The organism is Bradyrhizobium sp. S3.7.6 (assembly GCF_054061875.1).
This window is the reverse complement of sequence record NZ_JBSSEQ010000001.1, coordinates 6,729,232-6,843,080: the sequence shown is the minus strand read 5'-3', so window position 1 is coordinate 6,843,080 and position 113,849 is coordinate 6,729,232. Positions and strand designations below refer to the sequence as shown.

Genomic DNA, 113,849 nt, shown 5'->3' with positions numbered 1-113,849 from the left:
GGATGGCGCCATCTACGGCGCGCCGGCCAACAACACCCCGCCCAGCGAATATCTGGCTGATGCCACGCGGCTGCTCTCGGACACGGCGGCGACCATCATCGACTACACCCAGGGTGGCATCTACTACGATGGTGCCTATCAGGACGAGGTGGCGCGCTGCGCGCGGGAGGCTGGCTCGTACTGGATCGCGGACGAGGTCGTCACCGGCGCTGGCCGCGCAGGCCGCTGGTTCGCCTTCCAGGGCGCGGAGAGCCACCCCGATATCGTGACGCTCGGAAAATCGCTCGGCGGCGGTGCGGCGGCAGTCGCGGCGGTCGTGGTGTCGAAAGATATCGTCGAGCGGCTCAAGGGCACGAGCTGGCAGAATTACGGCACGCTGCGCGGCCATCCCATCAGCATGGCTGCCGTCAGCGCGTACCTGAAAGTCGTCAGCGACGACAAGATTCTGGAGCACGTCCGGAAGCTCGAAAAGCTGTTCACCCGCCGCCTGCTCGCGATCGCGCAGAAGCATCCGAGCGTGCAGCGCGTGGCGGGGCAGGGGCTGCACTGGACGGTGGAGCTGCACGGCCCGGATTGGCGCGCCTGGCATGCCGACACCACCGAGGTCCCGATCGCCTCGCGTGTCGCAGAGCGGGCGTTGGAGGCGGGTGCCGTGATCGGCACCAGCGGTGAGCAGACTTCGCTGTTCCTGGCACCGCCGCTGGTGATCTCGGAGCAGGAAGCCGAGCGGCTGCTGGATGCGCTCGACCACGGCCTCGATATCGCAGACGAGGAGCACGGGTGAGCGCAGACCCCGCAACACCTCAACGCTCGCCGGCCTGGCCGGCGGACGAGCCCTGGCATCTCGCGATGCCGGAGGGGACGCTTTACGACGCGCTGGCGCGTGCGGCGACGGATCGCCCATCGCATCCGGCGACGGTGTTTTATGGTGCGAGCCTGAGCTATGCCGAGCTACGCGCGCGGGTCGATGCCTTAGCCGGATTCCTGCAGAACGCTTGCGGCGTGAAGCGCGGCGACCGCGTCATGATCGCACTGCAGAACTCGCCGCAATATGTCATCGCCTACTACGCGGTGATGCGGGCGGACGCCGTGATCGTGCCGGTCAATCCGATGAACAAGACGGCCGAGATCGCGTATCTCGCCGAAGACAGTGGGGCCCGGGTCGCGATCATCGGAAGCGAATTGAGCGAAATATTCGCGCCGCTGGTGGGCGAAGCCATCTCCCATACGATCGTCGCACAGTATCGCGACGAAGTGCCGGCCGCCACGCCCTATACGCTGCCTTCATGCATCACCGAGGCGCCGTCGGAGATACCGTCGTCGCTAGGCTGGCATTCCTGGTCGCAGGCGATCGCGCAAGGTTTGCAGCCCGGCGCAATGACCGCGGGGCCGGACGATCTCATGATCCTGCCCTACACCTCGGGCACAACAGGCAAGCCCAAGGCCTGCATGCATACGCATCGCAGCGCGCTGTTCACGGCCGTCTTGCAGGCACGCTGGTATGGGCTCGACGGCGACGATGTGATGACCGGCTTCATGCCCCTGTTCCATGTCGCGGGCATGCAGGGCTCGATGAATGCCGCTGTGGTGACAGGCGCCACGCTGCTGTTGATGGCGCGCTGGGACAAGGATCTGCTGCCGGATCTGTTCGAGACCTACGGCGTCACGTTCTGGAACGCGGCGCCGACAATGATCGTCGACGTGCTCGCAAGCGTCCGGTTCCGCGACCGGTGCTTTGCAAAACTCAAGGTGCTGACCGGAGGTGGTGCGGCAATGCCGACCGCGGTGGCCGAACGGCTCAAAGGCCGCTTTGGCCTCGATTTCGTCGAAGGCTATGGCATGACCGAGACGATGTCGCCGACGCATCTCAATCCGATGACTGCGCCGAAGCGCCAGTGTCTCGGCATTGCCGTGCACGAGACCGATGCGAGGGTCGTCGATCCCGAGACCTTGATCGAGCTCGACGACAATGTCGTCGGCGAGATCGTCGTCCACGGACCACAAGTGCTGCAAGGCTACTGGAACAGGCCGCAGGCCAACGCCGAGTCCTTCATCGAGCTCTCGGGAAAGCGGTTCCTGCGCACGGGCGATCTCGGCTATCGCGATGCCCAAGGCTATTTCTTCGCGGTCGACCGCCTCAAGCGGATGATCAATGTCAGCGGCTTCAAGGTGTGGCCGGCCGAGGTGGAAGCGGCGATGTACCAGAACCGCGCCATCCGGGAATGCTGCATCGTCTCGACCCCCGACGACTACCGCGGTGAGACCGTCAAGGCGCTGGTGGTGCTCGACGAAGCCGCGCGCGCGACGACGTCTGCGCACGACATCGTCGGTTGGGCCCGTGGTGCGATGGCCAGCTACAAGGCGCCGCGCGCCGTCGTCTTCGTCGATGAGCTGCCGCGCACCGCCAGCAACAAGATCAACTGGCGGCTTTTGCAGGATGCAGAATGGGGGCGGACGGCATGAAAGCTGCTTGGCTGGAAAAACGGCGCAAGACCGCGTTATGCTGCGCGCGCCGGCACGCCCCTCAAGCTACGATCCCCAGCCTCACCAGGAAATCAGGAACTCGCTGATGCGTATCGTCACCGTTGCCGCCGCCCAGATGGGCCCGATCCAGAAGGTCGACAGCCGCGAGGCCGTGGTCAAGCGCATGATCGCGCTGATGGATGAGGCGAAAGCAAAAGGCGCCGATCTGATCGTCTATCCGGAACTGGCGCTGACGACGTTCTTCCCGCGCTGGTATGCGGAGGACCGGGCCGAGTTCGATACCTGGTTCGAGCGTGAGATGCCGAATGCGGCGACCAAGCCGCTGTTCGAGCGTGCGGCGCAGCATCAGATGGCGATGAACTTCGGCTACGCCGAGCTGACGCCGGACGGGCATCACTTCAACACCGCGATCCTGACCGACAAGTCCGGCAAGATCGTCGGCAAATATCGCAAGGTCCATTTGCCGGGCCATGTGGACTACGACACCAAGCGGTCGCACCAGCATCTGGAGAAGCGTTATTTCGAGCCGGGCGATCTCGGCTTCAACGTCTGGCGCGAGCTGGGCGGCATCATCGGCATGGCCATCTGCAACGACCGGCGCTGGCCCGAGACCTATCGCGTCATGGGCCTGCAGGGCGTCGAGATGGTTCTGATCGGCTACAACACGCCGTCGGTGAATGCGGAGAAGAGCGAGGAGGGCATCGAGAAGCGGCTGTTCCACAACCGTCTCTCGGTGCAGGCCGGCGCCTATCAGAACGCGACCTGGGTGGTCGCGGTGGCCAAGGCGGGTGTCGAGGACGGCCATCCGCTGTTCGGCGGCAGCCTGATCGTCGATCCCGATGGCGAGATCGTCGCTGAGGCCAAGACGGAGGGCGACGAGGTCCTGGTTCACGCCTGCGACCTCGACGCCACGACGTTCGGCAAGACCACGATCTTCAATTTTGCCCAGCATCGCCGCATCGAGCATTACGGCCTGATTACCAGCCAGACCGGCGCGGTGCCGCCGCCGGAGAAGTGACGCCGATGGCAGGCAACAGCACATCCGGCATTTCCTTGCGCGAGCTCGATCCGCGCGACCGCTACAAGCTGCTCTGCGGCGTGGTCGTGCCGCGGCCGATCGCGCTGGTGACGACGCTGGACGCGAACGGAGCGGTGAATGCCGCGCCCTTCAGCTTCTTCAATGTCTTCTCCGAAAGCCCTGCACTGATCGTGCTCGGGCTCCAGCACAAGCCGGATCACGGCCCGAAGGACACCACCCGCAACATCCATCGCGATGGCGAGTTCGTGGTTCACATGGTGGACGAGGCGCTGTCTGCCGCGATGAATGATTGCGCGGTCGATTTTCCCTCTGGCGACAGCGAGGTCGCGGCGACCGGGCTTGCCACGCTTCCCTCGGTCGATGTGAAAGTTCCGCGCTTGGCCGCGGCACCCTTTGCGCTGGAATGCCGGCGTCATGTCGTGCTGAATTTCTCGCCCGATCGCGAGCTGTTGGTCGGCGAGGTGCTCAGGGTTCACGCCCGAGAGGGCCTCGTCGACGAGGCCAACATGTATGTCGATCTCGAGGCCTACCGGCCGATCGGCCGCATGTTCGGCAATCTCTATACCACGCAGCGGGATACGTTTGCGCTTGCGCGCGAGAGCCACGCGCAATGGCTCGCGCGGCAGGACGCCAACGAGCTGAAGGACGCCTAGTGAGCCGAGAACTGCACCGTACCCAGTGCCATGGTGACGGCCGCCTGTGTCGGGTCGATCACGGGAATGCCAAGCGCTTCTTCCAGCGGACGGCGATGGCGCGCCATTCCGGCGCAGCCCATCACAATGGCGCGGGCGCCGTCCTCGTCGCGCAGCGCGCGGCCGATTTCGATCATCTTCGCCAGCGTGCCTTCGCCCGAGGCGGTTTCGGCGACGCTCATGTTGAGCGGCCGCTCGCCGGCGAGGCGATCGGTCAATCCCATCTGCCGGAGATAGCGCATGTGGCGCGGGATCGAGCGCTGGGCGATCGCGATGACGCCGAAGGTTTCGGCGCGGGCCAGCGCCGTCAGCACGCCGCACTCAGCGATGCCGAACACGGGACGGTCGGTGCCTTCGCGGCAGACCTGAAGCCCGGGATCGCTGTAGCAGGCGATGACAAACGCAGCCGAGCTGTTGTCGCCTTCGACCAGCCGGCGCAGCGGCATCGCAACGCCGTCGACATCGGCCTGGCTTTCAATGCCGAACGGACCCTCGGCCAGCGACTGGCAGACCAGTTCCGGGCCACCCTCGAAACCGAGCGGCTTCAGCGCCTCCTCCAGCCCTTGCGTGACCGCAGGGTTGGAATTCGGATTGATGACGAGAATGCGGGGCCGGGGCATGTTGGCCTTCCCTTGAGATGGCGATCACGTAGCTCAGGCATATCATGGAGTGCCTCATGACTGAACCCACATACGACCTGATCATCCGCGGCGGCCGCGTCGCCACCACGACCGACGTGTTCGAGGCCGATGTCGCGATCTCCGGCGAGGCCATCGCAGCAATCGGCCGCGGGCTTCCGGCGGCGAAACGCGAGATCGATGCGCGCGGCAAGCTGGTGCTGCCCGGCGGCGTCGACAGCCATGCGCATATCGAGCAGTTGTCCGCGGCCGGCATCATGAATGCCGACACGTTCGAGAGCGCGACCGTCTCTGCCGCTTTCGGCGGCACGACCACGGTAATTCCGTTCGCCGCCCAGCATGTCGGCATGAAGCTGCCGCAGGTGGTCGAGGATTATCACGCGCTGGCCAAGAAGGGCGCCGTGATCGACTACGCCTTTCACATGATCATTGCGGATGCGACCAAGGAGACCGTCGAGGAGCACATTCCGGCGTTGGTGAAGCAGGGCCATGGCTCGATCAAGATCTTCATGACCTATGACCGGCTCAAGGTCGATGACGAGCCGTTGCTCGACATCCTCTTGGCCGCACGCCAGTCCGGCGCGATGTTGTGCGCCCATGCCGAAAATCACGGCATCATCGCCTGGATGGTGAAGCGCCTGCTCGCGCGCGGCTACACGATGCCGAAATATCACGCCGTCAGCCACGCCCGCGTGTCGGAGGCGGAAGCCTTCACCCGGCTGATCGGCATGGCCGCCCTGATCGACCAGCCCATCATGATCTTCCATGTCTCGACCGCCGAAGGCGCGAAGGTCATCCGCGATTCGCGCGGGCAGGGGTTGAAGGTCTTCGCCGAGACATGTCCGCAATATCTGTTCCTCACCGCAAACGATCTCGACAAGCCTGGCGCGGAAGGCGCCAAGTGGATGTGCAGCCCGCCGCCACGTACGCATTCCGACCAGGAGGCGTTGTGGCAGGCGCTGTCGCTTGGCGATCTCCAGACCATCTCGTCGGATCATGCGCCCTATCGCTACGACGAGACCGGCAAGCTGCGCGCCGGACCCAATCCGAACTTCAAGCAGGTGGCCAACGGCCTGCCGGGCCTGGAACTGCGGCTGCCGCTGCTGTTCGACGCGATGGTGTCGAAGGGGCGGCTCGGCCTTGAAAAGTTCGTCGAATTGACTTCGACCGCGCCGGCAAAAATCTACAATCTGCATCCGCGCAAGGGCTCGATCGCGGTCGGCGCCGATGCCGATATCGCGATCTGGGACCCCAATCGCGAGACTGTGATCGCCGACGAGATGATGCACGACCTCGCCGGCTACACGCCGTTCGCGGGCCGCAAGCTGAAGGGCTGGCCGGTTAGCGTTCTCTCGCGCGGCCGGGTGATCATCGACGGCAACAAGTGCCTCGCGGAGGCCGGCAGCGGCAAATTCCTGGCGCGCAGCGGCGGCGAGGCGGCAAAGCCGACGGGGCGGCTCGTCGCCGACATGGATCCCGAGCGGAATTTTGGGGCAAAGCTGCTGTGATGGTGGATCGCGCGCGATGAAGATCGTCATCTTCGGCGGCACGGGCTTTGTCGGCCTCAATCTTGCCGAGGTGCTGCTCGCGCGCGGGCATGACGTCACGCTGTATGACCGCGCAGAGTTGCCGCCATCCGCGCGGCGATCGCTTGCTGACTACGGCGCACGGCTCAAAGCCGTGCAGGGCGATATCACCGACGCAGACGCCATCGACGCCCTCATTGCCGCGGGCTGCGATGCGATCGTGCTGGGCGCCGCGGTGACGGCCGGCGATGAACTCGAGCGAGCGTCGACCGCGCGCGTTCTCGAGATCAATGTGATGGCGCAAATCCCGATCCTGCTCGCGGCGATCCGACATGGCGTTCGCCGTGTCGTCAATCTGTCGTCGGCCTCGGCCTATGGCGCCGCGGGCGCGCGGGTCGAGGTTCTGGACGAGGAAACGCCTTGCGATCCGGTCTCGTTTTACGCCATCAGCAAGTTCACCTCCGAGCGATCGGTGGCGCGCCATGCCGAGCTCTTTGGCGGCGACTTCCTCAGTGTGCGCTTAAGCGCCTTGTTCGGTCCGTGGGAGCGACCCAGCTCGGTACGCGACACGCCGAGCCTCCAGTACCAGATCCTAGCTGCGTTTGCCCGTGGCGAGCCGGCGATCATGCCCGACACGGGCATGAAGGACTGGATCTACGCTCCGGATGCCGCCGAAGCCGTGGCAATGCTGATCGAAGCCGAGCGGCCGCGCCATCGGCTCTACAACATCTCCAGCGGCGGGCTATGGCCGGCGTTGGAATGGGGCAAGACCTTTGCGGCGCTAAATCCCGGCCTGCAATGCAGGCTCGCGGCGGCCGGAGAGACGACCGCCATCAAGCTGCATGGGCGCCATCGCGCACCGCTCTCGGTCGCGCGGATGGCGGATGAGTTCGGCTGGCGTGCGCGGTTCGGCTGTGCCGAGTCCGCCGCCGCGATGAGCGGCTGGCTGAAGCAGCACAAGGAGTGGATCTGAGATGCGGCTGCAGGCGCGCACGGCCATCATCACGGGAGCAGCTTCGGGCATTGGCCGCGCCAGCGCAAAGCTGTTTGCGGAGGAAGGTGCGCATCTCGCCCTTGTCGATCGCGATGCCGCGGCCCTTCAGGAGACGTTGAGCCTGATCGGAGAGGCGACGACGCATGTCGGCGATGTCGGCGATGCCGATTTCGCCGAGACCGTTGTGAACGACGTCATCGTGCGCCACGGCCGTCTCGATATTCTGATGACCGCTGCGGGCTTCTCCTGCGGCGGCACGGTGCTGACGACGAGGCTGGAAGACTGGGACGCGGTGTTCCGCGCCAATGTCGGCGGCACCTGGTTGTGGGCGCGGGCGGCGGTGCCGCAGATGCAGCAGCAGAAGAGCGGTTCGATCATCACGCTGGCGTCGCAGCTCGCCATCGCCGGCGGCAAGGGCAACAGTGCCTATATCGCCGCCAAGGGTGCGATCGTCAGCCTGACGCGCACCATGGCGGTCGATTTCGCGACCGACGGCATCCGTGTCAACGCGATTGCGCCCGGCGCAATCGACACGCCGATGCTTCGCCGCAGCTTTGCCCGCCACGCCAATTCGGACGAGGTGCGCGAAGCCTCCCGCAACCGCCACGCCATGAAGCGCTTCGGTCAGGCGGAAGAAATCGCTCAGACCGCGCTGCATCTCGCCAGTGATGCGTCTTCGTTCACGACCGGCACCGTGATGGTGGTTGACGGAGGCTGGCTCGCGGCATGAGCGACGCGCTGGCAAAGCTTGAAGCGACCGTGCGCGCCGATCTCGCGATGATCGCGCATCCCGGCGCCGCCTGGCTCGAGCCGAAGACGGGGCCGGATGGCAAGCCCGCGCTCGATGTTCTCATTATCGGCGCCGGCCAGTCCGGTATCGCCATCGGCTTCGGCCTGATGCGCTCGCGCGTCAGCAACATCCTGCTGCTCGACAAGGCCGAGGAGGGGAAGGAGGGCCCGTGGCTCAGCTATGCCCGCATGCCGACGCTGCGCAGCCCGAAGGACTATACGGGACCTGACCTCGATATCCCGAGCCTCACCTATCAGTCCTGGCACGAGGCCCGCTTCGGCAAGGAGAGCTGGCAGACACTCGACCTGATCCCGCGCGGGCATTGGGCGGACTATCTGCTCTGGCTGCGACGCACGATCGGTCTGCCCGTGCGCAACGGCTGCGAGCTTCTGGAGATTGCGCCTGCATCAGACAGTCTGCTCGCCGCGCGCGTGAGACGCGCCGATGGCGTCGAGACGCTCCATGCCCGCAAGATCGTGTTGGCGACGGGGCAGGAGGGCATGGGCGACTGGGTCATTCCGGAGCCGCTTCGTCAGTTGTCAGCGAGTTCGGTCGCAACTGTTGCCGACGACATCGACTTCGAAAGCCTGCGCGGCAAGCGCGTCGCGGTGATCGGCGCCGGCGCGTCCGCCTTCGACAATGCGGCGACCGCGCTGGAGGCAGGCGCGGCGGAGGTGCATCTGCTCTGCCGCCGCGCTCAGATCCAGGTGATCCAGCCCTATCGCTGGCTGACCTTCCGCGGCTTTCTGCGCCATCTCAGCGATCTCGACGATGCCTGGCGCTGGCGCTTCATGCGCAAGATCCTCGAGATGCGCGAAGGCTTTCCGCAGCCGACTTATGATCGCTGCGCGCGTCACGCCAATTTCACGCTGCACGAGGGTGCGCCGGTCGAGGGCACCAGGCAGACCGATGGCGGTGTCGAATTGCACACGCCACGCAGCACGATCACGGCGGATTTCGTCATTTGCGACACCGGCATCGACATGAACTTTGCCGGCCGCGGCGAGCTGCGCCGCTTCGCCGGCAATATCGCGACCTGGGCCGATCGCTACCAGCCGCCTGCGAGCGAGCGCAACGCGCGGCTCGGCCGCTTTCCCTATCTCGCTGACGATTACGCCTTCACCGAGCGTGTGTCTGGCGAGACGCCGTGGATCTCCGACATCCATCTTTTCGCCATCGCCTCCACCATGAGTTTTGGTCCGTCGGGATCGTCGATCAACGCGATGACGACGGCCATTCCCAAGCTGGTCAATGGCCTGACGCGCGGCCTGTTTCGCGGCGATGTCGAACGTCACTGGGCTTCGCTCAGCGCCTACGACGTGCCGCAGGCCGTGGTTGCGCGGCCCGCGCGAACAATGGAGGAATCGCGATGATCATCCATGCACCGCCGCGACGAAGCGCCTCTGCGGGATTGGCGCGCAACTTGCTTCTTTCTTGACCTGCCTTGCTGGCGTTCTTGCCGAAATTTTGGGGAAAACGAATGCGTTTTGTGTCTTTCAGGCCCGCGGCCTCAGTCCTCGCTACCACTGCGCTGTTGCTCATTGCCACCGCGCCGTCGCAGGCACAGACCAGGGCGGAGACGTTGCGCTATGTCACGGGATCAGCGGTGAACACGCTCGATCCCAACATCCCCGGCTCGACGCGCGAGTCCTTCGCGCTGAGCATGAGCACGTATGACCGGCTGGTGGCGTTCGGCCGCAAGCAGCTCAACGGCAAATGGGTGTTCGATCTCGACACGATCACCGGCGAGCTCGCTGAATCCTACGACGTCAGCTCCGATGGCCTGAAGCTGACCTTCCGCCTGCGCAAGGACGCCAAGTTCCAGGACGGTTCGCCTGTCACGGCCGACGACGTGAAATGGTCGCTCGATCGCTGCGTCACCGCGCCGATCCTCGGCAAGGCCCAGTTGCTGACGGGTTCGTTGACGTCGGCGGACCAGTTCAAGGTGATCGATCCCCTCACCATCGAGGTGACGCTGCCGAAACCCGACAAGCTCGCGCTGCCCAATCTCGCCACCGTCTATCCCCTGATCATCAACTCGAAGGTGGCAAAAGAGCACGCGACGCCGGATGATCCCTGGGCCACCGCATGGCTGAAGGAGCACACCGCCGGCAGCGGTGCTTATGTGGTCGAGACCTTCAAGCCGGGCGAGCAGGTCATCCTCAAGCGCGACGAGACCTGGAACCGCGGTTCGGCCAACAAGCCCGCATTCTTCAAGCGCGTGATCATTCAGTCCGTGCCGGAGCCGGCGACCCGCGCCAACCTGGTCGAGCGCGGCGATGCCGACCTCGTCGTCGATCTCCAGGCCAGCGACGTGCAGTCGCTCGAGGCCAAGGGCAAGCTCAAGGTGGTCTCGACCCCGCAGTACAATGCGATCACCTATGTCTCGATGAACAACCAGATGCCGCCCTTCGACAACGTCAATGTCCGCCGTGCCATCGCTTACGCGCTGCCCTACGACGACATGTTCAAGGCCGCCCTGTTCGGCCGCGGCGCGCCGCTGTTCGGCGCGACCTGGCCGGACGGCAAGCCGCTGAACGGCATCTATCCGTTCCAGCAGCCCGTGAAGGTCGACCTCGACAAGGCCAGGGAATACCTCAAGGCCGCCGGGCTCCCCGAGGGTTTCTCGACTACCTTCAGCTTCAACGTCGGCCAGTCCTCGACCGCGGAGCCGATGGCCGCGCTGGTGAAGGAGTCACTCGGCAAGATCGGGATCAAGGTCGACATCCAGAAGCTGCCGGACGCACAGATGTCCACGCAGATCAACGAGAAGAAGCTTCCCTTCTACACCGAGGGCATCGTAGCGTGGTTGCCGTCGACTGATTACTTCTACCGCAACTTCTACACCGGCAATCAGCGCTGGAATTACAGCTCGATCAACAACCCGGATCTTGCCGCAATCGCGCAGGAGGCGCGTTTCGAGCCGGACAAGGCCAAGTATGAGGAAGCCGGCCGCAAGCTCAACGCGATGCATGTCGATCTGATGCCGCAGATCATGCTGTGGCAGCCGAACCAGGATGCGGTAATGGCGTCGTCGGTCGAAGGCTACACCTACGAGTTCCACCGCCAGGTCGACTATCGCGACGTCAGCCGCAAGTGACGTCGGACAACGAGAGGAGCTCTCAGAGGTGACGACCGGTCTTGGTGCAACCATGGTACGGGCGGGCAGGCGGCTTCTGTCATCACTGCCGGCGCTGTTCGGTGTGCTGGTCTTCACCTTTCTGCTGATGCGCGTGTTGCCCGGCGACCCCGCGGTGTTCTTCGCCTCGGGGCCCAATGCCGGCAAGGAGGAGATCGAGCAGATCCGCAAGCAGATGGGGCTCGACAGGTCGGTGCCGGAGCAGCTCGTGTTCTATCTCTCCGACATCGGCCACGGCAATCTCGGCCGCTCCATGATGACGGGACAGCCGGTGCTGAAGGACCTGCGCGAACGGCTGCCGGCTTCGCTGGAGCTCACCTTCACGGCGCTGCTGATCGCGCTGATCGCGGCGGTGCCGCTCGGCGTGGTCGCGGCCTTGAAGCCTGGCTCGATCGTCGATCACGGCGTGCGGCTGTTCTGCGCGCTCGGCGTCTGCGTGCCGACCTTCGTCTCGGGCCTGCTGCTGATCTACGTCTTCTACTACCTGCTCGGGCTGGCGCCTGATCCGACCGGGCGGATCGACGTCTTCACCTCGCTGCCGCCGCAGCGCACCGGCTTCCTGTCGATCGATTTCCTGCTCGCGGGTGATATCGAGGGCTGGTGGGCCGCCTGCAAGCAGCTGATCCTGCCGGCGGTGAGCATGGCCCTGTTCGTGATCGCGCCGCTGGCGCGGATCACGCGGGCCTCGATGCTGGTCTCGCTCGGCAGCGATTTCGTCCGCACTGCGCGCTCGGTCGGATTGTCCTGGCACAAGGTGGTCGTCACTTATGCGCTGCGGAACGCGATCCTGCCCGTCATCACCATCGCCGGCATCGTGTTCTCGACCATGCTGGGCGCCAATGTCCTGGTGGAGAAAGTGTTCTCCTGGCCGGGCGTCGCTTCCTACGCGCTCGATGCGCTCCTATCCTCCGACTATGCGCCCGTGCAGGGTTTCGTGCTGCTGATGGCCAGCCTGTTCGTGCTGGTCAATCTCGTGGTCGACATCTGCTACGGCATCGCCGATCCCAGGGTGTCGATCGAATGACCAGCGCAACTCTCCGCCATTCGGTCTGGATCCTGCGCGGCAACCCGCTCACCGCCGTTGCCGCGGCCGGCGTTGCGCTGTTCGTCCTGATTGCGATCTTCGGGCCCTGGATCGTGCCCTATGATCCCGTGGTCTCCAATGTCTCGGAGGCTCTTTTGCCGCCGAGCGCGGCCCATCTGGCCGGCACCGACCAGCTCGGACGCGATGTGTTCAGCCGCCTCATCATCGCCGCGCGCCTCGATCTCGCCATTGCCGTCTCCGCCGTCGGCATCTCCTTCGTGATCGGCGCCGTCGTCGGCGCGTTCTGCGGCTATGCCGGCGGTAAGCTCGATCGCGGTGTCGGCGGCTTCGTCGATGTGATGATGGCCTTTCCGCTGTTCGTGCTGGCGATGGCGATGGTTGCCGCCTTGGGCAACCGGATCGAGAACATCGTGATCGCGACCGCGATCATCAATCTTCCGTTCTACATCCGCTTCGCGCGCGCCGAGGTCAACGTTCGCCGCAATGTCGGCTGGGTGGAGGCCGCGCGTGCCTGCGGGGAGAGCCATTTCTCGGTGGTGCTGCGCTTCCTGCTGCCGAATATCCTGCCGGCGATGGCGGTGCAGATCTCGCTCAATCTCGGCTGGGCCATTCTCAACGCGGCCGGCCTGTCCTTCATCGGCCTCGGCGTCAAGCCGCCGACGCCGGAATGGGGCATCATGGTCGCGGAGGGCGCGCGCTTCATCTCGACCGGGCGATGGTGGCTGGTGGCCTTTCCGGGCCTCGCGCTGATGATGGCGGTGCTGTGCTTCAATCTCCTCGGTGACGGGATGCGGGACATTCTCGACCCGCGGATGCGCACATGAGCGAGGAGCTGCTAGGGATCAACGACCTCCACGTCTCGTTCTCGACGCGGCGTGGCATGGTCGAGGCCGTGCGCGGCGTGACGCTCACGGTCGAGAAGGGCGAGATGCTCGGCCTCGTCGGCGAGAGCGGCTCGGGCAAGTCGGTCACCGGCTTTGCAACGACGCGGCTGCTCGATGCGGCCGGGCGCGTCACCGGCGGCAAGATCCTGTTTCGCGGGCAGGACGTCACAAAACTCAGAGGCGAAGACCTCCGTCAGCTCCAGGGCGCCGCGATGTCCATGATCTTCCAGAATCCGCGCGCGGCGCTCAACCCGATCCGCGCGATCGGCCTGCAGATCGCGGATGCGATCCTCACGCATAAGAAGATATCGAAGGACGCCGCGCGCGCCGAGGCGCTGGAGCTGCTGCGCGCGGTCCAGATCCGCGACCCCGAGACGCGGATGAACGCCTATCCGCACGAGCTCTCCGGCGGCATGTGCCAGCGCGTGATGATCGCGATCGCGATTTCCTGCAATCCTGCACTGCTGATCGCCGACGAGCCGACCACCGGCCTCGACGTCACGACCCAGAAGGTGGTGATGGATCTGCTCGCAGACATTGCCGCCGCGCGTGGCATGGCGACGATCCTGATCACGCACGACCTCGGTCTCGCGGCGCGCTATTGCCGCCGCATCGCCGTGATGGAGCGCGGCCGCATCGTCGAGGAAGCGAGCCCCAAAAAGCTCTTCAGCGCACCGCAGCACGCCTATACTCGCCGCCTCGTTGCGGCATCGCCGACCGCGACGTCGCGGATCGAGGATCTCGTGACGGAGGAGGAGCGGGAACGGCATGCGACGATCGTCAGCAAGCCAAGGCAGGAGCTCCCGCACGGGACGCCACCGCTCCTCGAGGTGCGCAAGCTCGCCAAGCGTTTTGACCAGGGCTCCGCTGCGGTCGCGGATTTCTCGATGACGATGGCCGGCGGCGAGAGCGTCGGGCTCGTTGGCGAGTCCGGCTCCGGCAAGAGCACGACGTCGCGGATGATCTGCCGCCTGATCGACCCGAGCGAAGGCGATATCGTGTTCGACGGCCAGTCGATCGGCCATGTCGCCTCGCGTGACTTCCATCGCTCGCCGCTGCGCAAAGACATCCAGATGGTCTTTCAGGACCCGAACGAGAGCCTCAACCCACGCTTCACGGCGTTCGACTGCGTTGCCCATCCCCTGATGCGGCTCGACGGCATGCGTGCGGGTGATGCACTGCGCAAGCGGGTGGAAGAGTGTGCGGAGCGGGTGGGCTTGCCGCTCGATCTGCTGCCGCGCTTTCCGCACCAGCTCTCCGGCGGCCAGAAGGCCCGCGTCGGCATTGCCCGCGCCATCGCCTGCCGGCCGCGGCTGCTGGTGCTGGACGAGCCGACCGCCGCGCTCGACGTTTCGGTGCAGGCGGTGGTGCTGCAACTGCTCGACCGTCTCAGGCGCGAGAACGACATCGCGCTGCTGTTCGTCAGCCACGATCTCAATGTCGTGCGTATGCTCTGCGACCGCACCATCGTGCTGCGCAATGGCGGCATCGTGGAGCAGGGGGAGAGCCGGGCGCTGTTCGACAATCCCAAGACCGACTACACGCGCAAGCTGGTCGAGGCGATTCCGCATATCGAGACCGGACCGGCACTGGCGGCCGCGCTTTGACGCCTGAACCGGTCGTAATCCCGATGAGATCCCGCTGGCGAAGGCCTGGTTAGTGGCATACCATTTGCACGCCAATGGGTTCTGGTTTCACCTGCCTTTGGCCAACGATGGCCGGCATCACGGCACTACTGGGAGGATTTCATGGATCGCAGGACCGTTTTGAAGGGACTGGCCGGCGCGGGCGGTCTGGCATTGACCGGCCTCTCGGCCCCGGCGATCGCACAAGGCGCCTCTGCGCGCACCCTGCGCTTCGTGCCGCAAGCCAACCTCGCCAATTTCGATCCCATCTGGGGCACGCAATATGTCGTGCGCAACGCGGCGGCGCTGGTCTGGGACACGCTCTACGGCGTCGATGCCAAGCTTCAGCCGCAGCGTCAGATGGTCGAGTCCGAGGAGACCACCGACGACGGCAAGACCTGGACCTTCAAGCTGCGCCCGGGTCTCAAGTTCCATGACGGCGAGCCGGTGCTGAGCAAGGACGTCGTCGCGAGCCTGTCGCGCTGGGCCGCGCGCGATCCAATGGGTCTGATGATCCTCGCGATCCAGCAGGAATTGACTCCGGTCGACGACCGCACCTTCAAATGGGTCCTGAAGCAGCCTTTCCCGAAAATGCTGTACGCGCTGGCCAAGAACAACGCGCCGTGCTCCTTCATCATGCCCGAGCGCATCGCGAAGACGGATCCGTTCAAGCAGATCACCGAATATGTCGGCTCGGGTCCGATGAAGTTCGCCAAGAGCGAATGGGTGCCCGGCGCCAAGTCGGTGTTCGAGAAGTTCACCGATTACGTGCCGCGGCAGGAGAAGGCGTCGTGGCTTGCCGGCGGCAAGAACATCCTGGTCGATCGCGTCGAGTGGCTGGTGATGCCGGATCCGGCCACCGCTGCCGCCGCCTTGCAGAACGGTGAGGTCGACTGGTGGGAGAACCCGATCTCCGATCTCGTGCCCGTGCTGAAGAAGAACAAGAACATCAGCGTCGATATCGGCGATCCCCTCGGCAATATCGGCTCCTTCCGGATGAACCATCTGCACCCACCCTTCAACAATGTGAAGGCGCGGCGCGCGGTGCTGATGGCGTTGAGCCAGGAAGACTATATGCGTGCGCTGGTCGGCGACGACGATACGTTGTGGAAGCCGCTGCCCGGCTTTTTTACGCCGGACACACCGCTCTACACCGAGTTGGGCGGCGAGATCCTGAAAGGAAAGCGCGATTTGGATGCGGCCAAGAAGCTGCTCGCCGAGAGCGGCTATTCCGGCCAGCCGGTCACATGCGTGGTCGCGCAGGACCAGTCGATCACGAAGGCGCAGGGCGACGTCACCGCGGATCTGCTCAAGAAGCTCGGCATGAATGTCGATTTCGTCGCGACCGATTGGGGCACGGTGGGCGCGCGCCGCGCGATGAAGACACCGCCGGGGCAGGGCGGCTGGAATATGTTCCACAGCTGGCACGCCGGCGCCGATTGCATCAATCCGGCCGCCTACACCGCCATCCGCGCCAATGGCGACAAGGCCTGGTTCGGCTGGCCCAACAGCCCGAATACCGAGAAGGAGATCACGGCCTGGTTCGACGCCAAGAATCTCGAGGAAGAGAAGGCCGCGATCGGGCAGGTCAACAAGGCGGCGCTCGAGGATGTCGTCTACGCGCCGACCGGCTTCTTCCTGACCTACACGGCATGGCGCAAGAACGTCTCCGGCATCACCAAGGGGCCGCTGCCGTTCTTCTGGAACGTGTCGAAATCCGCATGATGGTACGCTGAAGCCAGATGCTCTCTTACATCCTCCGTCGCATCGTCTCGACCTTGCCGGTGATGGCAATCGTCGCGCTGTTCGTGTTCAGCCTGCTCTACATCGCGCCGGGTGACCCCGCCGTGGTGATCGCGGGCGACCAGGCGAGCCCGGAGGATGTGGAGCGCATTCGCCAGAGTCTGGGTCTCGACCGTCCTTTCCTGATCCAGTTCGGAAGCTGGGTCTGGCGCATTCTGCACGGCGATCTCGGCACCTCGATCTTCACCAACCTTCCGGTCTCGACGATGATCGGACAGCGTCTCGGGCCGACACTGTCGCTGATGATGGTCACGCTGCTACTCACCATCGTGGTCGCGGTGCCGCTTGGCGTCGTGGCCGCGTGGAAGGCGGGGAGCCTGATCGACCGCGTCATCATGGCATTCGCCGTGTTCGGCTTCTCGCTGCCCGTCTTCGTCGTCGGCTATATCCTCGCCTATGTCTTCGCACTCGAGCTCGAATGGCTTCCGGTGCAGGGCTATACGCCGCTCACGGAAGGCTTCTGGCCGTGGCTGCAAAACCTGATCCTGCCGTCGATCGCGCTGGGCTGCGTCTACATCGCGCTGATCGCGCGCATCACGCGTGCCACCATGCTTGAAGTCTTGCAGCAGGACTATATCCGCACCGCGCGCGCCAAGGGCCTCGGGCAGGGCGGCATCCTCTTCGTTCACGCGCTGAAGAATGCCGCGGTCCCGATCGTGACCGTGATCGGGATCGGCATCGCGCTCCTGATCGGCGGGGCGGTCGTCACGGAAAGCGTGTTCGCGATCCCCGGCCTCGGCCGACTCACGATCGACGCGATCCTGCGCCGCGACTATCCCGTCATCCAGGGCATCGTGCTTCTCTTCAGCTTCGTCTACGTCCTCGTCAATCTGATGATCGACGTCATCTATACGCTCGTTGACCCGAGGATCCGCTATTGACCGATACGACCGTCAATCCGCAAGCGCTGCCGGCCGGCTTCGTTCTCGCGCCGCAACTGCCTGAAATCCTGCGGCCGGTCACGATCCGGCGCGGCTTCCTGGGATTCTTGCGCGGCCATCCGACCGTCGCGATCGGCGGCGCACTGCTGCTGGCACTCGTCTTCATCGCGATCTTCGCGCCGTACCTCTGGACAGTCGACCCGACTGCGCTCGCGCCCGCCAAGCGCACGCGGGCTCCGTCGGCACTCTACTGGTTCGGCACCGATGTGCTTGGCCGCGACATCTATTCGCGCGTGCTATTCGGTGCGCGGGTCTCGCTCACGGTCGGCCTGTCAGTTGCGATCTTCGCCTCCGTGGCGGGTCTCGCCATCGGCATGGTCTCCGGTTTCGTCCGCTGGGCCGACGGCATTTTGATGCGCTTCATGGACGGTTTGATGTCGATCCCGCCAATTCTGCTCGCAATCGCGCTGATGGCGCTGACGCGCGGCAGTGTCGGCAACGTCATCCTGGCCATCACCATCGCCGAGATCCCGCGGGTTTCCCGTCTTGTCCGTAGTGTGGTGCTGTCGCTGCGCGAGCAGCCCTATGTGGACGCCGCGGTCGCCTGCGGCACGCGCACGCCGATGATCATCCTGCGCCACATCCTGCCCAATACGCTGGCGCCGATGCTGGTCCAGGCGACTTACATCTGCGCCAGCGCCATGATCACCGAGGCGATCCTGTCCTTCATCGGGGCGGGCACGCCGCCGACCATTCCGTCCTGGGGCAACATCATGGCCGAGGGCCGCGCGCTGTGGCAGGTCAAGCCCTACATCGTGTTCTTCCCGGCGGCGTTCCTCTCCGTCACCGTCCTCGCCGTGAACCTGCTCGGCGACGGCCTTCGCGATGCGCTCGATCCGCGCATGGCCAAGAGCCTCTGATGTCGAGGGGTTGATCGCGATGGCCTTGCTCGAAGTCGAGAACCTCCAGACCCACTTTCGCACGCCCGGCGGCATCAACCGTGCGGTCGACGGCGTCTCCTTTCATGTCAACGAAGGCGAGACGCTCGCCATCGTCGGCGAATCCGGCTGCGGCAAGTCGGTGACCTCGATGTCGCTGATGCGGCTCATTCCAGAGCCGCCGGGCAGGATCGCAGGCGCCGTCCGCTTCGCGGGCAGGGACCTGCTGCAACTGTCCGATCGCGAGATGCGCGCCATCCGCGGCAACGATATCTCGATGATCTTTCAGGAGCCGATGACGAGCCTCAACCCGGTTCTGACGGTCGGCCGCCAGATCCGCGAGACGCTGATGATCCATCAGGGCCTGGACAAGCAGGCGGCCGAGGCGCATGCGATCGAGATGCTGACGCTGGTCGGCATTCCCGAGCCGAAGCGGCGCGTGCGCGAATACCCGCACCAGCTTTCCGGCGGCATGCGCCAGCGCGTGATGATCGCGATTGCGCTGGCCTGCAATCCAAAGCTCCTGATCGCCGACGAGCCGACCACCGCGCTCGACGTGACGATCCAGGCGCAGATCCTGAAATTGATGCTCGATCTCAAGCGCCGGGTCGGCGCGGCGATCATCCTGATCACTCACGACCTCGGTGTCGTCGCCGAGATCGCCGAACGCGTCATGGTCATGTATGCCGGCCGCAAGGTCGAGGAGGCGCCGGTGGCCGAGCTGTTCCGCTCGCCGCGTCATCCCTATACGCAGGGCCTGCTCGGCGCCGTGCCGCGGCTCGGCTCGTCACTAACAGGCACCGCGCGGCGTCTCGCCGAAATCCCGGGGCAGGTGCCTGATCTGCGCAAGCCTATCATCGGCTGCGTCTTCGCCGGCCGCTGCGCGCTCGCGACCGATCTCTGCCGCCAATATGCGCCTGGGCTCGAAGAGAAGGCGCCTCGCCACGTCGCCGCCTGCCACTATTCCGCCAAGGGGGCCATCGCGGCATGAGTCCTCCGCTGCTCCAGGTCAACGACCTCAAGAAGCATTTTCCGGTCAAAAAGGGCCTGTTCGGCCGCAAGTCCGAATATGTCTATGCCGTCGACGGTGTCTCGTTCGAAATCGCGAAGGGCGAGACGCTGTCGCTGGTCGGCGAGTCCGGCTGCGGCAAGTCCACGGTCGGCCGTGCCATCCTGCGGCTGTTCGACATCACGGCGGGCCAGGTGATCCTCGACGGCCAGCGCATCGACGACGCACATCCGAGCACGATGCGCCAGATGCGCCGCCGCGTGCAGGTGGTGTTCCAGGATCCGTTCTCGAGCCTCAATCCGCGCATGCGCGTGCGCGACATCCTGGCCGAGCCGATCCGAAATTTCGGCCTCGCCAAATCCGCCACCGATCTCGAAACCCGCGTGACGGCGCTGATGGATACCGTGCGGCTGCCGCGCGAGGCGCTCAACCGCCGGCCGCACGAATTCTCCGGCGGCCAGCGTCAGCGCATCGGCATTGCGCGGGCGCTCGCAGCCGAGCCCGAGCTGATCGTCTGCGACGAGGCGGTCTCCGCGCTCGACGTCTCGGTCAAGGCGCAGATCGTCAATCTCTTGCAGGATCTCCAGCGCGAGTTCGGCCTGGCGCTGCTGTTCATCAGCCATGACCTCGCCATCGTCGAGCACATGACTCACCGCGTCGCGGTGATGTATCTCGGCAAGATCGTCGAGGTGGCGCCGCGCCGCGAGATCTTTGCCGCGCCAAGGCATCCCTATACCAAGGCGCTGCTCTCCGCGGTGCCGCTGCCCGAGCCCGGCGCCCAGCGCAATCCCATCATCCTCAAGGGGGACGTGCCGAGCCCGATCAACCCGCCGAGCGGGTGCCGCTTCCACACCCGTTGCCCATACGTCTTCGACCGTTGCCGGACGGAGGAGCCGATGCTGCGTTCGACCGGACCCGAGCAATGGGTGGCCTGTCACCTCGAAGAGGCGCCGTAGGCCTTCAGCCCTGGCGGCGCAGGAAGCCCGTGATGGTGACTTTCTCCCAGATGCCGGCTGCCGCAAACGGATCGGCGCGGTTGAAGGCTTCGACCTCGGCGCGGCCGGGCGCCTCGATCAGGAACAGGCTGCCGATCATGCTCGCGCCGTCGTCGGAGACCAGCGGCCCAGACATCACGATCTTGACGCCGAAGCGCGATGTGTCGCTCAGGAAGGCCTTGTGGGCGTCGTAATTGGCGAGCCGGGTCGGCAGCGCGCTGGCGCGGTCGAGGGCGTGAATGGCGAACAGCATGATGTCTCCGTTGACGTGTCGGTGTTCTTGGACGGCCGCGGAGGCGGCCGTCCATGCTTGTGATGATCGGTTGGGCTACTTGGCGCCGAGCTTGCCGGCGTCCTCGAAGGTCGGGCAGGTCCGTTGCTCCAGCGGCACGTCGAACGGCTGGTAATTGTCCTTGGTGATGACGGTCGGCTTCAGCACGATCTCGGAAATGACAGGCTGGTTGCGCAAGCTGCGGATCGCCATCATGGCGCCGAGACACCCTTGCGCAAATCCGTTGTAGTCGCCGCTGGCGAGCAGCTTGCCGGACTTGATCGCGTCGATCGCCTCCTTGGTGCCGTTGATGCCGATCACCTGGGCCTTGCGGTTGGCGCCGTCGAGCGCCTCGATCGCGCCGACCGCCATGGCGTCGTTGGCCGCCAGCACGCCGTCGATCTGCGCGTTCGACTGCATCAGGTTTTCCATGACCTGGAGCGCCTGCAGCCGCTGGTAGTTGCCGGGCTGCGAGGCCAGCAGCTTGGCGCCCGAATTCTCCTTCAGCGCGTCGTTGAAGCCGCGGACGCGATCGACATTGGTCAGCGAGCCCTTGACGCCCTCGATGATGACGATGTTGCCCTTGCCGCCCAAAGTCTTGAGCAGGAAACGCGCGGTTTCCAGTCCGAGGCTGTAATCGTCGGCGCCGACGAAGGAGAGGAACTTGCCGCCGGCGGAGCGGTCGGTGATGTTGACGACGGGGATTTTCGCCTCGTTGATCTTCTCGACGCCCGGCACCATCGCCTTGTAGTCGACCGGCGTGAAGACGATCGCGCTCGGCTTCTTCACCACGACGTCCTCGATCTGGCTGAGCTGCTCGGGGATCGAGTCCGGCTTGGTCGGGATGTACTGCAGCGTCTTCGCATTCAGCGCTTTCGCCATGTTGTCGGCACCGACCCGCACCGTCTGGAAGAACGGATTGGTCTGGTTCTTGGTGAACACGGCGATGGTCTCGCCGTCGGCGCGCGCCTGTGTCGTGAACGCGGCCGCCATCAGCAGCGGCAGCGCCAAATAACCCATTTTCTGTTTCATGTAGCCTCCATCCCTCATTTTGCTTGTTGGATTTCTAAGAGCTCATTGCGCGCGGCGGCGGGTCTTCATGTCGAGCCAGACCGCGAGAATGACGATGATGCCGGTGACGAGCGGCTGCCAGTTGGCGCTGACCGACAACAGGTTCATGCCGTTCAGCACTAGCGTCAGGATCAGCGCGCCGATGAAGGTGCCGAACACGGTGCCGACACCGCCGAACAGCGAGGTGCCGCCGATCAGCACGGCTGCGATCGCGGGCAGCGTCAGGCTTTCGCCGATGTCGGCTTCGGCCGAATTGAGCCGCGACAGGAAGATGATCGAGGCCAGTCCCGCCATGGTGCCTGATACCGCGTAGACCAGCAGCAGGCGCCGCGCGACCGGAATGCCGGAGAGGCGGGCGGCGACCGGATTGGCGCCGATCGCATAGATCTCCTGGCCCCAGATCGTGCGCTGCGCAAACAGCGTTCCGATCCCGAGGAACACCAGCAGCAGATAGACCGGGATCGGCAGGCCGAACAGATAGCCGCTGCCGATCTGGCGGAAGCCTGCCGGGAAGCCGTGAAGGGTTTCGCCCGCCATGTACCAGTAGGTGAGGCCGTTCAGCACCCAGAGCATGCCGTAGGTGGCGATGAAGGAGGGGATGCGGAGCGCGGTGACCATGATGCCGTTGAGCAGGCCAACGATGCCGCCGCAGGCGAGCCCGGTGAGGATGCCGAGCGCCGGCGAGCCGGTCTTGTGGATCACGGTGCCGGCGATGCAGGCCGACAGCGCGACATTGGCGCCGACGGAGAGATCGAGGCCGGCGGTGAGCACCACCAGCGTCAGGCCGGAGGCGATGAAGAAGGTCAGGCTCGCTTGTCTCAGCACGTTGAGGATGTTGCCGAGGCTCAGGAAGGAGTCGCTGAGCACGGCGAGCACCGCGCAGATCAGCAGCGCTGCGAGCAGGCGATAGAACACCTGGATCGCGTCCTGCGACAGGAACGAGCGGGGCGGCGAGAGGGCCTCTTTGGAGATGTCGGTCATGCGCGGCTCCGGAGGCCGTCGAGGAAGAGAGCGACGATGACGAGGACGCCGACGCTTGCGACCTGCACCGAGGAGGGCATCGAGATCAGGTTGAGCCCATTGCGAAGCACGCCGACCGCGATCACGCCGAGCAACGTGCCGAGCAGCCAGCCATTGCCGCGCTCGAACGAGGTACCGCCGACCGCGACCGCGGCGATGGCGTCGAATTCCAGGCCGAGGCCCGCGGTCGGGTGGCCGGAATTCATGCGCGCGGTCATCAGCAGGCCGGCAATGCCGGCCATGGCGCCGCCGATCGCGTAGACCGCGATCAGCAGCTTGTTCGGCGAGAGGCCGGCATAGCGCAGCGCCTCGCGGTTGCCGCCGAGTGCGAAGATGTAGGTGCCGAAGCGGGTGTGGTAGAGCAGTCCGTGGAAGGCCGCATAGGTCACCAGCGCCATCACGATCGGCACGGGCACGCCCAGAAGCGTCGCCGAATAGATGTCGCGCACGCTGTGGGGGATGCCGACCACGCTCTGGCCGTCGCTGACGATCAGCGACAGGCCCTGCGCCATGCCGAGCGTGCCCAGCGTCGCGACGAAGGGCGGAATGCCGACGATGGCGACCAGCCAGCCGTTGGCGAAGCCGAAGGCTGCGCCGACGAGAAGCCCGGCGCCGAGGCCCAGCAGCATCGACTTGGTCGCGAGCGACACGATGGCGACGCAGAGCGAGGTCAGCGTCAGCACCGCGCCCATCGACAGGTCCAGCCCCTCGGTCATGATGATCAAGGTCATCGGCAGCGCCAGCATGGTCAGGATGGTCGACTGCACCAGCACGTTGGAGAGGTTGGCGACCGACAGGAAGCCGGGCGCGATCGCGCTGAACAGGGCGATCAGCAGCACCAAGACGATGGCAACGCCGGGAATGCGTTGCAGCGGATTGGGTTGAGAGACGACCGCGGCTTCACGCATGATGCATCCCCAGTCGCACGATGTTCTCCTCGGTCAGTTCGCTGCGGGTCAGGTGTCCGGCGATGCGGCCCTCGCGCATCACATAGGCGCGGTCGCAGACATGGCAGATCTCGACCTGCTCGGACGAGATCATCAAGGCCGCCGCGCCTTCGGCGACCAGCCGGTCGATCAGCGCAAAGATCTCGGACTTGGCGCCGATGTCGATGCCGCGCGTCGGCTCGTCGAAGATGAAGAGCTTCGAGCCGGCCGCCAGCCACTTGCCGATCACGACCTTCTGCTGGTTGCCGCCCGAGAGCAGGCCGACAATCTGGCGCGCGCTCGGGGTTGCGATGCGCAGCTGCCGGATCAAGCCGTCGGACGTCCGCTGGGCGCTACGCTGGTCGAACAGGCCGCTCGGGAACAGCTTTCGCAGCGCCGACACCACCAGATTGTCGCTCACCGACCGCAGCAGCGCGAGGCCCTCGCTCTTGCGGCTCTCCGGGATCAGCGCGATGCCGCGGCGGGCGGCAAGGTCAGGCTCGCCGGAGATGGCCTTGCCGTCGAAAATAATCTCGCCTGACGTCACGGCATCGGCGCCGAAGATGGCGCGGGCGACCTCGCTGCGGCCGGAACCGACCAGGCCGCACAGGCCGACGATCTCGCCCCGGCGTACCTCGATGTTGATATCGGAGATGCCGGTCGACGAGCTCAAGCCCTTGACCTCGAGCAGCAGCTCGCCGGGCTTGTCGGCAAAGTTGCGCGGATAGGTCATGTCCACGTTGCGGCCGACCATCATGCGGACGAGCTGGTCCGGCGTGACGTCTGCGGGGCGAACGCCGTCGATGCGGCGGCCGTCGCGCAGCACCGTGATGCGGTCTCCGAGCGCGAACACCTCGGCCATGCGGTGGGAGATGTAGACGATGGAGACGCCGTCGGCCTTCAGCCGCGCGATAAGCGCGAACAGCAGCTCGGTCTCGCGGTCGGACAGCGCCGCCGTCGGCTCGTCCATGACCAGGATGCGCGCGTTCTGGCTGATCGCTTTCGCGATCTCGACCATCTGCTGCTGCGCCACCCCTAACTTGTCGACGGTGGTGGAGGGATCGATCTCGAACCCGATCGTGCCGAGCACGCGCCTGGCGTCGGCCAGGATCTTGCGGCGGTCGATGGTGCCGGGAATGCGGCCCTTCGGCTCGCGGCCGAGGAAGATGTTCTGGGCGATATCGAGATGGGGGACCAGCGAGAATTCCTGGAAGATCACGGCAATGCCGAGCCTCTGCGCATCCGCGGTCGAGGAGATCGCGACCTTGTCGCCCTTGTAGTAGAACTCGCCGGCATCGGCGCGGTAGGCGCCGCACAGTACCTTCATCAGGCTCGACTTGCCGGCGCCGTTCTCCCCCAACAGCATATGGACTTCGCCGGGGAAGACGGCAAAGGAAACATCATCCAGCGCCTTGACGCCGGGAAACTCCTTGCTGATGCCGCGCAGCTCCAGCAGAGGCGCGGGTGAGGCGGGCTCGATAGCCAATGCGGCGCTGCTCATGCGTGCACTCCGCTCGCGAAGATCTTTCCGGGATTCATCAGTCCATCAGGATCGAGCGCGGTCTTGATCGACCGCATCACATCGACGGCCTCGCCGAGTTCATCGGCGAGATAATCGATCTTGCCGAGCCCGATGCCGTGCTCGCCGGTGCAGGTGCCGTCCATCGCGATCGCGCGGGCGACCATGCGGGCCTGAAGCGCCTTGGCGCCTTCGGCCTCGTCCGGCTTTGCCGGGTCGATCAGGATCAGCATATGGAAATTGCCGTCGCCAACATGGCCGACGATCGGGGCGGTGAAACCGTGCTCGTCCGCGTCGCGCCTGGTTTCGGTCAGGCATTCCGCCAGCCGCGAGATCGGCACGCAGACATCGGTGATCACGGCGCGCGCGCCGGGCCGCAAGCCCAGGCCCGCATAAAGCGTGTTGTCGCGGGCGTGCCAGAGCCGGCTGCGGTCTTCCTGCGCTTTGGCCCAGGCAAAACCATGGCCGCCATGGTCGGCGGCGATCGCCTGCGCGGCTTCGGCCTGCTCGGCAACGGAGGTCTCGGAGCCGTGGAATTCGAAGAACAAGGTGGGGGCCTCGCGATAGCCGAGCTTCGCGTAGGCGTTGATGCCGCGCATCATGACGTCGTCGAGCAGCTCGATGCGTGCCACGGGGATCGCGGACTGGATCACGGAGATCGCGGTGTCGACGGCATCGTGCAGGGTGTCGAAGCTGCAGACAGCGGCCGAGATCGCCTGCGGCACCGGGTGCACCTTCAATGTGACTTCGGTGATGACGCCAAGCGTGCCTTCGGCGCCGACGAACATCCGCGTCAGGTCATAACCGGCGGCCGATTTGCGTGCGCGCCTTGCGGTGCGGATCACGCGCCCGTCGGCCAGCACCACCTCGAGCGCCATGACATTGTCCTTCATGGTGCCGTAGCGCACCGCCATGGTGCCGGACGCGCGTGTGGAGGTCATGCCGCCGATCGAGGCGTCGGCGCCGGGGTCGATCGGAAAGAAAAGTCCGGTGCCGCGCAGCTCCGCATTGAGCTGTTTGCGCGTGATGCCGGGCTGCACCACGACATCCATGTCGCTGTCGTGCACGGTCAGCACCTTGTTCATCCGGGCGAAGTCGAAGCAGACGCCGCCGGCGACCGCGGCCGCGTTGCCTTCGAGCGAGGTGCCGGCGCCGAACGGGACCATCGGCATGCCCGCGCTAGCGCACAGCTTGACGATCTCCGCGACTTCCTGCGTGGTTTCAGGGAAGACGACGATGTCCGGCGGCAAATTGCGATAATGCGATTCGCTCTGCCCGTGCTGATCGAGCACGCCGCGCGCGACGCTCGCGCGCGGGCCGATCATGCCGGTGAGGCGATCGGCCAATATGCTCGTGCTGACCCGCGGTCCCATCCTCAGCTCCCGTCTGCTCCCTGTTGCCGGACTCTTGTTGGTCCGCCGTCGCTCAAGCCTAGGCGGCTCGCGCGTTGCTCGCGACCTGCTTCAGGCCGAAATCGTAATTGAGGTGGAAATAGTCGCGCTCCACCATGCGACCATCCGGCGCACGGCCGGCAGGGTGGCCAGTGAATTCGCGGATCAGGCTGTCCTTGACGCCGAACACCACGTCAGAGTCGAGATATTTGTCACCGGCGACGAACACATGGGTTACGAGCTGCTCGAAACCGGGCGCCGAGATCATGAAATGCACATGCGCCGGACGCCAGGGATGGCGGCCCTGCACCTCCAGCATCTCGCCGACAGGGCCGTCATGCGGGATCGGATACGCCGCCGGCTTGATCGACCAGAAATGGAAACGGCCATTGGCGTCGGTATGGAAGCGCGCGCGCATCGCGAGATCGCCGATGTCGTCGAGCTGCTGCACGTCGTAATAGCCGTCATCGTCGGAATGCCAGACATCCACGATGGCGCCCGCAAGCGGTTGTCCGTCGACGGTCGAGACCGAGCCTGTGACCAGCATCGGATCGCCTTCCATCGGGCCGGAGATATCGGCGCCGCTGTCCTTCTCCGGCGCGGCCTGGACGAAGAACGGGCCGAGCACCGTCGTCTCGGTCGCGCCTTCCGGCACGGGATGGTTGATCGCGTCGACCAGCATGGAGACGCCGAGCGTGTCGGACAGCAGGATGAACTCCTGGCGCTTGTCGTCGCACATGTGCCCGGTGCGGGTCAGGAAATCTATGCCGTATTCCCATTCCTTCTGGGTCGGCCGGACCTCGCGGACGAAGGCGTGGAGGTGGTGCACCAGCGCTTCGCTGACCTCCTTGATGCGTGGATCGGTTGCGTCCTTGATCCGCTCCAGCACCGCGTCCGTGATCGTAGTCTCGTTGAAGTTGCGCATAGGTGTCTCCGCGATCAGAGTTTGGGTTCGCCAAGCCCGGACAGACGTTCCAGGTGCTTGACGGTCGCGATGAAGTCGGTGTCGCCGTCGCCCTGCGCGATCAGCGAGCCATAGGTCTCGCGCACCTGCGCCGCGAGCTGCAGCGGCACGCCCACGGCGTGGCCGGCGCCGAGGATGAGATCGAGATCCTTGGCCATCTGCTTGCAGGAGAAGGTGGACTCGAAATCGCGCGTCCGCAGCGGCGCGGTCTTGTACTTCACCATCGGCGAGGCCGCCGCGCTATCGTCGAGCACCTTCAAAATGTCCTGCCAGGCGATGCCGCCCTTGCGCGCCAGGGCCAGGCTCTCGGCCATCATTGCCGCCGAGACTGCGATCATCAGATTGACCGAGAGCTTTGCGTAGCGGGCTTCCTCGGCCGGCCCGAGATAGGTCTGGGCGCGGGTGAAGGCGGCGAACAGAGGCTTGGCGTTGTCGAAGGCATCCTTCGGCCCGGAGACGAAGCAGGTCAGCGCACCCGTATGAACGATGCTGGCATTGCCGGAAACCGGCGAACGCAGATAGGCAATGCCGCGCGCCTGTGCGGCGGTCGCAACTTCAGTTGAGGCCTCGACGCTCACGGTGCTGGTCTCGATCAGAACAGATCCAGCCGCCATCGCGGCGATCAGACCAGCGGGGCCGAGCAGCGCGCCGCGCAAGGCTGCGTCATCGGGCAGGGACGTGATGATCGCGGCCTTGCCGCTCACGGCCTCGGCCGGCGAAGCGGCAATCGAGATGCCTTGTGCACGCGCCTCGTTGATCCGGGCTGCGCTCTGATCGAATGCGGTCACGGCGTAGCCGGCCTTGGCGACGAGCGCCGACATCGGCAGGCCCATCTTGCCGATCCCGATGAAAGCGACATTCCTTGAAGCGTCGGTCATTGATCTCATCCATTGGCGCCTTCAGGCGGCGCGTCCCTGTCGTTCGATGTCCTGCACCAGCCGCCGGCCGGATTGGGCCAGCAATTCTTTCTTCGCGTCCAACCCGTCAACCAAAAGCCGGCCATCCCGCTTCTTCCAGGCGCCGCCGATCATCACAGCCTCGATATTGGCGAGGCTCGTCTGCATCACGACGGTCGCGACGGGATCGTGCACCGGGACAAGGTTGAGATCGGATGCGTTGATGATGACGAGGTCAGCGAGCTTGCCCGGCGTCAGCGAGCCGATCTGGCCTTCGCGGCCGAGCATGCGGGCGCCTTCGGTCGTGATCCAGCGCAGCGCCTCGCGGACGGGGATCGTGGTGGTCGCCGGAATGGTGCCGCTCACTTGACGCGACTCCGCATTGTCCAGCGCCCGCTGCATCGACAGCGCGACGCGGGCGACGGAGAAGAGATCGCCGGCCAGCACGGATTCCAGGTCGATCCCGATGGTCGGGCGCACGCCGCGCTTGAGCAGCCGTCCGGTGATCGGGAAGCCGTGGCCCTGGATCATCTCGTTCTCCGGCGTCACCGAGAAGGACACGCCGAGGTCGACCATCTTGTCGAGGAGATCGTCGGGCAGATCGTTGCCATGGACGATGTTGATGCCGGCGCCGACGAGGCCGGCCTCGACCAGCTTCTCCCAGCCGCCGGGCGTCTTGGCCGGACCGCCGCCTTGATGCATGGATGCGATCAGGTTGAGCTCGCGCGCCAGGCGGAAGTCGTGCATGGCGACATCGAGCGTCGAATAATGCGGGCCGAGAATGGCAAGCCCGAGCGTGACGAGGCCGTCGCGGTCGGCGAGGGGACCCGCCAGCAGCCGCTCGACCTCGCGGCGCGGATGCGGGATCTCGGAGAAATGCGGCTCGCCCGGTTTCGGCTCGGGCTTCGGCGAGCCATGGAAGAAGGCGGCGCGGATGCCGCTCTCGATCAGGCCGCGCACGGCGGCATCGGTATGATCAGGCGTTGGATTGTTGTGGCACCAATCGACCAGCGTGGTGGTGCCGCAATTGATCTGGTTCAGCGCACCGACGAGGGTCGCAATGTAGATGTCGTCGGGCCGGAATACGGTCGCGAGCCCGGCATGCATGCGGCGGAAATATTCCAGCAGCGTCCAGTTCGCGGCATAGCCGCGCAACGCGGTTTGCCAGGTGTGCATGTGCGCGTTGATCAGGCCGGGGATGACGATCCGGCCGTTGCCGTCCACGATCTCGGTCTCGGCTGCAGCGCTGCCGAGGTCGATCGATGGGCGCACGTCGACGATGCGGCTGCCCTCGACCAGCACATCGCCGGTGTTGAGGTCGCCAATCGCGTCATCCATGCTGATGATGACAGCTGATTTGATCAGCGTGCGCCGCATCGCTTCAGGCCGCCGCTTTGATGGTAACAGGCGGCTCGCCGGCCCAGGCGCGGGCGATCAGCTCGCGGATGGCGTTGCGCTCGAGCGGGCGCGGGTTCCAGTAGGCGTTGGTGACGGCGAGATCGGCGGCCTTGTCGATGCCGCTTTCGGGCATGCCGATGTCGCGCAATGCCAGCTTCGCACCCAGCCGCTTCGCGAGGTCGTAGAGCCCCAGGGACGCGTCGGCCGCGCCGATCGCGCGCGATATCCGCGCCATGGCATCGGGCACCGCCGGTGCGTTGTAGGCCAGCGCATGCGGCAGCACGATGGTGTGGGTCTCTGCGTGCGGCAGATCGAAGGTGCCGCCGAGCGTGTGGCAGAGCTTGTGATGCAGCGCCATGCCGACCGTGCCGAGGCAGACGCCGCAGAGCCAGGCGCCGTAGAGTGCTTCGGTGCGAGCCTCGCGGTCATCGCTTTTGGCCGCAATGGCGGGGAGGGCGCGCGCGATCGCGCGGATGCCTTCTTCCGCCATCAGCGATGTCACGGGATTGGTGTCGCGCGCATAGAGCGCCTCCACGGCATGTGCGATCGCGTTGATGCCGGATGTTGCGGCGAGGCTCGCCGGCAGCGTCAGGGTGAGGTCGACATCGTAGATCACGGTCTCCGGCAGCACGGCTGCGTCGCGCACCGTGGTCTTCAGGCCGTTCTCGGTCTGGCCGACGATCGGCGTCATCTCCGAGCCGGCATAGGTGGTGGGAATGCAGAGCTGGTTGACGCCGGTGCGCAAGGCCAGCGCCTTGCCAAGGCCGGTGGTCGATCCGCCGCCGAGCGAGACGACGCAATCGGCCTCGCATGCCTTCATCGCCGCGAGCGCGCGCTCCGTGACCTCGACCGGCGTATGCATGGTCGCGCCGGGAAAGATGCCGGCAAAAAGCGAACCGAGTGCGGCCCCCAAGCTCTTGCCTTGCGCCTCCTGCTGCGGCGTCGTCAGCACCAGCGCGCGCTTGCCGCCGAGCCGCTCGACCTCGGCTTTGGCCGAGGCCAGCGTTCCGCTGCCGAACACGACGCGGCAGGGCAGATTTTCAAAGGTGAACGAACCGATCATGCGCCGGTCTCTTTGATGGGATAATCGACCTGGAAGCGCCCGATCCGCAAGTCGCCCAGCGCCTCGCGGACGCGCAAATGTTCCGGATGGGTGGCATAGGCGGCGAGTGCGGCCTGGTCGGCGAATTCGGAGAAGAGAACGACGTCGCAGGCGTAATCGACCTCACTGACGTCAACGCCGACCTCGATATGGGTGAGGCCCTCAATCCGGCCCCGCAGTCCCTCGAACAGGGTCTTGACCTTGGAACGGGCCGCGGAGCGCTCCGCGGGCGTCTCCCCGCGCAGCCGCCACATCACGATGTGCCTGATCGGGCCCGACATTTCCCTGTTTCCTCGCCTGCTATCTTGCTTGTGTTCTGGCCATTTTGACTTGCGGGATACGGAAATAAAGGTCAATATTTGTAAGTCTCTTTTTCTAAAAGTGGAAAAATGGATCGTCTGCTGCAGTTGGAGGTGTTCTCCAAGACGGCCGAGCTTGGCAGCCTGTCAAAGGCCGCCGAGGCCTTGCGCATGTCGAATGCGGCGGCGAGCCGCCATCTCAGCGCGCTCGAGGAGCGCCTCGCGGTCAGGCTGATCGAGCGCAACACACGCAGGCTGTGGTTGACGGAGGCGGGGCAGGAGCTGCTGGAGCGCTCCAGCCGGGTGCTGAGCGAGCTGGCGGAGGCCGAGGACATCGTCAGCGATCGCGCGCTGTCGCCGCAGGGTACGCTGCGGGTCACGAGCTCGCTGTCCTTTGCGGTGATCTATCTGGCGCCGATGTTGCCGGCCTTCCGCGCGCGCTATCCGAAGCTCAACATGCAGATCACGACCGCCAACCGCTATCCCGATTTCATCGAGGCCGGCATCGACGTGGCGATCCGGACGCGCGAGCAGGAGCCGGATTCGAACATCATCGTCCGCCGCATCGGCCAGATGCGGCGCGTGCTTGCCGCCGCGCCTTCCTATCTCGCAAGCGCCGGCGAGCCGGAGCAGCCCGCCGATCTCGCGCGCCACAACATGCTGGTCTACAATCTCGCGAACGATCCCTATTCGCTGCGCCTGCGCAAAAGCCATGGCGCGCAGACCGTCCGCATCACGCCGACGCTCGACAGCAATGACGGCCAGGTCATTCGCGGCGCGGCGCTGGCAGGGCTCGGCATCCTCATCCAGCCGCTCTACATCGTCCAGAGCGACATCGCGGCGGGCCGTCTCGTCCCGGTCCTGGTGGATTGGGAGCTGCCACTGCTCACCATGAACATCGCATACCAGAATCGCGCCGGGCTGCCCGCCAAGATCAGGGCCTTTTCCGACTTCCTCGTCACCCACATCCGCGAGCATTCGGAGCCGGGCATCTGGATGGACGCGACCAAGTGAGCGGGTAGCAGCCATGTATCTCGGCATCGATCTCGGCACCTCGGCGGTCAAGACCGTTCTCGTCGACGGTGCCCAGCGCGTGATTGCAAGCGAGAGCCGGCCGTTGACGACCGCCTCGCCGCTATCAGGCTATTTCGAGCAGGACCCCGCGCAGTGGATCGATGCAACCTTCGCCACGCTCGATGCCTTGAAGGCGACGCATGCCGGCGAGCTGGCGGCTGTCGAAGGCATCGGACTGTCAGGCCAGATGCATGGCGCCACGCTGCTCGACGCGAGCTCGAGACCGTTGCGGCCCTGCATCCTCTGGAACGACGGACGCTCCGCCGCCGAGTGTCGTGTCCTGGAACGACGCTGGCCCGCCTTGCGCGCGATCTCGGGCAACAAGGCGATGCCGGGATTCACCGCGCCGAAGCTGCTCTGGATCGCGACGCATGAGCCTGACATCTTTGCGGCGACAAAACTCGTGCTGCTGCCAAAGGCCTATCTGCGCCTGGTGCTGAGCGGCGAGGCCATCGAGGACGTCTCGGATGCATCGGGATCACTGTGGCTCGACGCCGCGCGCCGGGACTGGTCGGACGCAGCACTGGCAGCGACCGGCCTGTCGCGCGATCACATGCCGCGACTGGTCGAGGGATGCGCGCCAGCGACCACGCTGCGCGGCGAGCTGGCACGGCGCTGGGGCATGACCGGACAGCCGGTGATCGCGGGCGGTGCCGGCGACAATCCGGCAGGCGCCGTCGGCATCGGCGCGATCCGGCCGGGAACCGCGTTCGTGTCGCTGGGAACCTCGGGTGCCTTGTTGGCACCGACCAGCAGAATCGCCGCCAACCCGGACCGCGCGGTGCACACGTTCTGCCACGCCATCCCCGACATGTGGATTCAGGCCGGCGCGATCCTCTCGGCCGCCTCCTGCCTGGCCTGGATCGCGCGCCTGTTCGGCGCCACCGAGGCCGAGTTGCTGGCGCCGCTTGGATCGCGCCCGCAGGCGCCGTCGCCCGTGAGCTTCCTGCCGTATCTGGCGGGTGAGCGGACACCGCACGACGACCCCGCCGTGCGCGGCATGCTGGATGGTTTGAGCCACGGCACCGATCGCGGGTCGATCGTGCAGGCGGTGCTCGAGGGTGTTGCCTTCGCGCTTGCCGATTGCCGCGACGCGCTCGCGGACGCCGGCATTGCGATGACGGAAGCCGACGCCATTGGCGGTGGTTCACGGTCCGGGTTCTGGCTCTCGGTGCTGGCAAACGTGCTGAATGTTCCGGTCCATCGTTTTGCCGGAGGCGAGACCGGCGCGGCGTTCGGTGCGGCGAGATTGGGGCGGCTTGCTGTCACCGGTGAGGCGATCGCCGCCGTATGCACACGGCCGCGGCGCATCGAGACGTTCGAACCCGACGCAAGACTGGTCGATGCCTATGCCGAGCGGCTTCCCGCGTGGCGTGCACTGTATCGGCCGCGCCACTAGCATCGCCTCGACGTTGCATTCCCGTGTGTTCGGTATTGCTCTGTGCCGCGGCCTTTTGTTTAATGCGTGAACCGCGCTGACAAAATCATTGAGACGCGGGTAGGAAACGCATTGTGCGTCGGGAGGCACGATGAACGATCCGATCCTCGAGATGCGTGGGGTCTCAAAATCCTTCTTTGGCATCAAGGCGCTGCGTTCCGTCGATCTCACCGTCTATGCCGGCGAAATTCATGCCCTGATGGGTGAGAACGGCGCCGGAAAGTCGACGCTGATGAAGATCTTGTCCGGCGCCTACAGGCCCGATCCCGGCGGCGATATCCGGATCGAAGGAAGCCCGGTACGGATCGAAGGTCCGCTCGGCGGCCGCGCGGCGGGCATCTCCATCATCTACCAGGAGCTGTCGTTGGCTCCCAATCTCAGTGTCGCCGAGAATATCTATCTCGGCCGGGAGCTGTCGCGAGCAGGCTTGCTGGCACGCGGCGCCATGCGCGAGGGCGTCGGCCCCATCCTGAAACGGCTGGGCGCGGACTTCCTGCCGTCGACGCTGGTGGCGCACCTCTCCATGGGCCAGCGGCAACTGGTCGAGATCGCGCGTGCGCTGCACGTCAGGTCAAAAATCCTGATCATGGATGAGCCGACCACCGCGCTGTCGGCCGGCGAGAGCGCGCGGCTGTTCGCGCTGATCCGCCAGCTTCGCGCCGAGGGGCTTGCCATCATCTACATCTCGCATCGCATGGACGAGGTCTACGCGCTCGGCGACCGCGTCACTGTGCTGCGCGACGGCCGGCTGGTCGGGGCGCTCGACAAGCAGGACATCCGCGCCGACACCATCGTTCGGCTGATGGTCGGGCGCGACGTCTCCTCGTTCTACAAGAAGGATCATGATCCGGAGGCGGGGCGGGGGCATCCCGTGCTCGCGGCGATCGACATGGCCGATGGCCGGCGCGTCAAGGGGTGCTCGCTGACCGTGCATGCGGGCGAGGTGGTCGGCCTCGCCGGCCTGATCGGCGCGGGTCGCACCGAGCTTGCGCATCTCATCATTGGTGCGGCGCCCAGGACCTCCGGCCGTGTCGAGCTGGAGGGACGCCCGGTCGACATCCGCACGCCGGGTGAGGCGCTCGACATCGGCGTCGCCTATCTGACCGAGGACCGCAAGGCGCTCGGCCTGTTCCTGGACATGTCATGCCTGGACAACATCAACCTCGCGGTGCTCGGCCGGGATGCCCGGATCGGTTACATCCTCGACCGCGACAAGGGCCGTGATCGCGCCAACAGGGCGTTCGCCGCGCTCGGCATTCGCGCCGCCGATATCAACGTCACCGTCGGCGCGCTGTCCGGCGGCAACCAGCAGAAGGTGCTGCTGTCGCGCCTGCTTGCGACCACGCCAAAGGTCCTGATCCTCGATGAGCCGACGCGCGGCGTGGATGTCGGCGCCAAGTCCGAGATCTATTCGATCATCGACAATCTTGCCAAATCCGGCACCGCGATCCTCGTCATCTCGTCCGATCTGCCCGAGATCATCGGCATCTGCGACCGCGTCGTCGTCATGCGGGCGGGGCATATCGCCGGTGAAATCGAGCGTGGCGCGACGTCGCCCCTGAACCAGGAAGACATCATGGCGCTCGCCACGGGGATGGAGCAACTCGATGCATGACGGCTCTCCAAAGATGGACACCGCCGCCGCGGGCCTCGCGGCCGCGCAGGAGACGAAGCGTCAGCGCGTAAGGCTTCTGATCCGCGCCGCCGGCATGCTGCCGGTGCTGCTCATCTTGTGCGGCGGCTTCCATTTTCTGTCGGAGGGCCGCTTCTTCACCGGGCAAAATCTCGGCATCGTGTTGCAGCAGGCCGCAGTGAACACCGTGCTCGCCGCAGGCATGACCTTCGTCATCCTCACCGGCGGCATCGACCTCTCGGTCGGCTCGATCCTGGCGGCGTCCGCGATGGCCGGGTTGACGCTCTCCAAGCTGCCGGAGCTCGGGATGCTGTGGCTGCCGGCCGCGCTGCTCACCGGCCTCGGCTTCGGCGTCATCAACGGCGCGCTCATTGCACTCCTCCGCCTGCCGCCTTTCATCGTCACGCTCGGCTCTCTCACCGCCGTACGCGGCCTGGCGCGACTGCTCGGGGCCGACACCACCGTCTTCAATCCTTCCATTCCGTATGCCTTCATCGGCAACGGCTCGTTGACTCTCATTCCCGGCGTCGCGTCGATCCCGTGGCTCTCGGTGATCGCCTTGCTCGTCATCCTCGTCTCGTGGCTGGTGCTGCGCCGGACCGTCCTCGGCGTGCACATCTATGCGGTGGGCGGCAATGAAAGCGCGGCGCGGCTTGCCGGCATCAAGGTCTGGGCCGTGCTGATCTTCGTCTACGGCATCTCGGGACTCTTCGCCGGGCTCGGCGGCGCCATGCAGGCGGCGCGGCTCTATGCGGCCAACGGTCTCCAGCTCGGTCAGTCCTACGAGCTCGATGCGATCACCGCCGTGATCCTGGGCGGCACCTCGTTCGTCGGCGGCATCGGCTCGATCTGGGGCACGCTGATCGGCGCGCTGATCATCGCCGTCCTGTCGAACGGCCTGATCCTCGTCGGCGTCTCGGACATCTGGCAATATGTGATCAAGGGCCTGGTGATCATCGGCGCCGTGGCGCTGGACCGCTACCGGCTGCAGGGCTCCGCCAGAACCTGAAAGGGTTCGGCGCGCACCTGAGTGCACATGGTGTGATGCGAGGTTCCGTTGCGGCAACTGGTCTGCCGTGCCGGATAAGAATACAGACCAGGGAGGAAGCCAATGTTGAAGACGATCACGCTCGCCGGCGCCGCGATGGCGCTTGCCCTAAGCACCGCGCCATCCTTCGCCAAGGAACTCAAGTCGATCGGCGTCTCGCTGGGTTCGATGGGTAATCCGTTCTTCGTCGCGCTGTCGAAGGGCGCCGAGTTCGAGGCCAGGAAGACCAACCCCAATGTGAAGATCACGACGGTCGGCTTCGAATACGACCTCGGCAAGCAGGTCACCCAGATCGACAATTTCATTGCCGCCGGCGTCGACCTGATCCTGTTGAACCCCGGCGATCCCAAGGCGATCGGGCCGGCGATCAAGAAGGCGCAGGCGGCGGGCATCGTGGTCGTCGCGGTCGACACCGCGGCCGAAGGCGCCGACGCCACCATAACCACGAACAACGTGCAGGCCGGCGAGATCTCATGCCAGTACATCGTCGACAAGCTGGGGGGCAAGGGCGACGTCATCATCGAGAACGGGCCGCAGGTCTCGGCCGTGATCGACCGCGTCGTCGGCTGCAAGAACGTTCTCTCGAAGAATCCCGGGATCAAGGTGTTGTCCAGCGACCAGGACGGCAAAGGCTCGCGTGAAGGCGGTCTCACCATCGCGCAGGGCTATCTGACGCGCTTTTCCAAGATCGACGCCATCTTCGCCATCAACGATCCGCAGGCGATCGGCACCGATCTCGCGGCGCGCCAGCAAAGCCGCAGCGGCATCGTCATCACCGCGGTCGATGGCGCGCCCGACATCGAGGCGGCACTGAAGGATCCGGCGGCGCCGCAGGTCCAGGCTTCCGCTTCGCAGGACCCGTTCTTCATGGCGCGGCGCGCGGTGCAGGTGGGCGTCGGCATTCTCAATGGCCAGAAGCCGGCCTCGACCGTCGAACTCCTGCCCTCGAAGCTCGTGACCCGGGACAACGTCGCCGACTACAAGGGCTGGACCTCGGATCGTTCTCAGTAGGACGCCGCCTCCCGCGGGAGCGGTCGAAACGCGAGATGACGGGCGGCGTTGTGATCCACGCCGTCCGTCGTGCCACGCGCTAACAGGCGGTGTGGGGACTGGTTCGCGGGGACAAGACGAGCGATGGAAATTTGCTTGCGAAGGCCCGGGTCTTGGGTTGAACACGCGATCCGTCGATCACCTCGAGCCGGCCACAGCGGTTCAGCGTGTGCAGCTTTCTGCCGGGCCATGCCGGTCCGGGTCTGAGGGAGTGGCGGACGACCTGCTTGAACGTCGTCGGAGACAGTTCGACCACTTCCGCGAGGCCGAGTGCGGCGCCATATCCGTCGGCGCAATCCTGCACCGGCCGCCACAATTTGCCATCGATGGTGACGAAATTCCCCGCGGGTCGCGTACTTGCGCGATCGATCAGGATCGGGTTGCTGGCATGGGGCAACCAGGGGCCGAGCAGGTGCTCGGCGTGATAGATCGCAAGCGAATCCGAATAGCCGCCGGTTCCGTCTCGCCAGGCTCCGAACAGGTAGTTCAGACCGTTGTGCTGCGTGATGGTCACATCGGCCAGTTCGAGGCCCGAGAGCAGCGTAGCGTGTCGCTCCCATTTGTCCGGAAACCGAATGCATCTGTAGAGCGCGACGTCCCCCTGGAGCGAGCTCTCCGGGATCATCCACAACTCGCCATTGTCCTCGATCAGGAACGGATAGGACAGGTGCCAGGGCTCCTCCAGCACGGGTACGACCTCGCCGACCGGGCCGGCGTCGCCGAACTCGACTGCCGAAATGATGCCTTTTCCAACCCGATGATCGAGATCTTCGAAGTAGACGAATGTTCGTCCCTGCCATGTGATCGGGAAGGGATCGGCGTAGAAATGATTTCCGGGATCGGCGAGGACGTTCCAGCCAGGCCCGGAGAGATCTCCCGTCTGCCAGACACCCGCGCCATCATTGAAGCGCCATCCGACATGCCAATGCGGGGCATAGCAGCAGAGGCGGTAGATCTCCTTGGCGATCGACACGGCGAGGCCGCGCACGACATAGGCCGCCGGCGGCCGGCCGCTGCCGGCTCGGGCCTGGCGTGCCAGCTGAGGCACGATACGCGGCCGTCCCGACAGGATGGCCGCCACCATGGTCAGGGTTCGCGCCATGACCGTTTCGAGCCCACCGCTCAAACCGGCCGCGATCTCTGCGGAGGGATGGCCGCGATCGAGCACCGCACCGTCAACCTCGTTGACGATCTCGATGACGGGCAGGTCGCCGGCGAGAATCGCCGCGAGTGCCGCGTTTTCACCTGCAGTTCCGTTGAACAACGGGCGGAGATACAGCCGGGCCGCACAGTCCGGATCGCGCGCGGCGCTCGTGAAATCGACGATCACATCGGCCGTGCCGGTGCGGGCCTGCGTCTGTTCCGGATCGATCTTCAGCCCGTCGGCGCCGCTGTGCCTGCCTTTACGCAGCACCACGCGCTCGAGCTCGAACAGGGCGTCGAGCCCCGTGGGCCGTGGCTCCGCCGTTGCAGTCAACGCGATTTGAACCGGAACGTCCCGGCCGTCGATCGACAGCGTCTGGCGGTGCATCCACCGCCGCGCATGGTCACGTTCGCAGCGAAACTCGATGATCATGTCGAGCCAACCTATTCCAACGCATCGGCTCAGACGACCCGATTGAGGATTTGAACGTATTCCTCAACCATCGCATCGACCGAATAGCGCAACCTCAGGCCTTTGGCATTCTTTTGCAGTTCGTCGCTCAGTGCTTGGTCGGTCAGAAGTCTGGAGACGGCAGCCGACAGCTTCGCTTGATCTGAAGCATCGACAAAGAGGGCAGTGGGCTTTCCTTCGAAGGACAGCACCTCGCGCAGCACGGGAAGATCGGTGACGACCGAGGGAACGCCGGCGTTGGCGGCCTCGACGGCGGCGAGGCCAAAGGTCTCGGCCTGCGTCGGAAACACGAATATGTCGAGACAGGCGAGAAAATCCGCGATCTGGCGTGGCGCGATTTCGCCGAGCAGATGCAATCGGTCCGAGACGTTCAGCTCGTCCGCAAGCTGCCGCAGTCGCGCTTCGTCGGCACCCTGGCCGGCGAGTGCAAGGTGCCACGACGGTTCATCCGGCAGGAGGCGTATCGCTGCATCGAGCCGCTTGTGCGGATGCAGCCTCGCCGCGCAGCCGAGCAGGACGCGGTCCGGCGGCAGGTTGAATTTCTGTCGTGCGGCGCCCTTCGGCAGGATGAGGGCCTTGTCCTCGAAGCCGTGCGGGACATGCACCATGCGCGACCGGTAGGCCTGCGGGTAGCGCGAATACTCGCGCTCCATATCCTTTGAGTTCAGCGTGATGCGGTCGAAGAAGCCGACGCTGCCCATGACGATGTCGGCCGTGCGGATCGGCCAGCTCATCGACAGCGCGGATGAAACCTGATTGGCGACGACAGGAGCGCGGCTGACGAGGCGCGTCACGCCCGCGCCGATGACGTTGCCGAAATGCTGGAAGGTCAGGACGGCGTCGGGCCGCGTGGCCCTGATATGACCGCCAAGCGTCCACAGCATCCGCAACAGCGCAACCGGATTGCCCGGCCGGCTCGATGCGCAATAGAACGTCTCGGGCGGCTCATCGAACGAATCCGATTTGCGGAAGAAAAACAGGTTGGAGACGCGATGGCCGCGCGCGGAGAGGCCGGCGCCGAGAAGCCTGGAGATCTCCTGCGCGCCCGCGTTTTCGGCCTGGGTCTGTACGAGAAGGACGTGCAGCTTTCGTTCGCTGCCGTTCAGCCGCGCGAGTTCTGTCGCGGTCGTCTCGCCCAATTCCTTGTTCGGCTGGTAGTGGAGCACGGATCCCGACCGCTAAAGAAACGAAATCTTCACCTTCTTAACCCCGTACCTATCATGCAGGCATCGGGCAGACACCGACTAGCAACAAACGGAGTTAATGCGCGAGCCGCCGATTGCCGCGTTCTCGCGGGAATTCTGCCGATTCCCGGATGGTGCGCCGCGAGCGCGTTAACCAACGGGACCTGCACGCGCCGTCGCGGATCAACCAGGCCGATCGTACGGCTGACGCCTATTCGGCGGAGTCGCCGCCGCGAACCGCATAGCGGCCGCGTCGCCACGCCGAGAAGCGCAACAGCACGAGAACCGAAGGATCGACCCCAGTTCGCCGCCGGCACAAGATATTGAGCGCGATGGTCGTGAGCGCCAGCGACACGGTGGCCGCAATCGCCGCGCCAAGCACGCCGAGCCAGGGGATCAGGACGAGGAATCCGACCAGTCTCAATGCGACATTTGCGGCGACGACGGGGACGTAGATGCGTTCATGGCCGGTCAACTGCAGGATCGCCGCCGACGGACCGCCCGCGGCCTGGATGGCCGTTCCGATCGCGAGCACGATCAGCACCGAGTGCTGCTCGGTGAAATGAGGCCCGAACAGGTTGAGGAGATAGGGGCCGCCGATCCAGATCATGGCGAGGCCTGCGACCACGCAAAGTGCGGTCACTTCCGCCATGAGCTGCAGCGTCCGCTCGAATTCCCGGTGATTTTTGCTGAAGTAGAGCGAAGGAAGCCGGCGCGCGCCGAACGAGTACAGCGCGGCGGAAAGCATGGCGAAGATGTTGGCGAGGCGTGACGCCGCGAAGTAGATGCCGGCGGTCGCCGGATCCAGCATCCAGTAGACCAGAATGACGTCGAAATACTGGTTCGCGACTTCAAGGATGGACGCAAGCCAGAAATGCAATGCGCTCGATCGCCAGCGCGTTGCTTCGGAATTCGCTGCTGTGGCGCGCAAATCCGGCAGCGCCCGTACAATCGCAATGATCTGTGCGACGAGGCCCACCGACATCGCAATCGTCATTGCGGCGATCAGCTCGGCGGGATCGAGCTGCCGATGCCCGAACAGCATGGCGAGCAGAAACAGCACGACGAAAACCCGCCAGAAGAACTCGCGGTTGCCTTCGCCCATGATAATGCTGACCAGCGAGCGCGCGATCTGGCTGCCGAGCATCAATCCGGCACTCACGGCGGTGTAGGCCGAGACGGCGAGGATCAGCAGCCACAAATCCCCTCTGAAATGCGCAACCGCCGCAACTGCGGCGATCGCGATCAGCATCGCGACGGCGGAAATCCTGAAGCTGGAGAGCAGGAGGCCCTTGGTGAGGTCGGGCCTGTCGCCGACCTCATACTCGTTCAGGAACCGCACCAGCAATGCTTCCTGACCGATCAGGCCTACGACTGCGGCGATCTGGGCAACCGAAAGCCAGGTCGCAAAGATGCCGAATCCGTCGGGTGTCATCGTTCGCGCGGCCAGCGAGAACAACGCAAACGCGAGCGCGCCGCTGCCAACCTTCAGGAGGATGGTCCCGACGACACCGCGCGTGACGTCACGCCGCAGAAATTGAACAATGGAATCGATCATCGAAGATGCGAAGCGTTCCCCGAAGATGGGCGTTGCAAGGACGGCGAGAGCCTAGCATGCCGGAAAAATGCGAGTGTTAATGCGCGGTCTTCAGGTCCCGCCGTCTGTCGTCGACGAAGGTCGTACGCCGCTGCTTCACTGCGGAACAGCCGCGTCCGTGATGTGCCAGATTGAGCGGGCACCGGCTCGGTCGAAAAGCGGCGCGATGTCGTGCCGGTGCAAGATGCGGGGCGAAGCCGGCCGGCCTGCGGCTGTTCGAGCATTGGAATGGCCTCTCTGGAACGAATTCGGACGCTTTGTCTGACGAGACAGCAGTATTTCGAGGTCGTTCTGAGCAAGGCGCGTGCCGGGACGGATGTGTCCGGCGACCCGTTAACCTCAATCGCCGGAAATGATCGCGTTTGGCTCTGCGATACGACATCAGGCGAGGGAATTGCACATGGAACCACCGTTAACCGTGGAGCCCTAAACCATGACGACGGATAGACCCGTGACCGAGCCGAGCGCTGCAGCTGCGACTGCGGCGATCGTCGCAGACATCGCGATCGTCGGTGGCGGCCTCGCGGGATCGCTCGCCGCGTCCGTGCTTGCGCGGGCGGGGCATCGCGTCGCACTCGTCGACAAGCGCGCGGTGCATCCGGACGAATTCCGGGTCGAGAAGCTCGGTGGCCAGCAGCTCGAGATGTTCCGCAGGCTGGGCTTCCTCCATGCGCTCGAGAACGTCGCCTGCCGGTATGACCGGGTGCTCAATATCCGGGAGGGCAAGGTCGTCGATGTCGACGTCGGCCAGGCTTACGGGTTTTCCTATGCCGGCCTCGTTGCGATGGCGCGCAGCCAGCTGCCTGATCCGTCCAATCTGATCGTCGACGAAGTCACCGCAATCAGCCCCAGCAATGATGTCCAGCATATCGAGCTTGCGTCCGGACGACGCCTTGAGGCGCGGCTCGTCGTGCTCGCCACAGGCATGGCGGGAGCCCTCGGCTACAAGCTCGGCATCAAGCGGCGCGTGCTGGCCGAGCGCCATTCGGTGTCGTTCGGCTTTTCGATCGCCCGCCGCGATGGCACGCCATTCGATTTCGAGGCGCTGACCTGTTACGGCGAGCGCACCGCTGACGGCATCGACTATCTCAGCCTGTTCCCGGTGCCATCGGGCATGCGGGCCAATCTGTTCATGTTCCGTGACCCGACCGATCCGATCATGCGCGAGCTGCGCCGCCAACCGGAAGCGACCGTCCTGCGGCTGCTGCCGGGACTGCGGCCTTACCTCGGCGACTTCCACGTGACCGACAAGGTGCAGAACTGGGTGATGGATCTGACCGTGGTGGAGGGACACCTTCAGCCCGGAATCGTCCTCATCGGCGATGCGTTCCAGACCAATTGTCCCGCCGCCGGCACGGGCGTCGCCCGCCTCTTGGTGGACGTCGATCGCCTTTGCACGGAGCACGCGCCGCGCTGGCTCGCAAGCGCCGGCATGGGCACGAAGAAGATCTCGCAGTTCTACTCCGATCCCGACAAGCTCGCGGCAGACCAGCGGTCGCTGAAAATGGCGCGCTTCCGTCAGGCCCTGACGTCCCGCAACGATATCGAATGGGATGTGCGGCGGCGGTTGCACTTCCTGCGGCGCAGTCTCACGCATCGTGTCGATCAGATGCATCCGGGCTGGCTCGGACGCGTCCGCGGCGCGCTCCGCGCCTGAGCTCTGCGCCCGCTCGCTTGCGTTTTGGTTAGCGCGTGGGCGTCGGGGTGCGGGCCGGCAGGAGCCTGAAATCCGATAGCCGCTTGGCCGCCAGCTTGAGCCAGGGAGCCTGCCTCAGCGCGAACAGGCTGATGGCGCCCGCGGTGCTGCCGGCCTGCGTGACCATCCACATCGGCGAAGGCTGGCCGCCGAACAATTTCTTGTACGGCTCGTCGCCAATCGTGAAGTCGAGCATCTGATCGCCGCGCTCGATGCAATCCCTCGCCACTTGCTCGAACATCAGAGAGCCCAGGGATTGGCTCTTGTACCCGTCGATATCGAAGGCGCTCATGATGACGAGGAAGCTGCCGCGATGGCGCAGTCCGAGCACGGCGGCGATCACGCCGCCGTCCATCTTCATGGCGTAGAGTCGGACGAACGAGCCGAGACCGCGGGCCGCCACGTCAGAATAGAAGCTGTAATATTCGGGGCGCTGGAGCAGGTCGCCGTCGCCCTGGGCGTGAAAGCGCGGGCCGCGATATTGCTTCATCGCGTCCATCGCCTCGGAGATCGAGGCGCTGTCGTCGCAGCATGAGAAGCTCAATGCTCCCTTCTTCTGGAGCTGGCGATATTTCTTGGCGAGCTCCTTCTGATAGGAGCGATCCAGTGCGCTGGCACGCCATTGCTCGAACGGGGCGACGAGAACGGTCGCGTAGGCGTTCGTCTCCATCGAGACGCGGCGTGGCGCGCCGAGTAAGCTCTCGATCGGAAGCCGTCCGTCGGGCAGCTTGGTCAAGCGGAGCAGATCGAACGGGCGGGCGAGGCGCCTGATCTCTGCGCAGGCCGCTTCATCCTCCAGCAGGCTGGAAAACACCTCGGGACTGCAGACCGGCGCCAGATAGTCGGATACGCGCAGATCGGCGAATTCGATGGTCCGGATCGGGCCGCGGCGGATTCGGAGCAGGGGCAGCACCATCGCCAGCGCCCCCGTCGTACGGCGACGGACCACGACGACCAGCGGCGTCGCGCCTGCATGGGATGCGAGCCTGGCGTAGAGGCTGTCCAGCCAGAGCGGATGCTGAAACGCGGTCGCGGCAGAGCTGTCGAACAGCGCTCCGTATTCCGGAGACAGGAAGTCGAACGCCTGCTCGATGGCGATATCGAATGTATTGCTTGGCTTATTCATGCGTGACCACGGAAACCAGATAACCCGGAGAAGTCGATCGGGCCGGATCCCGCGCTTGTATAGCAGGGTCGTGACGGCCGAGGCACCAGCGGGGTGCGATTTGCATTAACGCATCGAGCAGGGCCGTATCGTTATCAATCCCCGAAGTTTCGAGATTTCGCGGTGTCGGGGCTCGGGAGATCAACCCGCAGTAGTAGATAATTAACCAAGCTTAAGGGAAAGTCACCTCATGGCCATCCTGCAGACCGAGAGAGCCTCCGAGGCACTCACGAGCGCGATCTGGAAGACGCGCAGTGCCGGCGTGGAGAAGATCGCCAGGCTCGTCATCTGCGTCTCGATCACCGTCAATGTCGTCGCGTCGATGGGGACATTCAATACGGCGATACTGCCGGCGGGACTGACTTATCTGCAACAGGCGGTCGCTCTGCTGATGTGGAGCGTCCTGATCTACGCAAGCGCGTTCGTACGCCCGCGCCTGCAGCTGGCGTTCAACCCCGATCTGATCGCGCTCCTCGCATTCTACGCGTTGGCGGTCGTCTCGGTGTTGTGGACCACCCTGAACGCCGCAGCCATCATGAAGAGCGCCGCTCTTGCAATGACGACGTTTGGCGCGTTCTGCATGATCACGCGGATCGATATCGACGATGTCGTGAAGGCGACATCCTCCGGGCTCTTCATATTGGTCGCCGCATCGGCGCTTTGCGCACTCGCCGTGCCCGATATCGGGATAGATCATAGCTGGATGCACAATGGTCAATGGCAGGGCGTCTATGAATCGAAGCAGACGCTCGGCTTTGTCGGTGCGTATCTGATGTTCTTCTCCTGCTACCGGAAGATGACGGGGCAGGGGTGGCTGGCGTTCCTCGTCGCGTTCCTGTTGGCGTCGACCTGCGTCCTCGCGTCGGAATCGCGCGGCGCCGGTGCCGTCGCCCTGGCGGCTTGTGCGCTGCTCGTGACGTCGATGTGGTCGGTCGGCTGCATGAGGCTCTATGCGATCCTGCCGTTCGTCATGTGCGTTATGGCCGGCCTCCTGATCGTCTATTTTTACGCGACGGGATACGACGCCATCCACATTGGCGATGCGACCGTCAATTTCACCGAGCGGACCTTCATCTGGCACTACGCGATAAGCCATTTCGACCATGCGCCGCTGCTCGGCTTCGGAATCAACGGTTTCTGGACGATCCCGTCGATCTACGATTATTTCGAGCAGAACCACGGTTGGGTGCTCGACAACTATCATAGCGGCTATATCGCGATTCTGATGGAAACGGGGTTCCTGGGCTACGTGCTTTTCGCAGCGAGTGTTCTTCTGTTCTCGAACAAGGTTCTCTATTTGATTTCTGCACGATCGATCCACCGGGCGCACTGTGCCCTCATTATCGGGTTTGTCGCCCTCAGCTTTCAGACCAATTTCACCGAGACGACGTTCCTTCGCTCGACCATGTTCACGTCGGTGCTCCTCGTGGCGTTCCTCCTTGCAACGTGCAGGCCGGTGCCGGAGACCGATTTCTAACCCTTACGGAATGGAAGCAGGATGACCGCCCACCGCGCTCGCTGGTCGAGAAGCTTCAATCTTGCCGCAGCGGCTTTCGTCTTCGCATCGCTCTGCTCCGACGCCCATGGCGCCGGGCAGGTCGTGCCTCGCGATGCGGCAAGGTTGGGACGCGGGATCAACATTCTCGGTTACGACGGAATCTGGGAGGGCGGTCAGAACGCGCCGTTCCGTCTGGACAATTTGACGGCGATCAGAAAGGCCGGATTCGCGCACGTCAGGATCAATTTCTTCGGCTTCAAGTTCATGGATCGCGGGAATGTGCTGGATGAGGCCGTGCTGAGAAGGCTTGATGCCGTCATCGAGGAAATCCTCGCCAGGAACCTCGTTCCCATCGTCGACGAGCACGACACGCATGTCTGTCAGCGTGATGTATCCGAATGCGGCGAGAAGCTCAGGGCATTCTGGCGGCAGATCGCGGAGCGCTATGCCGGAAGATATCCCAGGCTCGTCTTCGAGGTCTTGAACGAGCCGGGGGGACAGATGACGTCCGCCAGCTGGAATTCGCTCCTCAACGACTGTATCGGCATCATCCGCCGCACCAACCCCGAGCGGCGGGTCATTGCTGCGGTTCTCAACACGGACGAGATTCCCATCGACGATCTGGCTCTCCCCGCCGACGACAGGAACCTCATCGTCACCTTTCATTATTACGCGCCGATACGCTTCACGCATCAGGGTGCGCCATGGTCCGAGACGTTCGCGCGCATCGGGCCGCTGGATTGGGGCAGTCCGGACGACGAAGCCAAGGCGGCCGCTGATTTCGAGAAGGTCAGCCGGTGGTCGGAGCGAGAGAAGCGCCCGATTTATCTCGGCGAGTTCGGGGTCTACGAACGAGCTCCATCCGAGAGTCTCCAGAGATACCTGTCGTTCGTGGCGCGAAGCGCCGACAGACGTGGCTGGGCATGGGCCTATTGGCAGTTCGACCATGATTTCGCGGCCTTTGACAGCGCCCGTCAGGCCTGGAAGCCCGACATCCTGCGCGCCCTGATCCCGCCGGCCCGTTGAGGCCGCGGTTCACGGCCAGTATCGGCCAGATCACGATCGCCTAGCGGTGACGGCTAACCGCCGTCTCTGGCGCGGCAGAACAGATCGATCCCGCCGACCTGTCCGCCCTTGAGCGCGATCTCGATGTTCGCATGCGCGCGATCCGATGATGCGCGGTTGAGTGGCGCGCCTTCCGCGAGAGGGGCGATCGCGGTCAGCGCATAGATGCCCATCGCCTGCAGCGCATGTCCGGACGTGTCGCCGCCGGCGACCACGGCGCGAGGGAGCCGCGCGGTTTCCAGAATGGAGTCCAGTGCCTGGCCGAGCCCCGCGCCGATGCGCTCGTTCACCCCACTCGCTGTTGCGCCGCTCGCCTCGATGGCCGCGTTGAGCGCACCGATGGCGGGATCGTCGGGCCCACTTGCGGTGATCAGGAGCGCATCGCGCCCCGACGCGAGTGCGGCGAGCGCACGTTCGGCAGCGCGGCCGATCTCCCTGGTCCATTCAACCGCGTCGACGGCGCGGGTCGCATCGAGCCGTTCGATATCGAAGCCATTGTCCGCGGCATGCGCGATCTGCGCGGCGGTGACGGGCGAGCAGGAGCCTGAGACGCAGGCGATGCGCTCGACGCCGGCAAGGCGCAGATCAGGCTTGCTGTCGGCAATCAGGCCCGCCGACCGCCAATAGGCGACCAGGGCCTGCTCGACACCTTGCGAGCCGGCGACAAAGAGCCGTTCGCCGCGATATTCCCAGATCAGGCGGCCGGCTTCGATCAGGGATGGCTGATCGAGCACGTCGAGCGAGATGATCTCGGTGCCGGCGCCCCTCGCGCGCATCAGCGCCAGATCCGCGCCGCCATTGGCCATGGTGACGAAGTCGATCAGTCCGATCGATCGCGCCGTCTGTTTTGCAAGATGTCGGCCGAGATCGGACTCGTCCATCGGCGTCACCGGATGACGCGACATGGTCGGGTGCCGGTCGAGACGATGGCCGACGCCATTCACGGCCGCGAACAGATGGCCGAACATCTGATAGCGCCCCATCGCCGGCGATCCCACGAGGAGCGGATGCCAGGCGCCGCCGAGCTGCGGCACGGCGAGATCGATCGCACGCCCGATCGAGCCGATCTGCGGCGAGGAGTCGAAGGTCGAGCACACCTTGTAGTGTGCGATCGGCGCGCCGATACCTGCGAGCACCGCGAAAGCCGGCGGCAGGTTTTGCTCCATCCAGGCCGGATCCTTCGCGCGCGCCGTGCCGGCGATGCCGATGCCGCGGTACTGCCCGATAGAAACGAGACGTTCGGGCGTCGGAGGTTCGAGGAACAGGATTGTCGGCAAGCCTGCGAAGGTGAGGGCCTCCATCGCCGCGGACGAGCCGGTGTAATCGTCGCCGTAGAAGGCAACGAGTGGACCGTCGGGCAGGGTGGATGCGCCGCTCACGGCTGCGGGCTCGCCATCGCGGCGTCCCATGCTGCGCGCAAATCGGCAACGCCGGCGGCCGGTCCAGCGGGATGGGCGAGAATGCCGCCGCCTGCTGCGAAGATCAGATCTGTCGAACCGAGTGCGCGCCAGGTCGGCGCGGCCTGAGCCGGCGTCTGGCCCGAGGAGAACACGGGCATCGCGATGCATGGTTTGTGCGCGAACATCGGCGTCAGCGCCGCCTTTGCGGATGTGACCACGCTGTCATCGGTCTCGCTGAACTTGTTGCCGATGCCGTTGACGTGCATGTGGTCGGCGCCGGCCAGCCGCCAGATCTTGTGCCACGCCGTATAATCCCAGCCGAGCGCGGGATGACGGTTCAGCGCGCCCCAGCCGTTGCGATGCGCATGAACGGGAAGCTGCGTATGGCGGCCGATCTCGACCATGCCGGCGAGCCCGACCGAGTTGATGCTCGCCATCACGCAGGTGCCACCCTCGCTGAGCACCAGATCGTGCCGGCGGCGCATCTGGTCGATCTCGCCGGTCAGGTTGAAGGCGATCATGACCTTCTTGCCGGTTCGATCAGCGTGGTCGTTGACGACGCGCATCACGGCGCGCACGCGCGCGTCGAACGGACAATAGGCGCCGTCCGATTGCAGCTCGTCATCCTTGATGAAGTCGATGCCGGCCTCGCACAGCGTGGCGACGAGAGAGGCCGTCTCGGCCGGACTGAGTCCGATGCTCGGCTTGATGATGGTGCCGATCAGCGGGCGGCCGCTGACACCGGTCAGCTCGCGCGTGCCGGCGACGCCGAACTTCGGTCCGGGATAGGCGGCGGCAAACGCGAGCGGCAGGCGCAGGTCGAGCAGGCGCAGGCCGGTCAGCTGGCGCAACTCCCAGAGATTGCCGGCGATCGCCGTGACCAGATTGGGCAGTGATGCGCCGATATTGTCGAGCGGCCATGACAACGTCACGCGCGCGCGATTCCAGGGGCCATCTGGGTTGATCGGGCGGGCGACCGGGAGCGACGGCGCGGAGATTGCATCAAGCAACTCGATGCTCTCGACGCGGGCGGCCGCACGCGCCTTCAGCTCCGGCGTTTCGCCGGGCACCGCAACGAACGTGCCGCTCGACTGCTCGCCCGCCATGGTTTCCGCGGCAAGACGCGGATCTTCTGGCGTTTCGATCAGATAGTCGGCTTCGATGCGAACGGGATTTTGCGTCACGGGAGCGCAGGTCTAGAGCTTGGTCAGATCGGGGAACGGCCGCACGGGGTCGCGCCCGTCCCAGCCTTTGGCGGCTGCGCGGATGAGATCGAACATCTTGCCCTTGGGTCCCGAGACCTCAGACAGTTCGATCACCGTTCCCGGATGATACTCCGTGTCGAAATAGACGAAACGACCGCGCGCGCCGACTTCGCCGCTCATGACCGGCTTGAAACCCTCGGCTTCGAGACGGGACAGATCGGCGTCGTAGTCTTCGGTCCAATAGGCGACGTGCTGCAGACCCTTATGTCCGGCTTTCAGGAAGTCGGCATACATCGACGGCGCATCGTTGCGGATCTGGATCAGCTCCATCTGCAGCGGACCGGAATTGGCCAGCGCCACCGAATTGTGCGGCTCATAGGCCTTGCCGCGATAGTGGTAGTTCACGATTGGAACCCGCGGATTATAGAACCACGGCCCGATGCCGAGCTCGCGGCTCCAATAATCCATGGCCTTCTCGATGTCGTCAACGACGTAGCCGGCTTGCCGGATCTCACCAAAAAAACGGCTCATTGCATGATTCCCATGATCTTCAGAATTTGAGGAAGCCGATCGACAGCCACGGCACGGCCGCGACGATGGCGAGGCCGATGAAGAGCGCCGCGACATAACCCCAGATGTGCTTGAGGCCTTCGTCCGGCGATATCTTGCTGATCGCGCAGGCGCCGTAATAGCCGACGCCGAACGGCGGCGCGAACAGGCCGATGCCCATCGCGAGGATCACGACCATCGCATAGTGCACTTCGTGCACGCCGGCCTGCTTCGCAATCGGAAACAGCAATGGGCCGAACAGCACGATGGCCGGAATGCCTTCGAGCACGCTGCCGAGCACGACGAAGGCCACAATCGAGATCGCGAGGAAACCGTAGGCGCCGCCGGGGATCGCCGCCATCGCCTTCGCCAGCTGTTGCGAGAAGCCGGATTGCGTCAGTCCCCAGGCCATCGCCGTGGCGCAGCCGATGATGAAGATGATTGCGCCCGTCAGCGAGGCCGTCTCGACCAGCATGGATTTCAGCCGCCGCCAGGGAAACTGGCGGTAGACCACAAGGCCCATCAGCACGGCGTAGGCGATGCCGATGGTCGAGACCTCCGTGGCAGTGGCAACACCTTCGACGACGGCAGTGCGGATCACGAAGGGCAGCAGGATGGCGGGCAGAGCGACCATTGTGAGTTTTGCGATCTCGCGCTTCGAGGCCCGCCGCACATGGCTCAGATCCTCGTTCCGGTAGCGCCGCCACACCACCACGCAGAGCGCGGTGCCCACGACCAGGGCCGGCAGCAGCCCGCCCGTGAACAGCGCCGCGATCGAGACACCGGTCACCGAGCCGATGGTGATCAGCACGATGCTCGGCGGAATGGTTTCGGTCTGCGCGCCGGTGGCCGACAGCAGCGCGACGAGGTCGCCGGGCTTGGCGCCGCGCCGCTGCATCTCCGGCAGCAGCACCGGCGCAATCGCGGCCATGTCGGCGATCTTCGAGCCGGAGATGCCGGAAACCAGATACATGGCCCCGATCAGCACATAGGACAGTCCGCCCCTGACATGTCCGAGCAGGCTTGCCAGAAACTGGATCATGGCCCGCGCCATGCCGGTCATTTCGATCAACGCGCCGAGGAAAATGAAGAGCGGCACCGCGAGCAGGATCAGGTGCGACATGCCCTCATCGAGACGGCCGACCATCACCATCATCGGGACGCTGGTTGTCAGCGCCAGATAACCGAAGGTCGCGAGCGCAAAGGAGAAGGCGATCGGTACGCCGGCGAACACGTTGGCTGCGACCACGCCGACGAAGAAAATGATGAGATTGTAGCGTCCGAGCGGGGCGAGCAGCGGTCCGGCAAGCCAGAATGCGGCAATCAGGACGGCGGCGGTGATGAGGGCCGCGACGATCAACGCGGGGCGGTGATGCGTCGCGAGCCGGATCGCGGCGACGACGGCCATCAGGGTCATCCCGACGGGAATTGCGGCTGCGCGCCAGGCGTTACTGATCTCCAGCGCCGGGGTGACGATGACCTGTTCCTCGCTCGCATAGTCGAAGGCGGGATGCAGGATCAACGCCAGCAGGGCTAGCGGCGCCACCGCAGCGATCGTGTCGAGAAAGGCGCGCGCGCCCGGGCCGACATGGCTGACGAGCCCTGTCATGCGCATGTGCTCGCCCCGGCGCAGCGCGATCACCGCGCCCAGCATCGAGAGCCAGAGAAACAGGATCGAGGCCAGTTCGTCCGACCAGATCAGCGGGCTGTGGAAGGCGTATCGCATGATGACGCCGGCGAGCATGATGCCGATCTCGACCAGCACGACACCGGCCGCGGCGGTCTCGACCACCGCACCGAGCCAGCGGTCGACGGTGCCAAAGGCGCTCGCAAGCTTGCGCGTGCCCGCAGCGGAAGCAGGGTGCGCGGCCGCCGCCAGATAGTCCGTCATCTGATGCTCTGCGATCGTCATCGCGCTCAGGCCAGCTTGCCGACGGCGCCTTCGAGCAGCGCCCAGGCTTCGTCGCCGAAGCGGCCCTTCCATTCGCCGTAGAAGCCGGAGTCGCGCAGTTTTGCGCGGAACGAGTCCGGTGAAGGCGTGGTGAATTTCATCCCATTGCGCTGGAGATCGGCCTGCACGGTCGCATTGAACGTCTTGATGTCCTCGCGCTGCTTCAAGCCGGCATCGTTGATGGCGTTGCTGACGATGGTCCTGAGATCGGCGGGAAGGGCGTTGAAGGCGCGGGCGTTGACGATGAACCAGAAGCCGTCCCAGATGTGGTTGCTGATCGCGCAGTACTTCTGCACCTCGTAGAGCTTCGCTACCTGGATGATCGGCAGCGGATTTTCCTGCGCGTCGACAATGCGTGTCTGCAGCGACGAATAGACCTCGCTGAATTGCAGGCTGGTCGGCGAGGACGACAGCGCCTTGAACATGGAGATGCCGAGCGGAGACACGGGCACGCGGATCTTGAGGCCGTCCATGTCCTTGGCGCTCTCGATCGGCTTGGCGCCGCTGGTGATCTGGCGGAAGCCGTTGTCCCACATCTTCTCGAAGGTATGGAGGCCGACCTTGGCCATGGCGGCACGGATATGCGCGCCGAGCCCGCCGTCCATCGCTTTCCAGACCTGATCGTAATCGGCAAAGGCAAAGCCGACCGCGTTGATCGCGGCGATCGGCACCAGGGTCGCGACCACGAGCGCGGAGGGCGTGAAGAAGTTCAGCGCGCCGTTGCGCACCTGGGCGAGCATGTCGGTGTCGCCGCCGAGCTGGTTGTTCGGGAAGATGGCGATCTCGACCCGGCCATTGCTCTCCTTGGCGACGCGGTCGGCGGCTTCCTGGGCGCGGATGTTGAGGGGGTGCGTCAGCGGCAGGTTGTTGCCGTATTTCAGCGAGAACTCGGCCGCCCGGGCCGGGCGCGAGAGACCGCCGATCAGGCCCGCGGCGGGGAGGACGGACAGGGCTTGCAGGGCGCGCCGACGGGTCAGGGACATGGGCTTCTCCTCCAACAGCGATTTGATGTTATTTGATGTTTCTGCAACGATATTGATGCGAAAATTGCGACTTTGAGCTAGCATGTCAAACGATAAAGATGATGGTTTTTGAGGTATTCGACGATTGGGCCCCGGAATGAATAAACCAGTGGCTCCTTCGCTGAGCCGCATCGTTGACGTGGCGCGCCGGGCCGGCGTCTCCACGGCGACGGTCGACCGCGTGCTGAATCGTCGGCCCGGTGTGCGGGCGATTACGCAGCAGCGGGTGCTCGCCGCCGCGTCCGAGCTCGACTACATGCCGGCCGAGAACATCCTGGCGGCGATGCGGCCCAAGCCGATGCGGCTGCTGTTCCTGCTGCCGGCCGGCACCAACCGCTTCCTGTCCACGCTCGGGCAGCTGATCGCGCATTCCGACGGCCGGCTCGCGCCCTTCAACGTCCATTGTCAGGTCGACACCATCAAGGGCTTCAATCCCGACCTGCTGGCACGTCAGCTCTGGCGGGCCCGCGACAAGGCCGACGGCATCGCCTTCATGGCGCTCGAGCATCCCGTCGTGAGGGAAGCCGTCGACCGATTAGCGGAGCACGGCGTGCCGACGGTGACGCTGATCTCGGATATCCTGAACGCGCGCCGCGCGGCCTATATCGGACTGGACAATCGCTCGATCGGACGCACTGCCGGCTATCTGATCGCGCGCTTTCTGGGCGAGCGTCCGGCCAAGGTCGCGATGATCGCGGGCAGCCGCAGCTACCGCGCGCACGAAGAACGCGAAATGGGCTTTCTGCACGTCTTCGAAGAACTATTCCCGGCCATCAAGGTCGTGGGCCTGCGCGAAGGCCATGATGACGCCGACCGCAACTATCGCCAGACGCGCATGCTGCTGGGCCAGCATCCGGATCTTGCCGGAATCTACAACATCGGCGGCGCCGCCGATGGTGTCGCTCGCGCCCTGAACGAAATGAACCGGGCGCGTGACGTGGTCTTCATTGGCCATGGTCTGACCTCGGATACGCGTAGCTTTCTGCTCGATGGGACGATGGATGCCGTCATCACTCAAAATCAGCTCAACACGATGATGAGCTGTGTCGGCATCTTCGACAATTTGCGCGCCGGCCGCAGCGCCATGCACGGCATCGAGGCGCCGCGCAGCGAGATCATCTTTCGCGAAAATATTCCGGCGCTTGGGGGCTAGGATCCAGGGAGGCGGCTTGCTGGACCCATGGTCGGCCTGGTCGAGCGCATCCATGGCCTGATTGGCACGATGCAATTTTGCCGGTGTTTTGCCCGACGAGTCAAATGACCGGCGTCTGAAGACATCGGGCTCGTCGAGCACCTCAACGTGCGTTGCAGGAGAGAGGCCTCTCGTTCTGCGCGCGCAAGGCAATTCACCAAGCCTCATCTCGACTTAAGCCGCGCCACCGCGACCAACCGGCCAGGGGCGGTTCTACTGTGCATGGGGTTGTTTTTCAGTTTTTTGTTTGGCGAGGCGTCGGCAGGCGCTCTACAGGCCGGCGGCGACGCCCAGGCGGCCGATGCCGGGGAGCTTGAGCGCCGGCCGCCGGATGTCGATGCCCAGCACCGCGCCGAAGAAATTGATCTCGAACCCTTCGACCCAGCCGACCGTCATGCCGAGGTAACCCGACAGCGAGGCGTAGGCGCCGGTGCGGGAAGGGGTGATGCCGGCCCAGCGTCCGCTGTACGGATAGTCCTTGCCGACCGCGGTGGGTGGAAGGACGGCACGAAGCTCGGGAACGGCGTCCAGCGCCGCCTGCACGAAGGTGTTGGAATTCGGTCCGGGCCAGGCGCTGTAATCGCCGTAGGCGCGGAACTTGTAGGTCTCGACGACGTGGCGGATCTTGGGGATCAGCGCTTCGGCCCGCGCGCCGTCGACCGCCACGACGGTTTCGGGCATGGCGCCGAACCAGCGGCCGTCGGGTGCAAATCCGTTGCTCCGGATCGGGTCGCCCCACGCCGTGTAGTCGTATCGGCTGTAGGTGCTGGCACCTTTCTCCTTGACGACGATCCAGCTGTGGACGGCGAAAATGCTGCGCCACCGCACCGTGCGCGCGGCAAAGACCCGGATCAGCGCGTCCGGATTGGCCGATGCCGGCGGCAACAGGCCGGCGCTCGAGCGATCCGCCGTCTGCCAATTGCCCCGGCCATCGCCGAACAGATAATAGCGTCCGGCCGACAGTCCTATCGGCACGGAGACCAGCAGCAGGAAGAGAATCAAGAGTTTCCTCAAGGGCAGACGGGGGCAGGCGGGACAACACGATTAATATAGTTCGCCCGGCGGGTCGCGCCAGCACGCTTCTGCTCTTGCATTTGGGAGGTGCGCCCCCATGTTCCCGATTATGATGAAACTGTCCCTCATCGAAGACCAAGCCATCCAGGCGCGAATCGCGGGCATCGCGGGCGCCGAGACGTTTGATCGTCTTTTTGCCGGTATCCGATTCGACGAGATCGACGGCAATCTGCTGTTCGCCATTGCCAGGGACGAAGACTGCGCGAGCGAGATCGAGGACGAGTTCTCGCATCACCTCGCCGTGGTCGCGACGCAAATCCTCGGGCAGAGCGTCGACGTGGTCGTGGTGCTGCCGAAGGTCCTGCAATAGGCCTTATTTTGGCGTGCAGGCCGGTCGTCCGGGCTTGCATCCGTGCTTTCCAACGCAATCGTGAAATTGTAATGACGTGCTTGGGCGCTTGGGCCCAGTCCGCGTTGTCGACCGAGCTCTACGGCAGGGCTCGTCGGCGCGCGACTCTATTTCTGAAACAAAGTTGGATACACATTGGCGTCCACCAAAAAAGCCCGGGCCGCGACCGGCGCGAAAAAGACCAAGGCCAAAAGCTCGAAAGGCGAGAGCCCGAAGACCAAGAGCTCGAAGAGCAAGGGTTCAAAGAGCAAGGGTTCGAAGAGCACAGAGAGCAAAGGCTCGAAAGGCAATAGCTCGTCGCGTTCTACGGTCTCGTCCTCATCGCCTCTCGGCATGCTGGCGCTGCATCTGCGCGAGCAATGGGAGAAGTCTGGCCGCGACGGCCTCGTCTTCCTCTGCGACAATGAGAACAGGGCGGAGCGGCTGGGCGGCGTGATCCACGCGCTCGACCCTTCGGTCGAGGTGCTGGTGTTCCCGCGACTGAACAATCTGCCATTCGATGGTCTGGAGCCGTCGCGCGAGATCGCAGGCAGGCGGAGCTCGGTGTTGCGGCGCCTTGCCAAGGCAAGGAAGCCGGTCTTCCTCGTATCGACCGCAGAAGCCATCATGGAGCGGCTGCCGCTGCCGGCGAGCTGGTCAAAGACCAGCCTCAGCCTGAAAGTGGGCGCGGCCTATTCGGAAGCCGAGCTGGAGCGCCGTCTGGAAGCCCTCGGCTACGACCTCGACGAAGAGGCGGAATATCCGGGCGGCGTCCTGTTCCACGGCAAGACGTTCGAGGTGTTTCCCGCGGGCGGACTTGGTCCTTTCAGGATCGAACATTCCGACGGTGTTATCCGTAAGATCGTTGCCGTCGATCCGGTCGAGCATGAGGTCGTCTACGAGACCAGGGAATTGCTGATCGATCCGATGTCCGAACAGATTGCGCTCGGAGGCAAGCGCGGGCAGCGGGCGACGCTGCCGGATTATTGCGCTCGCGCGCGGTGGATCGTGGATGCCGGCGTACCGGGCCACGCCGATATCTGGCTGGGCACCATCGAGGAGGCCGCTGGCCGCAGGGATGCGGAGCGCGAGTATCTCGGACGGGCGGACTGGAAGCGGCTGAAGAAGAGCATCAGCGTGCTTCCGCAAAAATCGGCCTTCACGCCGACGCCCGATTTCTCGAAAGCCTCATCGCCAAGAAAGATCCTCCGCGCATTTATTGACGACATGCAACGCGCCGGGTCGCGGGTGCTGTTCGTCGCGGCCGTCGAGGATGACCTTCGCGCGATGGAGCGGATGAGCGGCATCAAGGCGGAGCGCTGTGCCGATTGGAGCGAGGCGACGGAGGGACGGGAGCGCGAAACGGCGTTCCTGGCCGACTTCGATGCCGGCTTCGTCGGGGCCGGCCGCAAGCCTCTCGTCATCGTCACCGCGTCCGACGTGCTCGGCAGCAGAGCCCATCATCCCCAGCCCATGGCGAGAGCTTGGACGGCCGCGTTCGATCATCCGGACGTCCCGGAGCGCGGCGCGGCGGTGGTCCATTTGCAGCGCGGACTCGCTCTGCTCGACGGCTTGCAGACCCTCGCCATGGGGACGGGATCGCGGCGCGAGATGGTCAGGCTTGCGTTCGCGGGAGACAACGCCGTTCTCGTGCCGCCGGCCGACCTTGCCTTGATCTGGCCGTATGCGGCCGAGCCCGGCAAGCTGGCACGGGACAAGGCGGACGGGAGCACATGGTGGGCGCGGCGGACCGAGGCCGAGGCGGAGATTCAGGTCGCCGCCAAGGCGCTCGCAAAGCACATCAGCCAGCGCCACCGCCGCCGCGCGCCGAAACTGGTCGCGCCCGGGCCGCTCTATGAAAGGTTCGTTGCGCGTTTTCCGTATTTCCCGACCGTCGATCAGGCGAAGGCCATTCAGGACGTGCTCGATGATCTCGCGGCAGGTCATCCCATGGACAGGGTGGTGTGCGGCGACGTCGGATTTGGAAAGACCGAGGTGGCGTTGCGCGCGGCAGCCGCGGTGGCGCTGTCCGGGAAACAGGTGGCGATCGCCGTGCCGACCACGGTCCTGGCGCGGCAGCATGTCGAAACCTTCCGCAAGCGCTTCGGTCCTCTCGGTATCGAAGTCGGAAGCCTGTCGCGGGCGACCTCCGGCCCGGAGACGCGAGGGATCAAAGAGGGCTTGCGAAGCGGCAGGCTGAAAGTCGTTGTCGGCACGCAGGCGCTCTCTGCAAAGGATGTGAAGTTCGCCGATCTTGGCCTCGTCATCATCGACGAAGAGCAGCACTTCGGAGCGGCGGAGAAGGCGAAGCTTTCAGGGCTGGCAAAGAATGCCCATACGCTCTGGATGAGCGCGACGCCCATCCCGCGTACGCTCGCCGCTGGTCTTGCGGGCTTCCGGGATCTCAGCGTGATCGCAACGCCGCCGGTTCACCGGCTTCCGATCGTGACCAAGATCGCTCCGCTTTCGGATGCGGCCATTGCCGGAGCATTGCTACGCGAGCGGCGGCGGCATGGACAGAGTTTTCTGATCTGCCCGCGCATCCAGGATCTGGAGCCGATGCTGGCGCGCGTGCAATCGTTGGCGCCCGACCTCCGCATCGTCTGCCTTCATGGCAAGATGCCCGTCGACGACCTCGACGACCGCATGATGAGTTTCGTCGATGGCGAGGCGGACGTCCTCCTGGCGACCAACATCGTGGAAAGCGGTCTTGATATCCCGCGCGCGAATACCATCGTGGTGTGTTGGCCCGAAAAGTTCGGCCTCGCACAGCTCCATCAGCTCAGGGGGCGGGTGGGACGCGGCGGAACGCGCGCCTTCGCCTATCTGCTGACGGAGTCGACCTCGGAACAGTCCGAGAAGCGCTTGGCCGTCCTCGAGGAGTTCAGCAAGCCCGGCGCCGGCTTTGCCATCAGCGAGCGCGACCTGGACCTCAGGGGCGCCGGCGATCTGTTTTCCGAACAGCAGTCCGGGCACGTGCAGGTGTTCGGGCCGGTGCTCTACAGTCATCTCCTGAAGCTCGCCTCGGAAAGAGTGAACGACTCGGGCGCCTTTCTGTGGGTGCCGGATCTGAATCTGCCTGTCGGCGACATGTTGCCTGAAGGCTATGTGCAATCGGAAGCAATGCGGCTCGAGATCTATGGTCGCGCCGCCAGATGCCGGAGCGACGACGATCTGGAAGACCTGGAGGAGGAGACCTCGCGGCGTTTCGGCAGGCTGCCGCCGGAGGCGCGTGATTTCTTTGCGGCCGCCAGGCTCAGGATCGATTGCAAGCGGCGTGGCATCGTCAGGCTCGATGTCGGGCCCGAGGCCGTCGCCGCGACTTTCCTCCCCGGACGGCTGCGGAAATCCAGAGCGCGATCGCTCCAGCGCGACGGCGATCGCGTCGTCTGCGCCGCCCGCGGGCACGCGGAACCGTTCGGCCGGATCGAGGAATTCCTGGAGCTTCTGGACGAGTGAGGCAGACCTACTGCGGCTCGATTCCGGCTGCCTTGATGATCCGGCCCCATTTGGCGATCTCCGCCTTCAGGAAGGCTTCGAGCGCAGCCGGCGTCGCGCGCTCGGCCTCAACCGGAGCCATGCTGAGCTCGGCAAAGCGGCTGATCAACGCTGGGTCTTTGAGCGCCGTCTGCAGTGCACCGACGAGCTGGTCGATCACGGGCTTGGGCGTGCCGCGCGGCGCGTAGAGGCCATACCAGGTCGTCACATCGAATTCGGGAACGCCGGCCTCGGCCGAGGTCGGTACGCCAGGCAGTGTCGCGACGCGCGTCTTGCTCGTGATCGCGTAGCCCTTGATCGTGTTCGACTGGATATAGGGCGTCGGTCCCGTCGCGGGATCGCAATAGACGTCGATATGGCCGGCGATGACGTCGTTCAGCGCGGGCCCGCCGCCCTTGTAGTAGATTTGCGAGAGTTTCGTATCGGTGGTGCTCATGAACATAAGGCCGCAGAGCTGCGAGGCTGAGCCGAGACCGACATTGCCGAAAGTCATCTTGTCGCCCTCGCTGCGGATGCGCGTGATCATCTCGCCGAGATCCTTGGCCGGGAAATTCGGCCGGGCCACCAGGATCATCGGGACATCAGTGACGAGCCCGATCATGGCGAAGTCGCCGACGGGATCGAACGGCAGTTTTGCGTAAAGCGCGGGCGCAGTGGCCTGGCCGACATGCATCAGGAGCAGCGTGTAGCCGTCAGGCGCGGCCTTGGCGACGCGGTTGGTGCCGAGTGTGCCGCCGGCACCGACGACATTCTCGATGACGATGGACTGCTTCAGCGTCGCGCTCATGGCGTTGCCGAGAATTCGCGCGATGACGTCGCCGGGGCCGCCGGCGGAGAACGGCACGATCATCGTGACCGGGCGGGTGGGGTAGTCGTCTGCGATTGCCGCGCCACAGGGCAAGAGCAGGAGACACAGGATCAGCGATCGTACCAGAGACAACATCGAACACTCCCTGAATTCTTGTTTTTCTAGTCGTCGGAGGACGTCGCCTCCTTGGCGGCGTTTCGTTCAATCATGTCGAGCGCGGCCACCGCAGCCGCATTGATGTGATCGACGCAGCAGCGCTCGGCGAGATCCGGATCGCCGTTCTGGATCGCGCGCCAGATCGCGGTGACCTCGCGCAGGCTCTTGTTGATCCGTTTCGGCTGCGACATCGACGTGATCCGCAACAGTTGGATCCGGTCGTGCAGCGGCTTGAGCATGCGCTCGATGAAGGCGTTGCGGCAGCCGCCGATCAGCGCGGCGTAGAAGTCGGTCTTGGCTTCGAGGCTCCCGACGAGGTCCTGCTTGGCTGCGGCCGCCTTCAGCCGTGCCAGGGCTTCCCCGATCCGTCGAGCCACTTCCGGATCGTGGAGCCTGGCGCATTCGCGGCCGGCGAATCCTTCGAGCACCGCGCGCGCCGCGTACAGCTGCCGGGCTTCTTCGAGGCTGATCGTGGAGACCACGGGGCCGCGGTGCGGGACGATGTTGACGAGGCCGTCGGCTTCGAGGGCACGCAGGGCTTCGCGGATCGAGGGGCGGCTGACGCCCATCATCTCGCAGAGCTCACGCTCGACCAGGCGCTGGCCCGGTTTGAGTGTTCCGGACATGATCGCCTCGCGCAGCTTTTGCGCGACCATCGCCCGGACGGTCGGGACGTCCTCGATGCGGAGTGTCGACTGCAATTCGCTACGTCTTTCCATGTCCGGACCCTGGTTGGGAAAAGTCAGTACCGGTTTACAGGCAGAATCATCATTTCGGCAATTTGAACGTGCGCGGGCTGGTCCAGGGCGAAGACGATCGAACGGGCAATATCGGCAGGCTCGAGCGCCATCCTGAACTGGTCGAAATAGTCCTTTTCCTTCTGCCTGTCGCCACGGTAGCGGGTCAGGATGATGTTGGTCCGGGTCAGGCCTGGCTGGAGCTCGGTGACCCGGATCGCGGTTTCTGCCAGCTCGCCCCGCAGCGTCTCGGTGAACATGTGCACGCCCGCCTTGCTGGTGCTGTAGGCGGCCATATCGGGGACGATCCGGACCGCGTTGATGGAGCTGATGTTGACGACATGGCCGGCGTTGCGCCTGACCATGTCGGGCAGGATCGCGCGGGTGACGCGCATCAGGCCGATCAGATTGGTCTGGATGATGTTGGACCAGTCGTCGGCGGAGCCGGCATCGAACCGCGTCCGCCCGCCGATATCGTGCCCGGCGTTGTTGATGAGGACGTCGACCGGCTTGAACTGCGCGGGAATGGCGTCCGGCAGGCGATCCACGGCCTGCCCATCGCTAACGTCGAGCTGGATCGGAAACACCGCGTTGCCCGCCACGGACGCGAGTTCCTCAAGCGCCTTGGCGTCGCGATCGACCAGCACGACGCGGCGGCCGCTTTCCAGCAAGGCCTTGGTGATGGCGCGTCCCATGCCGCCGGCGGCACCCGTCAGCACGACGCTCTGGCCCGATTGTTCAGTCATCGCAACACTCCCAATGCTTTCATGCAACCGACCAGCCGCCGTCGATCGGCAGGCTGGCGCCGGTGATATCGTTTGCCGCGGGCCCACAGAGAAAGACGACCATGGCGGCGACCGCGTTCATTTCGACGAAGCGCTGCGTTGGCTGGCGCTCACCGAGATATTCCTTGGTCACGTCGTCGACCGGACGGCCGCTGTTCGACGCGATCGTTGCGATCTTGTTCAGGATCGCGGGCGTTGGCAGCGTGCCTGGGCAGAGCGTGTTGCAGGTGATGCCGCTCCGCGCCGTCTCGATCGCCACCGCGCGGGTCATACCGAGGATCGCAGTCTTGGTGGTGACGTAGTCGATGCGATCCTCGACCGCGCGGCTGGAATAGATCGAGCCCATGTTGATGATCCGGCCCCAGCCGCGCTGCTTTATGGCTGGCAGCGCCAGGCGGATCAAATGGAACGGCGCCGACAGGTTGACGGCCAGCGCCTGCTCCCAGCGATCGGGCGGAAACTGCTCGATGGCGGAGAAATGCCTGACCACGGCGTTGTTGACGAGGATGTCGATGGCGCCGCAGCGGTCGAGCAGATCGGCCATCATGGCCTCGATCGCCTCGCGCTGGGCGAGATCGGCGCCGGCCGAGACGACCTCGACGCCGAAGCGGGCGCGGAGGTCATCCGCGGCCTGCTTCGGCGCGACGAGATCATGAAGGACGATATTGGCGCCCGCGCCGGCAAGGCCTTCCGCGACGGCGAGGCCAAGGCCCGCGGTCGCACCGGTCACGAGTGCCCATTTGCCCTTCATCGTCGTCAAGCTCCGTTATTTCTTGTCGAGCTCGGCGAAGACTTCCTTCGCGTTCCGGAACGCATCCACGCCGGCCGGCACGCCGCAATAGATCGCGACCTGCATGAAGACCTCGCGGATCTCCTCCTTGGTGGCGCCGTTGGCGAGCGCACCGCGGACATGGGTTTTCAGCTCGTGTGGGCGGTTGAGCGCGCAGAGCATCGCCAGATTGAGGAAGCTGCGCGTCTTGCGCGTGAGGCCGTCGCGGCCCCAGACGTAGCCCCAGCAATACTCCGTGGTGAGGTCCTGCATCGGACGATTGAACTCGTCCGCGGATGCGATCGCCTTGTCCACGAACTCGTTGCCGAGCACGCTCTTGCGGATTTCGAGCCCGCGGTCGTAGGTCGCCTTGTCCATGTTGTTCTCCGTTTCTCTTTCGGGCGTTGTCAGTTCTCAGTCAGTTTTTGGGCCAGAACGGCTGCGCCAGCGCGAGCTGGGGCGGGAACACCGTCACCGGCACGCCGGATTGCCACTGCACGATGGTCATGCCGGCGCCGACGCGGCGGCCCTTCTCGTCGAACTTGATCTCGCCCAGCGGATAGTATTTCGAGGGGCCGGCATCCATGGTGCGCAGCGCCTCGCCGACGGCAACGCGGTCGGCCTTGCCGGCCTTCTCGAGCGCGTCCTTGATCACCCACATGTCGCCATAGGTGGAGATCGCGTTCTGCGTCATCCACGGCTCCTTGTAGCGGGTCTTCAACTCGGCGATCAGCGCCTCGTGGCCCTTGGCGCCCCAGCTTGCGACGCAGGTCAGCACGCCCTGGAGGAGTTCGGGACTGACGGTTTGCAGCATGTCGGGCTCGGCGATCGCGATGCCGAACGAGATGGTCGGAATCTTGCCCTGGCCGAGGCCGAACTCGTTCATCTTCTCGAGCAGCAGCTTCGCGTCCGAGATCACCGTCGGCAGGAAGAACAGCAGATCGGGTTTCGCCGAGCGGATCTTCTGCACCAGCGACGTCGCATCAGCCAGCGGCGGCGTGAACGTCTCGTCGACGATCAGCTGCAACTGGTTCTCCGCCAGCAGGCCCTCGCGCATCGCCTTTGCGGAAGCGATCGAGGCCCCCGTGTTGTCGGTCAGGATCGCGACCGTCTTCGGCCGCTTGCCTGAGGCCGTCTCCGCCAGCTTGATGATCTGGGGCAACGCCTGCCGTGCCTGCGAGCCTGCGGTGGCCGCGGTCTGGAACACGTATTTGAATCCGCGGTCGGTGATCAGGTCGGAATAGGAGAGGGTGAGGACGGGCAGGCTGGCGCGCTCGGTGACTTCGGTCACCGCGAGCGTGAACGAGGACAGGTATGCGCCGCTGGCAGCAACCAGATCGGTCTCCTGCGCGACCATGCGCTGGGCGGCGTTCTTGGCCTTTTCCGTGGTGTCGCCGGAATCGAGCACGACCAGCTTCAGCTTGGCGCCGCCGAGGGCCTTGATGCCGCCTTGCGCGTTGATGTGGTCGACCGCCATCTCGGCGCCCTCACGCATCACCGTTCCCGGGCGGGCGTAGAGGCCGGAGATCGGCACCAGCAGGCCGACCTTCACCTCTGAAGGTTGCTGCGCCCAGGCGCGGGATGCGATCAGCGTGCCGGACGCGCCGGCCAATAGCGTTCGCCGCGAGATCGTGAACTTGCTTTTTGCAGTCATGACAATTCTCCTCCCTGAAAAATCGCGCGGCGCTTAGGATTTCTTCGGCCAGAACGGCTCTGCTTGCGCGAGATCGGGCGGATAGACGGTGACAGGTACGCCCGATTGCCATTGCACGATGACGACGCCGGCGCCGACGCGGCGGCCCTTCTCGTCGAATTTGAGCTGGCCGCCCGGATAGTATTTCGACGGACCGGCATCCATGGTGCGGAACGCCTGCGCGACCGAGTTGCGGTCCGCCTTGCCGGCCTTCTCCAGCGCTTCCTTCATCAGCCACATGTCGCCATAGGTCGAGATGACGTTCTGCGTCATCCAGGGCTCCTTGTATTTGGCCTTGAGCTCGGCGATCAGGGCCTCTTGGCCTTTCGAGCCCCAGTTGGCGACGATGGTCATGATGCCCTGCACGGTCTCCGGGCTCACGCTCTGGAGCATGTCCGGCTCGGCGATGGTGATGCTGAAGGACACCGTCGGAATCTTGCCCTGGCCGAGGCCGAACTCGCTGATCTTCTCCAGCCCCAGCTTGGCGTCCGACACTGCATTCGGCATGAACAGGAGCAGATCGGGCTTTGCCGAGCGAACCTTCTGGATCAGCGGCGTGGCATCCGACAGCGGCGGCGTCCAGACTTCCTCGACGACGAGTTGCAGGCCTTCCTGTGCGAGCAGTTTTTCCTTCAGCGCCTTGGCGGTGGCGACTGATGTCGCGGTGTTGTCCATCAACATCGCCACGGTCTTCGGCTTCTTGCCCGACGCATTCTCGGCGAGTTTCATCAGCGTCGGCAGGCCGAGCTCGGACTGGCGGCTCGCGGTCGCGGCGGTCTGGAAGATGTATTTGAAGCCGCGGTCGGTCAGCAGGTCCGAATAGGACAGTGTCAGCACCGGCAGTTCGGCACGCTCGGTCACCTCGGTGACGGCGAGGGTGAAGGATGAGAGATAAGAGCCGGTGGCGGCGACGAGATCGGGTTCCTGCGCCACCATGCGTTGCGCCGCGTTCTTGGCCTTCTCGGTGGTGTCGCCGCAGTCGATCACGACCAGTTTCAGCTTGGCACCGCCGAGCGCCTTGATGCCGCCCTGGGCGTTGATGTGCTCGATGCCCATCTCGGCGCCCATCTTCATGACCTGGCCGGGGCGGGTGTAGATGCCGGACAGCGGCACGATCAGTCCGACCTTGACCTCCGCCGGCGCCTGCGCGCGTGCCACGCCGGCGAGGCCGACGGCGGCAGCGCCCGACAACACGGTCCGGCGCGTCAGTCCTTTTGATATCCTGCCCTTCGATGTCTTGTTCATTTTGTTGTCTCCCTGCTCTTTGTTTTTTGTTCGTCACATGCCGAGATAGGCTTTGCGCACGCGATCATCGGCGCGCAGCGTGTCGTTGTTGCCTTCGAGCACGACGCGTCCGGCTTCGAGGACGTAGCCGTGGTCGGCGGACTCCAGCGCTTCCGCCACGCGCTGCTCGACCAGCAGCATGGTCAGCCCGGACTGACGCCGGATATCGATCAGCCGTTCGAAGATGAAGTCCGCTGTCGACGGCGCGAGACCCATCGAGGGCTCGTCCAGCATCAACAGCTTCGGCGAGGAGGCGAGGCCGCGGCCGATCGCGAGCATCTGCTGCTGGCCGCCGGACATCGTACCCGCGAACTGATTGCGGCGTTCCTTCAGCACCGGCAGCCATTCGAAGATGCGCTCGATATTGGCCTGCCAGTCGCGCCGGCCGCTTTCGGTCATCGCGCCCATTTCGAGGTTCTCCATCACCGTCAGCGACGGGAACACCTGGCGGCCCTCGGGGACGTGGGCGATGCCGAGATGGGCGCGCTGCGGCGGCGGCACGGCAAGAAGGTCGACGCCGTCGAACGTAATTGCCCCGCCGCTCGGCTTCACGATGCCGGAGATCGTCTTGAACAGGGTGGTCTTGCCGGCGCCGTTAGGCCCGACGATCGCAACGAACTGGCCGGCGCCGACATTGATCGACACGTCGTTCAGGACGGGCTTGGCCGAATAGCCCGCGCTCAGTCCCTCAATTCGCAGCATGGCCCACCCACTTCTTGCCGAGATAGGCCTCGATCACCCGGTTGTCGCGCGTCACCACTTCGGGCAGGCCCTCGGTGATGACGGCGCCATGGTCGAGCACGAGGAATCTGTCCACCAGGCGGACCATCGCCTGCATGGTGTGCTCGATGATGGCGATGGTCATGCCGTCGCGTGCGAGCTGCTGGATCACGGCGACGACCTCGTCCGCTTCGCCGTGGCCAAGGCCCGCAAGCGTCTCGTCGAGCAGCAGGATGCGGGGCTGGCCGGCGATCGCGCGGGCGAGCTCCATCAGCCGCAGCTCCTTGGTCGAGAGTTCGCCGGCGACACGGTTGGCTACGGCGGAGAGCCCGACGCGGGCGACTGCGTCGGCGGCGAGCTTGCGTGCCTCCGCATCGGAGCGGGCGCGCACATAGGCCCCCACCACGACATTGTCGAGGATCGACATGCGCAGGAATGGCCGCATCACCTGGAAGGTGCGGCCGATGCCGGCCTCGCAGATCACGTGCGGCCGTTGGCCGGACATGTTGCGGCCGTCGATCAGCACCTCGCCCTCGCTCGGCTTCAGAAAACCGTTGAGGAGGTTGAACAGCGTGGTCTTGCCGGCGCCGTTCGGGCCGATGATGCCGAGGATCTCGTTCTTGTGCAGCTTGAAGCTGACATCCTGAACGGCTTTGAGTCCGCCGAAGGAGCGCGAGAGATTGCGAACCTCGAGCATCACCTCGCCGGTGGCCGCACGCTGCCGCGCGGCAGGCTTCAGCGCCGTGACGTTGGCGACGGCCGTTTCCGGAGTGACGCTAGCCGTGGCCTTGGATGCATTTCGCCTGCGCAGGAGATCGCGCAGTTTCCAGAACAGGCCTTCCGGCGCGAGCAAGATGACACAGACGATCGCCAGGCCGAAGATGACGCCCTGAATGCCGGGGATGCGCGCACCGGCCTCTGCGTGCAGGATCTCGGCGAGTGGGATCAGGATCACGGAGCCGATGACCGGTCCCCAGACCGTACCGACGCCGCCGAACATCGCGACCGTCAACGCCTGCGCCGACACCAGCATGCCGAACACCGATTGCGGGGTCACGACCAGCAGCACCTGCACATAGAATCCGCCGATGGCGGCGGCGATCGCGCCGCTCAACGTGATCGCGCGCAGCTTCCAAGCCAGCGTGTTGATTCCGGCCGCTTCTGCCGCAGCCTCGTTCTGCTTGATCGCGAGCAGCGCCATGCCGAAGCGGGATCGCTCGATCACCTGCGTCAGCACGATGGTGGCAAGCATGATGGCGAGCCCCAGCAGCGTGTAGATGTGAGGGTCGGAGAACTGCATATAGGCGATCGGCGCGTCGCGCTTGATCGGAAGCGTCACCTCCTGGAAGCCGAGCCACTCGAACACGTAGAGAATGGCGAGCGGGTAGGCGAGCATCGCGAGCGCGAAGTAGTGGCCCTGGAGGCGGAAGGTCGGAAATCCGATCAGCAGCCCGGCGATGCCGCCGAGCATGGCGGCGACCGGGATCAGCAGCCAGGGGGAGATGTCGAAATAAATCTGCCCGAGCGCGGTCGCATAGGCGCCGATCCCAAAGAAGGCGGCGTGGCCGAACGAGATCAGCCCGGTGTAGCCGCTCAGCAAATTCCAGGACAGGCCGAACACCGCCCACACCGGCACCAGCGTCAGGATGAGCTGGTAGTAGGAGTTGGTGACGCCGAGTGAGATCCCGGCGTAAGCGAGCGTGAAGAGCAGGGGAGGCAGCAGTGAACGCATCCGGAGCATGGTCACGTCCTCTCGACCATGCGCCCGAAGAAACCTTGCGGACGGAAGAAGATGATGAGGAGGAAGACGGCGAAGATCGCGGCATTCTGCAACTGCGTCGGCAGGATCAGCGTCGACATCTGCTGCACGAGGCCGATCGTCATGCCGCCCCAGAAGGCACCGATGATGCTGCCCATGCCGCCGAGCACGACGCCGGCATACATGACGATCACGTATTCGAGGCCGACGAAGGGGTGGAACGGATAGTTGGTCGCGAGCAGGCCGCCGGCGATCGCGGTGATGCCGCAGCCGAGCGCGAAGGCGGTGCGATGCGCGCGGTCGACGTCGATGCCCATATAGGTCGCGGCGGTCGGATTGTCGGCGGCGGCGCGGAGCGACTTGCCGATCCGGGTCCGCGTGATCAGCAGCGAAAGCAGAATCATGATCGCGAGCGAAACGATCGCGTCGATGCTGCGCGCCTTGTTGAGGAAGATGCTGATGTCCAAGAAGGGAACGAATTCCCAGGCCGAGCTCGACAGCGGCGTGCGGATCGAGGCCAGCACCGATCCGAACACGATGAGGCCGCCGTTCTGCAGGATCAGCGCGATGCCGAGCGTCAGGATCAGCTGGGCGTAATGGCCTTCGCCTTCCAGCGAGGCGGTGCGCGTGCCCGAGACGCGCGAGATCAGGGCCAGATGGACGAAATAACCGAACACGGCGAGTACCGGGCCAGCCAGCAGGATGGCCACGAACGGACCGACCGTATTGCCGAACAGCGCCTGGATGCCGGCGGCGGTGAAGAGATAGAAGGCGGCATACATGCCGAGCATCATGAAATCGCCATGGGCGAAGTTGATGACGCGCATGACGCCGAAGATCAGGCCGAGCCCGACGCACATCAGGCCGTAGACGGCGCCGATCAAAAGGCCCGCTGCGAGCGCTTGAAAGAAGCCTTCCATCAGCCCCGCCTCCGCGCGGCGTGAGCGCCGGCTTGCTGGCGATTGTGCGCCGTCGGCACTGCTAGGCGGGTCTCCCGGTCGACCATATTTCCCCCGTATTGTTTGGCATTTCTTGTGATGCCGATCGTAAAGCCTGTTCTGGCGTGTTCAGACGACACTGCGCTGCGATGTAGCCGGCATTGCCGAGCTGCTCGCAGCCGTCGATGAGTTGTTCGAGCCGGTGCGCGCGGTCCTCGCCGAGGACTCTGGTTGCGGCGGCGCGGAAGCGCGCACGAATATCTGAAGGCGTTGCGGCGATGACGTCGGGCAAAGCGTGCCGGATCGTCCGTCCGCCGCGCAGATGCACGGTCACCTCCGCGCCCTGCTTGCCGGGGAAGGCGGCGGTGAAGCCTGGATCTGCCCCGAGATCGGTGACCGCGACCAGGCGAATGATGTCGGCATCATCGAGTTCGGAATAGTTCTCTTCCTCGATCTCGCCCCGCGTCAGCGTCGCAGCAACGCTGAAGGGAATGCTCATCTTGGCCTGAAGCGCGTTGCGATAGGGCCCCATGGAGTCGCAGCCGGGATAGCGAACGGCGGCATCGGGTGCGCGAATGATGACGCGGTCGATCTCCTCAGTGCTGGCGAGCTCGTGCGAGACGCGAAGCGCTGCTTGGGCCGCGGTCTGCGCGAAATTGCAGGCCGGGACCGGCTTGTTGTAGACAGCCATGATCTCGCTCTCGCCATCCGGGAAGAGCGTGATGCTGTCGGGCGCGGCCTGGCGGCGATAGGCGGCGAACAGGCCGGCTTCACCCTCCAGTATGGTTTCCGAGCCGAAAGCGCCGGCTGCCGCAAGACCGATCGCCTTGATGGCGTTGCTGGCCGCAAAGCCCGGATGAAAATACATGTCGGAGCCGCCGGCATGCGGCCACTCGTTCAGCCCGCTGGATGTATTGGCCGCGATCGCGATGGCGCTGGTTGCCTGGTCCTCGGACAGGCCGAGCGCAAAGCTTCCCGCCAGCGCCGCGCCTGGCGGCGCCACGAGCCCCGTCGGGCGATAGAGCCGTGCGAGGTCGGAGGTCAGGAGCGCGCGGCCGATCCGCGCGCCGGTCTCATAGCCGATGATGGCGGCTGAGAGCAGTCTGGCTCCATGCAGCGGCGTCTGCTCCGACAGCGCGAGCAGCGTCGGCCAGATCACGACGCCGTGGTGCGCGACGCTGGCCGCATGCATGTCTTCGCGGACGAGACCATGCCCCATCACGGCGTTGGCAAAGGCGGCATCGGCCGACGAGGAGAGTTGTGACGTCCCGATGATCGTTGCAGTGCCGCCGGCTTGTGCGATCGCAACCGCCTGACGGCTCCAGGGATGCTGGCCCGCCTCGAAGGCGCAGGACAAGAAGTCGAGCAGGCAGAGCTTTGCCTTCGCGACGACCTCCGGCCCGAAAACTCCAAGATCAAGCGCAAGCACGCTCCGCGCCATCTGGCGCGCGAGCGAGACCTTGCCTGATCCGGTCGGGCCGATCGTCATCGCAATCGCTCTCCCTGAAGGCTTGCGTGATCAGCCGCGCATCTCGACCCCGGCCCATTCCTCGAGCACCTTGGCGATCGAGGTGAAGTCGGACGATGCGCCGTATTTGGCATTGGTGATCGCGAGCATCTGCCGCACCACCGCGCCGCAGACCATCGGCACGCCCATGGCCTCGGCCTCGTCGACGCAGAGCCGGACGTCCTTGTAGGAAAGGCCGGTGGTGAAGCCGAAATCGAAGGTGCCGGGCAGCACCGCGCGGGGGAACTTGTCTTCGGAGGCGCTGTTGCGGCCGCTGCTGGCGTTGATGATGTCGATCAGCACCTTTGCGTTGACGCCGCCCTTGACGCCCATCGCGACGGCTTCGGACGTGATGACCAGCGCCGCGGCCGCCATCAGATTGTTGGCGAGCTTGGCCGTCTGCGCCACGCCGGGCTTGTCGCCGGTGTAGAACAGCTTGCCGAAATTCTTCAGGATCGGCTGAACGATTTCGTAGGTCGCCTGCGGGCAGGACACCATCACGGCCAGCGTGCCGTTGACGGCGCCCTTGATGCCGCCGCTCACGGGCGCATCGACCAGCGTCATGCCTTTGGCCTTCAGGCCTTCCGCAACGATCTTTGCCGCGCCGGGACCGGAAGTCGAGAGATCAATGACGATCTTGGCGCGGCTGCCGCTGCTGATGCCATTTTGTCCGAGCGTGACGGCCTTGACGATGTCGGGCGTCGGCAGGCTGGCGAGCACGATATCAGCGCGGGAGGCGACATCGGCCGGCGATTTGCCGAGCTGGGCGCCGCGCTTGACCAGCGGCTGGGTCGCTTCAGTCTGCGTGTCATAGATCACGAGCGAATAGCCCGCGTCGATCAATCGCCCCGCCATGGGGCCGCCCATGCGGCCCGTGCCGATTACGCCGAGAATCTCTCCCGCCATCGTCTACTCCCTGTCGCGCGACCCGTGACGGGCGCGCCTTCTTGATCTCGTTGGTCAAACGCTTTCGCCGGCCGGCCTTCTCGGCCGCCGTCGTCGTGGCAGCGGGATCCCGCGCCAACGGGCCGGATTGTTATGATTGTCAGACAAGCTGTCAAGCATAACATTTGGGGTCGACAGTTTGCCGCGGATCGTCATATGGTCCGGGAAAACGAGGAAGACGCCCCGCGTGCCGCAAGCTTTAATTCCGAGTGTGAGCAAGACGCTCGCCGATTTCGTCGCGTCCTCGTCGTGGGCGGACGTGGAGGCGCAGAGCCCTGAGGCGAAGCGATCGATCCTCAATTTCTTTGCGACCGCGCTCGGCTCCGCACGCGATCCGGTGGTCACGGCCGCGATGCGCACGCTATCGCCGTTCAGCGGCGCCGCGACATCGACAATCATCGGCCATTCGGAGTCCATGGACGCGCTGTGCGCGTCGTTTCTCAATGCCATCTCGGCGAATCTGCTCGACTTCGACGACACGCACCCTGAAACGATCATCCATCCGGCCGCGCCGGTCGCCGCGCCGATATTGGCGCTGGCGGAGACGCGCAAGCTGACGGGGCGCGCGGTGCTGACCGCGTTCATCCTTGGCGTGGACGTGGAGTGCCGCATCGGCAATGCAGTCTCGCCGCGCCATTACGCCCGCGGCTGGCACATCACCTCGACCTGCGGGATTTTTGGCGCTGCGGCGGCGTGCGCGAAGCTGTTGGGACTGCCAGCGGAAGGGATTGCGAACGCGATCGGACTTGCGGCGAGCCAGTCGGCCGGCAATGTCGAGAATCTGCCAAGCGCCGCCAAGAACGTCAGCGTCGGCAATGCCGCGCGTAACGGGTTGTTCGCCGCGCTGCTGGCGCAGCAGGGCTATGAGGCTGCGCCGCGCGCCATCGAAGGTCCGCTCGGCTGGGCGCGCACCATGGGGGATGAGCCGGATCTCGCCCGCATGCTCGGTGGCCTCGGAAAGACCTGGGAGATCGCGAAGAACACCTACAAGCCCTATCCCGCCGGCATCGTGTTCCATTCGGTGATCGACGCCTGCCTGCTGTTGCGCGAGCGAATTGGCCGGCGCGTTGACCAGATCGAGTCGGTGACAGTGCGGGGCTCAGCACTGCTGCTCGCGCGCGGTGATCGTCCCGTGAGCAACGAGCGCGATGCGCGCGTCAGCATCCATCATTGCGTGGCTTGCGGACTGTTGCTCGGCGCGGCCGGTGTGGCCGAGTTCGCGCAGGAGACCGTGGTCCGGCCCGATATCGCGCGGCTGCGACAGAAGGTGAGGGCGGAGCTTGATGCGCAGATGCTCGATGGCGCTGCGCGCGTCACCTTGCGCCTGTCGTCTGGTGAAATTCTCACAGAGACCGTGACGTCGCCGCGCGGCAGCCAGGCTGCGCCGCTTTCAGACCGCGAGATCGAAGAGAAGCTGCGCGAGGGCGTACGGACCGGCCGAAGCGACTGGGACTCGGACCGCGTCATCGATGCAGTCTGGCGCCTAGATGCGGCGGACGACGTCGCCGCGCTGCTGCAATCACTGCGGCCGCCATCGGCGTCGCGCCAAACAATTTCCAACTAGAATCTCTCAAGACCGGAAAGGGACGATCATGAGCAAGACCGAACTGTTCGAAAAGGGCCTCAAAGTTCGTAAAGAGGTGCTCGGCGAGGACTACGTCAACAAGTCGATCGCCGGTGCCGACGAGTTCACGCGCACGATGGCGGAGTGGTCGACCGAATTCTGCTGGGGCGCGCTGTGGACGCGGCCCGGCGTCGACCGCCGCACGCGCTCGATCGTCAATCTGGCGATGCTGGGCGCACTGAACCGCCCGCACGAGCTGAAGCTGCACGTCAAGGGCGCCCTGAAGAACGGCCTGACCAAGGAGGAGATCAAGGAGATCCTGCTCCAGGTCGCGGTCTATTGCGGCGTGCCCGCCGGCATCGACGCCTTCCGCAACGCGCGCGAGGCCTTCAACGAGGTCGATGCGGGGTCCTGAGCCCGCTTGATTGGAAGCCCCATGGCCGACCCGGAATACGAGCTCTTCGCCATCCGCTATGCAACGCGGGATGCCCAGCGGAGCGAGCACTTCATCGGCGGAGACCCGCATGACGGGCCGATGCCGATGGACTATTTCATGTGGCTGGCGAGGGGAGGTGGCCGCACCTTCGTCATCGACACCGGGTTCAACGCCGAAATCGCAAAGCAGCGCAGGCGAACATTCCTGCGCTGCCCGGTGGAGACGCTTGCCGCGTTCGATATCGACGTGGCCGACGTCAAGGATGTGATCCTCACGCATCTGCACTACGATCACGCCGGTAATTTCGACCGGTTTCCGAATGCGCGGTTTCATCTTCAGGAGCGCGAGCTCGCATACGCCACCGGGCGCTATATGCAGTATCCGAGGCTGTCGCATTCCTTCGAGGTCGAGGACGTCTGCGGGATCGTGCGGCTGAACTATGCGCGCCGGGTGCTGTTCTACGACGGCGACGCCGAGATCGCGCCCGGACTGACGGTCTACGCGGCCGGCGGGCATTCGGCCGGTCTTCAGTTCGTCCGCGTCAACACGCGCCGCGGGCCGGTCGTGCTCGCCTCCGACGTCAGTCATTTCTACGAGAACATGACGAGCGAGCGTCCGTTCACGACAGCATTTCATGTCGGTGACATGCTGGTGGGATTCGACAAGCTGCGAGCCACAGCACCGGATGCTGACCACATCGTTCCCGGCCACGATCCGCTCGTCATGAAGCTCTACCCGGCGCCAGGCCAGGGTTTGAAGGGCGTCGCGGTTCGTCTCGACGTGGCGCCGTCCAGGGCCGCGCATTCCCAGGACGTTGGGCAAGGCGCGGCGTAACCTAAGCTAGAAAAAATCGATTTTCGATTTTCTGTTGACCCGCGGCCGCCGCCTTGCAATCATCCGACCATGGGTCCGCTTCAGTTCCAGTTGTCCAGAAGCCCCGGGGATGGTCCGCGCAGCCTGACGTCGGCGCTGCACGAACGTCTGCGCGCCGACATCCTGGCGACGCGGCTGCCGCCGGGCCAGAAGCTGCATATCGCCGGGCTCGCCAAACAGTTTTCCGTGAGCCTCGCCGCCGTGCGCGAGGCGCTGTCGCGACTTGTCGCGGACGGGCTCGTGCAGGCGTCAGACCAGCGTGGCTTTCGCGTGAGCCCGGTGTCGCTCGCCGATCTCGCCGACGTGACGCAGACCCGGATCGACATCGAGGGGCTTGCGCTCCGTCGCTCGATCGAGCGGGGCGATGATGCCTGGCTCGCATCGGTGAAATCCGCCTGGGCGGATTTGAAGGCCGTTCCCCATCGCTATCCCGACGATCCGACCGTGCACTACGAGGAGTGGGTGGTCCGTCACCGCATCTTCCATCGCGCGCTGGTCAACGCGTGCGGCTCGCCGTGGCTGCTCGGCTTCCGCGACGTGCTGCACGAGCAGAGCGAGCGTTATCGCCGCCTCTCGATCCGGCGAGAGGCCGGTGGCAAGCCGCGCAACGTCGAAGCCGAACACAAGACGATCGTCGCCGCCGTGATCAGGCGCGATGCGGATGCGGCAGTTCGCGCCTTGTCAAAGCACTTCGGCACCACCAAAGAATTCGTCGAGCTCGCCGCCTCTCGCATTGCGGAGGTGAGCCGTACGACCTGACGATCCGGAAAAATCCGGCACACAAAAAACAGAGACCGGGAGGAAGCCAATAATGAAGATCAATCACGCGCTGATGTCGCTGATCGCCGCCGCAATTCTGGTGGGCCCTGCGAGCGCCGCCGACACCATCCGCGTCGGCCTGCCCACGAAAACCTATTGGCCGACCACGATCGCCGAGACGGCGGTGCGGCAGAAACTGTTCGAGAAGGAAGGCATCCAGGCCGAGTTGACGATCTACCGCAGCGGCGCCGAGACGTTCGAAGGCATGGCTGCGGGCGCGGCCGACATCATTCTCGATCCGCCGTCGCTGGTCTCCGCCGGACGCAAGAAGGGCGTGATGTCGCGGATCGTCGCCAATGCCGCGATGGGCAATTTCGGCTGGCAATTGATGGTCCCGACCAAGTCGACGCTCGACGTCAAGGACCTCAACGGCAAGAAGGTGGCGATCACCGCGGCCGGCTCCGGATCCGACCTGCTCGCGCTGTGGACCATCCAGGACAAGAAGATCGATTTTACGCGCGTTCCCGTCGGCGGCGGTGGCCTGGTGCCGAACCTGCTGGCCGGCAATGTCGAGGCGGCCGTGGTCTATTCGCCGCTGAGCTTCCAGATCTCGAAGTCCGGCGAGGCCAAGACCATCCTCGATTACGCGACCGCGGTCCCGCCGAACCTCACTGCGGGCTGGATCGTGCTCGACAAATTCGCCGAGGCCAAGCCCCAGATGGTGCAGAAGGCGGTGAACGCCCTCTACGGCGCGGTCGCGTTCATGCGGGCCAACCGCGACGTCACGGTCAAGCTGATTGCCGAGCTCTATGAAATGCCGCCGGAGATCGCGGGCCTTGAGTACGACAACACCATTATGAAGCTCGAGACCAGCGGCGACATGGGCGCGGCCAACGTCAATGCGGCCGTGCAGCTGTCGCTCGATCTCGCCAAGCTCGGCGGGCTCAAGGACATCGTGCCGGTCGAGGATGTGATCTCGGCCAAGTTCAAGCCGGTTCCGACCAAGTAGTCACGATGCAAAGCACGTTCGTCATCAACCTTGCGCGGATCGCGATCATCATCGCGGTCCTGGCGCTGTGGGAGGTGCTGTCGCGCACCGGCATCGTCAATCCGCGACTGCTGCCATCGGCGTCCGATACCTTCGTGACGCTCGGCGATCTGCTGCAGCGCGCGGCGGTGCGGAAGGATCTGATGGTGACCGCGACCGAGGTGCTGGCCGCGTTCGCGCTGGCCGTGCCCTTCGGTGCGGTGATCGGCTTCCTGGTCGCGGAGAACCGTTACTTTGCGGACGTGGCCAAGCCGCTTTTGTTCTTCGCCTTCAGCATCCCGAAGTCGATCTTCCTGCCGATGTTCATCCTGGTGTTCGGCGTCGGCTTTGCCCAGAAGGTCGGCTTCGGCTTCTTCTCCACGATCTTCATCGTGATCATGTCGACCACGACGGCGGTGGAATCGGTCAAGGTCGAGCATTTGACGGTGGCGCGCTCCTATGGCGCAACGCCATGGCAGACGGCGTTCCGGGTTTATCTGCCGAGCATGCTGCCGGTCCTGCTGGAGGCGTTGCGGATCTCCATGATCTTCAACCTCACCGGCGTGATTTTGGCGGAGATGTACGCCTCGCGCGACGGCATCGGTCACCAGATCGCGACCTGGGGCGAGAACTTCCAGATGAAGCAGCTCCTCGCCGGCGTCGTGATGGTCGCCGCGATCGCCATGACCTTCAACGAACTTGTCAGATGGATGGAAACGCGATGCAGCCATTGGCGAACGTGATCCCGTTGAAGCCCGCCGCGCGCGCTGGCGCGATCGAGGTCAAGAATGTCGGCCAGGTCTTCAAGACCCGGTCGCAGGACGTCGTCGCGCTGGAGGACGTCTCGCTCGAGGTCAAGCCCGGCCGTTTCGTCGTGCTGGTCGGCCCGAGCGGCTGCGGCAAGTCGACCCTTTTGATGATGATGGCGGGACTGCGCCAGCAGACCTCCGGCACGATCACCATCAGCGGCGCGCCGATCCTGCAGCCAGACCCCGACAGGGTCGGCGTGGTGTTCCAGGAAGCGAGCTTGTTCCCGTGGCTGACCGCGGAGGACAATGTCGAGTTTCCGCTGGCGCTGCGGGGCGTGCCCAAGGCCGAGCGCCGCGCCAAGGCGCAGGATGCGCTCAAGCTGGTCGGCCTCGACGGCTTCGGCAGGCGTCATCCCCACGAACTCTCCGGCGGCATGAAGCAGCGCGTCTCGATCGCGCGCGGGCTGGTGCAGGACCCGCCGGTGCTGCTGATGGACGAGCCGTTCGCCGGCCTCGACGAGCAGACGCGCATGACCATGGGCGACGAGTTGCTGCGGATCTGGGCTGCGACCGGCAAGACGGTCGTTTTCGTCACGCACAGCCTCACCGAGGCCGTCTATCTAGCCGACGAGGTGATCGTGATGTCGGCGCGGCCCGGCCGCATCGTCGACCATCTCCAGGTCCAGCTGCCACGGCCCCGCACCTACGAGATGCTGAGCGGCGACGCCTTTGGTGCGCTGCGCGACCGCATCTGGCGGCACATCCGCAAATCGGCGTGAGGCGGATATGAGCGCCAGAATGAGTGCGAAGACGCTGCGATACCTGATCGTGATCGGCCTGATTGCGCTGTGGGAGTTGCTGCCGCGCACCGGTCTCATTCCCGAGCTGTTCCTGCCGTCACTGTCATCGACGCTGATCGCCGGATGGACCGATGCCGCGGAATACGGTCATGCGCTCGCGGTGACGCTCTATGAGGTCGTGGTCTCCATGGCATTCGCCTGCGGCGGCGGCATCCTGCTCGGCGCGATCGTTGGCAGCCTGCCGCGTCCGCGTGTCCTGATCATGCCGATGGTGTCGAGCCTCTACGCGGTGCCGCTCGTGATCCTTTATCCTGTTTTCACGGTGTGGCTCGGCATCGGCTCGGAGTCCAAGATCGCGTTCGCCTCGATCTATGGCTTCCTGCCGACGATGCTCGCCACCGCCGCCGGCATCCAGACCATCGATCCGCAGCTCCTGCTCGCGGCACGTAGCATGGGCGCCACGTTGAGCCAGCGGCTGATCCGCGTCATCATCCCGGCGGCGATTCCGACGGTGCTGTCGGGCCTGCGTGTCGGCGGTGCGCTGGTCATCGTCGGCGTTGTCGTCTCGGAGATGCTGATCTCATCGGCCGGCATCGGCTATCTGATCTCGCGCTACCGCACAATTCTCGATAGTCCGCACGTGTTCGCGGGCGTGCTGCTCGTGCTGTTCCTCGCCATCGCCTTCAACGCTGCGATCCGCTGGATCGAGCGCAAGGCGGCGATCTGGCAGACTGGCACGCGGGCCGGTCAGGCCAACGACGACATCGCGTCGGGCGCGATGCAGCCGGCGACCTGAGGTATTGGCGTGTACGATTTGACCCTGACATTCGACAACGGCCCCGATCCGGATGTGACGCCGCGTGTGCTCGACATTCTCGCCGAGCGCGGCATCAAGACCACCTTCTTCGTCATCGGTGAGAAGCTCGCTGACCCCGCGCGGCGCGGCCTTGCGGTGCGTGCGCACGGGGAGGGGCACTGGATCGGAAATCACACGTTTACGCACACCATTCCGCTCGGTGAGCAGGCGGATCGCGAGACGGCAGAGAACGAAATCGGCCGAACTCAAAGAGCGATCGGCGATCTCGCGCATCCCCAGCGCTGGTTCCGGCCGTTCGGTGGCGGCGGCAATCTCGATGCGCGGCTGTTGAAACCCTCCGTCGTGGACTACCTCACCCGCAACAAGCACAGCTGCGTGCTCTGGAATGCGATCCCGCGCGACTGGGACGACCCTGACGGCTGGACTGAGCGCGCACTCGTCCAGTGCAGCCGGCAGCCCTGGACGCTGATGGTGCTGCACGATCTCCCGACCGGCGCGATGGACCATCTCGAACGTTTCCTTGACGCTGCCGAGGCGGCCGGCGCCCGGTTTCGCCAGGACTTCCCGCCGCAATGCGTTCCGATCCGCAACGGCGCGATCGCGCTTCCAATCAACGACTATGTTTCCTCCATCGAGAGAGTGTTTGACTGATGAAAGTTGCAAGCTTCACGATCGCCGGCACCGCGAGCTATGGCATCGTCACCGACAAGGGCGTCATCGATGCCGGCAAGCGCCTGAAGGCCTATCCGACGCTGAAGGCGCTGCTTGCGAAGGGATCGCTCGACGAGCTCAAGAAACTCGCCGGCGAGAAGCCCGATTACGCGCTGCAGGATGTCGCGCTGCTGCCGACCGTGCCCGATCCCGACAAGATCTTCTGCATCGGCGTCAACTATGCCACGCATCTGGCCGAGAGCGGGCATCCGACGCCAGCGCATCCAATGATCTTCACCCGCTTCGCCAACAGCCAGGTCGGCCATGGCCAGCCGATGATCCGGCCGCTGGAGTCTGAGCGTTTCGATTACGAAGGCGAAATGGCCGTCATCATCGGCAAGGCTGGCCGCCGCATCTCGCGCGAGGCTGCGCTGAACCATGTCGCCGGCTATGCCTGCTACAATGACGGCAGCATCCGTGACTGGCAGCGCCACACCTCGCAATTCGCGCCGGGCAAGAATTTTGCCGGCACCGGCGGCTTCGGGCCCTGGATGGTCACGACCGACGAATTGACCGACGTGACCAAGCAGACGCTGATCACCCGGCTCAACGGTGTCGAGGTGCAGAAGGCCCCGATCTCCGATCTCGTTTTCGACGTGCAGGCCTTGATTGCTTACTGCTCGACGTTCACCGAGCTTGCGCCCGGCGATGTCATCGTCACAGGCACGACCGGCGGCGTCGGCGCCTATCGCACGCCGCCGCTGTGGATGAAGGGCGGCGACGTCGTGGAGATCGAGATCTCCGGCATCGGCATCCTGCGCAACCCCGTCAAGGACGAGGGATCGGCCACGGCGACGCGCGCGGCCTGAGAGCCGCGCTCTATAACAATAAGAAGGAGAATCCCATGCCCATGCCAACGCATATCCTGCCGACCACGGTGGTCGGCAGCTACCCGCAGCCGGAATGGCTGGTGAATCGCGCCATGCTGTCGAAGGTGGTGCCGCGCACGCGGTTGCACGACATGTGGCGGTTGCCGGCAGAGCATCTGGAGGAGGCGCAAGACGATGCGACCATCGTCGCGATCCGCGACATGGAACGCGCCGGCATTGACATCGTGACCGACGGCGAAATCCGCCGCGAGAGCTACTCCAACCGCTTCGCCACCGCGCTCGACGGCATCGACGGGGACAATCCCGCGATGATCGTGGCGCGCACCGGCAACACGCAGACCCCGGTGCCGCGTGTCGTCGGTCCCGTCAAGCGCAAGGGCCCGGTCGAGCTGCACGACATGCAGTTCCTGCGCAAGAACACGGATCGGGCCGCCAAGATCACTTTGCCGGGCCCGTTCACGATGAGCCAGCAGGCCAGGAACGAGTTCTACAAGGACGAGGAAGAGTTGGCGATGGCGCTCGCCGAGGCCGTCAATGCCGAGGCGCTCGATCTGCAGAAGGCAGGCGCGGATGTGATCCAGCTCGACGAGCCCTGGGTGCGCAACAACCCGGATCTTGCCAAGCGCTACGCCGTCAAGGCGATCAACCGTGCATTGCAGGGCATCACGGTGCCGACGGTCGTGCATCTCTGCTTCGGCTATGCCGCGGTCGTGCCGGGCTCGAACAAGCCGGCCGGCTATTCCTTCCTCGCCGAGCTCGACGACACCATTGCCGACCAGATCTCGATCGAGGCCGCGCAGCCGAAGCTCGACCTCGGCGTGCTCAGGGACCTGTCGTCGAAGAAGATCATGCTCGGCGTGCTCGACCTCGCTGATCCCGCGATCGAGAGCGTCGACACCGTGGCCGCCCGTATCCGGAACGGCTTGAAATACGTCTCGCCGGACCGCCTGGTCCCCGCGCCCGATTGCGGCATGAAGTACATGCCGCGCGCAACCGCGTTCGGAAAGCTGAAGGCGATGTGCGATGCGGCGGCCATGGTCCGGCGGGAGATCGGCTAAACAAAGCTAGGCCGGCGAGGATGGTTCGTTCGCCGGCCATCGCCTGGCTATGGCCAGCCTGGTCGAAATCTGCGCGGGCGTCAGCTGCCGTTCAAGCCGACAGGAATTTGGTTAGAAGCTCCGTTGTGTCGGTAGGGTTTTCCTCAGGAAAGAAGTGACCGCCCTTGACGGCCCGACCTTGTACGTTGTCGGCCCACTTCTTCCAAATTCCCAATGCGCCGCCATTCTGCTCGTAGAATGTATCGAGCGGCCCGCCGGAAGCCCAGAGGTGCAGCATAGGGCACTTAATGCGCCTGCCTTCCTTCTGGTCCGCCTTGTCATGCTCGATATCCAGGGTTGCGGCCGCGCGGTACTCTTCGCAGATCGCATGCACCCGAGCCGGATCGCGGTAGGTTTCGATGTATTCCGCTTTCACTTCGGGGCCGAATGAGCCCTGGCCGAAGGGATTGTCGAATACCGCGTCCGGCGCACCGATCAGGTATTTTTCGGGAAGCGGTGCCTTCTGCGAGAGTAGGCTCCATGGCCAGTAGGTCATGGCGAACTTTGCGTCGGCGTGGCCCCAGGCTTCCGAGATCGGCAGCACGTCAAACACTGCGAGACGCTGCACCTTCTCCGGGTGATCGAGCGCAAGGCGGTAGGAAACGCGACCGCCGCGATCGTGTCCAACCAGATCGAATTTGGAAAAGCCAAGCTTATCCATCACGGTGACGAGCTCATTCGCCATCGCCCGCTTTGTATAGGGATAGTGATCCTCCGCAGAGGCGGGAACGCCGCTGCGGCCATATCCACGAAGATCGACGCAGATGACCGTGCGATTACCGGCGAGATGCGGCGCGACATGACGCCACATCAGGCTGGTTCGCGGAAATCCATGGACCATGAGCAGTGGGGATCCGCTCCCGTAGCGCCTGATGAAAATGGTGTTGTCATCGGTCTTGATCTCCTTTGTCTCGAAGAGATCGGAAGCGTTCGAGGTGGAATTGTTTGGGGATTGGCCGGCCGCGCGTCGCGGTAGAAGCGCCAGTGATAGAGCGGCGCTCGATGCAGCGGTCATCACCTGGACGAAGGTGCGGCGCTCGATCTTTGTCTTTTCTGTCATCCCTGAGGTCCTTCGAGGTTCGCGCGACGCTCCTGGCAAACGCCCCCTCAATGACGACGCGGTGAGACATGTTAGCACCTGCGTGGAAGCGCGCTTTCGCAGGATTAGCGTCACTGAACCGTTCGTGCTGATGATTTCGGTCATCCCGCTGGCGCGATGGGGCAGAGGCGGGGAGCAGTCGGGAAGTGATCGTTGGAATGATCCTCCGCCTGTAACCAATTTGGTCGCGTCGCCGAATAGCGGGAGGTCAGGGTAAGCGGAGGTGCGTCAACGCAAGCCGCCAGAGCAATGGAGGATCCATGTCCGACGAAATCAACCACGATCGCCGGCGTTTCGTTGGTGCTGCGGCAACGACAGTAGCTGCAGCACAATTCGGCGTGATCGCGCCGGCGGTTGCAGATCCCCGAGCGAGCAAGAAGGTCGCCCGCGACGTCAGCAGAAGATCGGAAACCGCGGGGACGGACGCCACCGTCGTTCTCGTCCACGGCGCCTGGGCAGACGGTTCAAGCTGGGCGCACGTCATTACGCTACTGCAGTCCGAGGGACTGAAGACGATGGCGGCGCCGATCCCGCTCACATCGCTATCGGATGATGTTGCGGCGCTTGAGCGAGCGTTGGAGCGGACCGACGGGCCGGTTGTCCTTGTCGCGCATGCCTATGCCGGCGCCGTCATTGGTGCGGTCACGCAGGACAGAGTGCGGTCGCTGGTCTTCATTTCGGCTCTCTCTCCCGACGAAGGCGAAACAGTCGCGCAAATATTCTATCGCGACAAGCCGTCGCCGGAGGCGCCGAAACTCACCCCCGACAGTCATGGTTTCCTCTGGATGCCGAACGACCGATTTGGCGCGGCCTGGTGCCAGCATGCCCGACCTGAGCAGGCTGCGCTCCTTGCTGCGATCCAGCGTCCCATTGCCGTCGCGGCAATCCAGGAAAAGGCTCTGAAAGCTGCATGGAAGGCAAAGCCGTCGTGGTACCTGGTCGCCGAGGAGGATCGAATGATCAATCCGGCGACACAGCTATTCCTGGCACGACGGATGGGTGCGCAGGTTCGCTCCGAGAAAGTCGATCATGCATCGCCGATCACCGCGCCGAAGCTGGTCGCCGGAATGATACGCGAGGCCGTCGCCAACGCAGGTCCGAACGCCACGCAGCAACACGGCTGAACTATCGCTATCGGTGCGATATGGTTGAAAGTGCCATTGGCATCTTTTCCAATAGGCGTCGCGACCTCGGCTTGTGCAAACAACTGGACGGAGTCACCAGCTGAATCTTAGTCAGCGGGGGGACCAGGTTCGAGCTCTGGTCCCGCCCACGACCCACAAAGCATCTCACACCCAGCCGCCATCCACGACGTAGTGCTGAGCGGTGCAGGCGGAGGCCTCGTCGGACGCGAGGAACAGGGTGAATTTCGCGACCTCGTCCGGTACCAGCCGACGCTTCAGGCACTGTCGCTGCTGCAGTTCGATCTCGCCCGCCGGCGTCATCCATTTCTCGAGCTGGCGCTCGGTCATGATCCAGCCCGGCGCGATCGCGTTCACGCGGATGTTGTAGGGACCGTAATCGCGCGCGAGGGAGCGCGTCAGGCCGACCACGCCCGACTTGCTGGCCGTGTACGCGGCCATGCCGCCTTGACCGGCCATCCACGACACCGAGCCGAAATTGATGATGGCGCCGGCATTCGCCGCCTTCATGTCCGGCAGCACGGCTTGGGCGGCGAAGAACTGGTGCTTCAGGTTCACCGCGATGCGGTCGTCCCAGTATTCCGGCGTCATCTCCTCGGTTTTGTGCCGTTCGTCATGTGCGGCATTGTTGACGAGGATATTGATCGCGCCGTGTGCTTTGCGCGCCTCGGCGACGCCGGCGCGCAACGCGGCGATGTCAGTCAGGTCGACGCGCTGGAAATGCGCAGCCAGACCCTGATCCGACAGCTCGCGTGCGAGGCGTTCGCCCTCGTCGGCCTTGATGTCGAAGAACACGACATTGGATTTCTGCTGCGCGAAGCGCCGCACGATCGCAGCCCCAATCCCCGATGCGCCACCGGTGACGAGAACGACCTTGCCGGCAAGGTCGGAATAAACGGCGGCCATGGGCACCTCTCAAGTTGCGTTGCGGGCGGTGCGAGGCGCCGCCCAGTTGTCCCGCCAACCTTAGCCATTCCCCGCGTGAGGTGCATAGATCAGAATTTTAGTTGCGTACCTCAAAAATCGAAGGCAGGATTGCAGCCAAAGAATAAGAGCCGGTTGGGAGGAATGTGATGAGACTGCTCGGGAAGCTGGGACTCGCCGCCGCCGCATGCCTGCTTTGGGCCAACTCCGCCGCGGCCGACACGACGGTCAAGTGGTTGCACATCGAAGCCAATCCGGCCCAGGTGAAGATCTGGGAGGAGGTTGCGCGGGCCTATGAGGCGTCGCATCCCGGCACCAAGATCGAGATGCAGTTCCTCGAGAACGAGGCCTACAAGGCCAAGCTGCCGACCATCCTGCAATCCAAGGACCGGCCGAACATCATCTACAGCTGGGCCGGCGGCGTCCTGAAGACGCAGATCGAGGCTGGCGTCCTCGACGACATCACCGATCAGGTGAAGGGTTACAGCGATAGCCTCACGCCGGCAGCGCTCGCCGCCTTTACAGCCAACGGCCGCGTTTATGGTCTTCCGACCGCGCTGTCGCAGGTTGGCTTCCTCTGCAACAAGGAGCTGATGGCCAAGGCAAAGGTCGATCCTGCGGGGATCAAGAGCTGGGACGATCTGCTTGCCGCGGTGAAGACGTTGAAAGCCGCCGGCGTGACCCCGATCGTGGTCGGCGGGGCCGACAAATGGCCGCTGCACTTCTATTGGACGCATCTGGCGGTGCGCGTCGGCGGCAAGGCGGCGTTCGATGCGGCGTTGAAGGGCGAGAATGGTGGCTTCGCCGGCGAGACCTTCCAGAAATCCGGCGAGCTGTTCAAGCAGCTGGTCGATCTGCAGCCGTTCCAGAACGGTTTCCTCGGCTTCAAGAATCCGCAGGCCGTCGGCTATTTCGGCGATGGCAAGGCGGCGATGACGCTCGCGATCTCGACCGTCTATCATCTGCAGCGTGCGCTTGCCGCCGACAAGGTCGGATTGAGCGAAGACAAGATCTGCTGGTTCGACTTCCCGGTCGTGGCCGGCGGCAAGGGCGCGCCAACCGATACGCTTGGCGGCATCACCGGCTGGCTGATCACCAAGGGCTCGCCGAAGGAGGCCGTCGATTTCCTGAAATACTTCGTCTCCAGGGACGTGCAGACGCGGCTTGCTGCGGGCAACTTCATCATCCCGGTGGTGCAGGGAGCGGATGCCGGTCTCAACAACGCCTTCATGAAGCTGATCGCGGCCAATCTGGCGAAGTCGAACTACCACCAGAACTTCTATGACCAGAGCCTCGGCCCCTCGGTTGGCCGCGTCGTCAACGACGTCACCGCCGAGATCGCCGGCGGCAGCATGAGCCCGCAAGACGCGGCCAAGGCGATCGAGGCGGCGTGGAAGCAGGGTAACTGACGGTGGCACGCCGGGCCGCGAGCGTGTCGGCGATGGACGTTGCCGGTGAGCTGGTCCCGCGGGTCGCCAACCGCGGCCCGAGCTGGGACGGCAGGCTGACGGTCCTGATCCTGTTCCTGCCGCCGGCGCTGCTGTTGTTCACGCTGTTCGTGGTGCTGCCGATCGGCGAGGCGGCCTGGTACTCGGCCTTCAACTGGAACGGGTTCGGCAGGCCGACCAACTGGATCGGCTTCGACAATTACCGTTTCGTGTTGGAGACACGCGCCTTCTGGCTCGCGCTGCGCAACAACGGGCTGATCATCGCTGTTTCGCTCGCCATCCAGCTGCCGCTTGCGCTCACGCTGGCCTTGATGCTCGCCGAACGCTTTCGCGGGGCGGTGGCGCTGCGCATGCTGTTCTTCATGCCTTATATCCTGGCCGAGATCGCGACCGGGCTGATCTTCAGCTTCGTCTACGACGGCGATTACGGCCTTGTCGCCTCGATCTGGCGTACCTTCGGCGCCGAGCCCCCGCATCTGCTGGCCTCGACCGACACGGCCATGCTGGCTGTGCTGATCGTCGTCGTCTGGAAGTACTTCGGTTTCCACATGATGCTGTTCATCGCGGCGCTCCAGGGCCTCGACAAAAGCCTGATCGAGGCCGCGCGCATCGACGGCGCGACGCGTTCGCAAGCCCTACGACATGTGGTCATCCCCTTGCTCTATCCGACGATTCGGCTCTCGGTGTTCTTCGCCATCGTCGGCTCGCTGCAGCTGTTCGACCTCGTTATGCCGCTGACGCGCGGGGGGCCCGCGGACTCCTCGAACACGCTGGTGAGCTTCCTCTACAACAACGGCATCTCCCGCATGCGGGTCGGCTATGGCAGTGCCATCGGCGTCATTCTGTTCACGATCTGCGTGACCTTTGCCTTCACGTACAAGCGATGGTTCATGCGTGATGAGTAGCACCGAGACCAGTCGTACGCCGTTCGATCCTGCCGTGCTGTTCAAGGCGGTGTTCCTCGCCGTCGTTGCCGTCTTCGTGCTGGTGCCGCTGCTCGCGACCTTGCTCGGCGGCTTCAAATCGCTCGGCGAATTGCGCGTCAATCCGTTCGGCCTGCCACGTCACTGGGAGTGGCAGAATTATGCCGACATCCTGTTCTCCGCACGCTACTGGCAGCTTCTGCGCAACTCCCTGATCATCTCGACGCTTACGGTGACCCTGACCCTGATCGTCGCCTCGATGGCGGCGTTCACCTTCGCCCATGTCAGGTTCTACGGCTCATCGATGCTGCTGAGCTACCTGACGCTCGGCCTGCTGTTTCCGGCGGCGACCGCGGTGCTGCCGCTGTTCATCAAGGTGCGCGATCTCGGGCTGCTCGATACCTATTTTGGCGTGGCGCTGCCGCAGGTGGCCTTCGGCCTCGCGATGAGCGTGCTGCTGCTGCGGCGTTTCTTCAAGGACATTCCCTATGAACTGCTCGAGGCCGCGCTGGTCGACGGCTGCAGCTACATCAAATTCTTCCGCTATGTGACGCTGCCGTTGTCGCGACCGATCCTGGCGACCGTCGGGACCATCACTTTCGTCAACAGCTGGAACGCCTATCTGTTGCCGCTGGTGATGCTCAACACCGATGCGCTCTATCCCTGGCCGCTCGGCATCATGGTTTATCAGGGTGAGTATTCGTCCGAATGGAACCTGATCCTGGCCTTCATCACGCTGACCATCCTGCCAACCATCATTCTCTTTCTTCTGGCGCAGAAGCACATCGTCGCCGGCCTCACCGCAGGCGCGGTCAAGGGATGAACGATACCTTACGGAGATCACAATGAGAAAAGTCGGCATCGGAATCATCGGCTGCGGCAATATCAGCACCGCCTATCTGAAGGCGGCCCAGCGCTTTCCGGTCATGGAAATCAAGGCGCTCGCCGATATGAGCAGCGATGCGGCGGAGCGGCAGGGTGCCGCCTTCGGGCTGCCGGCGATGCGGGTCGATCAACTGCTCAAGCGAGAGGATGTCGAGATCGTCATCAATCTCACAGTGCCGCTCGCCCACACCGACGTCAGCCTCGCGGTGCTGAACGCGGGCAAGCACGTTCATTCCGAGAAGCCGCTCGGCATCAACGTTGCGGAAGCCCGCAAGGTGATGGATCTCGCCGCGCAGAAGGACCTTCGCGTCGGCTGCGCGCCCGATACGTTTCTTGGCGGTGGCCACCAGACCGCGCGCAAGCTGATCGACGATGGCGCGATAGGCACGCCGGTCGCGGGCAGCGTCTTCTTCGGGGGCCCTGGCCATGAGCGCTGGCACCCGTCGCCGGGCTTCTATTACCTTCGCGGCGGAGGGCCGATGCTCGACATGGGGCCGTACTACATCACGGATCTCGTGCAGCTGCTTGGCCCGGTCGCAAGCGTGATGGGCTCGACGGCGCGCCCGAAATCCGAACGGCTGGTCACCAGCCAGCCGATGAACGGCACCCTGATTCCGGTCGAGGTTTCGACCCATGTCGCCGGCACGCTCGAATTCGAGAGCGGGGCGGTCGTCTCGATCGCGATGAGCTTCGACGTGCCGAAGCACCGGCACGCGCCGATCGAGATCTATGGCGACAAGGGCAGCATGCTGGTGCCGGACCCGAACCGGTTCGGCGGCGAGGTGCAGGTCGCGAAGACTGGCGGTGAATGGGAGCCGGTGCCGCTGACCCACGGTCATGTCGACGGCGAGTTTCGTTCCATCGGTGTGGCCGACATGGCTTCCGCGATCCTGAACAACCGCCCGCATCGCGCCAGCGGCGCGCTCGCTTTCCATGTGCTCGAGGTGATGGAGGCATTCCAGACCTCCGCCGACGAAGGACGCCGCGTCAAGATCGGGAGCTGCGTCGAGCGGCCGGCGATGCTGCCGGCCGGACGTGAAACCGGACAGATCGACTGAGGGAATGACCATGCGCAAGGCAATGATTGTATGGGGCGGCTGGCCGGGACACGATCCCGATCTCTGTGCCTCGATGATCCGCGGCTGGCTGAAGGCGGAAGGCTTCGAGGTCCGGGTCGAGACCACGACGGCGGCTTTCGCCGATCCTGCGATCCACGATCTGTCGCTGATCATCCCGATCTACACTATGTCGAAGATCGAGAAGGCGGAAGCGCTCAATCTCTGCGCGGCGGTGCGTGGCGGCGTCGGGCTGGCCGGGCATCATGGCGGCATGTGCGATGCGTTCCGCGAGTCCGTCGACTACCAGTTCCTGTGTGGCGGGCAGTGGGTCGCGCATCCCGGCAACATCATCGACTACAAGGTCGACTTGACGAAGCCGGATGACCCCATCATGAAGGGGCTGAAGAGTTTCGAGCATCGTTCCGAGCAGTACTACATGCATGTCGACCCCGCCAACGAGGTGCTGGCGACGACGACCTTCACGGGCGAGCACGCGCCCTGGATCGACGGCGTGGTGATGCCTGTGGTCTGGAAGAAGCGATACGGCGCGGGCAGGGTGTTCTACTCCTCGCTCGGCCACCGCGCTTACGAGCTCGACGTACCGGAGATCCGCACGTTGATGACCCGCGGCATGCTGTGGGCGGCGCGGGAATGACAGCTGGCGCGACCCAGCCGACGGTTCGCGCTACGCTTGAGGACGTCGCACGCGCCGCGGGCGTTTCGCTCGCTACCGTCGACCGAGTCGTCAACCGGCGCGAGGGCGTGCGTGCCAAGACCGTCGCGCGTGTCGAAGCTGCGGTTGCAAAACTCGGCTATCGTGCCGACGTCGCGGCCGCGCGGCTCGCCCGCGGGCAGACGTTCCGCTTCGCCTTCGTGCTGCCGAGCGGCAGCAACAGCTTCATGACCAACCTGGCCGAGCAGGTCCAACGCACCGCGGACTGGCTCGCCGGCCACCGCGGCTTCATCGATATCCTCCATGTCGACGTGTTCGATCCGGATGTGCTCGCTGGTGCGTTGGAAAACCTGTCGCCGGCCTATCAGGGCGTCGCCGTCATCGCGCTCGACCATCCCAGGGTGCGCGCCGCGATCGACGAGCTCGCCGCGCGCGGGGTCGCCGTGGTGACCCTGGTGTCGGACGCGCCGAGCTCGCGGCGGCTGCATTATGTCGGTATCGACAACCCGGCCGCGGGGCGAACTGCGGCAACGCTGATGGGGCGTTTCCTCGCCGGCCGCGAGGGGAAGGTTGCCGTGATCGCGGGATCGTTATCGCTGCGCGATCACACCGAGCGGCAGTTCGGCTTCCACCAGATCCTGTCCAGCGAGTATCCGAACCTGCTCGCGCTGCCGGTGATCGAAGGCCGCGACGACAGCGAGCGCACGCGGGAGCTCACGGCCGCGCTGCTGGCGCGCCACGCCGATCTCCGCGGCATCTACTGCTGTGGCGCCGGGAACCGCGGCATCGCCAATGCGCTGGAGGCCTTGGGCCGCGCGCGCGAAGTGGTCTGGATCACGCACGAGCTGACCCAGTACACGCGGCGTTTCCTGGTCCGCGGCACGCTCGATGCCATCATCAACCAGGATCCCGGTCACGAGGCGCGGTCTGCGGCGCGAGTTCTGCTCGCGCATTGTTCGGGTGAGCCCATCAGCCCCGACCAGGAGCGCATCCGAATCGACATTTTTCTGCGGGACAACCTGCCGTGATTAGCGTTCGCAGGTGATACGCAGCTTGCTTCGATAGATGTCGCGAAGCGACGCAGCGGCCTCAACGGTGCTCAGAAGTTCGCTGCCATTGCTGCGAGGTGCTGATGGGCTCTTTCGCGGGCAGCCTCGATGGGCTGTTGCGGTCCGGTGGTTGGCCCGATCGGCACGAAACGGACATTGCTGATACCGATAAAGCGCAAAATTTCCCGCAGGTAAGGCGTTGCCATGTCGATGCGCCCGCGGTTCATTCCGGTGGCGAAATCGCTGCCACTGGCGAGGATCACCGTGGTCGGCCGGTCCTTCAGCAGCGGGAGATATCCCAGGGAGGGATCGAACCGAAAGGTGAGCCCAGGCTGGACGATGATATCGAACCATTGCTTGAGCTTGTAGGGAATGCTGAAGTTCCACATCGGCGTCGAGATCAGCACCCGATCGGCCAGTGAAAAGCGCAGCGCCATCCGCTCGGCCTCGGCAAAGCTGTCCCGTTGCGCGTCGTTGAAGGGCTGCGCCTTCATGCGCGCATATTTGGCCTCGACGATGGGAACCTGCGAATTCCGGCAGCCGCTCGCGCCAGAGATCCACGACGTCGATATCCCAGTCCGGACGGGCCTGCCGAAACCCGTCAAGAAAGACGCGCGCGCCGGCGCTCGACTCGGAGTCGGCGCGGGGCGAGCAGGAGAGGTGCAAAAGCTTTGCCACCACTCATCCCAGCGCTCTGATGACGGCGTCCGCCCGGGTGACGATTGCGACGTTCTGCATGGCAAAATTGATCGAGGCGGAGTGCCAGTCGGCATTCATGGTCGAGCAGCAGTCTTCCGGCACAATCATGAAATAGCCCTTGTCGGCGCCGGTGCGCGCGGTGTGCTCGACCGACATGTTGGTCCATGCGCCGGTATTGATGATCATGTCGCGCCCCGTGGCCTTGAGGATCGTCTCTAGCCGGGTGCCCTCCCAGGCGCTCATCCGCATCTTCTCGACGACGAAATCGCCGGGCCGCGGCTCGAGGCCGGAGACCGGGGCGGCGCCCCAGCTGCCGCGCACCATCGCCTTGCTGTCGACGAGACCCTCGAACAGCGGTGCGTTCAGCGTCACGCCGGGTGCGCCGGGCTCGACCACGAACCAGACATGGATGATGGCGACGCCGCGCGCGCGAGCTGTCTCCGCCAAGCGCCGGACGTTCTCGACCACATGCTGTTGCTTCGCATGACCCGGTGCGCCTGACTCGGCGAATGCGCCGCCATCCATGATGACGTCGTTCTGAAGATCCTGGATGATCATGGCGCAGCGGCTCGGATCGAGCCGCATCTCGCCGTCGGCGAGGATGGGCGCCGCAGCCGCGGGGCCGGCGCTTGCGCCGCCGCTGCCGCGTTTGCCGCTCATATAGGGCTCATGACGCGGCCCGGCCTTGGTCGGGATCGCATAGACCGAATGCGTCGACGTCAGATAGAGCGTGCGGAAATCCGGGCCACCCCAGGCAAGGTTGGCGACGAGCTCAGGCACGCGGACCTTCCCCAGCAACTCGCCGCGCGGCGAATAGACCCAGACACCGCCGGGGGCGGTGACCCAGACATTGCCATGCTGGTCGCACTTCATGCCGTCGGGCAGGCCCGGCTCCAGCTCGGAGCGGATGCCGCTCGCGAACACGCGCGCGTTCGACAGCGAGCCGTCGCCGTTGACGTCGAATACGCGGATCAGCGCCTGCACGGTGTCGTTGACATAGAGCAGTTTCTCGTCGGGCGAGAAGCACAGCCCGTTCGGCTGGTCGAACAAATTGCGGTCCACCACGAGCGTCGGCTCGCCGCCGGGCATGACGCGATAGACGCCCTGGAAGCCGAGCTGGCGCGGCCGCTCGACACCATAGACCGGCATGCGGCCATACCAGGGATCGGAGAAATAGATGGCACCGGAGGAGTGCACGCAGACGTCGTTGGGGCTGTTGAGCTCCTGTCCCTGGAAGTGCGAGGCCAGCACCTCGCGCCGCCCGTCCGGTCGCTCACGGATCAGCGACGAGGTCGCGTGCTCGCAGACGATCAGATTGAGCTCGGCATCGTAGGTCATGCCGTTGCATTTGTTCGACGGGCGCTTGACCTCCGCGACGCCGCGCCGCGCATCCCAGCGCCGCCGCACGTCGCCCGGCATGTCCGAGAACAGGAGATAGTGATCGACCGGATGCCAGATCGGCCCCTCCGTGAAGTCAAAACCCGTTCCGACCTGCGCGACCGGCGCGTAGGGGTCGATCAGGCTCTCGAATTCGGAGCGCAAGGTGACGTGCGTCATCGGTCGATATCCTCAGGTCACGTCAGGCAGGGAACCAGTTGCGCGCAGGCAGCGACTGCACGATCGGGCCGGGGACCTGGTCGTGCAGCCGTCCGACGACCATGCCGCCCTCGATCTTGGCCGGCCTGTCGTGCACCGGCAGCAGATAGCGCGAATTGCTGAGCAGCTTCTTGATCGATGCCTTCTCGGCCCGCTTGCTGGTGCCGTGGTTTCCCGTCGTCCGCGGCTCCCAGTCGTGGATCTCGTTGAATGGCGTGACGATCTGGTCGTTGAAGTCGTAGATCACGTCGCCGCAGATCGTCGCGATGCCGTCGGCAGTCTCGACGATGACGTTCATCGATCCCTCGGTATGTGCATTGGCCGCATCGCAATAGACGCCGGGCATCAGCTCGATAGGACCTGTGATCTCGAGGTCGAGGAAGCGCAGCGCACTCTTGGTGTGCAGTCGGTCGATGAGATGCTTGATGTCGGGCGCCGGATATTGCGGATGCATCAAGCCGGAGACGGAATATTCGAGTTCTTTCCGGTTGAGGACGACGGTCGTATTCATCGGAAACAGATCGTCCTTGCCGGCGTGGTCGATGTGCAGATGGGTGTGGCAGACGAAGCGGACGTCGCCCATGCGCACGCCGTGGCGGGCGAGCTGGTTCTCGATCATGTGCTCATGGTATTGCAGGCCGCGCATCCCGAGCGTTTCCATGATCTGGTTGGAGCGGTAACCGGTATCGACCACGACCGGATATTTGCCGCCGAGGATCAGAAAGCCGAGGGTGAGGACGCGGCGCGTGCGGCCGCAGTCGCGGCCGAGGACCAGAAAGCTCGATTCCAGCTCGATATCGCCATAGTCCAGGATCTTGATCTCCAGCGCCATTCGTTTCCCTCCCTGTTCTGTTCTTGTCTGTCAAAGCCGGTAGACGCGCGTTGCCGTCGTCCCGAAAATTGCGTCCTGCTGCTCGGTCGTCAGCCTCGCGGCTGCGGCACGAAAGGCGTCGACGAGCTCCCGATAGCTGGTCCACAATTTCTCGATCGGAAAATTGGAGCCAAACAGGCAGCGGTCCGCGCCGAAAATCGCGACGGTATCGGTAAGGACGGCCGCGATGTGTGCGGGATCGTTGCGATGGATGAAGGTGCCGAGCCCGGAGAGTTTTGAGACCACGTTCGGACAGACCGCGAGCCGGGCCATCCCGGCGCGCCAGGCGGCCCGGCCCGCCGGCGAGAGGTCTTCCAGCATGCCGGCATGCTGGAGGATGAAGGTCACCCTGGGGCAGGACTCGGCGAGTTGCGCCGCGTCCGGCATCTGCGGCGTGAAGACCTGGAGGTCAAAGCTCCAGCCGTAGTCGGCCAGGCGTGCGATGTTGCGGCGGACCATGGGATCGACGCAGAGATCGGGCTTGGCCGCGAAGCGATAGAGCGGATTGTCGTGCCAGTGCAGCTGCATGCGCACGCCGCGCACGAGCGGGTAGCGCTTCAGGCGATCGAGTTGCGGGCGCACGTCGTCGACGGCGAAATCGGCGTAGGCGACGATGGCATGCGGCCAGCCGTGCTCGTCGGCAGTCTGTTGGACCCAGGCGGCTTCATCCTCGAAACGGTCGTTGGCCCAGTTGGTCTGGACATAGACCGAACGGGTGACGCCGGTGTCCTTGAGGTCGTCGAGATATTCCCGGATCGGATAATCGCGACGGATCGGCTCGTAGGGTCCAAAGATGCGCGGCTGCATTGGGCCGGTCAGCCAGGGCAGGTCGGCCTGCCGCCAGATGTGATGATGGCCGTCGACAATGTCGCTCACGCCGCTCTCCTCCGTCCCAACGTCAGAATGTGCGCGACAATCGACGCGCTTGAACCGCCATCCACGAGATCATCGACGAAGCGCTCTATGGCCACCAGCGCCTCGGTCTGCGGGCGGAAGTCCGGGCCCGTCGCGAGCGGCGTCAGCCAGCTCACGCGCCAGGCGCGCCGCGACAGCTTTGCGACCGCGTCGCGTAACGCATGGACTTCGCCGCGCTCCAGCCCGTCCGACACGACGACGACGGCCGCGCCTCGCGCGTAACCACCGAACCGCGGCACCGCGAGGAAGGCTTGCAGCGCGTCGCCGATGCGGGTGCCGCCATCCCAGTCGCTGACGAGGTGCGCCGCCGCGCTCAGCGCCTGCTCGCGACGCTTGAGGCGCAATGGGCGGGTGACGCGGGTCAGCCGCGTGCCGAAGGTGAAGACCTCGACATTGGGCGCGGCCTGTACCAGCGCATGCGCGAGCTTCATGTTCTCCTCGGTGCGCGTCTTCATCGAGCCGGAGACGTCAATCAGCAGCAGGAGTTTTCGTCGGCGCGGGCGCCGCTTCAGGTGCCCGAGCCGCAGGATCTCGCCGTCGTTCCGGACACACTCGCGCAGGGTTCGGCGAAGGTCGGCAAACGGCCCGCGGCGGGCGCGCATGCGCCGGTGGCCGCGACGCTGCGGCAGGCGCCGGGAGGCCTCGCGCGCCAGGCGGCGGAGCGCGTCGGTGGCGGAGAGCTGGGCGAAGCGGCGCTCCACCAGCGCCTCGGTGCGCGTCGCACTGAGGCCGGATTCGTTGGCTTCGTCGGAAAACAGGGGGTCCTGTTCGCCGCGGCCCTCTTCCTGGAGCCGGACAGTCTCGTCGTCCTCGCCGTCATCGACATGTTCGATGGCTTCGCTGCCGCGGAAGTGCAGGTCGAACAGCCGGTCGAAGGTCGTGCGGCGCTCGGGTGGCGGGGCGAGCGTGGCCAGAGCCGATTGCCTGATGTCGTTGAGGTCGCGCGGCCCGAGCAGCTCGATCGCGGCGAGATAGGAGGTGGTCTGCTCGGGCGCGACGGCAAAGCCGTTGGCGCGCAGCAGCGCGACGAAGGAGACGAAGATGCGGGCGGCGCGCGGAAGCTCCGGCTCGGTGCTCATGCGGTTGCCTCCGCGAGCATGACGTCGAGCCGTGGCGAGATGAAGTGCAGGTCTTCCTCGTCTTTCAGCGCCACGCCGATCGAGCGCCTGAAGGCGTCGGGCCAGCGCGCACCGCCCTTGTGAAGGAGCGTCGCCGCTTCAGCCCAGTCGACGGCTTCCGCGATGCCTGGTGCCTTGCTGAGCGGCTCGCGGCGCAATTTGCCGACGGCCGCGACGACGGCCCGCGCGGTCGCCTCGGCGACGCTGGAGGCCCGCAGCATCACGATACGCGCCTCCCGCTCTTCGGTGGGATAGTCGATCCAGTGGTAGACACAGCGGCGGCGCAAGGCTTCGTGCAGGTCGCGCGTTCGATTCGATGTCAGCACGACGACAGGACGTTCGGCCGCGCGCACTGTGCCGCGTTCGGGGATCGAAATCTGGAAGTCCGAGAGAAATTCGAGCAGGAACGCCTCAAACTCCTGGTCGGCGCGGTCGATTTCATCGATCAGCAGCACGGTGGAGTCGGGCGCGCGAAGCGTCGCCAGCATCGGCCGCTCTATCAGAAACGTCTCGCCATAGATGTCGATGCTCTCGTCGCCAGCCTGGCGGATCGCGAGCATCTGGCGTGGATAGTTCCACTCGTAGAGCGCGGCCGAGGCGTCGATGCCCTCGTAGCATTGCAGGCGAATGAGGCGGCGGCCGAGGACGGCGGCGATGGCCTTCGCGGCCTCGGTCTTGCCGACGCCGGGGGCGCCCTCGAGCAGGAGCGGTTTGCCGAGGGCAAGGCCGAGATAGGCCGCGGTCGCGAGCCCTTCATCGGCGAGGTAATAGGCCGCCCGAAGCGCCTTCTCCAGCGCTTCGGGGCTGTCGATGCCAACGATGTTGCTGCGAACTGGCATGGCCAGTCTCAGCGTCGCGCCTGTGGCCGCGCGCCGCCCTGGGTCTTGATCGCGCGCAGCACCTTTTCCGGCGTAATCGGCAGATCGTCGATGCGGACGCCGACGGCGTTGAAAATCGCATTCGCGACAGCCGGCAGCACAGGATTGGCGCACATTTCGCCCGGTCCCTTGGCGCCGAACGGGCCATCTGGCGCGGGGCGCTCCAGCACGGCGATATCGTGCGGGCAAATGTCGCCCGGGCCGGGCATCAGGTATTCGACGAAGTCGCGGGGGCCGTGAACGGGGTCGGGATAGTGAGGCTCCGTCGTCTCGTACAGCGCGTGGCTGATGCCCATCCACGCGCCGCCCACGAGCTGCTGCTCGACCAGGCGCGGATTGAGCGCGCGGCCGAGCTCATAGGCGGAGTCCATGCGGACCATCGCGACTTCACCGGTCTCGTCGTCGACCTCGACCTCCGCCACGAGACAGGCATGGGCGTAGCAGGTCGCCGGAGACATCTCGCCGGTTTCGGGGTCGACGTTGGACAGGGGCACGAGGAATATGCCGCGGCCGGAGATGGTCTTGCCCTGCTTGAACTGGGCGGCGATGGCGACGTCCTTGGTCGAGATCGAGCGATGCGGCGCACCCTTGACGTGAATGTTACCGCGCCCGTCAGTTTCGAGATCGGCGGCGTTGACCTCGAGCTCCTCGGCGGCCGCCTCCATCATCACACCGCGCGCCTCGCGCGCCGCGGCCATCACCGCATTGCCGACGCGATGGGTGCCGCGCGAGGCGAAGGAGCCCATGCAATGCGGACCGGTGTCGGAATCCGCAGTGTCGACATAGACGTCCTCGACAGGAACGCCCAGCGTCTCCGCGCAAATCTGCCGCGTCACCGACTTCATGCCCTGGCCAAGGTCGATCGACGACAGCGCCACCGTGAACTTGCCGCTCGGGTTGGAATGAACCAACGCCTGGCTGGGATCGCCGCCGAGATTCATGCCGACTGGGATAGTTGATCGACGCCATGCCGCGTCCGCGATGCCGGGTCATCAGCGTCTCCTGGTGCCGAACACGGAGGAGAAGCGGGGCGCGCCATGCGAGGGCGCGGCCGGCCGCGGTGGAGGTGGCGACGGCGCGGGGGGCGGCGGCTCGCGCGGTGGTTCGCGGGTGACGGTGGGTGGGAGCCGGTCATAGCTGGTGCGCTGCTGGACTGGCGCGGCCGGCCGGCTGCGCGAATCCGTCGGTGTCGGCGGGATAACGGCACGGCTGCCGCCGCCGTCCTTGCGCGACGACGCTCGCTTGAACTCCTCTCGGATCGGCCATTTCGCCTTCTCGGCGGCGACCTGGACGCATTCGATCAGTGCGGTGTTCTTGGCTTCACGCCGATGCGCCTTCATGTCGCCGTCGCGATAGGCATTGAGGATCCGGAACTCCATCGGGTCCATGCCGACGAGGTTCGCCAGCTTGTCCATCTGGCACTCGATCGCAAAATCCATCGCGGTGACGCCGAAACCGCGCATCGCCGTCGCGGGCGTCCGGTTGGTGAAGACGCAATAGACGTCGCCATAGACATTGGGGATAGTGTATGGCCCGGGCAGATGCGCGGCGCATTTCACGGCGGCGTAGCTGGAAAGCCTCGTATAGGCGCCGCTGTCGAAATAGGCGCGGATTTTTCGCGCGATGACACGGCCATCCCGCATCACGCCGTCCTTGATGTAGATGCGCTCGGCCCCGCGGGGCGGGCCGTACTGCATCTCCTCCTCGCGGCCGAACACATAGCGGACGGGACGCCCGGTCAGCATCGCGCCCAGGATCGCGAGCGGCTCGGTCAGCGTATCCACCTTGCCGCCAAAGCCGCCGCCGACCGTGCCGCCGATGAAGTGAAAGGTGTTGGAAGGCAGGTCCAGGATCTTGGCGCAGGTGTCGACCGAGAAGAACAGCGCCTGCGTCGAGGTGTAGACGACGTAGCGCCCGTTGGTGTCGGGCGCAGCGATCGCGCCATTGGTTTCGGTCGGCGCGTGCTCGATCGGAGACATCTGGTAGCGCTGTTCGAGCACGTGGTCGGCGGTCGCGAGCGCGGCGTCGGCATCGCCGAAGCGCAGCTTCTGGTGATCATGGACGTCGTGATAGATGAAGGCGTTCTTCGGATAGGTCTCGTTGACGACGGGCGCCCCGGCCTTGAGCGCGTCCTCGACGTCGAGCACGACCGGCAGCGGCTCGTAGTCGATCCGCACCTTTGCGATCGCCTCGAACGCCTCGCGCTCGCTGTCCGCGACGATGGCGACGACCGGTTCACCCTTGTAGCGGACCTTGTCCGCCGCCAGCGTAGGCTCGTCGTCCTTGCCAAAGTTGATGAGGCTGAGAAGCGTGTTGAGATTGCGCGGCACGTCGGCGCCGCGGATGATCCGGCGTACGCCGGGCGAGCGTTCGGCTTCCGTGGTGTCGATATGGCGCAACCGCGCGTGCGCCTGCGTCGAGCGGACCACTTTCAGATGCAGCATGCCCTGAAGCTTGTGATCGTTGAAATAGCTCGACGTGCCCGTGACATGGCCGAGCATGTCCTGGCGCTGGGTGCCCTTGCCGATCTCATTGAGATTGTCGTCGCGCTCGTCGGCGAAGATGTCCTTGCGCAGTTCCAGCATGACAAGATCCTTTAGGCACTGGCCCGGCCGCCCGAAGCGGCGAGGATGGCATCGATGATGGGTTCGTAGCCGGTGCAGCGGCAGATGTTGCCGGAGATCGCCTCGACGACCTCAGCGCGGCTAGGCTGCGGATTGCGATCGAGCAGCGCCTTTGCGGCCATCAGCATGCCCGGCGTGCAATAGCCGCATTGGGCGGCGAAATTGTCGGCGAAGGCACGCTGGAGCGGATGCAGGTTCGGGCCCTGCTTGAGGCCGTCGAGCGTCTCGACCGATCGGCCGGCGACGGTTTCCGCCAGCGTCAGGCATGACAGGTGCAACTCGCCGTCGATCAGCACACTGCAGGTGCCACAGCCGCCCTGGCCGCAGCCGAATTTCGGCGTCATATCGCCGATCAGTTCGCGCAGAGCCACCAGCAGATTGGTGCCGCCATCGACGAAGATCGCGACGTCGCGGCCGTTATGACGAAATTGCAGGGCGGTTTTGGCCATGACGAGCTATTCCTGACCCGAGAGGAGACGGCGCAGATGGACGCCGGCGATCTCGCGGCGATACCAGGCGCTGCCGAGCGCATTGTCGAAGGGGGAGGCGCCCTCGGTGACGGCGGACGCCGCCGCTCCGATGGTCGCGGCATCCAGCGAACGACCCTCGAGCACACGCTCGGCGGCGCGTGCCCGAATCTGGGTCGGCGCCATCGAGCCCAGCGCGATCCGTGCCCCGGCGATCCGTCCGCCGCTGATCGGCAGATGGGCTGCGAGCGTAATGACGGAGCCGCCCTTTGGCTTGATACGAGCGACCTTGTGGTAGCGGAAGGCGTCCGCGCTCGCCGGCCGTGCGCAGGACACCGAGAGCACCAGCGTGCCGGCCTGCCGCTCGCGCGACTGCAAGAACTCTTCGATGGCGATGTCGCGCGTGCCAAAGCCGCCCTGCACGGCGACGGTGGCATCGAGCGCAAGCAGCGCCACCGTGAAGTCGCCATAGGGACTTGGCGCGAACAGGTTGCCCCCGACCGTGCCCATGTTGCGCACCGCGGGTCCGCCGATCGAGCGGGCAGGGGCGTGCAGGAAGCCGAGGTCGCGCTCGGCGAGGATTTTTGCGAAGGTGATGCCGGCTCCGAGCGTCACGCGCGGGCCCGACGCGTCGATCCGGGTCAGGGCTTGGTCGCTGGCGCGGATGACGGTCGAGACGGAGACGTCACCCTCGTTCAGCGCCCGCATCACCAGCGTGCCGCCGCCGAGATAGCGTGCGCCGCGATCTGCCGACAGCGCGCCGGCCGCTTCGCTGGTGCTGGCAAAAGTCTTCACTGTCACGGCCATTGCTATGCCGCCTCCTTCAGGTGCCGGCGGATTGCCTCGAAGCCGGCTTGATAGATGTCTTCCGCGACCATGTGGACGATGCGATCGCGGTCCTCCGGCCGGGTGCTGAAGCGCGACTCCCAGTGCCAGAAGGTGCGGTCGCCGTCGGTCACCGGCAGCAGCCGGACGTGCGCCACGTAGTTGAACATCGGCACCGGCGTATCGAGCAGGCAATAGCTGAAGGTCTGCTCGAGATCGGAGAGCGCCAGCAATTGCTCGCGCAGCTCCGATCCGTCCTGCAGCTTGAAGCGCCTGACACAGCCGATCTTGTCAGGAGAGTGCGCGCGCTCGATCGTGGAGGTCGCGACCGCCGGATGCCAGCGATCGTGTCCGTTGAAATCGCGCAGCACGTCCCACACCGCATCGGTCGGTGCATCCAGGATCGTGCTTTTCACGATATGCGGCACGGAGCTCACCCTCCGAACTGGCGCTTGAGGGCGTCGAAGCCGCCCTGGAACACGCCGCCGCCGATATTGCCGACGAGCTCCGCTTCCCGTTCGGGTGCGCAGTCGAACTCGGCGGTCCATTCCATGAAGGTCTGGTCGCCGTCGGTGACCGGCGTCAGCCGTAACGTCGCGACGTAGTTCTCGACGCCCATGGGGGATTCCAGGATCGAATAGGTGCAGAACATGTCGTAGTCGGAAAGGCCGAGCAGCTTCTCGCGGATGCGGTCGCCGTTGCGCAGGCGAAAATCCCTGACACAGCCGATCTTGTCCGAGGGCTCGCCGCCCTCGATGCGGCTTTCCGCGATCGCGGGATGCCAGTTCGGCATGCCGTTGAAGTCGCGCACCCGCGCCCAGACGCGATCATTGCGCGCATTGACGACGGTTGAGACATAGACGCGGGCCATGATGTGACCTCAGCTCTTCTTCCGGGGGCTGCGCTCCGCGGGCGGCTCGCCCTCGGTGGAAGGCGAGGGAGCTGCAGCCGGCTTCTCGCCGCCTCCGCCTCCACCGCCGCCCTTGCGGGCGGACTCCTTGATGCCTTGCATGTCGCGGGCCTCGCGGATCAGGCCCGGCATCTTGGCGAGGCTGCCGCCCTCGACGCCGATATCCGCCAGAAGCGAATCGATGAGCGGCGCCTGCACGCGGTAGCGTAGCGCCGAGTCGATCACCTCGTCGGTGGCGCTGCGGCCGCCATTGCCACCATGGCCGTTGCCGTTGAGGCCGTCGACCTGGAGGATGCGGATGCCCTCGATCTTCTCCATCGGCTTGACGCTCTCGCGCACGATGCCTTCGATGCGGTCGAGCAGCTTTCTGCGGAATAGGGAGTAGCGGGCTTGGTCGGTCAGCACGTTCTCGGCCTCGTTGAGCAGCCGCTGCGCCTCGGCTTCCACGGCCGCGCGAACGCGCTCGGCTTCGGCTGCAATTCGGGTTTCCTCGGCCTGCTTCTCGGCGATCACGATTTCCACGCTCTTGCGACGCCTGGCGATCTCGTTTTCACGTGCGGTGATGACGCGCTCGGTGGCCTCCGTCGCATGTATCCGCGCTTCCTCGGCCGAGGCCCGGGCGGCGGATTCTTCCAGCGACTTCAGGTGGATCGCGATCGCCTTCTCCATCAGAACGGTCTCGACCTCTTTCTCGCGATTGACTTCGAGCTTCCGCAACTCGCGCTCACGGCCGATGCGGGCCTCATCCAGGCCGCGGTCGGAGGCAATGCGGGCGCGCTCGACCTCCTCGCGTGCGGCAATCTCGGCTTCCTGGAGCGACTGGACGCGGGCGACCTCGAGTTGCTCGATCGAGCGGCGGCGTTCGATCCGCGCCGCCTCCAGCGCCTGCTCGCGCGAGACGTCGGTGGTCTCGACGTCCTTGCGTGCGACGATCTCGGCCTGCTTGACCTGGCGGTCGGCGTCGATGCGTTCCGAGCGCTTGGTGGAGAGCGCGATGACGCGGTCTTCGTCCGCGATCTCGATTGCCTTCTTCTGCTCGATATTGAGCACTTCGCGCTTCTTGGACGAATTGATCCGCTCGGACTCCAGCGCGAGATCGACGCCGATGCGCTGGCGCTCGATTACGTCGCGACGCTTGAGGTCGGCTGCCTCGACTGCGGCGGTCCGCTCGATCTCCAGCGCCTTGGTCTCCCTGTCGGCCTGGATCCGCTCGGCCGCGATCGCCTTCTCCTGCGCGATGCGCGCGGCCTCGATCGCTTCGCGGGAGGCGATATCGGCTTCCTCGACGGCGCGGTTGCGGGCGATCTCGAGCGAACGAACTCGTTCCTCCTGGGCGATACGGGTGGCTTCCGTCGCCTCGCGTGCCGCGATTCCCGCGACGTCGAGTGCCTGGTTCCGCTCGATCTCCAATTGCCGCGTATTCTGCTCAGCGGCGATGCGCTCGGCGGCAAGTGTCCGCTCACGGGCGATGCGCGCGGCCTCGACCGCGCGCTGGGCCTCGATCTCGGCTTCCTGGATCGTGCGCACCTGCTGGATCTCAAGCGCGCGGGTGCGCTCGTCTGACGCGATGCGCTCGACATTGACAATCATGGTCTGGGCGATGCGGGCCTTTTCGGTCGCTTCGCGGGCGGCGATCTCGGCTTCGTCCACGGCGCGGGTCCGCTCGATCTCGCGGCGCCGTGTCTCTTCCTCGTTGGCAATACGGGCGTCGGTCACCACCCGGTCCTGCTGGATACGCGCTTTCTCGATCGCCTCGCGGGCGGCGATCTCGGCTTCTTCGATAGTACGCATCCGCTCGATTTCGCGCTGGCGCACCTCGCGCTCAGAGGCGATGCGGCTGGTGTCGATCGAGCGCTGGTTGGCGATCCGGGTCTTCTCGATCTCCTCGCGGGCGAGCAATTCCTTCTCTTCGATGGTGCGGGTGCGCTCGATCTCCCGTTGGCGCGTCTCGCGCTCCGAGGCGATGCGGGCTTCCGCGATCGCCTGGTCGTTGGCGATGCGTGCCTTCTCGATGGTCTCCCGCGCGGAAATCTGCGCCTGCTCGGCCTCGGTCTCGCGCAGGGCCCGCTCACGCGCGACCTCGGTGCGTTGCAGGGCGCGGCGCATCTCGATGTCACGCTCCTGCTCGAGGCGCGCCGTCTCACTTTCGCGCTCGATCTCGAGGGCCTGTCGCTCGGCCTCCAGATTCCGGGAGCGGATCTTGATCATCGAATCCTGCTCGATGTCGTTGCGCAGCTTGCGCTTGGCCTCGATGTCCTCCATCAGGCGTGTCAGACCTTCGGCGTCGAAGCGGTTCGAGGGATTGAAGAATTCGAGATCGGTCTGGTCGAGATCGGTGATCGCGACGGACTCCAGCTCGAGTCCGTTCTGAGCGAGGGCCTCGGCCGCGTTCGCCTTGACGCGGGCCACATACTCGCCGCGTTGCTCGTGCATCTGTTCCAGGGTCATCTCCGAGGCAATCGAACGGATCGCGGAGATGAATTTGCCGGCGAGCAGGGTGTGGAGCTTCTCGGGCTCCATGGTGCGGCGGCCGAGCGTGGCGGCGGCGATGGACACGGCTTCGCGGGTCGCCTGAACGCGGACATAGAAGTCGGCCTCGATGTCGACGCGCATGCGGTCCCGGGTGATCACGGCGTCCTGCCGGGAGCGCACGATGCCCATCGGCTGCACGTTCATGTTGACCGGCGTGTAGTCGTGGATGAAGGGCAGCACGAACGCGCCGCCGTTGATCACGACGCGCTCGCCGAGCAGGCCGGTCCGGACGAATGAGGTCTCCTTGGACGAGCGATGGTAGAGCCAGTTCACGATGTAGACGCCGACCACGATCACCACGATGGCGACGATCAGCCAGAGGATCAATTCACCGACCAGAGTCCCTGACATATTTCCCTCCCTCGACCTTCCGGCGTTATCGCGCGCCGATCGCCTTGAATTTGCGTACCTGATCCGTCAGTGCCCGCTCGACCGGCAGCCGCTCCATCGAGGAGGCGCCGTAAAAGCCGTGGCAGTAGCGGGTGTTCTTCATGATGAAATCGGCGTCGTCCGGATCGGCGATCGGTCCGCCGTGGGCGAGCACCAGAATGTCCGGATTGACGCTGAGCGCGGCGGAGGCCCAGGTGTCGATGCGCGCCGGGCAATCCTTGAGCTTCGGCGCGGTCTGCGCGCCGATGGTGCCCCCGGTCGTCAGGCCGAGGTGACAGACGATGATATCCGCGCCCGCGATCGCCATCGCGGCGGCTTCCTTCTCGGTAAAGACGTAGGGCGTCGTCAGCAGGTCCTTCTCGCGCGCCTTGGCGATCATGTCGATCTCGAGCGCGTAGGACATGCCGGTCTCTTCGAGATTGGCGCGGAACACGCCGTCGATCAGGCCGACGGTCGGAAAGTTCTGCACGCCGGCGAAACCGAGCGCCTTCAACTGGTCCAGGAAAACGTCCATGTCGCGGAACGGATCCGTGCCATTGACTCCAGCGAGCACTGGCGTTTTGGTCACGACGGGCAGCACTTCGCCGGCCATCTCCAGCACGATGGCGTTGGCGTCGCCATAAGCCATCAATCCCGCAAGCGAGCCGCGGCCGGCCATGCGATAGCGGCCGGAATTGTAGATGACGATGAGATCGACGCCACCGGCTTCCTCGCACTTGGCCGACAGGCCGGTGCCGGCGCCGCCGCCGATGATGGGCTCGCCGCGCTTTGCCATGTCGCGGAAGCGTTTCAACAGTTCTGCGCGTTCAAACCGGGCCATCGGTCACCTCGCTAGTCTCCGGCGCGCCCCGGTGCGGCCGAACAAGGTCCGGAACGCGCTGACGATGGTGGAGGCGAACTCGGGATCGTTGATGTTCTTGGGGACGCGGATGAGCTGACGGTTGGCGGTCTGCCGCACGTTCCGCTCCAGCGCACGGAACAGCGCCGCATCGGCATCGGGATCCCAGAATGGCTGTCCTCGCGCGTCGAGCGCGGAGACGCCGCCCTCGGGCAGGAAGAAGCGCACCGGGCCGTCCATCTGGTTGAGCCGATCGGCGATCCAGCGGCCCATGCGTTCGTTTTCCTCGGCCGTGGTCCGCATCAGGGTGACCTGGGGGTTGTGGACGTGGAATTTGCGGCCGCGGTAGCGCTCGGGAATGGTGTCCGGGGCGCCGAAATTCACCATGTCGAGCGCGCCCACCGAGCCGACATAGGGCAGGCGGCTGCGGATGATGGCGCCGAAGCGGTCGTCGGTTGCCGGGAACACGCCACCCATCAGGAGATCGCAGATTTCCGTGGTGGTGAGATCGATGACGCCGGCGATCTGCCCGGAATCGACGAGCTTCTCCATTGAGCGGCCGCCAACGCCGGTGGCGTGGAAGACGAGGCACTCAAAATCCTCGCGCAGGTCGGCCGCGATCTTCTGGACCGCCGGCGTGGTGACGCCGAACATGGTGATGCCGACCGACGGCAATGCGCCGTCGCCGCCATCCTTCTGCGCGTGCTGATCGAGCCGCGCCCTGACCATGCCGGCCAGCGCATGGGCGCCATTGGCGAGCACGGCACGCGAGATCGAGTTGAGGCCCTGCACGTCAGTGACCGAATGCATCATGGTGATGTCGGCCGGGCCGACATAGGGCCCGACGTCGCCGGAGGCGACGGAGGAGATGATCAGCTTGGGCACTCCGACGGGGAGGGTCCGCATCCCCGGCGCGACCAGTGACGCTGCGCCCGAGCCGCCCGCCGAAATCACGCCGGCAATATTGTTCTGGCGTCGCAGCCAGCTGGCGAAGGCCTCGGCCATCGCGGTGACGGCGGCGCCGCGGTCGGGTCCGAACACCGCCGATCCGCCGCGCCCATGGTTCAAGGCGATCTCCTGGGCCGAGACGTCGCTGGTTGCGTGCCGGCCGCTGGTGGAGACATCGACCAGTCGCGTGCGCAGGCCGCTCCCGGCGATGATGTCGCGGATGAAGCGAAGCTCCGTGCCCTTGGTGTCGAGCGTGCCGACGACGAGCACGACCGGGGGTCCCTGCGTTTGCGCCGCGACCGGCTCGCGCCGGCGCCGGGCGGTCTCGTCGAGACGCGCTACCTGTGTCGAGAGCGTGCGGGCGGCGGCCTCGATGCGGGCGATCGGGACCGGCTGCGACCAGCGGGTGGGCGGTGTCGGGTTGGAGATGTAGACACGGATCGGGCCGCCTGGACGGGACGGCTGCGGTGCGGCCTTCGCCCCGGTGCCTGCCGCCGGCATGTCGACGGCGGGCTCGAGCTCGGCGTGGAGGCCGACGCCGAGCAGGCGCTGCTGCAACCCCCGGTCCGCGGCAAGGCGCGCGGAATCGATGATGCGGTTGATGCGGCCGTTGACCATGATCGCGACGTTGCGCGAGACGGCCGTGGCCACACCGATGTTCTGCTCGATCACGAGCACGGACATGTCGCCGTCCTCGCCAAGCCCTACCAGCATCTCCTCGACCTGGGCGACGATGACGGGCGCAAGCCCCTCGGTCGGCTCGTCCATGATCAGGAGCTGCGGATTGGTGAGCAGCGCGCGGGAGATCGCCAGCATCTGCTGCTCGCCGCCGGAGAGTTGGCCGCCGCCATGGTCCTTGCGCTCGGCCAATCGCGGAAAGGTCTCGTAGATGCGCTCGACCGTCCAAGCCCCGCGCCGCAGGCCCGCGGCAAGCTGCAGATGCTCGTCGACGCTGAGCGAGCGCCATAGCCGCCGGCCCTGCGGCACGTAGCCGACGCCGAGCCGGGCTATGTGGGCGGGCGGCCGCCGGGTGATGTCGTCGCCGCGGACGCGGATCGAGCCGCCGCTGACCGGCACCAGCCCCATGATCGCCTTGCACAGCGTGGTCTTGCCCATGCCGTTGCGACCGACCACCGAGAATACGCCGGCTTCGAGCGTCAGGTCCACGCCCTGCAGCGCATGCGAATGCCCGTAGTAGACGTCGAGGCCGCGGACTTCGAGGGCGGCGGCGGCCGAGCGGCGGACCTCATTCATGGCCGCCTCCGAGGTAAAGCTCCTGCACCTCGGGATCGGACTCGATCTCCTGCGGCAGGCCTTCCTTGAAGATGCGCCCGTTGTGCATCATCGTGACGCTCTCGACGACGCGTAGCGCCACGTCCATGTCGTGCTCGATGATGATGTAGCCGATATGCGCCGGCAGCGAGGTCAAGATCTCGACCAGCTCGGCACGCTCGGTCGGAGACAGCCCCGCGGCCGGCTCGTCGAACAACACGAAGCGCGGCGCGCCGGCGAGCGCCAGTGCGATCTCGAGCTGGCGCTGCTGGCCATGCGCAAGCTCCGCGACGCGCTGGTCCTTCACGCCTGTGAGATGGACAGCCTGCACGAGATTATCGGCCGCGCTCATCAGTGCGTCGTTCTGTCCGGGGCGCAGGAACGAGAAGCGGCCGCGCGAGACGCCGCGGCAGGCGAGGTAGACGTTGTCCTGGACGGTGAGACCAGGAAAGAGTGCTGAGATCTGGTAGGTCCGGCGCAGGCCGCGGCGGATGCGCTCGTAGGGCGGGAAGTGGGTGACGTCCTCGCCGAAGAAACGGATGGTGCCGGAGGACGGCGGGAAATCGCCGGTGATGCAGTTGAACAGGGTGGTTTTTCCGGCACCGTTCGAGCCGAGCACCGCGCGCCGCTCGCCGGGGCGCACGGTAATGGTGACGTCGGTGAGCGCAGCCAGCGCGCCGAACAGGCGCGTCACGCCGCGAAGCTCCAGCGCCGCGCCGGCGCCGACGGCTGAGAGGCGTTGCGCTACGCTATCCATGACCGGATCCTTGACCAGATCCTCGGCCGTGACGTTCGCTTGAACGGGCCGCGCCGGATCGCTGGCGCTGTCGCCAGCTCTGCCAGAGCCCGATCACGCCGTCCGAGGACCAGAAGACGATGGCGAGGAAACCGAGGCCGATCAGCAGCCGGAAGCGGTTGCCGTCGAGCCCGAGCTTGACCAGGAAGTCGAGCGCGAAGGTGCGTAACAGCACGAAGATCAGTGCGCCGATGAACGGACCGATGGGACGCGTGATGCCGCCGACCACGGCGATGATGAGGATATCGATGCAGGCGCCGACGCTGACGGATCCCGGCGAGATCTGCCGGTAGTTCCAGACCTGGAGAACGCCGGCCAGCGCCGCGACAAAGGACGCGAAGGCGTAGGCGGCGACGCGGTGCGCATTGACGTTGAAGCCGAGCGCCGCCATGCGGCGGGGATTGTCGCGCACACCCTGCAGCGCCAGGCCGAATGGTGCGCGGGAGATGTATTCAACGACGAAGTAGCACAGCGCAGCGACCGCGAGCACGATGTAATAGAAGGGAATGTCGGCGCGCCAGTTGACGCCCCAGAAATGCGGCGTTGCAACAGTGTTGATGCCGGTATGGCCGTTGAAGATCGCCCAGTTCTGGTTGGTGAAATAATAGAAAGCCGCGCCGATCGCGAGCGTGATCATGATGGTGTAGATGCCCTCGGTGCGCACGGCCAGCGCGCCGCCAAGCGTGCCGAACAGGGTCGCGAGCGCGAGCGCCATCGGGACCGCGAGCCACCACGGCCAACCCAGGCTGATATTGGCGTTGCCGCTGACGCCGAACACCGCGACCATATAGGCGGAGAAGCCCGCGATGGTGAGCTGCATCAGGCTGACCATGCCGCCGTAGCCGGCGAGGAACATCAGGCTCAGCGCCATGATGCCGAGGATCAGCGTGGTCGCAAAGATCTCGATCAGGAAGAAGCCGTTGGCGATCAGCGGCATGATCAGGAGAATGGCCGCGACGATCCAGGCTGCAGGATTGTTGATCTCCGGCCATCCGCGCAAGGTGGGGCGCTGCGCCGCTGCGGCGGGACGAACGGTGACGTGGGCGTCGTGGGCGAGCGACATCTCAGCGCCTCGCCAACAGGCCTTGCGGCCGGACTGCCAGTACCAGCACCATGATCAGGAAGGTCACGACGATGGCGTAGGTCGGGATGTAGACCGAACCGAGCTGTTCGGCGAGGCCGATGATCAGCGCGCCGAGCGCGGCACCGGGGATCGAGCCCATGCCGCCGACGATGACGACGACGAGCGAGGCAAGCAGGAAGCGGATGTCTTCGCCAGGCGAGAGAGACTGGAAGGTGCCGCCGACGACGCCGGCGATGCCGGCAAGCCCGGCACCGAGCGCAAAGACCAGCACGAAGACGAGCTGGATCCGCACTCCGGTCGCGGCCAGGATGTCGCGATCGTCGACACCGGCGCGGATGATCATGCCGATGCGTGTGCGGTTGAGCGCCAGCCACATCGCCAGGCCGATCACGACGGACGCGGCGAAGATCACCAGCCGGACCAGGGGATAGCGGAGATAGACCGGTTCGCCCGAGGATTTCACCGCAGTGACCAGCGGCAGCTCGATCGGGCCGATCAGCCAGTTCGGTGTCTGGATCTGATAGAAGTCGCCGCCGCAAGCCCACAGCATGAGATCGGCGAAAACGATCGAGAGACCGATCGTCACCATGGTCTGCCGCAAGTCCTGGCCCTCCATGCGGCGGAAGACGATGAGCTGAAGCAGGACGCCGACCAGCGCCGTCAGGATGAAGGCGACGATGAAGCTGAGGAGCCAGGAGCCGGTCGAGGCGCTGATGGCGTAGCCGACATAGCCGCCGAACAAATACAGCGAGCCGTGCGCGAGGTTGACGTTGCGCATCAGGCCGAAGATCAGGGTGAAACCGCTGGCGACAAGGAAGTAGAGGCCGCCGAGCGTGATGCCGTTGAACACGGCGTTCAGGAAGACCCGCTTGCGGCCGATCGCCTCTTCAAGTCCGGGCGGCCATACCGCCAAGGTCAGCCACAGTGCAAGCGCGATCGCGATGATCACGATCAGGGCCCAGGCTGGATGACGTTCGACGAAGCGCGTCATGTCAACTGCCTCATCCCCGCCTCGCGCCCCCGCAAACGGGAAGAGGGCGCGATCAGGCCGCTTCGACCTCGCCCTGCCTCATGTTTTGAACGCTGGTCGAACAGCCTTGCGTAGGCTGCGTACCTCGCCATGGACGTGCGTCCTCCCGGACTTGCGATCCTCTTTTCGGGATCGCGTTCCGACCATCTTAGCGAGGGCACAAGGGGAGCGTTTGATCGTCAGTATCTTTTCGCGCGCGGTCAGGCCCGCAAAACCTTGGCGGCGCGGCGCGTAATCGGTCGGCGCCATCCCGACATTGGCGGTGAAGAAGCGTGTGAAGCCGCTTTGCGAGGAGAAGCCGAGGTCGAAGCCGATGTCGGCGATCGGTGCTTCGCCGGCGACAAGGGCTTCCAGCGCCTGTTCCATGATCAGGGTGTTGAGGTAGAGATGCGGCGTGACGCCGGTCTGGGTGCGGAATAACCGGTAGAAATGCGGTCGCGACAGGCCGGATTCGCGCGCGATCGTGTCGAGCTCCATTTCGGCGCCCGGACTTTCCGACATCAGCTTGATGCATTTGCGCACGCGGAAGTCGGTGACGGCGCCAGCCGTGCGTGCGTCACGGGCGATCTCGGCCTGCTGCCAACTTTCGTCGTAGCAGATGTCGATCAGCCGCCGCAGCTCGGCATCGAGGCTGGAGAGTGACGGTGCGCCGCACACAAGTGCTGCGGTTCGTCTGATGTGCTTGTCGAGTGCGACCGTGCGCTTGAACTGGGTGCGGCCGAAACGCAGGCGGTCGGCACCGGGCGCGTCGGGCGCGAACCATTCCGGATTGACGTAGAGCACGAAGAAGATCGCGCCGCCGTCGAGATCGGACGGCAGGAAATTGTGAGGCTCCCAGGGATTGACCGCAACGATGGAGCTTTCCGTAAGGTCGTAGTGCCCGTTACAGACGTCGATGCATGCGGACAGGCCGCCAACATGGAAGATCAGATGACCTTCGCGATGTGCGTGCACGTTGAAGGGGCGGTTCAACTGATAGACCGTCGCCCGACCGAACCGGCCGTGAAAGACGGCAAGCGCCCGGCTCATGCCTTCCCTCCTGAATGTTCTTGTCTTTTCAGTCAGCGTTCAACAACCGGGGCGAGATTGCAAGAGCGCAAGATATCGCGCCTGCAAATCGCTCCCGGTTGCCGGAGAGCATGCGAAACGAGCGACGGTGAATGCGTCAGTACTTCTTACATTCCGGGACCGTACGGCTCGGCAGTCCGATCTTGGCGAACACCGCCGGATCGTAACCGAGCGTCTGGTTCACGTTCGGGATCACCTTCACGACTTTACTGAACAGCGCACCCTTGCCGTCATCGACGACCTCGGTGACGAAGTTGGTGCCGATCGCCTGGCGGTTGGCGTCAAGCTTGATCTTGCCGTTCGGTGCGTCGATCTCGATCTTGGCCAGCGCCTCCTTGTACTTGGCCTGGTTGTTGGAAAGATCGCCATTGACCTCACGGAGCGCGAGGATCAGCGCCATAGTCGAGCCGTAGTAGTTGGTCGCAAGAAGCGACGGGCTCGGGAAGCGCTTGTTGGGTGGAAACGCGTCCTGATACGCCTTCACGAACTTCTGCCAACCCGGATCCTCCCAGGTGTCGGCCTGGCCGCTCGCCGCGATGGTGCCGACCAGCGCGTTCTTTGCGTTGCCTTTCGAGGACAGGATGGTCTGGTCGATCATGATGGAGCCGCCCATCAGATGCGCTTTGCCGCCGGCCTGCTGGTATTGGTTCAGGAAGTTGACGGCATCCGCACCGCCGAGGCCGAGATAGATCGCATCGACATCGTCGGGCAGCGCCGCGATGACGGAGGCAAAATCCTTGGTGCCGAGCGGCACCCATTGCCGGTTGGTGACCTGGCCGCCGGCGCCGCAGAATTCGAGCACGAGGCCGAATACCTGGGTGTAGATGAAAGAATAGTCCTCGCCGACGGTCGCGATCTTGCGATATTTCTTGGTTTCATAGGCGTATTGGCCGAGGCCCACCTGCCACTGCGCGCCGTCCATGTTGTAGCGGAAGAAGTTCGGAGCGGGATCGACATAGGTGGTTTCTTGCGCGCCGGATGCCGCATTGATGAAGGTCAACTCGGGATGGGTCTTGGCGAAGTTCTTGACCGCAATGCCCTCGTCGCCGGAGAGCGGCGACAACAGGATCTGCACCTTATCCTGCTCGATCAGCTTGCGCACGGCGCGCACCGCGGAATCCGGCGTCGCGTCGGTCGAAGCAACGATGAATTCAAGCTCTTTGTCGCCGACCTTCTTGCCAAGCACATTGAGCGCCGTCTGGTGGCCGCGCATGCCGTCCTCGCCGAGCACCGTGTAGGTGCCTTCCAGCGTTGCGGTGACGCCGACCTTGATCTTTTCCTGGGCGATTGCCGCGCCTGAAAGGAAAAGGCTGCTTAGCGCGATCAGTCCCACACTGCATTTCAACATTTCATTCCTCCCTCTATGGCCAAATTTTTCGCTGAATTGGCGCGGCGCCGTGGCTCCCGAAAGGCGCCCGGCTGTTGAACGAAGGCTAACCGAAGTCGGATGCAGTGCACGTATGGGCGCGTCGTGCGGCTTGACGGGCAGTCTCATTTTGAATGTTGCGGCGCAATTGGCTTCGCGGTGCAATAGGCGGCCGGCTTGCCCAATTTGAAGGGCGGTGCGTGAGGGGCACGATCCTCCGCTTGGTCCGTGCATGGAGCCTGACCCAGCACAGGCCTGGTCCGGTTCAAATCCCCAAGGGAGGTGGGGCGGAAACAGCCCCCTGGCGGCTGGATCCAGCTTGAATTTGCCGACAGGGTGCCACGGATCGCGGCCGGCCGGGCCCCGATCCCGCCGCCGCTATTCGACCTAGGGTGAATTTGCCCCGGATTTCCATTACCATCTGGTGGAAATGAATCACCATACGGCCTCTCACGATCCCGTTCTTGTGGCGCTGTCGATCCTGATCGCCGCGCTCGCCTCCTACACAGCGCTCGACCTCGCGACCCGGATGCGTGCCGCGTCTGGGCGGGCTCGTCCGGCTTGGCTTGCAGCCGCGGCCACCGCTATGGGCGGCGGCATTTGGTCCATGCATTTCGTCGGCATGCTGGCCTTCAGGCTGCCCGGGGTCGAGATCTCCTACGATCCATTCCTCACCTTTCTATCGCTTGTCGTCCCCATTGTTGTCGCGGCCGCGGCCTTTGCCGTGGTCGGAAGACGCCCGCAGGCGCTCCTGGTGTCCGGCCTGGCGATGGGGCTTGGCATATCCGGCATGCACTATACGGGCATGAGCGCGATGAGAATGGCGGCATCCGTCGCGTACGATCCTCGGTGGGTCGTGCTCTCGGTCGTGATCGCGATGTGCGCTTCGGTCGTGGCGCTCTGGCTTGCCTTTCGCAAGACGAACGCGACGCAGCGACTTTTCGCAGGACTTGTCATGGGTCTCGCGATCTCCGGCATGCATTACGCAGCTATGGAAGGTGCCTCGTTCGAGCCTGCGAACACCATGGCGGGACAC

Annotated in this window: 99 protein-coding genes and 4 pseudogenes (2 of these 103 only partly in view); 47 read left to right on the top strand and 56 right to left on the bottom strand. The window is 65.0% G+C overall.

Annotated features, from left to right (window positions below):
- The 4 genes from ACVJ5M_RS33495 to ACVJ5M_RS33480 form a co-directional block, all read left to right on the top strand.
- On the top strand, positions 1 to 784 hold the 3' portion of the coding sequence (locus ACVJ5M_RS33495) for a class-III pyridoxal-phosphate-dependent aminotransferase (protein WP_063986532.1). Its footprint begins 512 nt before the window's first position; the window shows 784 of its 1,296 coding nt (coding positions 513-1,296); its start codon lies off the left edge, out of view; the stop codon is at positions 782 to 784.
- Complete coding sequence (locus ACVJ5M_RS33490) at positions 781 to 2,463, top strand: long-chain-fatty-acid--CoA ligase (protein WP_231144492.1); 1,683 nt, start codon at positions 781 to 783, stop codon at positions 2,461 to 2,463. The genes ACVJ5M_RS33495 and ACVJ5M_RS33490 overlap by 4 nt, the downstream gene beginning before the upstream one ends.
- Before the next feature lie 106 nt (positions 2,464 to 2,569).
- On the top strand, positions 2,570 to 3,502 hold the full coding sequence (locus tag ACVJ5M_RS33485; protein ID WP_063984413.1) for an N-carbamoyl-D-amino-acid hydrolase: 933 nt from the start codon (positions 2,570 to 2,572) through the stop codon (positions 3,500 to 3,502).
- A 5-nt stretch (positions 3,503 to 3,507) separates the two neighbouring features.
- A complete protein-coding gene (locus ACVJ5M_RS33480) occupies positions 3,508 to 4,176 on the top strand; it encodes a flavin reductase family protein (RefSeq protein WP_187387762.1) in 669 nt (222 codons plus the stop codon).
- On the opposite strand, the gene ACVJ5M_RS33475 is transcribed toward ACVJ5M_RS33480, so the two are convergent.
- A complete protein-coding gene (locus tag ACVJ5M_RS33475) occupies positions 4,173 to 4,835 on the bottom strand; it encodes an aspartate/glutamate racemase family protein (protein ID WP_063984411.1) in 663 nt (220 codons plus the stop codon). The two genes, ACVJ5M_RS33480 and ACVJ5M_RS33475, sit on opposite strands and share 4 nt — an antisense overlap.
- A gap of 56 nt (positions 4,836 to 4,891) precedes the next feature.
- Here ACVJ5M_RS33475 and hydA point away from each other — a divergent pair, with 56 nt between their 5' ends.
- The 13 genes from hydA to ACVJ5M_RS33410 all read left to right on the top strand — a co-directional run bounded on the left by hydA (position 4,892) and on the right by ACVJ5M_RS33410 (position 20,443).
- Positions 4,892 to 6,361 carry a dihydropyrimidinase gene (gene hydA / locus ACVJ5M_RS33470; RefSeq protein WP_063984410.1) on the top strand — a complete coding sequence of 490 codons (1,470 nt, stop codon included), beginning with the start codon at positions 4,892 to 4,894 and terminating at the stop codon, positions 6,359 to 6,361.
- A gap of 16 nt (positions 6,362 to 6,377) precedes the next feature.
- Positions 6,378 to 7,352, top strand: a complete 975-nt coding sequence (locus ACVJ5M_RS33465) for an NAD-dependent epimerase/dehydratase family protein (protein ID WP_063984409.1) — start codon at positions 6,378 to 6,380, stop codon at positions 7,350 to 7,352.
- 1 nt (position 7,353) lies between these two features.
- Entirely contained in the window at positions 7,354 to 8,103 is a 750-nt protein-coding gene (locus ACVJ5M_RS33460; protein WP_231144493.1) for an SDR family oxidoreductase, read from the top strand.
- Positions 8,100 to 9,536 carry an NAD(P)/FAD-dependent oxidoreductase gene (locus ACVJ5M_RS33455; protein WP_354099329.1) on the top strand — a complete coding sequence of 479 codons (1,437 nt, stop codon included), beginning with the start codon at positions 8,100 to 8,102 and terminating at the stop codon, positions 9,534 to 9,536. The genes ACVJ5M_RS33460 and ACVJ5M_RS33455 overlap by 4 nt, the downstream gene beginning before the upstream one ends.
- A 107-nt stretch (positions 9,537 to 9,643) precedes the next feature.
- Positions 9,644 to 11,263, top strand: a complete 1,620-nt coding sequence (locus tag ACVJ5M_RS33450; protein WP_283018578.1) for an ABC transporter substrate-binding protein — start codon at positions 9,644 to 9,646, stop codon at positions 11,261 to 11,263.
- A gap of 28 nt (positions 11,264 to 11,291) precedes the next feature.
- Positions 11,292 to 12,326 carry an ABC transporter permease gene (locus tag ACVJ5M_RS33445; RefSeq protein WP_063984406.1) on the top strand — a complete coding sequence of 345 codons (1,035 nt, stop codon included), beginning with the start codon at positions 11,292 to 11,294 and terminating at the stop codon, positions 12,324 to 12,326.
- Entirely contained in the window at positions 12,323 to 13,171 is an 849-nt protein-coding gene (locus tag ACVJ5M_RS33440) for an ABC transporter permease (protein WP_456679572.1), read from the top strand. The genes ACVJ5M_RS33445 and ACVJ5M_RS33440 overlap by 4 nt, the downstream gene beginning before the upstream one ends.
- Positions 13,168 to 14,838 (top strand): nickel ABC transporter ATP-binding protein NikE, encoded by a 1,671-nt coding sequence (nikE, locus tag ACVJ5M_RS33435; protein ID WP_063984405.1) that lies wholly within the window; start codon positions 13,168 to 13,170, stop codon positions 14,836 to 14,838. Before ACVJ5M_RS33440 ends, nikE begins: the two co-directional genes overlap by 4 nt.
- Before the next feature lie 141 nt (positions 14,839 to 14,979).
- Complete coding sequence (locus ACVJ5M_RS33430; RefSeq protein ID WP_231144494.1) at positions 14,980 to 16,581, top strand: ABC transporter substrate-binding protein; 1,602 nt, start codon at positions 14,980 to 14,982, stop codon at positions 16,579 to 16,581.
- Positions 16,582 to 16,598: 17 nt separating this feature from the next.
- On the top strand, positions 16,599 to 17,540 hold the full coding sequence (locus ACVJ5M_RS33425; RefSeq protein WP_063984403.1) for an ABC transporter permease: 942 nt from the start codon (positions 16,599 to 16,601) through the stop codon (positions 17,538 to 17,540).
- The gene (locus ACVJ5M_RS33420) at positions 17,537 to 18,460 is read left to right on the top strand and encodes an ABC transporter permease (RefSeq protein ID WP_063984402.1); all 924 of its coding nucleotides are present in this window, start codon (positions 17,537 to 17,539) and stop codon (positions 18,458 to 18,460) included. Before ACVJ5M_RS33425 ends, ACVJ5M_RS33420 begins: the two co-directional genes overlap by 4 nt.
- Before the next feature lie 19 nt (positions 18,461 to 18,479).
- Complete coding sequence (locus ACVJ5M_RS33415; protein WP_063984401.1) at positions 18,480 to 19,469, top strand: ABC transporter ATP-binding protein; 990 nt, start codon at positions 18,480 to 18,482, stop codon at positions 19,467 to 19,469.
- Entirely contained in the window at positions 19,466 to 20,443 is a 978-nt protein-coding gene (locus tag ACVJ5M_RS33410; RefSeq protein WP_063984400.1) for an ABC transporter ATP-binding protein, read from the top strand. Before ACVJ5M_RS33415 ends, ACVJ5M_RS33410 begins: the two co-directional genes overlap by 4 nt.
- Before the next feature lie 4 nt (positions 20,444 to 20,447).
- Here ACVJ5M_RS33410 and ACVJ5M_RS33405 read toward each other — a convergent pair whose 3' ends face one another.
- From ACVJ5M_RS33405 to ACVJ5M_RS33355, 11 genes are all read right to left on the bottom strand, one after another.
- Positions 20,448 to 20,735: a YciI family protein gene (locus tag ACVJ5M_RS33405; protein WP_063984399.1), complete on the bottom strand. Its 288-nt coding sequence runs from the start codon at positions 20,733 to 20,735 to the stop codon at positions 20,448 to 20,450.
- A gap of 75 nt (positions 20,736 to 20,810) precedes the next feature.
- Positions 20,811 to 21,785: a sugar ABC transporter substrate-binding protein gene (locus ACVJ5M_RS33400; protein ID WP_063984398.1), complete on the bottom strand. Its 975-nt coding sequence runs from the start codon at positions 21,783 to 21,785 to the stop codon at positions 20,811 to 20,813.
- Between the two features lie 42 nt (positions 21,786 to 21,827).
- Positions 21,828 to 22,805, bottom strand: a complete 978-nt coding sequence (locus tag ACVJ5M_RS33395; protein WP_014496503.1) for an ABC transporter permease — start codon at positions 22,803 to 22,805, stop codon at positions 21,828 to 21,830.
- Positions 22,802 to 23,752 carry an ABC transporter permease gene (locus tag ACVJ5M_RS33390; RefSeq protein WP_063984397.1) on the bottom strand — a complete coding sequence of 317 codons (951 nt, stop codon included), beginning with the start codon at positions 23,750 to 23,752 and terminating at the stop codon, positions 22,802 to 22,804. Before ACVJ5M_RS33390 ends, ACVJ5M_RS33395 begins: the two co-directional genes overlap by 4 nt.
- Positions 23,745 to 25,271: a sugar ABC transporter ATP-binding protein gene (locus ACVJ5M_RS33385; protein WP_063984396.1), complete on the bottom strand. Its 1,527-nt coding sequence runs from the start codon at positions 25,269 to 25,271 to the stop codon at positions 23,745 to 23,747. The genes ACVJ5M_RS33390 and ACVJ5M_RS33385 overlap by 8 nt, the downstream gene beginning before the upstream one ends.
- The gene (locus ACVJ5M_RS33380) at positions 25,268 to 26,662 is read right to left on the bottom strand and encodes an FAD-linked oxidase C-terminal domain-containing protein (protein ID WP_063984395.1); all 1,395 of its coding nucleotides are present in this window, start codon (positions 26,660 to 26,662) and stop codon (positions 25,268 to 25,270) included. Before ACVJ5M_RS33380 ends, ACVJ5M_RS33385 begins: the two co-directional genes overlap by 4 nt.
- Positions 26,663 to 26,720: 58 nt before the next feature.
- Complete coding sequence (locus ACVJ5M_RS33375; RefSeq protein ID WP_063984394.1) at positions 26,721 to 27,605, bottom strand: intradiol ring-cleavage dioxygenase; 885 nt, start codon at positions 27,603 to 27,605, stop codon at positions 26,721 to 26,723.
- Positions 27,606 to 27,619: 14 nt separating this feature from the next.
- Positions 27,620 to 28,522, bottom strand: a complete 903-nt coding sequence (locus tag ACVJ5M_RS33370; RefSeq protein ID WP_063984393.1) for an NAD(P)-dependent oxidoreductase — start codon at positions 28,520 to 28,522, stop codon at positions 27,620 to 27,622.
- Between the two features lie 21 nt (positions 28,523 to 28,543).
- Positions 28,544 to 29,917, bottom strand: a complete 1,374-nt coding sequence (locus ACVJ5M_RS33365) for an amidohydrolase family protein (RefSeq protein ID WP_063984392.1) — start codon at positions 29,915 to 29,917, stop codon at positions 28,544 to 28,546.
- Positions 29,918 to 29,921: 4 nt separating this feature from the next.
- Positions 29,922 to 31,001 (bottom strand): maleylacetate reductase, encoded by a 1,080-nt coding sequence (locus ACVJ5M_RS33360; RefSeq protein ID WP_063984391.1) that lies wholly within the window; start codon positions 30,999 to 31,001, stop codon positions 29,922 to 29,924.
- The gene (locus ACVJ5M_RS33355; protein ID WP_063984390.1) at positions 30,998 to 31,321 is read right to left on the bottom strand and encodes a Dabb family protein; all 324 of its coding nucleotides are present in this window, start codon (positions 31,319 to 31,321) and stop codon (positions 30,998 to 31,000) included. The genes ACVJ5M_RS33360 and ACVJ5M_RS33355 overlap by 4 nt, the downstream gene beginning before the upstream one ends.
- A 108-nt stretch (positions 31,322 to 31,429) precedes the next feature.
- On the opposite strand from ACVJ5M_RS33355, the gene ACVJ5M_RS33350 reads away from it, so the two are divergent.
- From ACVJ5M_RS33350 to ACVJ5M_RS33330, 5 genes are all read left to right on the top strand, one after another.
- Positions 31,430 to 32,353 (top strand): LysR family transcriptional regulator, encoded by a 924-nt coding sequence (locus ACVJ5M_RS33350; protein ID WP_028147172.1) that lies wholly within the window; start codon positions 31,430 to 31,432, stop codon positions 32,351 to 32,353.
- Between the two features lie 13 nt (positions 32,354 to 32,366).
- Positions 32,367 to 33,812, top strand: a complete 1,446-nt coding sequence (xylB, locus tag ACVJ5M_RS33345; RefSeq protein WP_063984389.1) for a xylulokinase — start codon at positions 32,367 to 32,369, stop codon at positions 33,810 to 33,812.
- Between the two features lie 130 nt (positions 33,813 to 33,942).
- Positions 33,943 to 35,466 carry a sugar ABC transporter ATP-binding protein gene (locus ACVJ5M_RS33340; RefSeq protein ID WP_063984388.1) on the top strand — a complete coding sequence of 508 codons (1,524 nt, stop codon included), beginning with the start codon at positions 33,943 to 33,945 and terminating at the stop codon, positions 35,464 to 35,466.
- Positions 35,467 to 35,479: 13 nt separating this feature from the next.
- The gene (locus tag ACVJ5M_RS33335; protein ID WP_371498212.1) at positions 35,480 to 36,493 is read left to right on the top strand and encodes an ABC transporter permease subunit; all 1,014 of its coding nucleotides are present in this window, start codon (positions 35,480 to 35,482) and stop codon (positions 36,491 to 36,493) included.
- Positions 36,494 to 36,595: 102 nt separating this feature from the next.
- A complete protein-coding gene (locus ACVJ5M_RS33330; RefSeq protein ID WP_063984386.1) occupies positions 36,596 to 37,543 on the top strand; it encodes an ABC transporter substrate-binding protein in 948 nt (315 codons plus the stop codon).
- Positions 37,544 to 37,622: 79 nt separating this feature from the next.
- Here ACVJ5M_RS33330 and ACVJ5M_RS33325 read toward each other — a convergent pair whose 3' ends face one another.
- The 3 genes from ACVJ5M_RS33325 to ACVJ5M_RS33315 form a co-directional block, all read right to left on the bottom strand.
- Positions 37,623 to 39,158: a glucosamine inositolphosphorylceramide transferase family protein gene (locus ACVJ5M_RS33325; protein WP_354099328.1), complete on the bottom strand. Its 1,536-nt coding sequence runs from the start codon at positions 39,156 to 39,158 to the stop codon at positions 37,623 to 37,625.
- Positions 39,159 to 39,187: 29 nt separating this feature from the next.
- On the bottom strand, positions 39,188 to 40,363 hold the full coding sequence (locus ACVJ5M_RS33320) for a glycosyltransferase family 4 protein (RefSeq protein WP_063984384.1): 1,176 nt from the start codon (positions 40,361 to 40,363) through the stop codon (positions 39,188 to 39,190).
- Between the two features lie 229 nt (positions 40,364 to 40,592).
- Positions 40,593 to 41,939: a lipopolysaccharide biosynthesis protein gene (locus tag ACVJ5M_RS33315; protein ID WP_456679571.1), complete on the bottom strand. Its 1,347-nt coding sequence runs from the start codon at positions 41,937 to 41,939 to the stop codon at positions 40,593 to 40,595.
- A 472-nt stretch (positions 41,940 to 42,411) separates the two neighbouring features.
- Between ACVJ5M_RS33315 and ACVJ5M_RS33310 the strand changes: the two genes are divergently transcribed.
- Positions 42,412 to 43,635 (top strand): FAD-dependent oxidoreductase, encoded by a 1,224-nt coding sequence (locus ACVJ5M_RS33310; protein ID WP_354099327.1) that lies wholly within the window; start codon positions 42,412 to 42,414, stop codon positions 43,633 to 43,635.
- A 28-nt stretch (positions 43,636 to 43,663) separates the two neighbouring features.
- On the opposite strand, the gene ACVJ5M_RS33305 is transcribed toward ACVJ5M_RS33310, so the two are convergent.
- Positions 43,664 to 44,800, bottom strand: a complete 1,137-nt coding sequence (locus ACVJ5M_RS33305) for a GNAT family N-acetyltransferase (protein ID WP_231144496.1) — start codon at positions 44,798 to 44,800, stop codon at positions 43,664 to 43,666.
- 229 nt (positions 44,801 to 45,029) lie between these two features.
- Here ACVJ5M_RS33305 and ACVJ5M_RS33300 point away from each other — a divergent pair, with 229 nt between their 5' ends.
- Both ACVJ5M_RS33300 and ACVJ5M_RS33295 read left to right on the top strand, forming a co-directional pair.
- On the top strand, positions 45,030 to 46,316 hold the full coding sequence (locus ACVJ5M_RS33300) for an O-antigen ligase family protein (protein ID WP_063984380.1): 1,287 nt from the start codon (positions 45,030 to 45,032) through the stop codon (positions 46,314 to 46,316).
- A gap of 21 nt (positions 46,317 to 46,337) precedes the next feature.
- On the top strand, positions 46,338 to 47,363 hold the full coding sequence (locus ACVJ5M_RS33295) for a glycoside hydrolase family 5 protein (protein WP_063984379.1): 1,026 nt from the start codon (positions 46,338 to 46,340) through the stop codon (positions 47,361 to 47,363).
- Positions 47,364 to 47,416: 53 nt separating this feature from the next.
- Here ACVJ5M_RS33295 and ACVJ5M_RS33290 read toward each other — a convergent pair whose 3' ends face one another.
- The 5 genes from ACVJ5M_RS33290 to ACVJ5M_RS33270 are packed head-to-tail and all read right to left on the bottom strand — an operon-like array spanning position 47,417 to position 53,490.
- Positions 47,417 to 48,781, bottom strand: coding sequence for a four-carbon acid sugar kinase family protein (locus tag ACVJ5M_RS33290; RefSeq protein WP_283018582.1), 1,365 nt, complete (start codon positions 48,779 to 48,781; stop codon positions 47,417 to 47,419).
- Entirely contained in the window at positions 48,778 to 49,986 is a 1,209-nt protein-coding gene (locus tag ACVJ5M_RS33285; protein ID WP_063984377.1) for a ribulose-bisphosphate carboxylase large subunit family protein, read from the bottom strand. Before ACVJ5M_RS33285 ends, ACVJ5M_RS33290 begins: the two co-directional genes overlap by 4 nt.
- A 12-nt stretch (positions 49,987 to 49,998) precedes the next feature.
- On the bottom strand, positions 49,999 to 50,538 hold the full coding sequence (locus tag ACVJ5M_RS33280; RefSeq protein WP_014496479.1) for a VOC family protein: 540 nt from the start codon (positions 50,536 to 50,538) through the stop codon (positions 49,999 to 50,001).
- Between the two features lie 19 nt (positions 50,539 to 50,557).
- Positions 50,558 to 52,468 carry a TRAP transporter large permease gene (locus ACVJ5M_RS33275; protein ID WP_187387761.1) on the bottom strand — a complete coding sequence of 637 codons (1,911 nt, stop codon included), beginning with the start codon at positions 52,466 to 52,468 and terminating at the stop codon, positions 50,558 to 50,560.
- 5 nt (positions 52,469 to 52,473) lie between these two features.
- Positions 52,474 to 53,490, bottom strand: coding sequence for a TRAP transporter substrate-binding protein (locus ACVJ5M_RS33270; protein WP_354099326.1), 1,017 nt, complete (start codon positions 53,488 to 53,490; stop codon positions 52,474 to 52,476).
- 136 nt (positions 53,491 to 53,626) lie between these two features.
- Between ACVJ5M_RS33270 and ACVJ5M_RS33265 the strand changes: the two genes are divergently transcribed.
- Complete coding sequence (locus tag ACVJ5M_RS33265; RefSeq protein ID WP_071915404.1) at positions 53,627 to 54,682, top strand: LacI family DNA-binding transcriptional regulator; 1,056 nt, start codon at positions 53,627 to 53,629, stop codon at positions 54,680 to 54,682.
- Positions 54,683 to 54,991: 309 nt separating this feature from the next.
- Here ACVJ5M_RS33265 and ACVJ5M_RS33260 read toward each other — a convergent pair whose 3' ends face one another.
- A complete protein-coding gene (locus ACVJ5M_RS33260; protein ID WP_063984375.1) occupies positions 54,992 to 55,723 on the bottom strand; it encodes a DUF3750 domain-containing protein in 732 nt (243 codons plus the stop codon).
- 121 nt (positions 55,724 to 55,844) lie between these two features.
- Here ACVJ5M_RS33260 and ACVJ5M_RS33255 point away from each other — a divergent pair, with 121 nt between their 5' ends.
- Entirely contained in the window at positions 55,845 to 56,105 is a 261-nt protein-coding gene (locus ACVJ5M_RS33255) for a hypothetical protein (RefSeq protein ID WP_063986529.1), read from the top strand.
- A gap of 372 nt (positions 56,106 to 56,477) precedes the next feature.
- Complete coding sequence (locus tag ACVJ5M_RS33250; protein ID WP_063984373.1) at positions 56,478 to 59,582, top strand: DEAD/DEAH box helicase; 3,105 nt, start codon at positions 56,478 to 56,480, stop codon at positions 59,580 to 59,582.
- Positions 59,583 to 59,589: 7 nt separating this feature from the next.
- Here ACVJ5M_RS33250 and ACVJ5M_RS33245 read toward each other — a convergent pair whose 3' ends face one another.
- From ACVJ5M_RS33245 to ACVJ5M_RS33190, 12 genes are all read right to left on the bottom strand, one after another.
- On the bottom strand, positions 59,590 to 60,564 hold the full coding sequence (locus tag ACVJ5M_RS33245; RefSeq protein ID WP_063984372.1) for a tripartite tricarboxylate transporter substrate-binding protein: 975 nt from the start codon (positions 60,562 to 60,564) through the stop codon (positions 59,590 to 59,592).
- A 26-nt stretch (positions 60,565 to 60,590) separates the two neighbouring features.
- The gene (locus ACVJ5M_RS33240) at positions 60,591 to 61,304 is read right to left on the bottom strand and encodes a GntR family transcriptional regulator (RefSeq protein ID WP_063984371.1); all 714 of its coding nucleotides are present in this window, start codon (positions 61,302 to 61,304) and stop codon (positions 60,591 to 60,593) included.
- 23 nt (positions 61,305 to 61,327) lie between these two features.
- A complete protein-coding gene (locus tag ACVJ5M_RS33235) occupies positions 61,328 to 62,068 on the bottom strand; it encodes an SDR family oxidoreductase (protein WP_231144499.1) in 741 nt (246 codons plus the stop codon).
- Positions 62,069 to 62,087: 19 nt separating this feature from the next.
- Positions 62,088 to 62,858 carry an SDR family oxidoreductase gene (locus ACVJ5M_RS33230; protein WP_063984370.1) on the bottom strand — a complete coding sequence of 257 codons (771 nt, stop codon included), beginning with the start codon at positions 62,856 to 62,858 and terminating at the stop codon, positions 62,088 to 62,090.
- Positions 62,859 to 62,873: 15 nt separating this feature from the next.
- A complete protein-coding gene (locus ACVJ5M_RS33225; RefSeq protein WP_014496467.1) occupies positions 62,874 to 63,254 on the bottom strand; it encodes a carboxymuconolactone decarboxylase family protein in 381 nt (126 codons plus the stop codon).
- A 40-nt stretch (positions 63,255 to 63,294) separates the two neighbouring features.
- Complete coding sequence (locus ACVJ5M_RS33220; RefSeq protein WP_063984369.1) at positions 63,295 to 64,530, bottom strand: ABC transporter substrate-binding protein; 1,236 nt, start codon at positions 64,528 to 64,530, stop codon at positions 63,295 to 63,297.
- Between the two features lie 33 nt (positions 64,531 to 64,563).
- Positions 64,564 to 65,814, bottom strand: coding sequence for an ABC transporter substrate-binding protein (locus ACVJ5M_RS33215; protein WP_283018583.1), 1,251 nt, complete (start codon positions 65,812 to 65,814; stop codon positions 64,564 to 64,566).
- Positions 65,815 to 65,847: 33 nt separating this feature from the next.
- Positions 65,848 to 66,555, bottom strand: a complete 708-nt coding sequence (locus ACVJ5M_RS33210) for an ABC transporter ATP-binding protein (RefSeq protein WP_063984367.1) — start codon at positions 66,553 to 66,555, stop codon at positions 65,848 to 65,850.
- A complete protein-coding gene (locus ACVJ5M_RS33205) occupies positions 66,542 to 68,314 on the bottom strand; it encodes a branched-chain amino acid ABC transporter ATP-binding protein/permease (RefSeq protein WP_187387760.1) in 1,773 nt (590 codons plus the stop codon). Before ACVJ5M_RS33205 ends, ACVJ5M_RS33210 begins: the two co-directional genes overlap by 14 nt.
- A 2-nt stretch (positions 68,315 to 68,316) precedes the next feature.
- On the bottom strand, positions 68,317 to 69,252 hold the full coding sequence (locus ACVJ5M_RS33200; RefSeq protein ID WP_063984365.1) for a branched-chain amino acid ABC transporter permease: 936 nt from the start codon (positions 69,250 to 69,252) through the stop codon (positions 68,317 to 68,319).
- Between the two features lie 61 nt (positions 69,253 to 69,313).
- Positions 69,314 to 70,759 (bottom strand): MmgE/PrpD family protein, encoded by a 1,446-nt coding sequence (locus ACVJ5M_RS33195; RefSeq protein WP_063984364.1) that lies wholly within the window; start codon positions 70,757 to 70,759, stop codon positions 69,314 to 69,316.
- Positions 70,760 to 70,789: 30 nt separating this feature from the next.
- Positions 70,790 to 71,683, bottom strand: a complete 894-nt coding sequence (locus ACVJ5M_RS33190; RefSeq protein ID WP_063984363.1) for an NAD(P)-dependent oxidoreductase — start codon at positions 71,681 to 71,683, stop codon at positions 70,790 to 70,792.
- Positions 71,684 to 71,909: 226 nt separating this feature from the next.
- Between ACVJ5M_RS33190 and ACVJ5M_RS33185 the strand changes: the two genes are divergently transcribed.
- From ACVJ5M_RS33185 to ACVJ5M_RS33135, 11 genes are all read left to right on the top strand, one after another.
- Entirely contained in the window at positions 71,910 to 73,286 is a 1,377-nt protein-coding gene (locus ACVJ5M_RS33185) for an MmgE/PrpD family protein (RefSeq protein WP_231144501.1), read from the top strand.
- A 28-nt stretch (positions 73,287 to 73,314) separates the two neighbouring features.
- Positions 73,315 to 73,701: a carboxymuconolactone decarboxylase family protein gene (locus tag ACVJ5M_RS33180; RefSeq protein ID WP_027575101.1), complete on the top strand. Its 387-nt coding sequence runs from the start codon at positions 73,315 to 73,317 to the stop codon at positions 73,699 to 73,701.
- Positions 73,702 to 73,722: 21 nt separating this feature from the next.
- Entirely contained in the window at positions 73,723 to 74,556 is an 834-nt protein-coding gene (locus tag ACVJ5M_RS33175; protein ID WP_063984361.1) for an N-acyl homoserine lactonase family protein, read from the top strand.
- A gap of 90 nt (positions 74,557 to 74,646) precedes the next feature.
- On the top strand, positions 74,647 to 75,354 hold the full coding sequence (locus ACVJ5M_RS33170; RefSeq protein WP_231144502.1) for a GntR family transcriptional regulator: 708 nt from the start codon (positions 74,647 to 74,649) through the stop codon (positions 75,352 to 75,354).
- A gap of 52 nt (positions 75,355 to 75,406) precedes the next feature.
- The gene (locus tag ACVJ5M_RS33165) at positions 75,407 to 76,363 is read left to right on the top strand and encodes an ABC transporter substrate-binding protein (protein ID WP_063984359.1); all 957 of its coding nucleotides are present in this window, start codon (positions 75,407 to 75,409) and stop codon (positions 76,361 to 76,363) included.
- 5 nt (positions 76,364 to 76,368) lie between these two features.
- Positions 76,369 to 77,124 (top strand): ABC transporter permease, encoded by a 756-nt coding sequence (locus ACVJ5M_RS33160; RefSeq protein ID WP_063984358.1) that lies wholly within the window; start codon positions 76,369 to 76,371, stop codon positions 77,122 to 77,124.
- Positions 77,103 to 77,909: an ABC transporter ATP-binding protein gene (locus ACVJ5M_RS33155; RefSeq protein WP_354099324.1), complete on the top strand. Its 807-nt coding sequence runs from the start codon at positions 77,103 to 77,105 to the stop codon at positions 77,907 to 77,909. The genes ACVJ5M_RS33160 and ACVJ5M_RS33155 overlap by 22 nt, the downstream gene beginning before the upstream one ends.
- 19 nt (positions 77,910 to 77,928) lie before the next feature.
- The gene (locus tag ACVJ5M_RS33150) at positions 77,929 to 78,726 is read left to right on the top strand and encodes an ABC transporter permease (RefSeq protein ID WP_028155758.1); all 798 of its coding nucleotides are present in this window, start codon (positions 77,929 to 77,931) and stop codon (positions 78,724 to 78,726) included.
- A 9-nt stretch (positions 78,727 to 78,735) separates the two neighbouring features.
- Positions 78,736 to 79,398 (top strand): polysaccharide deacetylase family protein, encoded by a 663-nt coding sequence (locus ACVJ5M_RS33145; protein ID WP_063984356.1) that lies wholly within the window; start codon positions 78,736 to 78,738, stop codon positions 79,396 to 79,398.
- Positions 79,398 to 80,267, top strand: coding sequence for a fumarylacetoacetate hydrolase family protein (locus ACVJ5M_RS33140; protein WP_063984355.1), 870 nt, complete (start codon positions 79,398 to 79,400; stop codon positions 80,265 to 80,267). Before ACVJ5M_RS33145 ends, ACVJ5M_RS33140 begins: the two co-directional genes overlap by 1 nt.
- 35 nt (positions 80,268 to 80,302) lie before the next feature.
- A complete protein-coding gene (locus tag ACVJ5M_RS33135) occupies positions 80,303 to 81,346 on the top strand; it encodes a 5-methyltetrahydropteroyltriglutamate--homocysteine methyltransferase (RefSeq protein ID WP_199877108.1) in 1,044 nt (347 codons plus the stop codon).
- A gap of 91 nt (positions 81,347 to 81,437) precedes the next feature.
- Here ACVJ5M_RS33135 and ACVJ5M_RS33130 read toward each other — a convergent pair whose 3' ends face one another.
- Positions 81,438 to 82,445: an alpha/beta fold hydrolase gene (locus ACVJ5M_RS33130; protein WP_084795228.1), complete on the bottom strand. Its 1,008-nt coding sequence runs from the start codon at positions 82,443 to 82,445 to the stop codon at positions 81,438 to 81,440.
- 299 nt (positions 82,446 to 82,744) lie between these two features.
- Between ACVJ5M_RS33130 and ACVJ5M_RS33125 the strand changes: the two genes are divergently transcribed.
- Positions 82,745 to 83,608, top strand: coding sequence for an alpha/beta fold hydrolase (locus ACVJ5M_RS33125; protein ID WP_084795227.1), 864 nt, complete (start codon positions 82,745 to 82,747; stop codon positions 83,606 to 83,608).
- A 165-nt stretch (positions 83,609 to 83,773) separates the two neighbouring features.
- Here ACVJ5M_RS33125 and ACVJ5M_RS33120 read toward each other — a convergent pair whose 3' ends face one another.
- Positions 83,774 to 84,532 carry an SDR family NAD(P)-dependent oxidoreductase gene (locus ACVJ5M_RS33120; protein ID WP_063984354.1) on the bottom strand — a complete coding sequence of 253 codons (759 nt, stop codon included), beginning with the start codon at positions 84,530 to 84,532 and terminating at the stop codon, positions 83,774 to 83,776.
- A gap of 167 nt (positions 84,533 to 84,699) precedes the next feature.
- On the opposite strand from ACVJ5M_RS33120, the gene ACVJ5M_RS33115 reads away from it, so the two are divergent.
- The 6 genes from ACVJ5M_RS33115 to ACVJ5M_RS33090 are packed head-to-tail and all read left to right on the top strand — an operon-like array spanning position 84,700 to position 90,565.
- The gene (locus ACVJ5M_RS33115; RefSeq protein ID WP_063984353.1) at positions 84,700 to 85,959 is read left to right on the top strand and encodes an extracellular solute-binding protein; all 1,260 of its coding nucleotides are present in this window, start codon (positions 84,700 to 84,702) and stop codon (positions 85,957 to 85,959) included.
- A 2-nt stretch (positions 85,960 to 85,961) separates the two neighbouring features.
- Positions 85,962 to 86,903 (top strand): carbohydrate ABC transporter permease, encoded by a 942-nt coding sequence (locus ACVJ5M_RS33110; protein WP_063984352.1) that lies wholly within the window; start codon positions 85,962 to 85,964, stop codon positions 86,901 to 86,903.
- A complete protein-coding gene (locus ACVJ5M_RS33105; RefSeq protein WP_063984351.1) occupies positions 86,896 to 87,744 on the top strand; it encodes a carbohydrate ABC transporter permease in 849 nt (282 codons plus the stop codon). Before ACVJ5M_RS33110 ends, ACVJ5M_RS33105 begins: the two co-directional genes overlap by 8 nt.
- Positions 87,745 to 87,766: 22 nt before the next feature.
- Positions 87,767 to 88,864 (top strand): Gfo/Idh/MocA family protein, encoded by a 1,098-nt coding sequence (locus ACVJ5M_RS33100; RefSeq protein ID WP_456679570.1) that lies wholly within the window; start codon positions 87,767 to 87,769, stop codon positions 88,862 to 88,864.
- Between the two features lie 10 nt (positions 88,865 to 88,874).
- Positions 88,875 to 89,519: a ThuA domain-containing protein gene (locus ACVJ5M_RS33095; protein ID WP_014496439.1), complete on the top strand. Its 645-nt coding sequence runs from the start codon at positions 88,875 to 88,877 to the stop codon at positions 89,517 to 89,519.
- The gene (locus tag ACVJ5M_RS33090; RefSeq protein WP_063986525.1) at positions 89,516 to 90,565 is read left to right on the top strand and encodes a LacI family DNA-binding transcriptional regulator; all 1,050 of its coding nucleotides are present in this window, start codon (positions 89,516 to 89,518) and stop codon (positions 90,563 to 90,565) included. The genes ACVJ5M_RS33095 and ACVJ5M_RS33090 overlap by 4 nt, the downstream gene beginning before the upstream one ends.
- 71 nt (positions 90,566 to 90,636) lie before the next feature.
- Here the strand turns inward: ACVJ5M_RS33090 and ACVJ5M_RS33085 are convergent.
- The 20 genes and pseudogenes from ACVJ5M_RS33085 to ACVJ5M_RS32990 all read right to left on the bottom strand — a co-directional run bounded on the left by ACVJ5M_RS33085 (position 90,637) and on the right by ACVJ5M_RS32990 (position 112,795).
- Positions 90,637 to 91,264 (bottom strand): annotated as a pseudogene (locus tag ACVJ5M_RS33085) (FMN-dependent NADH-azoreductase).
- Positions 91,265 to 91,267: 3 nt separating this feature from the next.
- Complete coding sequence (locus ACVJ5M_RS33080; protein WP_063984349.1) at positions 91,268 to 92,842, bottom strand: isochorismatase family protein; 1,575 nt, start codon at positions 92,840 to 92,842, stop codon at positions 91,268 to 91,270.
- 22 nt (positions 92,843 to 92,864) lie between these two features.
- Positions 92,865 to 93,713: an N-acyl homoserine lactonase family protein gene (locus tag ACVJ5M_RS33075; RefSeq protein ID WP_028147221.1), complete on the bottom strand. Its 849-nt coding sequence runs from the start codon at positions 93,711 to 93,713 to the stop codon at positions 92,865 to 92,867.
- A gap of 30 nt (positions 93,714 to 93,743) precedes the next feature.
- Entirely contained in the window at positions 93,744 to 94,628 is an 885-nt protein-coding gene (locus ACVJ5M_RS33070) for an amidohydrolase family protein (RefSeq protein WP_354097012.1), read from the bottom strand.
- Complete coding sequence (locus tag ACVJ5M_RS33065; protein ID WP_231144503.1) at positions 94,625 to 95,746, bottom strand: vWA domain-containing protein; 1,122 nt, start codon at positions 95,744 to 95,746, stop codon at positions 94,625 to 94,627. The genes ACVJ5M_RS33070 and ACVJ5M_RS33065 overlap by 4 nt, the downstream gene beginning before the upstream one ends.
- Positions 95,743 to 96,624: an AAA family ATPase gene (locus ACVJ5M_RS33060; protein WP_354099322.1), complete on the bottom strand. Its 882-nt coding sequence runs from the start codon at positions 96,622 to 96,624 to the stop codon at positions 95,743 to 95,745. Before ACVJ5M_RS33060 ends, ACVJ5M_RS33065 begins: the two co-directional genes overlap by 4 nt.
- A gap of 8 nt (positions 96,625 to 96,632) precedes the next feature.
- Positions 96,633 to 97,656: pseudogene (locus ACVJ5M_RS33055) on the bottom strand (xanthine dehydrogenase family protein molybdopterin-binding subunit).
- On the bottom strand, positions 97,656 to 99,248 hold the full coding sequence (locus tag ACVJ5M_RS33050) for a xanthine dehydrogenase family protein molybdopterin-binding subunit (RefSeq protein WP_063984346.1): 1,593 nt from the start codon (positions 99,246 to 99,248) through the stop codon (positions 97,656 to 97,658). Before ACVJ5M_RS33050 ends, ACVJ5M_RS33055 begins: the two are co-directional and overlap by 1 nt.
- An 11-nt stretch (positions 99,249 to 99,259) precedes the next feature.
- Positions 99,260 to 99,736: a (2Fe-2S)-binding protein gene (locus tag ACVJ5M_RS33045; protein ID WP_038941740.1), complete on the bottom strand. Its 477-nt coding sequence runs from the start codon at positions 99,734 to 99,736 to the stop codon at positions 99,260 to 99,262.
- Positions 99,737 to 99,742: 6 nt separating this feature from the next.
- Positions 99,743 to 100,561 (bottom strand): FAD binding domain-containing protein, encoded by an 819-nt coding sequence (locus tag ACVJ5M_RS33040; RefSeq protein WP_063984345.1) that lies wholly within the window; start codon positions 100,559 to 100,561, stop codon positions 99,743 to 99,745.
- A gap of 2 nt (positions 100,562 to 100,563) precedes the next feature.
- The gene (locus ACVJ5M_RS33035) at positions 100,564 to 101,007 is read right to left on the bottom strand and encodes an SRPBCC family protein (RefSeq protein WP_063986523.1); all 444 of its coding nucleotides are present in this window, start codon (positions 101,005 to 101,007) and stop codon (positions 100,564 to 100,566) included.
- Positions 101,008 to 101,012: 5 nt separating this feature from the next.
- A complete protein-coding gene (locus ACVJ5M_RS33030; RefSeq protein ID WP_014496426.1) occupies positions 101,013 to 101,450 on the bottom strand; it encodes an SRPBCC family protein in 438 nt (145 codons plus the stop codon).
- 9 nt (positions 101,451 to 101,459) lie between these two features.
- Complete coding sequence (locus ACVJ5M_RS33025; protein WP_063984344.1) at positions 101,460 to 104,372, bottom strand: flotillin family protein; 2,913 nt, start codon at positions 104,370 to 104,372, stop codon at positions 101,460 to 101,462.
- A 25-nt stretch (positions 104,373 to 104,397) separates the two neighbouring features.
- Positions 104,398 to 105,231, bottom strand: coding sequence for a phosphoenolpyruvate hydrolase family protein (locus ACVJ5M_RS33020; protein WP_063984343.1), 834 nt, complete (start codon positions 105,229 to 105,231; stop codon positions 104,398 to 104,400).
- A 3-nt stretch (positions 105,232 to 105,234) separates the two neighbouring features.
- Entirely contained in the window at positions 105,235 to 107,451 is a 2,217-nt protein-coding gene (locus ACVJ5M_RS33015) for an ABC transporter permease (RefSeq protein WP_063984342.1), read from the bottom strand.
- Positions 107,444 to 108,226, bottom strand: coding sequence for an ABC transporter ATP-binding protein (locus ACVJ5M_RS33010; RefSeq protein ID WP_028147232.1), 783 nt, complete (start codon positions 108,224 to 108,226; stop codon positions 107,444 to 107,446). Before ACVJ5M_RS33010 ends, ACVJ5M_RS33015 begins: the two co-directional genes overlap by 8 nt.
- Positions 108,219 to 109,328 (bottom strand): branched-chain amino acid ABC transporter permease, encoded by a 1,110-nt coding sequence (locus tag ACVJ5M_RS33005; protein WP_063984341.1) that lies wholly within the window; start codon positions 109,326 to 109,328, stop codon positions 108,219 to 108,221. Before ACVJ5M_RS33005 ends, ACVJ5M_RS33010 begins: the two co-directional genes overlap by 8 nt.
- Position 109,329: 1 nt before the next feature.
- Positions 109,330 to 110,340 (bottom strand): branched-chain amino acid ABC transporter permease, encoded by a 1,011-nt coding sequence (locus ACVJ5M_RS33000; RefSeq protein ID WP_063984340.1) that lies wholly within the window; start codon positions 110,338 to 110,340, stop codon positions 109,330 to 109,332.
- Between the two features lie 239 nt (positions 110,341 to 110,579).
- Positions 110,580 to 111,408, bottom strand: a pseudogene (locus ACVJ5M_RS32995) (helix-turn-helix domain-containing protein).
- Between the two features lie 136 nt (positions 111,409 to 111,544).
- The gene (locus ACVJ5M_RS32990) at positions 111,545 to 112,795 is read right to left on the bottom strand and encodes an ABC transporter substrate-binding protein (protein ID WP_063984339.1); all 1,251 of its coding nucleotides are present in this window, start codon (positions 112,793 to 112,795) and stop codon (positions 111,545 to 111,547) included.
- A 448-nt stretch (positions 112,796 to 113,243) separates the two neighbouring features.
- On the opposite strand from ACVJ5M_RS32990, the pseudogene ACVJ5M_RS32985 reads away from it, so the two are divergent.
- Positions 113,244 to 113,849 (top strand): annotated as a pseudogene (locus tag ACVJ5M_RS32985) (MHYT domain-containing protein) (it continues 1,665 nt past the right edge of the window).

Excerpts from the sequence above, each read along its gene's own strand:
- ACVJ5M_RS33240 (WP_063984371.1), bottom strand. The coding sequence starts at position 61,304 with ATGGAAAGACGTAGCGAATTGCAGTCGACACTCCGCATCGAGGACGTC.
- ACVJ5M_RS33020 (WP_063984343.1), bottom strand. The coding sequence starts at position 105,231 with ATGGCCCGGTTTGAACGCGCAGAACTGTTGAAACGCTTCCGCGACATG.
- ACVJ5M_RS33180 (WP_027575101.1), top strand. The coding sequence starts at position 73,315 with ATGAGCAAGACCGAACTGTTCGAAAAGGGCCTCAAAGTTCGTAAAGAG.
- ACVJ5M_RS33125 (WP_084795227.1), top strand. The coding sequence starts at position 82,745 with ATGTCCGACGAAATCAACCACGATCGCCGGCGTTTCGTTGGTGCTGCG.
- ACVJ5M_RS33045 (WP_038941740.1), bottom strand. The coding sequence starts at position 99,736 with ATGGCCAAAACCGCCCTGCAATTTCGTCATAACGGCCGCGACGTCGCG.
- ACVJ5M_RS33210 (WP_063984367.1), bottom strand. The coding sequence starts at position 66,555 with ATGCTGCGAATTGAGGGACTGAGCGCGGGCTATTCGGCCAAGCCCGTC.
- ACVJ5M_RS33200 (WP_063984365.1), bottom strand. The coding sequence starts at position 69,252 with ATGGAAGGCTTCTTTCAAGCGCTCGCAGCGGGCCTTTTGATCGGCGCC.
- ACVJ5M_RS33460 (WP_231144493.1), top strand. The coding sequence starts at position 7,354 with ATGCGGCTGCAGGCGCGCACGGCCATCATCACGGGAGCAGCTTCGGGC.
- ACVJ5M_RS33105 (WP_063984351.1), top strand. The coding sequence starts at position 86,896 with ATGAGTAGCACCGAGACCAGTCGTACGCCGTTCGATCCTGCCGTGCTG.
- ACVJ5M_RS33215 (WP_283018583.1), bottom strand. The coding sequence starts at position 65,814 with ATGAACAAGACATCGAAGGGCAGGATATCAAAAGGACTGACGCGCCGG.
- ACVJ5M_RS33060 (WP_354099322.1), bottom strand. The coding sequence starts at position 96,624 with ATGCCAGTTCGCAGCAACATCGTTGGCATCGACAGCCCCGAAGCGCTG.
- ACVJ5M_RS33155 (WP_354099324.1), top strand. The coding sequence starts at position 77,103 with ATGCAGCCATTGGCGAACGTGATCCCGTTGAAGCCCGCCGCGCGCGCT.
- ACVJ5M_RS33405 (WP_063984399.1), bottom strand. The coding sequence starts at position 20,735 with ATGCTGTTCGCCATTCACGCCCTCGACCGCGCCAGCGCGCTGCCGACC.
- ACVJ5M_RS33225 (WP_014496467.1), bottom strand. The coding sequence starts at position 63,254 with ATGGACAAGGCGACCTACGACCGCGGGCTCGAAATCCGCAAGAGCGTG.
- ACVJ5M_RS33015 (WP_063984342.1), bottom strand. The coding sequence starts at position 107,451 with ATGAATGAGGTCCGCCGCTCGGCCGCCGCCGCCCTCGAAGTCCGCGGC.
- hydA (WP_063984410.1), top strand. The coding sequence starts at position 4,892 with ATGACTGAACCCACATACGACCTGATCATCCGCGGCGGCCGCGTCGCC.
- ACVJ5M_RS33245 (WP_063984372.1), bottom strand. The coding sequence starts at position 60,564 with ATGTTGTCTCTGGTACGATCGCTGATCCTGTGTCTCCTGCTCTTGCCC.
- ACVJ5M_RS33165 (WP_063984359.1), top strand. The coding sequence starts at position 75,407 with ATGAAGATCAATCACGCGCTGATGTCGCTGATCGCCGCCGCAATTCTG.
- ACVJ5M_RS33370 (WP_063984393.1), bottom strand. The coding sequence starts at position 28,522 with ATGACCGACGCTTCAAGGAATGTCGCTTTCATCGGGATCGGCAAGATG.
- ACVJ5M_RS33265 (WP_071915404.1), top strand. The coding sequence starts at position 53,627 with ATGAATAAACCAGTGGCTCCTTCGCTGAGCCGCATCGTTGACGTGGCG.
- ACVJ5M_RS33190 (WP_063984363.1), bottom strand. The coding sequence starts at position 71,683 with ATGGCGGGAGAGATTCTCGGCGTAATCGGCACGGGCCGCATGGGCGGC.
- ACVJ5M_RS33050 (WP_063984346.1), bottom strand. The coding sequence starts at position 99,248 with ATGCTGGAACTGCGCAAGGACATCTTCGCCGACGAGCGCGACGACAAT.
- ACVJ5M_RS33160 (WP_063984358.1), top strand. The coding sequence starts at position 76,369 with ATGCAAAGCACGTTCGTCATCAACCTTGCGCGGATCGCGATCATCATC.
- ACVJ5M_RS33400 (WP_063984398.1), bottom strand. The coding sequence starts at position 21,785 with ATGAAACAGAAAATGGGTTATTTGGCGCTGCCGCTGCTGATGGCGGCC.
- ACVJ5M_RS33080 (WP_063984349.1), bottom strand. The coding sequence starts at position 92,842 with ATGACGCACGTCACCTTGCGCTCCGAATTCGAGAGCCTGATCGACCCC.
- ACVJ5M_RS33465 (WP_063984409.1), top strand. The coding sequence starts at position 6,378 with ATGAAGATCGTCATCTTCGGCGGCACGGGCTTTGTCGGCCTCAATCTT.
- ACVJ5M_RS33095 (WP_014496439.1), top strand. The coding sequence starts at position 88,875 with ATGCGCAAGGCAATGATTGTATGGGGCGGCTGGCCGGGACACGATCCC.
- ACVJ5M_RS33325 (WP_354099328.1), bottom strand. The coding sequence starts at position 39,158 with ATGATCATCGAGTTTCGCTGCGAACGTGACCATGCGCGGCGGTGGATG.
- ACVJ5M_RS33140 (WP_063984355.1), top strand. The coding sequence starts at position 79,398 with ATGAAAGTTGCAAGCTTCACGATCGCCGGCACCGCGAGCTATGGCATC.
- ACVJ5M_RS33280 (WP_014496479.1), bottom strand. The coding sequence starts at position 50,538 with ATGAGCCGTTTTTTTGGTGAGATCCGGCAAGCCGGCTACGTCGTTGAC.
- ACVJ5M_RS33010 (WP_028147232.1), bottom strand. The coding sequence starts at position 108,226 with ATGGATAGCGTAGCGCAACGCCTCTCAGCCGTCGGCGCCGGCGCGGCG.
- ACVJ5M_RS33000 (WP_063984340.1), bottom strand. The coding sequence starts at position 110,340 with ATGACGCGCTTCGTCGAACGTCATCCAGCCTGGGCCCTGATCGTGATC.
- ACVJ5M_RS33415 (WP_063984401.1), top strand. The coding sequence starts at position 18,480 with ATGGCCTTGCTCGAAGTCGAGAACCTCCAGACCCACTTTCGCACGCCC.
- ACVJ5M_RS33270 (WP_354099326.1), bottom strand. The coding sequence starts at position 53,490 with ATGTCCCTGACCCGTCGGCGCGCCCTGCAAGCCCTGTCCGTCCTCCCC.
- ACVJ5M_RS33235 (WP_231144499.1), bottom strand. The coding sequence starts at position 62,068 with ATGACTGAACAATCGGGCCAGAGCGTCGTGCTGACGGGTGCCGCCGGC.
- ACVJ5M_RS33425 (WP_063984403.1), top strand. The coding sequence starts at position 16,599 with ATGCTCTCTTACATCCTCCGTCGCATCGTCTCGACCTTGCCGGTGATG.
- ACVJ5M_RS33135 (WP_199877108.1), top strand. The coding sequence starts at position 80,303 with ATGCCCATGCCAACGCATATCCTGCCGACCACGGTGGTCGGCAGCTAC.
- ACVJ5M_RS33390 (WP_063984397.1), bottom strand. The coding sequence starts at position 23,752 with ATGCGTGAAGCCGCGGTCGTCTCTCAACCCAATCCGCTGCAACGCATT.
- ACVJ5M_RS33375 (WP_063984394.1), bottom strand. The coding sequence starts at position 27,605 with ATGCGCAACTTCAACGAGACTACGATCACGGACGCGGTGCTGGAGCGG.
- ACVJ5M_RS33310 (WP_354099327.1), top strand. The coding sequence starts at position 42,412 with ATGACGACGGATAGACCCGTGACCGAGCCGAGCGCTGCAGCTGCGACT.
- ACVJ5M_RS33355 (WP_063984390.1), bottom strand. The coding sequence starts at position 31,321 with ATGTCGGGCCCGATCAGGCACATCGTGATGTGGCGGCTGCGCGGGGAG.
- ACVJ5M_RS33175 (WP_063984361.1), top strand. The coding sequence starts at position 73,723 with ATGGCCGACCCGGAATACGAGCTCTTCGCCATCCGCTATGCAACGCGG.
- ACVJ5M_RS33335 (WP_371498212.1), top strand. The coding sequence starts at position 35,480 with ATGGACACCGCCGCCGCGGGCCTCGCGGCCGCGCAGGAGACGAAGCGT.
- ACVJ5M_RS33450 (WP_283018578.1), top strand. The coding sequence starts at position 9,644 with ATGCGTTTTGTGTCTTTCAGGCCCGCGGCCTCAGTCCTCGCTACCACT.
- ACVJ5M_RS32990 (WP_063984339.1), bottom strand. The coding sequence starts at position 112,795 with ATGTTGAAATGCAGTGTGGGACTGATCGCGCTAAGCAGCCTTTTCCTT.
- nikE (WP_063984405.1), top strand. The coding sequence starts at position 13,168 with ATGAGCGAGGAGCTGCTAGGGATCAACGACCTCCACGTCTCGTTCTCG.
- ACVJ5M_RS33485 (WP_063984413.1), top strand. The coding sequence starts at position 2,570 with ATGCGTATCGTCACCGTTGCCGCCGCCCAGATGGGCCCGATCCAGAAG.
- ACVJ5M_RS33455 (WP_354099329.1), top strand. The coding sequence starts at position 8,100 with ATGAGCGACGCGCTGGCAAAGCTTGAAGCGACCGTGCGCGCCGATCTC.
- ACVJ5M_RS33130 (WP_084795228.1), bottom strand. The coding sequence starts at position 82,445 with ATGACAGAAAAGACAAAGATCGAGCGCCGCACCTTCGTCCAGGTGATG.
- ACVJ5M_RS33030 (WP_014496426.1), bottom strand. The coding sequence starts at position 101,450 with ATGGCCCGCGTCTATGTCTCAACCGTCGTCAATGCGCGCAATGATCGC.
- ACVJ5M_RS33480 (WP_187387762.1), top strand. The coding sequence starts at position 3,508 with ATGGCAGGCAACAGCACATCCGGCATTTCCTTGCGCGAGCTCGATCCG.
- ACVJ5M_RS33305 (WP_231144496.1), bottom strand. The coding sequence starts at position 44,800 with ATGAATAAGCCAAGCAATACATTCGATATCGCCATCGAGCAGGCGTTC.
- ACVJ5M_RS33120 (WP_063984354.1), bottom strand. The coding sequence starts at position 84,532 with ATGGCCGCCGTTTATTCCGACCTTGCCGGCAAGGTCGTTCTCGTCACC.
- ACVJ5M_RS33365 (WP_063984392.1), bottom strand. The coding sequence starts at position 29,917 with ATGCGGCGCACGCTGATCAAATCAGCTGTCATCATCAGCATGGATGAC.
- xylB (WP_063984389.1), top strand. The coding sequence starts at position 32,367 with ATGTATCTCGGCATCGATCTCGGCACCTCGGCGGTCAAGACCGTTCTC.
- ACVJ5M_RS33205 (WP_187387760.1), bottom strand. The coding sequence starts at position 68,314 with ATGCTCCGGATGCGTTCACTGCTGCCTCCCCTGCTCTTCACGCTCGCT.
- ACVJ5M_RS33340 (WP_063984388.1), top strand. The coding sequence starts at position 33,943 with ATGAACGATCCGATCCTCGAGATGCGTGGGGTCTCAAAATCCTTCTTT.
- ACVJ5M_RS33475 (WP_063984411.1), bottom strand. The coding sequence starts at position 4,835 with ATGCCCCGGCCCCGCATTCTCGTCATCAATCCGAATTCCAACCCTGCG.
- ACVJ5M_RS33395 (WP_014496503.1), bottom strand. The coding sequence starts at position 22,805 with ATGACCGACATCTCCAAAGAGGCCCTCTCGCCGCCCCGCTCGTTCCTG.
- ACVJ5M_RS33115 (WP_063984353.1), top strand. The coding sequence starts at position 84,700 with ATGAGACTGCTCGGGAAGCTGGGACTCGCCGCCGCCGCATGCCTGCTT.
- ACVJ5M_RS33315 (WP_456679571.1), bottom strand. The coding sequence starts at position 41,939 with ATGATCGATTCCATTGTTCAATTTCTGCGGCGTGACGTCACGCGCGGT.
- ACVJ5M_RS33005 (WP_063984341.1), bottom strand. The coding sequence starts at position 109,328 with ATGTCGCTCGCCCACGACGCCCACGTCACCGTTCGTCCCGCCGCAGCG.
- ACVJ5M_RS33430 (WP_231144494.1), top strand. The coding sequence starts at position 14,980 with ATGGATCGCAGGACCGTTTTGAAGGGACTGGCCGGCGCGGGCGGTCTG.
- ACVJ5M_RS33065 (WP_231144503.1), bottom strand. The coding sequence starts at position 95,746 with ATGAGCACCGAGCCGGAGCTTCCGCGCGCCGCCCGCATCTTCGTCTCC.
- ACVJ5M_RS33220 (WP_063984369.1), bottom strand. The coding sequence starts at position 64,530 with ATGACTGCAAAAAGCAAGTTCACGATCTCGCGGCGAACGCTATTGGCC.
- ACVJ5M_RS33230 (WP_063984370.1), bottom strand. The coding sequence starts at position 62,858 with ATGAAGGGCAAATGGGCACTCGTGACCGGTGCGACCGCGGGCCTTGGC.
- ACVJ5M_RS33295 (WP_063984379.1), top strand. The coding sequence starts at position 46,338 with ATGACCGCCCACCGCGCTCGCTGGTCGAGAAGCTTCAATCTTGCCGCA.
- ACVJ5M_RS33255 (WP_063986529.1), top strand. The coding sequence starts at position 55,845 with ATGATGAAACTGTCCCTCATCGAAGACCAAGCCATCCAGGCGCGAATC.
- ACVJ5M_RS33100 (WP_456679570.1), top strand. The coding sequence starts at position 87,767 with ATGAGAAAAGTCGGCATCGGAATCATCGGCTGCGGCAATATCAGCACC.
- ACVJ5M_RS33440 (WP_456679572.1), top strand. The coding sequence starts at position 12,323 with ATGACCAGCGCAACTCTCCGCCATTCGGTCTGGATCCTGCGCGGCAAC.
- ACVJ5M_RS33360 (WP_063984391.1), bottom strand. The coding sequence starts at position 31,001 with ATGATCGGTTCGTTCACCTTTGAAAATCTGCCCTGCCGCGTCGTGTTC.
- ACVJ5M_RS33330 (WP_063984386.1), top strand. The coding sequence starts at position 36,596 with ATGTTGAAGACGATCACGCTCGCCGGCGCCGCGATGGCGCTTGCCCTA.
- ACVJ5M_RS33040 (WP_063984345.1), bottom strand. The coding sequence starts at position 100,561 with ATGGCCGTGACAGTGAAGACTTTTGCCAGCACCAGCGAAGCGGCCGGC.
- ACVJ5M_RS33385 (WP_063984396.1), bottom strand. The coding sequence starts at position 25,271 with ATGAGCAGCGCCGCATTGGCTATCGAGCCCGCCTCACCCGCGCCTCTG.
- ACVJ5M_RS33150 (WP_028155758.1), top strand. The coding sequence starts at position 77,929 with ATGAGTGCGAAGACGCTGCGATACCTGATCGTGATCGGCCTGATTGCG.
- ACVJ5M_RS33275 (WP_187387761.1), bottom strand. The coding sequence starts at position 52,468 with ATGACGATCGCAGAGCATCAGATGACGGACTATCTGGCGGCGGCCGCG.
- ACVJ5M_RS33250 (WP_063984373.1), top strand. The coding sequence starts at position 56,478 with ATGCTGGCGCTGCATCTGCGCGAGCAATGGGAGAAGTCTGGCCGCGAC.
- ACVJ5M_RS33350 (WP_028147172.1), top strand. The coding sequence starts at position 31,430 with ATGGATCGTCTGCTGCAGTTGGAGGTGTTCTCCAAGACGGCCGAGCTT.
- ACVJ5M_RS33025 (WP_063984344.1), bottom strand. The coding sequence starts at position 104,372 with ATGTCAGGGACTCTGGTCGGTGAATTGATCCTCTGGCTGATCGTCGCC.
- ACVJ5M_RS33195 (WP_063984364.1), bottom strand. The coding sequence starts at position 70,759 with ATGACGATCGGCCCGACCGGATCAGGCAAGGTCTCGCTCGCGCGCCAG.
- ACVJ5M_RS33075 (WP_028147221.1), bottom strand. The coding sequence starts at position 93,713 with ATGGCGCTGGAGATCAAGATCCTGGACTATGGCGATATCGAGCTGGAA.
- ACVJ5M_RS33300 (WP_063984380.1), top strand. The coding sequence starts at position 45,030 with ATGGCCATCCTGCAGACCGAGAGAGCCTCCGAGGCACTCACGAGCGCG.
- ACVJ5M_RS33380 (WP_063984395.1), bottom strand. The coding sequence starts at position 26,662 with ATGGGACCGCGGGTCAGCACGAGCATATTGGCCGATCGCCTCACCGGC.
- ACVJ5M_RS33410 (WP_063984400.1), top strand. The coding sequence starts at position 19,466 with ATGAGTCCTCCGCTGCTCCAGGTCAACGACCTCAAGAAGCATTTTCCG.
- ACVJ5M_RS33090 (WP_063986525.1), top strand. The coding sequence starts at position 89,516 with ATGACAGCTGGCGCGACCCAGCCGACGGTTCGCGCTACGCTTGAGGAC.